At 42.4% G+C, this 115,343-nt stretch carries 90 protein-coding genes, 1 other RNA gene and 1 riboswitch (2 of these 92 running past the window's edge); of the genes, 60 read left to right on the top strand and 31 right to left on the bottom strand.

The window, feature by feature from the left end:
• From IM797_RS02415 to IM797_RS02395, 5 genes are all read left to right on the top strand, one after another.
• On the top strand, positions 1-1,061 hold the 3' end of the coding sequence (locus tag IM797_RS02415) for an efflux RND transporter permease subunit (protein WP_194125492.1). 2,116 nt of this gene lie to the left of the window's left edge; 1,061 of the gene's 3,177 nt are visible here — the last part of the coding sequence; its start codon lies off the left edge, out of view; the stop codon is at positions 1,059-1,061.
• Positions 1,048-2,481, top strand: coding sequence for a TolC family protein (locus IM797_RS02410; protein WP_194125491.1), 1,434 nt, complete (start codon positions 1,048-1,050; stop codon positions 2,479-2,481). The genes IM797_RS02415 and IM797_RS02410 overlap by 14 nt, the downstream gene beginning before the upstream one ends.
• A gap of 445 nt (positions 2,482-2,926) precedes the next feature.
• Positions 2,927-4,069 carry an FIST signal transduction protein gene (locus IM797_RS02405; RefSeq protein ID WP_194125490.1) on the top strand — a complete coding sequence of 381 codons (1,143 nt, stop codon included), beginning with the start codon at positions 2,927-2,929 and terminating at the stop codon, positions 4,067-4,069.
• Positions 4,056-6,344, top strand: coding sequence for a response regulator (locus tag IM797_RS02400; protein WP_194125489.1), 2,289 nt, complete (start codon positions 4,056-4,058; stop codon positions 6,342-6,344). Before IM797_RS02405 ends, IM797_RS02400 begins: the two co-directional genes overlap by 14 nt.
• Positions 6,345-6,437: 93 nt before the next feature.
• The gene (locus IM797_RS02395) at positions 6,438-8,162 is read left to right on the top strand and encodes a HAMP domain-containing sensor histidine kinase (protein ID WP_194125488.1); all 1,725 of its coding nucleotides are present in this window, start codon (positions 6,438-6,440) and stop codon (positions 8,160-8,162) included.
• Between the two features lie 79 nt (positions 8,163-8,241).
• Here the strand turns inward: IM797_RS02395 and IM797_RS02390 are convergent, their stop codons facing one another.
• From IM797_RS02390 to IM797_RS02375, 4 genes are all read right to left on the bottom strand, one after another.
• Positions 8,242-9,645 carry a sigma-54 dependent transcriptional regulator gene (locus tag IM797_RS02390; RefSeq protein ID WP_194125487.1) on the bottom strand — a complete coding sequence of 468 codons (1,404 nt, stop codon included), beginning with the start codon at positions 9,643-9,645 and terminating at the stop codon, positions 8,242-8,244.
• A 69-nt stretch (positions 9,646-9,714) separates the two neighbouring features.
• Positions 9,715-10,091, bottom strand: an RNA gene (gene rnpB / locus IM797_RS02385) — RNase P RNA component class A.
• A gap of 48 nt (positions 10,092-10,139) precedes the next feature.
• Entirely contained in the window at positions 10,140-10,673 is a 534-nt protein-coding gene (locus IM797_RS02380; protein ID WP_194125486.1) for a hypothetical protein, read from the bottom strand.
• 101 nt (positions 10,674-10,774) lie between these two features.
• Entirely contained in the window at positions 10,775-11,464 is a 690-nt protein-coding gene (locus IM797_RS02375) for a Sir2 family NAD-dependent protein deacetylase (RefSeq protein WP_194125485.1), read from the bottom strand.
• Between the two features lie 91 nt (positions 11,465-11,555).
• Here IM797_RS02375 and IM797_RS02370 point away from each other — a divergent pair, with 91 nt between their 5' ends.
• On the top strand, positions 11,556-12,464 hold the full coding sequence (locus IM797_RS02370) for a serine hydrolase (RefSeq protein WP_194125484.1): 909 nt from the start codon (positions 11,556-11,558) through the stop codon (positions 12,462-12,464).
• Here IM797_RS02370 and IM797_RS02365 read toward each other — a convergent pair.
• Positions 12,461-13,867, bottom strand: a complete 1,407-nt coding sequence (locus tag IM797_RS02365; RefSeq protein WP_194125483.1) for a S9 family peptidase — start codon at positions 13,865-13,867, stop codon at positions 12,461-12,463. The two genes, IM797_RS02370 and IM797_RS02365, sit on opposite strands and share 4 nt — an antisense overlap.
• A 146-nt stretch (positions 13,868-14,013) precedes the next feature.
• Between IM797_RS02365 and IM797_RS02360 the strand changes: the two genes are divergently transcribed.
• Positions 14,014-14,418, top strand: coding sequence for a hypothetical protein (locus IM797_RS02360; protein WP_194125482.1), 405 nt, complete (start codon positions 14,014-14,016; stop codon positions 14,416-14,418).
• Positions 14,419-14,434: 16 nt separating this feature from the next.
• On the top strand, positions 14,435-15,574 hold the full coding sequence (locus IM797_RS02355; RefSeq protein ID WP_194125481.1) for a sterol desaturase family protein: 1,140 nt from the start codon (positions 14,435-14,437) through the stop codon (positions 15,572-15,574).
• Here the strand turns inward: IM797_RS02355 and IM797_RS02350 are convergent.
• Together IM797_RS02350 and IM797_RS02345 are read right to left on the bottom strand one after the other, a co-directional pair.
• Positions 15,571-17,154 carry an ATP-binding protein gene (locus tag IM797_RS02350; protein ID WP_194125480.1) on the bottom strand — a complete coding sequence of 528 codons (1,584 nt, stop codon included), beginning with the start codon at positions 17,152-17,154 and terminating at the stop codon, positions 15,571-15,573. The two genes, IM797_RS02355 and IM797_RS02350, sit on opposite strands and share 4 nt — an antisense overlap.
• A 112-nt stretch (positions 17,155-17,266) precedes the next feature.
• Complete coding sequence (locus IM797_RS02345) at positions 17,267-17,467, bottom strand: hypothetical protein (RefSeq protein WP_194125479.1); 201 nt, start codon at positions 17,465-17,467, stop codon at positions 17,267-17,269.
• A gap of 134 nt (positions 17,468-17,601) precedes the next feature.
• On the opposite strand from IM797_RS02345, the gene mqnE reads away from it, so the two are divergent.
• The 6 genes from mqnE (at position 17,602) to IM797_RS28495 (ending at position 23,484) form a co-directional block, all read left to right on the top strand.
• Complete coding sequence (mqnE, locus tag IM797_RS02340) at positions 17,602-18,795, top strand: aminofutalosine synthase MqnE (protein ID WP_194125478.1); 1,194 nt, start codon at positions 17,602-17,604, stop codon at positions 18,793-18,795.
• A complete protein-coding gene (locus IM797_RS02335; RefSeq protein ID WP_194125477.1) occupies positions 18,795-19,406 on the top strand; it encodes a histidine phosphatase family protein in 612 nt (203 codons plus the stop codon). Before mqnE ends, IM797_RS02335 begins: the two co-directional genes overlap by 1 nt.
• A gap of 8 nt (positions 19,407-19,414) precedes the next feature.
• Positions 19,415-20,143 (top strand): menaquinone biosynthetic enzyme MqnA/MqnD family protein, encoded by a 729-nt coding sequence (locus tag IM797_RS02330; protein ID WP_194125476.1) that lies wholly within the window; start codon positions 19,415-19,417, stop codon positions 20,141-20,143.
• Between the two features lie 85 nt (positions 20,144-20,228).
• A complete protein-coding gene (gene mutS / locus IM797_RS02325) occupies positions 20,229-22,838 on the top strand; it encodes a DNA mismatch repair protein MutS (protein ID WP_228098681.1) in 2,610 nt (869 codons plus the stop codon).
• Between the two features lies 1 nt (position 22,839).
• Positions 22,840-23,358 (top strand): C40 family peptidase, encoded by a 519-nt coding sequence (locus IM797_RS02320; RefSeq protein ID WP_194125475.1) that lies wholly within the window; start codon positions 22,840-22,842, stop codon positions 23,356-23,358.
• A gap of 3 nt (positions 23,359-23,361) precedes the next feature.
• The gene (locus IM797_RS28495) at positions 23,362-23,484 is read left to right on the top strand and encodes a hypothetical protein (RefSeq protein ID WP_255526728.1); all 123 of its coding nucleotides are present in this window, start codon (positions 23,362-23,364) and stop codon (positions 23,482-23,484) included.
• On the opposite strand, the gene IM797_RS02315 is transcribed toward IM797_RS28495, so the two are convergent.
• Together IM797_RS02315 and IM797_RS02310 are read right to left on the bottom strand one after the other, a co-directional pair.
• The gene (locus tag IM797_RS02315) at positions 23,470-25,392 is read right to left on the bottom strand and encodes a DUF3857 domain-containing protein (protein ID WP_194125474.1); all 1,923 of its coding nucleotides are present in this window, start codon (positions 25,390-25,392) and stop codon (positions 23,470-23,472) included. The genes IM797_RS28495 and IM797_RS02315 overlap by 15 nt on opposite strands.
• On the bottom strand, positions 25,389-27,359 hold the full coding sequence (locus IM797_RS02310) for a DUF3857 domain-containing protein (protein WP_194125473.1): 1,971 nt from the start codon (positions 27,357-27,359) through the stop codon (positions 25,389-25,391). Before IM797_RS02310 ends, IM797_RS02315 begins: the two co-directional genes overlap by 4 nt.
• 153 nt (positions 27,360-27,512) lie before the next feature.
• On the opposite strand from IM797_RS02310, the gene IM797_RS02305 reads away from it, so the two are divergent.
• Together IM797_RS02305 and IM797_RS02300 are read left to right on the top strand one after the other, a co-directional pair.
• Positions 27,513-28,496 carry a 3'-5' exonuclease gene (locus IM797_RS02305; protein WP_194125472.1) on the top strand — a complete coding sequence of 328 codons (984 nt, stop codon included), beginning with the start codon at positions 27,513-27,515 and terminating at the stop codon, positions 28,494-28,496.
• A gap of 11 nt (positions 28,497-28,507) precedes the next feature.
• A complete protein-coding gene (locus tag IM797_RS02300; protein ID WP_228098680.1) occupies positions 28,508-30,379 on the top strand; it encodes a M1 family metallopeptidase in 1,872 nt (623 codons plus the stop codon).
• Positions 30,380-30,381: 2 nt separating this feature from the next.
• On the opposite strand, the gene queG is transcribed toward IM797_RS02300, so the two are convergent.
• Positions 30,382-31,317 (bottom strand): tRNA epoxyqueuosine(34) reductase QueG, encoded by a 936-nt coding sequence (queG, locus tag IM797_RS02295; protein ID WP_194125471.1) that lies wholly within the window; start codon positions 31,315-31,317, stop codon positions 30,382-30,384.
• Between the two features lie 79 nt (positions 31,318-31,396).
• Here queG and IM797_RS02290 point away from each other — a divergent pair, with 79 nt between their 5' ends.
• Positions 31,397-31,606 (top strand): hypothetical protein, encoded by a 210-nt coding sequence (locus tag IM797_RS02290; protein WP_194125470.1) that lies wholly within the window; start codon positions 31,397-31,399, stop codon positions 31,604-31,606.
• A gap of 53 nt (positions 31,607-31,659) precedes the next feature.
• Here IM797_RS02290 and IM797_RS02285 read toward each other — a convergent pair whose 3' ends face one another.
• The 5 genes from IM797_RS02285 to pdxH all read right to left on the bottom strand — a co-directional run bounded on the left by IM797_RS02285 (position 31,660) and on the right by pdxH (position 37,063).
• Positions 31,660-33,168 carry a carbon-nitrogen hydrolase family protein gene (locus IM797_RS02285; RefSeq protein ID WP_194125469.1) on the bottom strand — a complete coding sequence of 503 codons (1,509 nt, stop codon included), beginning with the start codon at positions 33,166-33,168 and terminating at the stop codon, positions 31,660-31,662.
• A gap of 49 nt (positions 33,169-33,217) precedes the next feature.
• A complete protein-coding gene (locus tag IM797_RS02280; RefSeq protein ID WP_194125468.1) occupies positions 33,218-34,273 on the bottom strand; it encodes a TlpA disulfide reductase family protein in 1,056 nt (351 codons plus the stop codon).
• A 179-nt stretch (positions 34,274-34,452) separates the two neighbouring features.
• Positions 34,453-35,475 (bottom strand): Holliday junction branch migration DNA helicase RuvB, encoded by a 1,023-nt coding sequence (gene ruvB / locus IM797_RS02275; RefSeq protein WP_194125467.1) that lies wholly within the window; start codon positions 35,473-35,475, stop codon positions 34,453-34,455.
• A 35-nt stretch (positions 35,476-35,510) separates the two neighbouring features.
• Positions 35,511-36,401: a 3-hydroxybutyryl-CoA dehydrogenase gene (locus tag IM797_RS02270; RefSeq protein WP_194125466.1), complete on the bottom strand. Its 891-nt coding sequence runs from the start codon at positions 36,399-36,401 to the stop codon at positions 35,511-35,513.
• Positions 36,402-36,412: 11 nt separating this feature from the next.
• Positions 36,413-37,063: a pyridoxamine 5'-phosphate oxidase gene (gene pdxH / locus IM797_RS02265; protein ID WP_194125465.1), complete on the bottom strand. Its 651-nt coding sequence runs from the start codon at positions 37,061-37,063 to the stop codon at positions 36,413-36,415.
• Positions 37,064-37,112: 49 nt separating this feature from the next.
• On the opposite strand from pdxH, the gene IM797_RS02260 reads away from it, so the two are divergent.
• The gene (locus tag IM797_RS02260; RefSeq protein WP_194125464.1) at positions 37,113-37,679 is read left to right on the top strand and encodes a YqgE/AlgH family protein; all 567 of its coding nucleotides are present in this window, start codon (positions 37,113-37,115) and stop codon (positions 37,677-37,679) included.
• A 60-nt stretch (positions 37,680-37,739) separates the two neighbouring features.
• Here IM797_RS02260 and purE read toward each other — a convergent pair whose 3' ends face one another.
• Complete coding sequence (gene purE, locus IM797_RS02255) at positions 37,740-38,222, bottom strand: 5-(carboxyamino)imidazole ribonucleotide mutase (protein ID WP_194125463.1); 483 nt, start codon at positions 38,220-38,222, stop codon at positions 37,740-37,742.
• The gene (locus IM797_RS02250) at positions 38,223-39,362 is read right to left on the bottom strand and encodes a 5-(carboxyamino)imidazole ribonucleotide synthase (protein WP_194125462.1); all 1,140 of its coding nucleotides are present in this window, start codon (positions 39,360-39,362) and stop codon (positions 38,223-38,225) included.
• A gap of 17 nt (positions 39,363-39,379) precedes the next feature.
• On the opposite strand from IM797_RS02250, the gene IM797_RS02245 reads away from it, so the two are divergent.
• Positions 39,380-40,609 (top strand): aminoacetone oxidase family FAD-binding enzyme, encoded by a 1,230-nt coding sequence (locus tag IM797_RS02245; RefSeq protein WP_228098679.1) that lies wholly within the window; start codon positions 39,380-39,382, stop codon positions 40,607-40,609.
• A 6-nt stretch (positions 40,610-40,615) separates the two neighbouring features.
• On the opposite strand, the gene IM797_RS02240 is transcribed toward IM797_RS02245, so the two are convergent.
• A complete protein-coding gene (locus tag IM797_RS02240; RefSeq protein ID WP_194125461.1) occupies positions 40,616-43,855 on the bottom strand; it encodes an amidohydrolase family protein in 3,240 nt (1,079 codons plus the stop codon).
• Positions 43,856-43,929: 74 nt separating this feature from the next.
• On the opposite strand from IM797_RS02240, the gene IM797_RS02235 reads away from it, so the two are divergent.
• The 8 genes from IM797_RS02235 (at position 43,930) to rplT (ending at position 51,916) form a co-directional block, all read left to right on the top strand.
• Positions 43,930-45,822, top strand: coding sequence for an ATP-dependent DNA helicase RecQ (locus IM797_RS02235; protein WP_194125460.1), 1,893 nt, complete (start codon positions 43,930-43,932; stop codon positions 45,820-45,822).
• Between the two features lie 34 nt (positions 45,823-45,856).
• Positions 45,857-46,567: a head GIN domain-containing protein gene (locus tag IM797_RS02230; protein WP_194125459.1), complete on the top strand. Its 711-nt coding sequence runs from the start codon at positions 45,857-45,859 to the stop codon at positions 46,565-46,567.
• 38 nt (positions 46,568-46,605) lie between these two features.
• Complete coding sequence (locus tag IM797_RS02225; RefSeq protein WP_194125458.1) at positions 46,606-47,934, top strand: MFS transporter; 1,329 nt, start codon at positions 46,606-46,608, stop codon at positions 47,932-47,934.
• 11 nt (positions 47,935-47,945) lie between these two features.
• On the top strand, positions 47,946-48,683 hold the full coding sequence (locus tag IM797_RS02220) for a (Fe-S)-binding protein (protein WP_194125457.1): 738 nt from the start codon (positions 47,946-47,948) through the stop codon (positions 48,681-48,683).
• Between the two features lie 79 nt (positions 48,684-48,762).
• Entirely contained in the window at positions 48,763-50,688 is a 1,926-nt protein-coding gene (gene thrS / locus IM797_RS02215; protein ID WP_194125456.1) for a threonine--tRNA ligase, read from the top strand.
• Positions 50,689-50,701: 13 nt separating this feature from the next.
• Positions 50,702-51,271, top strand: coding sequence for a translation initiation factor IF-3 (gene infC, locus IM797_RS02210; RefSeq protein WP_008238148.1), 570 nt, complete (start codon positions 50,702-50,704; stop codon positions 51,269-51,271).
• Between the two features lie 26 nt (positions 51,272-51,297).
• Positions 51,298-51,498 (top strand): 50S ribosomal protein L35, encoded by a 201-nt coding sequence (rpmI, locus tag IM797_RS02205; protein ID WP_090783772.1) that lies wholly within the window; start codon positions 51,298-51,300, stop codon positions 51,496-51,498.
• A 73-nt stretch (positions 51,499-51,571) separates the two neighbouring features.
• Positions 51,572-51,916, top strand: coding sequence for a 50S ribosomal protein L20 (gene rplT, locus IM797_RS02200; RefSeq protein WP_194125455.1), 345 nt, complete (start codon positions 51,572-51,574; stop codon positions 51,914-51,916).
• Between the two features lie 76 nt (positions 51,917-51,992).
• On the opposite strand, the gene IM797_RS02195 is transcribed toward rplT, so the two are convergent.
• The gene (locus IM797_RS02195) at positions 51,993-53,120 is read right to left on the bottom strand and encodes an 8-amino-7-oxononanoate synthase (protein WP_194125454.1); all 1,128 of its coding nucleotides are present in this window, start codon (positions 53,118-53,120) and stop codon (positions 51,993-51,995) included.
• 20 nt (positions 53,121-53,140) lie between these two features.
• Complete coding sequence (locus IM797_RS02190) at positions 53,141-53,917, bottom strand: LexA family transcriptional regulator (protein WP_194125453.1); 777 nt, start codon at positions 53,915-53,917, stop codon at positions 53,141-53,143.
• Between the two features lie 177 nt (positions 53,918-54,094).
• Here IM797_RS02190 and IM797_RS02185 point away from each other — a divergent pair, with 177 nt between their 5' ends.
• Positions 54,095-54,445 (top strand): GIY-YIG nuclease family protein, encoded by a 351-nt coding sequence (locus IM797_RS02185; protein ID WP_194125452.1) that lies wholly within the window; start codon positions 54,095-54,097, stop codon positions 54,443-54,445.
• Positions 54,446-54,505: 60 nt separating this feature from the next.
• Here the strand turns inward: IM797_RS02185 and IM797_RS02180 are convergent, their stop codons facing one another.
• The 5 genes from IM797_RS02180 to IM797_RS02160 all read right to left on the bottom strand — a co-directional run bounded on the left by IM797_RS02180 (position 54,506) and on the right by IM797_RS02160 (position 61,971).
• Positions 54,506-57,688, bottom strand: coding sequence for a basic secretory protein-like protein (locus IM797_RS02180; protein ID WP_194125451.1), 3,183 nt, complete (start codon positions 57,686-57,688; stop codon positions 54,506-54,508).
• A 73-nt stretch (positions 57,689-57,761) separates the two neighbouring features.
• Entirely contained in the window at positions 57,762-60,209 is a 2,448-nt protein-coding gene (locus IM797_RS02175) for a penicillin-binding protein 1A (protein ID WP_194125450.1), read from the bottom strand.
• Positions 60,210-60,859: 650 nt separating this feature from the next.
• On the bottom strand, positions 60,860-61,189 hold the full coding sequence (locus IM797_RS02170) for a hypothetical protein (protein WP_194125449.1): 330 nt from the start codon (positions 61,187-61,189) through the stop codon (positions 60,860-60,862).
• 20 nt (positions 61,190-61,209) lie between these two features.
• Positions 61,210-61,416, bottom strand: coding sequence for a hypothetical protein (locus tag IM797_RS02165; RefSeq protein ID WP_194125448.1), 207 nt, complete (start codon positions 61,414-61,416; stop codon positions 61,210-61,212).
• A gap of 96 nt (positions 61,417-61,512) precedes the next feature.
• Positions 61,513-61,971: a MaoC family dehydratase gene (locus IM797_RS02160; RefSeq protein ID WP_194125447.1), complete on the bottom strand. Its 459-nt coding sequence runs from the start codon at positions 61,969-61,971 to the stop codon at positions 61,513-61,515.
• A gap of 380 nt (positions 61,972-62,351) precedes the next feature.
• Here IM797_RS02160 and IM797_RS02155 point away from each other — a divergent pair, with 380 nt between their 5' ends.
• Positions 62,352-62,999: a hypothetical protein gene (locus IM797_RS02155; protein ID WP_194125446.1), complete on the top strand. Its 648-nt coding sequence runs from the start codon at positions 62,352-62,354 to the stop codon at positions 62,997-62,999.
• 22 nt (positions 63,000-63,021) lie between these two features.
• On the opposite strand, the gene IM797_RS02150 is transcribed toward IM797_RS02155, so the two are convergent.
• The 4 genes from IM797_RS02150 to IM797_RS02135 form a co-directional block, all read right to left on the bottom strand.
• Positions 63,022-63,456: a DUF1810 domain-containing protein gene (locus IM797_RS02150; RefSeq protein ID WP_194125445.1), complete on the bottom strand. Its 435-nt coding sequence runs from the start codon at positions 63,454-63,456 to the stop codon at positions 63,022-63,024.
• A gap of 359 nt (positions 63,457-63,815) precedes the next feature.
• Entirely contained in the window at positions 63,816-64,781 is a 966-nt protein-coding gene (locus IM797_RS02145) for a DUF1080 domain-containing protein (protein WP_194125444.1), read from the bottom strand.
• Positions 64,782-64,814: 33 nt separating this feature from the next.
• Positions 64,815-65,828, bottom strand: coding sequence for a Gfo/Idh/MocA family oxidoreductase (locus tag IM797_RS02140; protein WP_194125443.1), 1,014 nt, complete (start codon positions 65,826-65,828; stop codon positions 64,815-64,817).
• 3 nt (positions 65,829-65,831) lie between these two features.
• Entirely contained in the window at positions 65,832-66,755 is a 924-nt protein-coding gene (locus IM797_RS02135; RefSeq protein ID WP_194125442.1) for an SMP-30/gluconolactonase/LRE family protein, read from the bottom strand.
• A 552-nt stretch (positions 66,756-67,307) separates the two neighbouring features.
• Here IM797_RS02135 and IM797_RS02130 point away from each other — a divergent pair.
• The 21 genes from IM797_RS02130 (at position 67,308) to IM797_RS02030 (ending at position 101,512) form a co-directional block, all read left to right on the top strand.
• Positions 67,308-70,496, top strand: a complete 3,189-nt coding sequence (locus tag IM797_RS02130) for a SusC/RagA family TonB-linked outer membrane protein (RefSeq protein ID WP_194125441.1) — start codon at positions 67,308-67,310, stop codon at positions 70,494-70,496.
• Between the two features lie 10 nt (positions 70,497-70,506).
• A complete protein-coding gene (locus IM797_RS02125) occupies positions 70,507-71,958 on the top strand; it encodes a RagB/SusD family nutrient uptake outer membrane protein (RefSeq protein ID WP_194125440.1) in 1,452 nt (483 codons plus the stop codon).
• A 16-nt stretch (positions 71,959-71,974) separates the two neighbouring features.
• Positions 71,975-73,117 (top strand): acyltransferase family protein, encoded by a 1,143-nt coding sequence (locus tag IM797_RS02120; protein ID WP_194125439.1) that lies wholly within the window; start codon positions 71,975-71,977, stop codon positions 73,115-73,117.
• Positions 73,118-73,162: 45 nt separating this feature from the next.
• Positions 73,163-75,910: a hypothetical protein gene (locus IM797_RS02115; protein ID WP_194125438.1), complete on the top strand. Its 2,748-nt coding sequence runs from the start codon at positions 73,163-73,165 to the stop codon at positions 75,908-75,910.
• Between the two features lie 591 nt (positions 75,911-76,501).
• The gene (locus tag IM797_RS02110; protein WP_228098678.1) at positions 76,502-79,624 is read left to right on the top strand and encodes a TonB-dependent receptor; all 3,123 of its coding nucleotides are present in this window, start codon (positions 76,502-76,504) and stop codon (positions 79,622-79,624) included.
• A gap of 12 nt (positions 79,625-79,636) precedes the next feature.
• Positions 79,637-81,475 (top strand): RagB/SusD family nutrient uptake outer membrane protein, encoded by a 1,839-nt coding sequence (locus IM797_RS02105; RefSeq protein WP_194125436.1) that lies wholly within the window; start codon positions 79,637-79,639, stop codon positions 81,473-81,475.
• A 22-nt stretch (positions 81,476-81,497) separates the two neighbouring features.
• On the top strand, positions 81,498-81,899 hold the full coding sequence (locus tag IM797_RS02100) for a DUF5018 domain-containing protein (protein WP_228098677.1): 402 nt from the start codon (positions 81,498-81,500) through the stop codon (positions 81,897-81,899).
• Between the two features lie 11 nt (positions 81,900-81,910).
• Positions 81,911-82,909, top strand: coding sequence for a DUF4466 family protein (locus tag IM797_RS02095; RefSeq protein WP_194125435.1), 999 nt, complete (start codon positions 81,911-81,913; stop codon positions 82,907-82,909).
• A gap of 138 nt (positions 82,910-83,047) precedes the next feature.
• Positions 83,048-83,686: a GntR family transcriptional regulator gene (locus IM797_RS02090; protein WP_194125434.1), complete on the top strand. Its 639-nt coding sequence runs from the start codon at positions 83,048-83,050 to the stop codon at positions 83,684-83,686.
• Positions 83,687-83,916: 230 nt separating this feature from the next.
• Complete coding sequence (locus tag IM797_RS02085) at positions 83,917-85,251, top strand: aspartate aminotransferase family protein (RefSeq protein ID WP_228098676.1); 1,335 nt, start codon at positions 83,917-83,919, stop codon at positions 85,249-85,251.
• Between the two features lie 14 nt (positions 85,252-85,265).
• Positions 85,266-86,444, top strand: coding sequence for a galactonate dehydratase (dgoD, locus tag IM797_RS02080; RefSeq protein WP_194125433.1), 1,179 nt, complete (start codon positions 85,266-85,268; stop codon positions 86,442-86,444).
• A 15-nt stretch (positions 86,445-86,459) separates the two neighbouring features.
• Complete coding sequence (locus IM797_RS02075) at positions 86,460-87,233, top strand: SDR family NAD(P)-dependent oxidoreductase (protein ID WP_228098675.1); 774 nt, start codon at positions 86,460-86,462, stop codon at positions 87,231-87,233.
• Entirely contained in the window at positions 87,230-88,591 is a 1,362-nt protein-coding gene (locus tag IM797_RS02070; RefSeq protein WP_194125431.1) for a neutral/alkaline non-lysosomal ceramidase N-terminal domain-containing protein, read from the top strand. Before IM797_RS02075 ends, IM797_RS02070 begins: the two co-directional genes overlap by 4 nt.
• Positions 88,592-88,618: 27 nt before the next feature.
• A complete protein-coding gene (locus IM797_RS02065; protein WP_194125430.1) occupies positions 88,619-90,190 on the top strand; it encodes an SLC5 family protein in 1,572 nt (523 codons plus the stop codon).
• Between the two features lie 219 nt (positions 90,191-90,409).
• Complete coding sequence (locus IM797_RS02060; RefSeq protein ID WP_194125429.1) at positions 90,410-91,615, top strand: Nramp family divalent metal transporter; 1,206 nt, start codon at positions 90,410-90,412, stop codon at positions 91,613-91,615.
• Positions 91,616-91,645: 30 nt separating this feature from the next.
• Complete coding sequence (locus tag IM797_RS02055; protein WP_194125428.1) at positions 91,646-92,662, top strand: NAD(P)-dependent oxidoreductase; 1,017 nt, start codon at positions 91,646-91,648, stop codon at positions 92,660-92,662.
• A 3-nt stretch (positions 92,663-92,665) separates the two neighbouring features.
• Positions 92,666-93,733: a dihydrodipicolinate synthase family protein gene (locus IM797_RS02050; RefSeq protein ID WP_194125427.1), complete on the top strand. Its 1,068-nt coding sequence runs from the start codon at positions 92,666-92,668 to the stop codon at positions 93,731-93,733.
• A gap of 30 nt (positions 93,734-93,763) precedes the next feature.
• Positions 93,764-95,254 (top strand): PQQ-dependent sugar dehydrogenase, encoded by a 1,491-nt coding sequence (locus IM797_RS02045; RefSeq protein ID WP_194125426.1) that lies wholly within the window; start codon positions 93,764-93,766, stop codon positions 95,252-95,254.
• A 41-nt stretch (positions 95,255-95,295) separates the two neighbouring features.
• Complete coding sequence (locus IM797_RS02040; RefSeq protein WP_194125425.1) at positions 95,296-96,576, top strand: Gfo/Idh/MocA family oxidoreductase; 1,281 nt, start codon at positions 95,296-95,298, stop codon at positions 96,574-96,576.
• 74 nt (positions 96,577-96,650) lie between these two features.
• On the top strand, positions 96,651-100,034 hold the full coding sequence (locus tag IM797_RS02035; protein ID WP_228098674.1) for a DUF1080 domain-containing protein: 3,384 nt from the start codon (positions 96,651-96,653) through the stop codon (positions 100,032-100,034).
• A gap of 162 nt (positions 100,035-100,196) precedes the next feature.
• A riboswitch (SAM riboswitch) is annotated at positions 100,197-100,301 on the top strand.
• A 53-nt stretch (positions 100,302-100,354) separates the two neighbouring features.
• Positions 100,355-101,512 (top strand): cysteine desulfurase family protein, encoded by a 1,158-nt coding sequence (locus IM797_RS02030; RefSeq protein ID WP_194125423.1) that lies wholly within the window; start codon positions 100,355-100,357, stop codon positions 101,510-101,512.
• A gap of 60 nt (positions 101,513-101,572) precedes the next feature.
• Here the strand turns inward: IM797_RS02030 and IM797_RS02025 are convergent, their stop codons facing one another.
• Complete coding sequence (locus IM797_RS02025; protein WP_194125422.1) at positions 101,573-101,920, bottom strand: hypothetical protein; 348 nt, start codon at positions 101,918-101,920, stop codon at positions 101,573-101,575.
• 233 nt (positions 101,921-102,153) lie between these two features.
• Here IM797_RS02025 and IM797_RS02020 point away from each other — a divergent pair, with 233 nt between their 5' ends.
• The gene (locus IM797_RS02020; protein WP_194125421.1) at positions 102,154-102,561 is read left to right on the top strand and encodes a DoxX family protein; all 408 of its coding nucleotides are present in this window, start codon (positions 102,154-102,156) and stop codon (positions 102,559-102,561) included.
• 16 nt (positions 102,562-102,577) lie between these two features.
• Here IM797_RS02020 and IM797_RS02015 read toward each other — a convergent pair whose 3' ends face one another.
• Positions 102,578-103,465, bottom strand: coding sequence for an AraC family transcriptional regulator (locus IM797_RS02015; RefSeq protein ID WP_194125420.1), 888 nt, complete (start codon positions 103,463-103,465; stop codon positions 102,578-102,580).
• Between the two features lie 272 nt (positions 103,466-103,737).
• Between IM797_RS02015 and IM797_RS02010 the strand changes: the two genes are divergently transcribed.
• The 9 genes in view from IM797_RS02010 to IM797_RS01970 are tightly spaced (at most 34 nt apart) and all read left to right on the top strand, a layout consistent with a single transcriptional unit that may run on beyond the window.
• Positions 103,738-104,511 (top strand): phytanoyl-CoA dioxygenase family protein, encoded by a 774-nt coding sequence (locus tag IM797_RS02010; protein ID WP_194125419.1) that lies wholly within the window; start codon positions 103,738-103,740, stop codon positions 104,509-104,511.
• A 24-nt stretch (positions 104,512-104,535) separates the two neighbouring features.
• On the top strand, positions 104,536-105,339 hold the full coding sequence (locus tag IM797_RS02005) for a sugar phosphate isomerase/epimerase (protein ID WP_194125418.1): 804 nt from the start codon (positions 104,536-104,538) through the stop codon (positions 105,337-105,339).
• A 2-nt stretch (positions 105,340-105,341) separates the two neighbouring features.
• Positions 105,342-106,634: an MFS transporter gene (locus IM797_RS02000; protein ID WP_194125417.1), complete on the top strand. Its 1,293-nt coding sequence runs from the start codon at positions 105,342-105,344 to the stop codon at positions 106,632-106,634.
• A 4-nt stretch (positions 106,635-106,638) separates the two neighbouring features.
• Positions 106,639-107,457 carry an N-acetylmuramic acid 6-phosphate etherase gene (gene murQ, locus IM797_RS01995; protein WP_194125416.1) on the top strand — a complete coding sequence of 273 codons (819 nt, stop codon included), beginning with the start codon at positions 106,639-106,641 and terminating at the stop codon, positions 107,455-107,457.
• A 3-nt stretch (positions 107,458-107,460) separates the two neighbouring features.
• The gene (locus IM797_RS01990) at positions 107,461-108,705 is read left to right on the top strand and encodes a sugar MFS transporter (protein WP_194125415.1); all 1,245 of its coding nucleotides are present in this window, start codon (positions 107,461-107,463) and stop codon (positions 108,703-108,705) included.
• 24 nt (positions 108,706-108,729) lie between these two features.
• Positions 108,730-110,286, top strand: coding sequence for a glycoside hydrolase family 28 protein (locus IM797_RS01985; RefSeq protein WP_194125414.1), 1,557 nt, complete (start codon positions 108,730-108,732; stop codon positions 110,284-110,286).
• Entirely contained in the window at positions 110,283-112,835 is a 2,553-nt protein-coding gene (locus tag IM797_RS01980; RefSeq protein WP_194125413.1) for a family 20 glycosylhydrolase, read from the top strand. Before IM797_RS01985 ends, IM797_RS01980 begins: the two co-directional genes overlap by 4 nt.
• Positions 112,822-114,075, top strand: coding sequence for a hypothetical protein (locus IM797_RS01975; protein WP_194125412.1), 1,254 nt, complete (start codon positions 112,822-112,824; stop codon positions 114,073-114,075). Before IM797_RS01980 ends, IM797_RS01975 begins: the two co-directional genes overlap by 14 nt.
• A 34-nt stretch (positions 114,076-114,109) precedes the next feature.
• Positions 114,110-115,343, top strand: partial view of a TonB-dependent receptor gene (locus IM797_RS01970; RefSeq protein WP_194125411.1) — the beginning only. 1,595 nt of this gene lie beyond the right edge of the window; 1,234 of the gene's 2,829 nt are visible here — the first part of the coding sequence; the start codon lies at positions 114,110-114,112; the stop codon falls past the right edge of the window.

Below are 115,343 nucleotides of genomic sequence, written 5' to 3'. Positions count from 1 at the left end.
GCGAGCTCAATAAGCGACCTGAACTGGCTTCCGTATTTACTTTTTATAGCGCCAGTTTTCCGCAATACATGTTGCGCATTGACAATGACATTGCCCAGCAAAAAGGGGTGACCATTGACAACGCTATGAATACGCTCTCCACATTTGTCGGTAGTAATTACGAAACAAGTTTTATCAAATTCGACAGGCAGTATAAAGTTATGGTTCAGGCCCTACCCCAGTACCGTGCCCTGCCGCAGGATATTTTGAAACTATCCGTTAAAAATAGTCGAGATGAAATGGTTCCTTTTTCTGCATTTATGCACATGGAAAAAGTGTACGGACTATCAGAAATTACACGGCACAATATGTATAATGCCTCAGAAATCAGCGGTCAGGCGGCACCGGGTTACAGTTCTGGTGAAGCCATTAAAGCAATTACAGAAGTGGCCAAAGAAAAGCTGCCGCGTGGGTTCGGCATTGATTGGGCCGGAATTTCTAAAGATGAGGTATCCAGAGGCAATGAAGCTGTATACATCTTCCTGATTTGTTTGGGCTTTGTTTATCTGGTTCTCGCCGCTCAGTACGAGAGTTTTATATTGCCGCTTTCTGTCATTCTTTCTTTACCGGCAGGACTGTTTGGTGCATTTTTATTCCTGAAACTTTTGGGATTGGAAAACAACATTTATGCGCAGGTTGCCATGGTGATGCTGATTGGCTTGCTGGGTAAAAACGCAGTGCTTATAGTTGAATTTGCCGCGCAACGCCACAGTCAGGGGGCTTCTGTACTCAACGCGGCATTAGAAGGTGCGAAGGTGCGTTTTCGCCCAATCCTCATGACTTCTTTCGCTTTCATTGCCGGACTGATTCCGCTGATGATGGCAACAGGTCCAGGGAAAATCGGCAATAGAACTATTGGTTCTGCAGCTGCGGGCGGCATGCTGTTTGGTACCTTATTCGGTGTCGTGATCATACCTGGTCTATATTTCGTCTTTGGCAAAATTGCTGAGCAACATAAACTTATAAAAATTGAGGAAGAACATCCTTTAACTGAAGAAATTGAACACAATGTTAAAAAATAGTACTTACAAAGGTATTGGTTTAATCTGGATTTGTGCCGCATATACGGCTTGTAAATTACCGGAACTGACTCAGCGTACCGAAAATAAACAGGTCCCTTCTAGTTTTTCCAGCTTAAACGATACTTTGAGCAGCAATACCTTAAAATACCAGGAGTTTTTTAAGGATCCATATTTGGTTAACCTGATTGATAATGCGTTAAAGAACAACCAGGAACTGAATATCACGCTCCAGGAAATAGAAATCGCCAGAAATGAAATCAGGATCAAAAAGGGGGAGCTGCTACCAACCCTGAACTATAAGATTGGGGCCGGGCTAGAAAAGGTGGGCCGTTATACGAGCTCTGGTGCAGGTGATGCCTCTACTGACATCACACCGGGCAGGGCAGTGCCTGAAGTATTGCCAGACTATAACTTTGGTTTGCAGGCCAGTTGGGAGGCCGATATCTGGCATAAATTGCGCAATAGCAAGCAAGCTGCCGTTAACCGCTATCTGTCTACCGTAGCAGGTAAGAATTTCGTTGTTAGCAACCTGATCGCTGAAATTGCCAATTCTTATTACGAATTGCTGGCACAGGACAATGCGCTTGAAATTGTCCGGAAGAACATTGACTTACAAAACAATGCCCTCGAGTTGATGAAAATTCAAAAACAAGCCACACGCGTAACTGAACTGGCCGTTCGAAAATTTGAAGCAGAGGTTTTAAGCTCTAAAAGCCTGGAATTTGATATCCAGCAAAAGATTACAGAAACTGAAAACAGGATCAATTTGTTACTTGCCCGTTATCCGCAGCCGATTGCACGCGATAAGGAGAAATTTACAGACCTGGTTCCACCGGCTATCCAGACCGGCATTCCAGCTCAGTTATTGGCCAATCGCCCGGATATCAAACAAGCAGAGTTTGAATTGGCAGCAACTAAATTGGATGTGAAGGCAGCTAAAGCCCAGTTTTACCCTTCCTTAGGTATTTCAGCCGGCCTGGGCTTTCAGGCTTTTAATCCGAATTATTTACTTAGAACACCAGAATCAGTGTTGTACTCCCTTGCTGCTGATGTGGTGGGGCCGCTCATCAACAGGAATGGGATTAAGGCCGAGTACTTAAACGCCAACGCCAAGCAGTTACAAGCCGTTTACAATTATGAACGTAGTATCCTGACAGGCTACTTAGAAGTTGCCAATCAGCTATCTAATATCGGTAATCTGCAAAAAAGTTATGATCTGAAATTAAGGCAGGTGAAAGCACTTGGTCAGTCCATAGAAATTGCCAATGACTTATTCAAATCGGCAAGGGCAGATTATTTTGAAGTATTGATGACTCAACGCGACGCGCTTCAGTCCAGGTTGGAACTGATTGAAACTAAAAAACAACAGTTAAATGCTGTAGTCAATATTTACCATGCCCTTGGAGGTGGTTGGAACTAAAATCCAGTCCATTTACAAAAACATAAAAAAGATATCACATGATGTTGGGAGGTAAAATCCTCCTAACATCATGCTAAAAGCAGCAACTGCTTTTGTCTGTTATAAACAGTTGCCACTGTGCAGGTTATCTCTTACTGAATCCTTATTTAGATAAGTAGCCCCATCAAGGCCCCGGAAACGCCCCTTCAGTGCCCCGCCAAGGCCTCCTCAATGACGAGCATGATGTAACGTTGAAACATCCGGAATGTGATCCAGATTCATTTATAAATTTGTTCAGAAGTAACTTCTTTTGACGGATTGTACTGTTTTTTCATTAAATTTATTTAATTGAAAATTATGTTTGGTTAATTTGTGATTTAATTTGGAGATGCCTGATCATTGACACGATTGCACAAACATATAAGGTGATAAAACCTGCTTGAAGTTATTGAAAATTTGATTAATTATGAATGTTTCACTTTACCAGTATGAGGATGATCAGTGGAAATTAAATCCACTATATAAGCCCATTGCAGTGTCAAATGTTAAACTCGCATTGTGTTTTTCAGGAAAGGAAGGTTTAAAACCGGAAGGGATTTATCAAAAAATTAAATCCGAATTTCCCAATGCAGAAATTGTCATGTGCAGTACAGCAGGGGAAATCTATGGACATACGGTAAGTGAAAATTCGGTTTGTATTGCGGCTTTCGAATTTGATCAGTGTTCCATTCAAACGGCATCTGTAGATATTCAGGATTTTTCCAGCAGCTACGACGCCGCAATTGATTTGATCCGTAAACTGCCTCAAGAGTTGTTGGTGTATGTCATGGTGCTTTCGGATGGCAGCCTCGTAAATGGTAGCGAATTGGTTAAAGGACTAAACGATGGGGTTAATCACCAATTGTTGATTACGGGTGGTCTTGCCGGCGACGGTGCAAATTTTGTCTCTACGCTGGTTGGATTAAATGAGCAAGCCCGGGAGGGTAAAATTGTTGCCATAGGTTTTTATGGGAAAAATCTGTTGGTTACACATGGTTCGCAGGGCGGTTGGGATACTTTTGGACTTGAAAAGGAGATCACCAGATCTGAATCCAATGTCCTTTATGAGATTGATGGTGTAAATGCGCTGGATTTGTATAAGAAATATCTTGGTTCTGATGTCGAAAATCTACCAGGTTCATCCCTTCTATTTCCGATTTCGGTGACTATGCCCGGAACAGATCATCCAGTGGTAAGGACAATTCTTTCTATTGATGAACAGCGAAAAACCATGACCTTTGCCGGTGATGTTCCTGTAGGCTCCAAGCTCAAGTTCATGAAGGGTAATTTTGACCGCTTAACAGCCGCTGCCGCTACAGCTGCACTGCAGACGCTGAAAGACGGCCAGAGAAGGCCAGATTTTTCACTTTTAATCAGTTGTGTTGGACGTAAACTTATTTTAGGCCAGAGAACTGAAGAAGAGTTAGAAGCTGTAAGTGAAGTGCTTGGCGCCGGTACCCCTTTAGCTGGGTTTTATGCCTATGGAGAAATTTCACCCTTTAATCAAGGTGGCAGTTGTCAATTACACAATCAAACGATGACTATAACCTCATTTTATGAACTACCATAAATTACTGTTAAAGCAGCTCAACAAATATCTGCCTCCTGAATTGCAACAGCTCCCGGCAATGCAGGGGTTTTTATCTGCCGTGAATGATTCATACCGCTCTTTTGAAAGAGATAGTGAATTGGCAGAACGGGCTTTTAATATCAGCGAAGAAGAATATGAAGATCTCAATAAAAAACTGAAATATGAACTGGATGTTAAAAGGCTTTCCGTGGATAAGCTTAAAGAAGCTGTTGGGATTTTTGATCATACAGAAGTGGATAACAGCAGCGATGATCTTTTAATTATCGCAGAATATTTGCACAAAGAGATTGACAAAAGAAAAAATGCAGAGTCTGCTTTAAAAATTAAAGAAGAGAAGTATAGGGGTATCCTGGCCAATATGAATCTTGGATTAATGGAAGTGGATAACGATGAGGAAATGCTTTATGTGAACAACAGTTTTTGCAAAATGAGCGGATATCAACCAGAAGAGCTGATTGGAAAAAAGGTTTCTTTGGTATTGAAATTCCCAGAATTCACAAAAAATACACTGAAAGAAAAGAATAAACTGAGAAAAAGTGGTACATCTGATACTTATGAGATTTTTTTGCATGCAAAGAATGGGGAAGGCAGGTGGTGGTTGGTTAGCGGGGCTCCTAGTTATAATGATCAAAATGAATTGATTGGCTCCATAGGAATCCACCTGGACATTACCCAGCAAAAGCAACTGGAGTTAGACCTGATTCGGGCAAAGGAGCAAGCAGAGGCTTCCACATTAGCGAAGGAGATGTTTCTGGCAAATATGAGTCACGAGATACGAACGCCAATGAATGCCATTTTGGGAATGGCCAGTCAGCTTAAAAAAACAAATCTGGCACCAAATCAGTCATTTTTTCTCAATACCATTCTTTCCGCTGCTGATAGCTTGCTGATTATCATCAATGATATTTTGGATCTGACCAAAATTGACTCAGGTAAATTAACGCTCGAGGATATCGGATTCCTCCCTGTGACAGTTATAGAAAGGGTTGTACAAGTGATGACCCACAAGGCAGAGGAAAAGGGAATTAACTTAATAAGCTCTTATGTTGACCCCAAATTGGCTAAAATTTTAATTGGGGATCCCCATCGTATTCATCAGGTTTTACTTAATCTGGTGAGTAATGCGATTAAGTTTACTCCTAAAGGCACGGTAGATATCAATTTGATCGTAGTAGCCGATAAGCAGGCCTGGCAAAAAATTAAAATAACTGTGCGTGATACGGGTATTGGAATGGACGATGCTTTTAAAAGTCGCCTTTTTGATAAGTTTTCGCAGGAGGATGATACTGTAACCAGGAAATACGGTGGTACGGGCCTTGGAATGAGTATTTGCAAAGAATTAATCAGATTGATGGGAGGGGGAATATCGGTGGAAAGCGAAAAAAATGTTGGTAGTTCTATATCATTCATTTTAAAACTGCGTAAAGGAAATGAAGAATCTTTACCAGGTATAGTTACAGATGAAATTGATGTCAGGGTTATTTCGGGTCGGAAAATTTTAGTTACAGATGATAATGAAATTAACAGGCTTCTAGCTACAACTATACTTAAAGCGTATCAGGTAAATTGTGAAGAAGCGACCAATGGGCTTGAGGCTTTGGAAAAGATACAACAAAATCGCTATGATTTGGTATTGATGGATGTTCAGATGCCAGTTATGGATGGTATGGAAGCTGTTAAAATCATAAGAAACAAACTTTCTAACCAGGTTCCTATTATTGCCTTGACAGCGTTTGCTTTAAAAGGAGATTACGAAAAATGCCTGGAGGCAGGTTTTAACGACTATCTTTCCAAGCCTTTTGAAGAAAGCCAGCTCTTAAAAATCGTTGCTTTATGGATGTCCAGATCACAGCAAAATTCAGTTGCTGACCATGGTATCACCAAAACGGATCTCAATTTAGAACTTTTTGATTTATCTCAATTAAAACTCATTGGGGGAGCTGATCAAAGTTTTATTGACGAAATCGTCAGATTGTTTATCGAGCTAACACCAAAAGCCGTTAGGGATATCAGGTCTGCCTACCAGGTTGGGGATTATCAGAAAGTCGGTGAAATCGCGCATGGGATAAGACCTTCTATTGAGGCAATGGGGATATCGAGTCTGAAAAATGAAATTCTGGAGATTCAGTCTTCAGCAGTTGAGTATGGTAATTCTCCCAGGTTGGAATCGTTAATTAACCATCTTGAGCGTATCATAGGGCAGGTCATCTCAGCCTTGCCATCCTGGAATTGTGAAGATAGTAAAGGGGGGTAAAAAGGCAATCTGGAAAAAAGATAGTATATTTGAATCCATGATTTAGCACTATTCCGAATTTAAAAAGGAATTCGATAGCCGTTTTATGTTTTAATGAAAGCTACTTATACTCAATTATTTACCAGAAAAATCCTGCTTGCCTTCATCGCATTGATTATTATTCTGGCGATTGCCGCACTTTTTGTGCGCAATTCAATTTCAAAAAAGCTGGAGCACACCTCAAAAATGGCCAATAGCTTTGAGCGGGATGAACGTAAACCTGAAGAGATTTTATTACTGATCCATCAGGCAGAAGATGATTTTCAGGAAGCTTTACTCAATTCAGATACCACCAAGAGCATGGCCTACAAAGAAAAACTGGCCCTTGCTTTTCAGGATATCGATAACTTACTTAAAGCAAACATGCAAATCGGGTCTGCTGATTTGCCTGATAACGATAAAGTTAAAGCTTTGCATCAACGGAAGCTGGACTTATCTGATAAGTTATATACACTTAAACATAGCTTCGACTCTTTATTAACTTCGTATTCTAATTTTGGACTGGAAAACAGGAAAGAAGTTCCTATAGGCATGCTTAGCACGGAACGGATCAAACGTGCGGTTGTGGCTACTAAAGCGGATACAGTTCGGAAAGAGGTATTGGCAAAAAGAAAAGGGCTGTTTAGTCGGCTAAAAGATGCCATTGCAAACAATCCAAATGTCTCCACATCAAAGGAGATTATAGAGATCAACCACAATCAGACCAATAGCTTAGTGCGCACTAAAACCAATAGGCTTGTAAATCCGGAAAGGGAAAACAAACGGGCTTATCTGAATCAACTCCAGCAGTTACAGCAGCGGAATATCAAATTGCTCAGCATGCAGCGTGAGTTGATTTCTTTGAACTCCCGCATCACCAGCGAGTTGGAATTAATCATCAATGAAGTCAAAGATATAAATTACAGCATTTCAGATCAGTTTAAGACAGTGGCATTTAGAAGTTATCAGGAATCGACAGCCTTGCTGAATAAATTTTACCTGGTAGCCCTGTTTCTGGTGGTCATTTTTGCCGCTTTGCTCATCGTGTTTATTGTTAAGCTGAACAAATCAGAATTGCTGTTGCGGGCAGAAAATAAACGTGCGGTAGTGATTGCACAACAAAAGATGGACTTGTTATCACACATGAGCCATGAAATCCGCAATCCACTGACAGCCATTAAAGGATTTCTTTATATTTTCAGTAAAACTGAGCTGTCTAAAAGACAAGCTGACATGCTTGAGTCTATCCGCTCTTCGTCTGATATGTTATTGAGTACGCTGAACGATACGCTTGACGCAGCGAAAATGGAAAATAGCGAGTTTAAGATCAATTGTGATCCCTATAGTCCTGACCTTGCTTTGAAAGAGGTTGTGGAAAGTATGGAGTTTAGTGCAGCAAAGAAAAAACTCCAGATTGCCTATGAATTTATAGGTAATTCAGATGTAATTTTAATGGGGGATAGTTTCAGGTTAAAACAGATCCTGATTAATCTACTGAGCAATGCCATTAAGTACACACAAGCAGGTAGTATAACCGTACGTGCGACTTTAATTGAAGAAGTAAAAGAGCGTAAAATTCAGGTAGATGTAATTGATACCGGTGCAGGAATCAGTGCAGAGCAGCAAGCAAAGTTGTTCTCTAAATATTACCAGACCAATTCTGCTAAAGGAAATATAGGTACTGGCCTCGGCTTGTACATTTGCAAAAAGTTTGTAGAGTTGCAGGGTGGTAAGATCAGTGTCAAAAGTGTGGCCGGGTCGGGGAGTACCTTTAGCTTTTACATACGTTCCGGAAACTAAATACCGAAATAAATCTACCAGCATAAAAAAGGCTTTATGAATCATAAATTCATAAAGCCTTTTTTATGCTGAAGATATTTTACTCGGTCACTCTTTTCAAGCCGAATTTTTCAATTTTGCTATACAAGTGGCTGCGTTGAATTTCAATGTCATCTGCCGTTTTAGAAACGTTCCAGTTGTTTTTTTCAAGTTTAAATTTGATGAATTCCTTTTCAGCGTGATCTTTATAATCCTGAAAATTACTGAATTTCTCGTAATTGATCCCTCCACCATGATTGGATCCGGAGCCATTGTTGTGGCTTGCAGCACCAATATTTGTTCCGCCACCCGGGTTTGCGAAAGCAATTACGTCATTTTCTGTAATCGTCTTGTCACTGAGAATGATGAGACGTTCAATCATGTTGTGCAATTCGCGGACATTTCCAGTCCATGGTAAACCTTGTAAAGCAGCCATGGCACCTTCACTGATTTTTTTAACAGGCATGCCATAATCCTTACAAATCTCATCAAGAAAGTTTAAGGCAATTTCCGGGATATCTTCCGTACGTTCCGTTAAGTTGGGAACATGAATGTTAATTACATTTAAGCGGTGGTACAAATCCATACGGAAGTTACCATCTTCGATTTCTTTAAGCAGGTCTTTGTTGGTTGCTGCAAGTACTCGGACATTTACTTCCAGTTCTTTCTCACCACCAACCCGGCTGATCTTATGCTCCTGCAAAGCACGGAGTACCTTAGCCTGGGCAGATAAACTCATATCACCGATTTCATCTAAGAACAAAGTTCCGCCATTTGCCAGTTCAAATTTACCAATTCTTTGTTTTACTGCAGAAGTAAATGAACCTTTCTCATGTCCGAAAAGTTCACTTTCAATCAATTCGGATGGAATTGCAGCACAGTTTACTTCGATCAGCGGGCTATCTGCACGTTGCGATTTTTCATGTAGCCACCTGGCTACCAGTTCTTTGCCGCTACCGTTGGCGCCAGTAATTAATACCCTTGCTTCAGTAGGAGCAACGCGTTCAATGGTTTCTTTTATCTTTCCGATGTTCTCAGAACTGCCAAGGATATCCCTGGTTTTGCTCACTTTTCTTTTTAGTACTTTAGTTTCGGTAACCAGGGTTCCTCTGTCTAAAGCATTTCTAACGGTAATGAGCAGTCTGTTTAAATCTGGTGGTTTAGAGATGAAGTCAAATGCGCCTTTTTTACTCGCTTCGATTGCGGTTTCCACGGTACCGTGGCCAGATATCATAATAAAGGGAAGGTCAGGGCTGTAAGCAAGTGCTTGTTCAAGCACCTCCATACCGTCCATTCTGTTCATCTTGATGTCACAAAGTACAAGGTCAAATTTCTTTTTTTTGATGAGTTCTAAGCCATCCAGACCATTGTCGACATCGTCTACTTCATAATTTTCATATTCTAAAATCTCGCGAAGTGTAGTCCGTATCGCTCTTTCATCATCAATTATTAATAGTTTTGCCATAGGGTAAGCTAATCATTTATGTGTTTGGGTCACTAATATAATTCTTTTATCAATAACCTGATAAAATTAAAAAAATGCAAGCCTGTAAGCCGGGTTCTGTTCCTGATAAATCAGGATTCTACCATTAATCTACTATAAATGTTACCATTTATCTCTAACGACCTACCCACTAACATCGGACGAGCAGCCCTACATGCGTTAGCCTATTTGGTCTTTCAACTCCCGGGGTTTACCAGCTTTCCGGTCGCCCGGAAAAATCGTGAGCTCTTACCTCACGTTTTCAACCTTACCTGTGCTTTGCAGCCATCGGCGGTGTGTTTTCTGCGGCACTTTCCATAATTCGGGTGTTCAATCCCAAACCTCTTCCCGTTAGGAAGCGAGATGCTCTGTGTTGCCCGGACTTTCCTCTTTGAGCCGAAGCTCACAGCGATAGAACAGCTTGCATTTTGTGCAAATATAATAAAATCGATTGTTTTAAGGTAAAAGTAAAGGATTTAAAGCCCGAACATGTTGTCGATCAGGTAATGGTGTAACATCTCGATGTTAAAGTCAGTAGCAGCCAGTATGTCCCATGTCATCTTCATTTCTTTTCTAACTACACGGTCTTTAACTTCACGTTCCAGCTCTTCTTCAAAAAACGCTGCATCTTCAGTTTTGCCAAGCAATAATTTTTCGATGTATTTTGCCTTGAATAGCTCCAGGCAATCTACCGGGAAGTTTTCTTTATCAAAGTGCAATAAGGTGTAATCTGTTATGGAGTATAAGGATAACGCAACCGTTTGCACCTGGTGACGGTCATTGTCGGCAATAATCTGATCTAAAAATATGATGAATTTTTTGGATGTAAAACCATCTTCATATTCTTCATCATCCTCAAAACTTTGTTCATAGTTCTGTTTTGCCTTAAACTCCGGATCGCAGAAAAGATAAATGGAGTTGAAAATACTATAGGAAATGGTGTCAGCCCATTCCGGTTCTAAAGTTAAAAACCATTCTCTATAATACAACAATGGATTGGTTAGAGGCATATTGATCACGTTTATTTCATTAAAGCTAATAAATTATTGCTAAAATGCTTGTTAAATGTGACAAATTATATTGATGGCGGACTTTAAAATTGCGATCAGATTTATTTTTCGGACATTAAATTGTCGACCATCAGTGGTACACCTAGGCTTGCAACCTGTTGAATCTGTTGAAATTGCTTTGCATTTCTAAGCTGTGGGATGTCCGGGTCGATTACATAACGGAGGCAATCTTCGGGTACATAATCCACTAGTCCTGCAGCAGGATAAACGGCCAGTTTGGTGCCAATCACGGCAAATACATCAGCCATACCGCAGAGTTTGGCGGCCAGCCCAAGGTTAGGAACCTCTTCTCCAAACCAGACTACATGTGGTCTCAATGGTTTACCATGGGTACATAAATCTGTTGCTTTAATTTCCCAGCCTTCAATCGGGTAAGTTTGATTGGGATCAACGTCGGATTGAGACCTGGTGATGACGCCATGCAGGTGCAGCACATTTTTTGAACCCGCACGTTCATGTAAATCGTCCACATTTTGTGTGATGATCATGACGTCATATTTTTCCTGAAGCCTGGCCAGTGCCAGGTGTCCTTCATTGGGTTTGGCCTCCAGCACCGCCTTTCTGCGTTCATTGTAAAACTGTTGTACCAGTTCTGGATTTCTTTTCCAGGCAGCGTGTGTGGCAACATCTTCAATGTTGTAGCCTTCCCATAAACCGTCACTGTCTCTAAAGGTTTTTAATCCGCTTTCGGCGCTAATGCCGGCTCCCGTTAATACTACAACCCGTTTCATGCTCAATTTCTTAAAAGTAACTGGATAAGAATATGTAAATCTATTTAAAATTAGGAACTTTAACATCTTTTAAACAGTTAGCTTATTGACGATGAATAGAATAATTAAAAAAGTATTGGTGTTTACGGTTTCCATATGGGGATTACCGTTATCCGTATGGGCGCAAAAGCTTAAACCCGATCCGGCTTTGCAACGCGGCATTGCAGAAATTTCCGCCGGCTTTAAAGGGGATGTTGGGATATATGTGTTGAATTTAGAGAACGGAAAAACGGCAGGCATACAGGTTGATAGTGTTTTTCCGACAGCGAGCATCGTTAAAGTGCCGATCCTGGTCGGGCTGTTTAACCAGATTGAAAAAGGAAATTTACAATATCATATGCCACTGATCTACCGGGATTCGTTAAAGTACGGGGGATCTGGTTTAATGCAGTTTTTTAGAGACAGCACCGCTACCGAGGTCAGTGTACTGGCGGCCTTAATGATGTCTTACAGCGACAATACCAGCTCGCTATGGAACCAGCAACTTGCTGGTGGCGGGGAGCAGATCAATCTACTGATGGAGCAATACGGATTGCAGCAAACCCGGGTAAACTCCCGCACCAAAGGCCGGGCAGACATTTGGAAAGTTTACGGTTGGGGGCAAACTACGCCCAGGGAAATGGCAAGCTTACTTGTTAAAATACGCAATGGCGAAATCGTCAGTAAATCTGCCTCGGAAAGGATGTACCGTTTGATGACCAAGGCATATTATGATGAAAATGCACTTTCGCAAATACCCCCATATGTACAGGCTGCAGCAAAAAGTGGTGCCGTAAACGATTCGCGTTCAGAAGTCGTGCTGGTCAATGCGCCCCACGGTGACTATGTATTTTATGTAGGTGCAAAAAACATCAAAGATCAAAGCTGGACCAATGACAACGAGGCTTCGGTGCTCATTCGAAAGATCTCCGCTTTTTTATGGCAATATTTTGAATCGAAAAGTAACTGGAAACAGCCTTAAAGACTATTTATCCAGGTTGTTATTTTTTGCAGTACCGCAGGGTTAATGGTTTCTTCAATTTTTTCGTACTCATCCGGTGCGCCTGTTTTTGCCTTTTGGAACAAATGGTTCAGGCCTTCAAAAGGCACAATTTCGAACTTCTTATTACCTGCTATCTGCAGCGCAGTTTGAATGGCCGATAAGTTGGCTTTGGCTGCGACCTGGCTATCTAAAGTGCCATTTATAGCCAGTACAGGACATTTCACTTTTGTCAAGTATACAGCAGGATCAAAAGAAATGAAATACCTCATCCATGGGCTTTTTAATTGCTTTGAGCCAGTTTTAACCAGTTCATCAATGTTCATTTCTTTAATTTTAAGATCAGGGTCCTTGTTGATCTCCAGTCTGGTCAGACTGTCTATTTTTTGATCATAAGCAGCTTGTGGGAGGTTTTGGTATTTTTTCATAGCTGCAAAGACAAGTGCATTCGCTGCGGCTGATTTTTCCAGGTTTTTTTCTGAAACGCCAGTCAGCTTACCAATATCCTGAGCCTGTTCAAGCATCAGCTGATCTAATGGGATTCCAGGTCCCGCCATGAGCACAATGAATTTAACCGTTTTATTACGGCTGGCTACCATTGGTGCAATCATACCGCCTTCGCTATGTCCGATTAGTCCGACCGACAAGCCCTTTAAATCTGCTCTGGAATGGATGTAGCCGACAGCAGCTTCTGCATCATCCGCAAAATCTGCAGAGGTGGCTGTGTTGAAGTTGCCGGTAGATTTGCCAATACCGCGGTCGTCGTAACGCAATACGGCAATTCCATGGCGTGTCAGCCAATCACTAAGTACCAGAAAAGGGCGATGATTAAGTAAATCTTCGTTTCGGTTCTGCGGACCGGATCCGGTGATAAGCACCACAATTTTTGATGCTTTCTCATCTGTTGGCAGGGTAAGCGTTCCGGCAAGTACATGTCCTCCTTTACTATTGTTAAAGGTCACGTCTTCTTGTTTATAAGGAAAATCCTTTGGGTCTTGAGGGCGTACCGCAAGTTTGGTAACAGCCGTTTTTTCAGCTTTCGAACTCAATACCAGTGGCAATTTTAGTCCGCCTTGCTCAAAAATACCATTGATCTGTTGTTGTTCAGGCAAAAAGGTGGCGGTATATTTCATGCCCATATTTGGGGCTTCAACCAGCAGTTGCTGATCTTTAAATGTGGTTTTACCCATTGGAATACCCATCGCGCTTTGTTGCGGGCTATCCATGGTACTGCTATAGTTGTCGCCTGTTTTGCTGAGGTGAAAAATAAGACTTAGTTTTTTTCCCTGCACGTCTAAGGTGCCGTACCAGGTTCCAAGGGGTTCCTGCGCAAACAGCGCAGTGCTTGCCAGTAAGCAAAGCAGGAGCGTAAAGGGTCTTTTCATCTGTATTTTTTTATGGCTTAAATATCATGAATTAAAAATAAATATCCTGCCTAAATTGTGAAGAGATCCTGATTACAGAAGGAGTGGATCAGATGAAGAGTGGTTTTTAATCTAGTTTTTGTATGTTTACGCTACAAAACATCACTATGAAAAGAAATATTAAATTGGTATTGATCATCCTCAGTATTGGGATTTTTTCCAGTTGTAAAAACGGTTCTTCAGAAGCTAAACTCGATGGAGCCTGGGAATTGAGACATGTAAAGGGCATACAGGTTGCCAACGCAGATCCAAATTTCCCTAAAGGTAATGGGAATATCCTGAAGTTTAATGCCGGAAAACTGGAACATTATGCCGAGGGCAAATTGCTGACCACAGAAGAATATACCCTAAAAGAAGAAAAAAAGAAGATCAATGACACTGAAGCGCAATATACCCTGGTGTTCAAAAACAATAACCCGGAAAAACACATTGCACTTACTGATGGAAAGCTGATCCTGTTTGATGGAGAGATTGCGGCAGATGGAACAGAATCAACTTACGAAAAACTATAAAGCACCTTATCTTTTTATGTCACCAAATAAACGTTTAAAAGTTGGCCAGGGTCAAATTAGCGGCTATATATCTATTTTTTTATCCACTGTTGCCTTACTCGGTATTTTTTGCTTCCGTTACCCTGAGCAATTAACTACACCAGAATTCAGGGAAGTATACACAAAAGAAAGCATGGAAACATTGATGGCCGGCGGTATTGTAGCCGCTTTCTTTTTTGCACTGTTGAGTTTAATTCTCAGTAAAAGGGTAAAATGGGCTTTAATCGGTTCCGGAATTGCCGGATTAGCCATCCTGCTTGGTGCCTTTACTGTGGAGGGAAGGGCTGTCGAAAAAACCAGCTGGCATTTTGGCCTGGACTGGATGTTATTGGATCTATTGCTGATGGTGGCCATATTTATTCCTTTGGAGTTGTTTTTTCCTAAAAATAAATCGCAAACTAAATTTCACGAAGAGTGGCGTACAGATTTGATGTATTTTGTGATCAGCCACCTATTCATCCAGTTCTTTGGTATCGTTACTCAAAAACCCGCTGTATTATTTTTTGGTTGGATAGGTCTGGATAAAGTGCATGAATGGGTACAGAGCTTACCATTCCTGTTGGCCTTATTACTGGCTTTTTTTACTACAGATTTGTTTCAATATTGGGCACATCGTTTATTTCATACCAGGGTGTATTTGTGGCGTTTTCATTCCATTCACCACTCTACAAAAAGTATGGACTGGCTGGCGGGTAGCCGTACCCATTTTATGGACATCTTTTTTACGCGCGCAATGACTTTTATTCCTTTGTATATATTAGGCTTTTCGTCCACCGTATTCAATGTGTACATCATTTTTATTGCCATTCATGCCGTTTTAATTCACGCCAATACCCGCATCAATTTTGGGTTTTTAAAGTACATCCTTACTACTCCGCAGTACCACCATTGGCACCACTGTGAAGATCCGAAATATTATGGGCATAATTTCGCATCTATATTTCCTTTCATTGACATGATGTTTGGGACCTACTATTTGCCAGGAAAGAAATGGCCGGCCGGTACGGGTGTACATGAAGCCCAGTATCCGAAGGGTTTCGTCAGACAATCCATTTATCCTTTTACCAAAAGTCCTTTCGATACCGATTTGAATATGGATGAGCGCAGTGAGCGCTAATTCATTCCGGAGTTTAGTGAAACCGGTAAATTAAAGTAGAAAGTAGAACCAGTACCGCTTTTACTTTCTACCCATATTTTGCCCTGATGACGCTCAATAATTTCTGCGCTTAAGTACAAGCCAATGCCAAACCCTGAAATGTTATGGGTGTTTTTACTTTCTACACGGTAAAAACGTTCAAATAAATGCGGCAGATCATGTTGTTTAATACCCATTCCCTGATCCTTAACCGCTACCTGTATCATTTCGTTTTGTAGTCCGCATTGTACCTCAATGTGTTTTCCTTTGGGTGAATATTTGACCGCATTGCTGAGTAGATTGGTAATTACTGAGCCTATTTTTTCACGATCGGCAAATACAATCAACGGATCGCAGGTCAGGAACGTAATCTCATAACCAGAAATGGCCAGGAGGATATCTTCGATTCGCTCTTTAATTAAGGTGTCAAGGCCGAACTGCTCTTTATCAATATGGATTTTGCCGGTCTCCAAACGTGAAAGGTTGAGGAAACTATTTACCATCGTGCTCATCTTTTTAACCTGCGAAAATGCTTTATCCAGTACGCCTGTTTTCATAGGGTCCTGATCATCCTTCATTTTATTCTTCAGGACCTGGATATAGGCGGTAAGCGAGGTCAGGGGAGTTTTTAATTCATGGCTAACAATGCCGATGAAATCATTTTTGCGCAATTCATCATGTTTCTGCTCTGTAATGTCTATCGCCAGGCCAGAGAAATGTCTGAACACTCCATGTGCATCCGGATACAATTTCCCGAATGAACGCAACCAGCGTACGGTTTGGTCGTCTTTTGCAATTACCGGATATTCTATGTTGAAATCTAAGTTTTCTGCCAGCGTTTTTTCCAGTGCGAGTGCAACTTTCTCGCGGTATCGCTCATCGATACAGGCGATGGCATCATCGGCGCTCATGGGCGCCTCTGTCGTTAAGCCATAAAGTTCTTTCAATCTTCCTGAAGCTTTAAATTCCCGGGTTTTGGTGTCCATTACCCAGGTTCCCGCGTTTGCCGAGGCAATAGAACAACGAAGCATTTCCTCTGCCTTGGCTATTTGATTCATGGCATTTACTTGTGCTGTGGTTTCTGAACAGATCACCAGTACTCCACCTGGTTTACCGGGTTCATCCTCAACCTTGCTATAGCTAAATGTCCAATATACATCTTCCAACCTGTTGTTCCGATAAATGGGGATCAATTGATTTTCACTCCAGGTTGACTCGCCACCGGCCATTACCTGGTCAATCAGCGGTTTTATGACCGGCCAGATTTCAGGCCAGCATGCCACACCTTCCTGGCCAAGTGCTTTAGGATGCTTGCCCTCATTACCCATACTGGGCCTGTAGGCATCGTTATAAAACTGAATCAATTCTGTACCCCACCACAAAAACATGGGGAATTTTGACCGGAGAATAATGCTCACTGTCGTTAACAGGTTGTGCGACCAGGTTTCAGGACTACCCAATACGGAGTCTGCCCAATTGTAATCCCTGATGAGCTGGCCCATTTCGCCCCCGCCTTTTAAATATGCTTCATGTAGTGTACGGCCTGGTTGGTTTTTTAGCATCGGAATTGTATTAAGATTGTTAATCTAAATTCATTTCAAACAAATACAGTACCATATTGCTGCAATTGTTTGCAAAAGCAGGTATGTAACACCTGACCGGCGATAAGGTTCGCTACCCTTCGATGATTTCTTTGATTTTTATGAGTCTGTCGTAGAAACATTCAAACGGTCGCACATTGCCATGTATTTTTAAAACCACCAAATGCGTTTCTATGCATTTAGTCACATCGTTAACCCTGGTGCCTGGATAAAGGTCCAGGGATTGAGGTAAATCTATTCCTGAAAAATAAGCTTCTAACTCTTCAATTGTCATGATGCCCAAAGATAGGTAATTGCCTTGCAATTTCCGGTTGCAAAAGCTCTTTTACATAATGCTGACAGGTAAAATGGCTTAAAAAAGCAGGTATATGTTGATTTTATGCTACTTTTGTTTAATAATACATTTACATGAATACCACTTCAAAACTTGCTTTACTCATTAACGACCCTGCCTTGTCAGCACCGCTCAAAGCAATTGCTCAAAAGGTTCAGAACAGTGAAAGAATTTCATTCGATGAAGGTGTGCACCTTTACCAGCATGGAGAACTTGGCTATCTTGGTGTTTTAGCAAACTACATCAGGGAACAGAAACATGGCGACCGTACTTATTTTAACCGGAACTTCCATATTGAGCCTACAAACGTATGTGTTTACGATTGTAAATTTTGTTCTTACTCGCGCCTGATCAAGCAACGCGAGGAGGGATGGGAGATGAGTGTGGATGGCATGATGGAAGTGCTTAAAAAGTATGATGATGAACCCGTTACTGAGGTGCACATCACTGGTGGTGTCGTGCCCAAACAGAACCTGGATTTCTATAGTGAGTTTTTCAGACGTGCCAAAGCGCACAGACCTGATTTACACATCAAGGCCCTGACTCCGGTAGAGTATTATTACATCTTTAAAAAAGCCAAATTGAGTCATTACGAAGGTATGAAGTATTTAAAAGAGGCCGGATTGGACTCTATGCCAGGTGGCGGTGCAGAAATATTTCATCCGGAGGTGAGGGTGAAAATTGCCCACGATAAATGCAACGCAGAACAGTGGTTGGACATCCATGAACAAGCGCACATTCTGGGGATGAAAACCAATGCAACCATGTTATATGGTCACATTGAGGAGTTTTGGCACCGGGTAGATCATATGGAGCGCCTGCGCCAGCAGCAGGATAAAACTGGCGGCTTCCAGGCTTTCATCCCACTTAAATTCAGAAACCAGAACAACCAGATGGATCATGTGCCAGAGGTTTCGGTGATTGAGGACTTAAGGAATTACGCAATCGCGAGAATTTATATGGACAACTTTGAACACATCAAAGCTTATTGGGCAATGATCAGTCGTCAAACCGCACAGTTGTCATTGAACTTTGGTGTAGATGACATCGACGGGACATTGGACGATACGACAAAAATTTACTCAATGGCAGGTGCCGAAGAACAAACTCCAGGTATGAGTACCCAGGAACTGGTGAATTTAATTAAACAGGTCAACCGCAAACCTATTGAACGGGATACCTTGTACAATGTGGTTACCGATTACACCGATTTTGTTTTTGAAAATGAAGCTAAACCTCAGTATTATAAATTACCCGTAATTAATTGATGACTAAAGAACTATATATCATCAGACATGGTGAGACTGATTTAAATAAACAGGGGATTGTACAGGGTAGAGGGATCAATAGTGATTTGAACGATACCGGCAGGGCACAGGCTGCAGCCTTTTATTTGAAGTATAAAGATGTACCATTTGATAAGGTGTACACCTCTGCGCTTAAACGTACCCATCAAACCGTTAAAGGTTTTATAGATGCCGGTTTGCCCTGGCAGCAATTGTCAGGCTTAGATGAGCTTGCCTGGGGCGTATGGGAAGGTAAAGCCAACAACGAAGCTGCGATAACTGCCTTTAAAGGGATGATGGAGCAATGGGAACAGGGTAATTATGATGCTCATTTTGAAGGTGGCGAAAGCCCGAATGATGTCATCGCCCGTCAAAAACAAGCCCTGGAAGTTATAGAAAATGCTGTTGATGAACAGCGGATATTGATTTGTATGCACGGACGTGCCATGCGCTTGTTTTTATGCCTGCTTACTGGTAAACCGCTGTCCGAGATGACGGAATTCCCCCATTTAAATACAACGCTCTATAAAGTTGAGCAGACTGCTGATCAGTTTGTCATTACTGAATTTAACAATACCGATCATTTAAAATAGAACTCCTGTTGAATAAGATAAAAATTTCTGCCGTTTCCTATACCAATACCAAGCCATTTATCTACGGAATTGAACGCTCAGCAGCAGTGCTGGAGCAAATTCAGTTGAGTTTAGACATACCTACAGATTGTGCTGCAAAACTGATTGACGGACAGGTTGATATCGGTTTAATTCCGGTAGCTGCCATTCCGAACGTACCCAATGCCAATATCGTAGCAGATTACTGTATAGGATCTGTGGGAGCAGTAAATTCAGTCTTTATTTTCAGCTCGGTTCCGGTAGCTCAAATACGTACCGTTAAACTTGACAGTCATTCCAGAACCTCCAATAATCTGGCTAAAGTATTGCTTAAATTCCACTTTAAACGGGAGGTGGTTTTTACCACTGATCAGGATGAGGAAACAGATGCCCTGGTATTGATCGGAGACCGGACCTTCGGTAAAAAAGACGAATATGCCTATGCCTACGACATGGGAGCTGAATGGATGAATTTTACCGGTCTGCCTTTTGTGTATGCTGCCTGGGTAGCAAACAAGGAAATTCCTGCTGATTTTATTGCTGATTTTAATGAAGCCCTGGCTTTTGGCCTTGCTCAGCGCAGCGTATTATTGAAAGAATTGCCTGTTCATCCGCATTTTGACTTGGAAGATTACCTGATGCATAAGCTTGACTTTGAGCTTACTGACAAAAAAAGAGAAGCTTTGGAGCTCTTCTTGTCTTACATTTCAAAATTATAAACCTATTCACATTTTTTAATTTTCAACAAAGCGTAAAGGCTATTACCCAAGGTACTATCTTTACGATTTTGTAAACTGAATCATTTTGGCTAAAGATAATACTAAAGAAACACCGTTAATGCAGCAATACAATACCATTAAGGTAAAGTATCCGGGCGCGTTGTTGTTATTCAGGGTGGGTGACTTCTATGAGACTTTCGGTGAAGATGCTGTAAAAACATCCCAGATCCTGGGTATTGTGCTGACACGTCGTGGAAATGGTCCGGGTGGGCATATTGAACTTGCCGGATTCCCGCACCATTCACTGGACAATTATCTTTCCAAACTGGTACGTGCCGGGCAACGCGTGGCCATTTGCGATCAGCTGGAAGATCCCAAAACCACCAAAACCATTGTTAAACGAGGAGTAACCGAACTGGTTACACCAGGGGTGGCCTATAGCGACAATATTTTAAATCAAAAATCCAACAATTACCTGGCTGCCGTTTATTTCGATAAAACAGGCTTGGGCGTTTCTTTTGTAGATATTTCTACCGGTGAATTCCTTGTAGCGCAGGGAAATGCGGAGTATATTGATAAATTGCTGCAGGGGTTTAAACCCAATGAGGTCGTTTTTCAAAAAAGCCGTCGTAAAGATTTTATAGAACTTTTTGGGGATCGGTTTTATACCTACCACCTGGATGACTGGGCGTTTACAGCCGATTATGCCAATGAAATACTCACCAAGCATTTTGAGGTCAATTCCTTAAAAGGTTTTGGAGTGGAACGTTTACAAATCGGTATCGTTGCCGCTGGTGTGGTATTGCATTACCTGGGCGAAACTGAACACCGCAATTTAAAACACATCACCTCAATCTCCCGTTTGGAGGAGGATAAATACATGTGGCTAGATCGCTTTACCATCCGTAATCTGGAATTGGTAAGTTCTGCAAACGACAATGCCATAACCCTGTTCCAGGTCCTTGATGAAACGAGTACACCCATGGGCGCCCGTTTGTTACACAAATGGATCATCATGCCTTTAAAGGAGTTAAAGCCGATTGAAGAACGTTTGGGGATGGTGGAATACCTGGTGAAACATGATGCCTTGCTGGAAGAGTTTTTAACGCACATCAAGCAGATCGGCGATCTGGAACGATTGATTTCCAAAGTTGGCCTGCAAAAAGTTGGTCCGAGGGAGCTTTGTCAGCTTAAAAAAGCTTTATATCATATTGAGTCTGTTAAAAAACTGGCTGAAGAAGCAAAAAATCCTTTTTTAACCGTGCTTGCCGATCAGTTAAATCCTTGTCTGAGTATCCGCGAAAAGTTGGAGCGTGAACTGCAGCAAGATCCACCAGCCTTGCTGATCAAAGGAAATGTCATTGCTGATGGTGTGGATGAGGAATTGGATCGTCTGCGTAAAATTTCTTTTGGCGGTAAAGATTACCTGGTCGAAATACAAAAGCGAGAAGCCCTGACAACGGGAATTCCCTCACTAAAAGTGGCTTTTAATAATGTTTTTGGCTACTATTTAGAAGTTACACATACGCATAAAGATAAAGTGCCGGCTGACTGGATCAGGAAGCAGACTCTTGTGAGTGCGGAACGTTACATTACACCAGAACTAAAAGAATACGAAGAACAGATCCTGGGCGCTGAAGAGAAAATCCAGCAGATTGAAGTGCGCCTCTATGGTGAGTTGATGTATCAGGTTAGCGCCTACATCAAACAAATACAGCTCAATGCCTTTTTAATTGCACAACTCGATGTCTTGCTTTGTTTTGCTCAACTGGCGGTTAAAAACCACTACGTAAAACCTGCACTGACTAAAAAACGGGTATTGGATATTAAAGGTGGAAGGCACCCCGTGATTGAAAAACGATTGCCTGTAGGAGAAGAATACATCACCAATGATGTGTTTTTAGACAATGACAGTCAGCAGATCATCATCATCACTGGTCCCAATATGTCGGGTAAGTCGGCAATTCTGCGTCAAACCGGATTGATTGTACTCATGGGACAGATGGGTTGTTTTGTACCTGCCAAGGCGGTTACAATTGGCCTTGTCGATAAAATATTTACCCGTGTCGGGGCTTCAGACAACCTGTCTTCCGGAGAAAGTACTTTCATGGTCGAGATGAATGAAACCGCAAGTATTCTGAATAACATTTCGGATAACAGTTTGATCCTGTTAGATGAAATCGGCAGGGGTACCAGTACGTATGACGGGATTTCTATAGCCTGGGCGATTGCAGAGTTTTTGCATACCCATCCGACAGCCAGACCTAAAACACTGTTTGCTACCCATTATCACGAGCTCAATGAGCTGGCGAGTACCATGAACCGCATCAAAAATTTCAATGTTTCCATCAAAGAAGTAGGTAATAAGGTGATTTTTCTGCGCAAACTGGTTCCTGGAGGAAGTGAACATAGTTTTGGTATTCATGTGGCCAAAATGGCTGGTATGCCGCCTAAATTAATCAACAGGGCTAATGAGATTCTAAAAAAGCTGGAAATTGACCGTACGGAAGGGCAGAGCATCAAAGACAGCATTAAGAAAGTACAAAATCAGGCTTACCAATTGCATATGTTTGCTGTGGACGATCCTGTACTGGTGAAAATCAGAGATATGCTCAATAATTTGGATGTCAATGTATTGACCCCGGTTGAAGCTTTGCTTAAACTGGATGAGATACAACGTTTAATCAAGCAATAAAATGAATAGACTGGTTGCATTACTTCAAAGTAGATTTAAATTAAGCCTTGTTTTTGTCCTGGCTATCGTTTGTGCCTCTTGCGGATCAAGAAGGCATACCACAAAATCGCCAACTGTTGCGGCCAGAACTGCAGATGCCATGTCGCACCTGAAGAGCAAGAAATTGTATACATTTATTACCGACTGGACAGGTGTGCAATACCGTTTGGGTGGACTGGATAAAAAAGGAATTGATTGTTCCGGATTTGCACTGCTTTTACAAAAAGACATTTATGGAAATACTTTGCCCCGCCGATCGCGGGATCAGGCTGATGCCATCCGTGAGAAAGATCCAGGGCAGCTCAATGAAGGCGACCTGATCTTCTTTTCATTTGGAGGTGGGGCAGTAGATCATGTCGGGGTTTACCTGAATAACAATTATTTTGTTCACGCTTCCACTACACGTGGGGTGGTGGTTGATGATTTGACGCTACCTGTATACCAGAAATCATTGGTAAAAGCGGGTTCCTTAAAAAATTAAAAGATGGCCAAAACGAAACACGACATTTCATTCTGGACCAAATATAAGAAGTTTGCCACTACAGAAATTCTGATGTATCTGATCATGGTAATTGGTATTGCTATTGGCTTGTTAATCCTTAGTTAGGTCTGTTTTAAATACAAACTTGATCTGGTCCGCCGAGCTTATATCGCTCATGAAAGTTACGAAATCTTTGTATTGCGTTGCCGGGTAGGTACCGCTGTTCAAAACAAATTTCCTTTTGTATAGCAATTTTCCATCCTGTTTTTGAGCTGTAACCTGGTAAGAACCAAAGGCGCTGTTGATCAGAAAGGTTTTTGGACTAATCTGTTGTTCCATGCCCGGGGGAAGTTTGAAACTCAACTCATCTTCATCGGTATACCCCCGGTTGATGTATAACGGTAAAGTTCTAGTCCTGCTTTCGGGTATACTTCTTACCTTATTGAACAGGTTTAGCACCAGGTAAATATGATTGGCACTTTTCGGTGCATAATTTGCTATAGTCAGGTCTAAAGACTCCAGCGTTATTGGTGCATCGCTTTTGTCCTGGCTTAGTTTCAGATTGCTGAAATCAATATTGTCAATATCATATTCTGTTTTCAATTGTTTCAGCTGCTCTTTTAAGGGCTCATTGATGAGGCTGCTGTAATTGTCGTATTGCGAACCACTAAACCGGGTTTCCAGCTTTCCTGAAATATTCCCGTCATCGCTCAGCTCCAATATCGCTTTACGTTTCAACAGATTCATTTCCGGGCTAAGTATTGGAGTTCTCAGCAATTTACCGCCAGCTTCTGTACAAGCCAGCACCACCCGGTCGTCGGTAAAGCTCCCTAAAAAGCCAAATGGTATTTGCTGGTCGGTACATTCCAGCCAGGTGGTGTCATTTTTCAAAGGCAGACATAGGATAATGTGATTACCCTGATCCATACTTGCAAAATCCGGATCCATGTTTTTTTTTAGATTACCGGCGTTCACTACACAATAATAGGAAGGGATGTTTACAGCTTTTAACAAACTTTGCGTGTAGTTAACCAGGGCTTTACAATCGCCATAAGACAAACGCTGTACTTCTGTTGCGGGCATGGGCTGATGGCCACCAATTCCAACCTGGACGCTGATGTATCTGGTTTTCTGTTGTACATAGTCGTATATTTTTCTCGCCTTTTCTTTATCATTGCTGATTCCCAGCACTAAAGTCCTCATTTCCTCCTCAATTTCAGGCGTCAGCACCTGCCTGCTTTTCACAAGGTCAGTATAAATCCATTTACCAAGCTCCTCCCAATTGTTATAACTTCCTTTGTAACCATAATAGTTGAAATTTACCGGTGCAATTTTAACGCAAGTCAGATAGGTCTCCGGATTAGGTGCGTAGGGCTCTGGTTTAAAAGCCAGACAGTTTTTTATCCTCCAGGTCTGGCTTTTAAACTCTTTGCCTTCGCTGATTTCAGGTTGTCCCTGGTAATTGGTTACTTTAACCCTGATGGCATCTCCAGGCTTGCAGCTAAAAGTATAGCTGCTGCTTTCCACAGATTGATCAGGATAAGGAGTCGGGTGCCAGGCCGGAACGAACATATTTTGCTTAAACCTGATTTCATATTCGTAAACCACTGTATAAGGATAGTTAACAGAACTTGGCATAAACCGTTTTACCCGGTCATCTTCAAACAATGAAAAATCACTCACGGCGCTCATATCATCAAAATTACCTTGGTTAAACTTAGACACCAGCTTACCAACAGCATCTAAAACCACACCTTTAACAGATTTGATTACCGTATTCTTATTGTAATAAAGTGCTAAGCCAGCTTTATCTTCTCCGGTTTTATTAAGGACTGTAATCGCCATTTTTACCGCCATTGTAACATTGTCGTTCGAGTGCATCGTCACTGCGGTATTCATTTCCCGGATTACTGTATTTGCCCGGTTTTTCAATTCAGCAGGTATCGAAGCGAAAGGGTAAATCTCCTGGGCTGAAATCTGCTGGGTTTGCAGCATGATAAATGTTGTCAATAAAATTACTATGAACGTTTTCATTTTATTTTTTTTAATACAATGTCCGTTTTTTGCGATTGGATGATCCGGCTATAGAATTCTTTAAGAGTGAGGTATTCATCCGGGCTATAGACCGATTTGTTAAATTGAAGTAGCTGATTGAAAACCAGTGTATGATCGTTCAACTGCGTATTACAAAGGTATCTGCCACCACCGTCAGGAAGCGCTAAGTTGACATCTTTTGGTTGGTCTGCAAGGGTATAGTTATCTGGTAATTTCAATGAAATGGTAACTCTGCTTTCAGTTGATGCACCCAGGTCAACCGGATACGTGCGGTCGTTGAGATTGAATGGGTTTTTTATAGTCCGGTCTATAAAAAATGGATTAAAATATGCAGGATCAGCATCCATGTTTTTAAATGCCATTATTTCAACGTTATATATTTCTCCTAATGCATAATCCAGGCTATCCAAATTATTGATCCTGTGTTGCAATATACTGGTACCATTCATTTGCTCATCCAATTTTTCCACGTAATCTTCTACAGAAGTTGCAGCATGTATTTTTCTCCTTTTGTCGTAAGCGGCATAGCCCTGTGAATAGATGGTCAATTCTCCTTTTATCTTTCCATCTATGCCCAATTCTCCGCCCAATACATAGCGGTTGCTCTGTCGCTGACTAGCCACAATGGTGTACCAATAGGAGGGTTTTTTTACATTGATTACCCGTCCCTGACCATTGATGCAATGTAAAGGCAATAAACCAAAGGGCATCAGCGGATCAGAACCGTCAAGAAGATATACCTGATCACCAATATTCAGTTTGGTAACCACATAATTGAAATCACTGATGATGGGGAAGAGGGTGTTGACTGTTCCATTCGCCCTGGTAGATAAAATCAAGGCCTCTGCATCCAATCCGGCCGCCCCGAGTGCCGCAATTAAGGCCAGGTTAATGTCACCTATATTTCCGGAGTGTATTTCCATTGCCTTCTTAATTCCATTTTCACTATACAGGCCGTAAAATCCATTGAATTTAATATTTCCCTGGATATAATGGTATATTGCTTTTGCCTTGGCCAATGGATCTGTTTCACTTTTTATGATTTCTGGTAATAAAGCCGTAAAAACATCTTTCTTTTTCATTTGCGTACCAAATGATTTATCTGAAATCAATTCGTAATCTACGTCTTTCCATTCCTTCGTAATGCTCCTTTTGCCTCCATTGATCATGACGTAGTCAGAAAGTTCGAAGTTAATTGCTGATTTAAAGTTGCTTGGTGCAGTCATGTAATCTTCTTCGATGAATGCAGGAACATTGTCCATGATGTAAGTCATCTTTGAACAGTCAAATGGCCTGCCGGCTATGCGCAAACAATCTTTATACAACTCGGCATTTTGAGAAGTTAGTTTCTGAACACCCCTTAGCGACACATTGTAATTGTATAATGCCGGAATCACGGCAATGAACTCGCTGTGCATTTTTGGTAGGTCAGATTGGAATTCCCAGGTTCTGAAATTGAAAATACTTGGAGATCTTAAACGATAGCTGTACTCAATAATACTGCCTTCCTTCAGGTTTCCCATTGTAAATTTAGTCAGGGATACGTATTTGTTTTTACGTTCATTGAACAGCTTTTTCCTATCCAGTTCAGTCCTGGTCAATACGCCGTCAATATAATTGATGGTGCTGGCCTGCAAATCACTGATCATATCCTCGTCATCTCCATACTTTCTTAAAGGGATCACGATATTGGCCTGGTTAAAGCCATTTTTGTTGAAAATTTTAATGCGGACGTGGTATTGGAAATCAATGTAGAGTTTTCCCCTGTCGTCATCTACACCAATAGCTGCAGTTCCAAATTCCCTGATGACAACTGCATTTGCATTGCTGTCTATGGCCTTATTTTGAAGGTTGACATCTTTCATACCAACTTTGCCATATTCAAAATCCTGGGCAAAGCTCAATGCCGGCAGGCAGAGTGTGAAGAAGAAAAAAAAGTATTTCATCGCCGAGCGTTTAATCTTCACGCAAGATATAGCTAGTTCAGTACATTTGAAAGCACATTGTAAAAAATTGTAGCGTAAATCAATGGCTGATCAAATAAGTTAAGGATTACTGGATGATTTTTACGACTTTTGAAAAGCTACAAATAGTTAAAAATGAAATTACATTTAAATCGCCCACTCGCTTTTTTTGATCTGGAAACTACCGGAGTTAATGTTGGTTCTGACCGTATTGTTGAAATTGCAGTACTGAAGGCCATGCCTGACGGATCCGAACTGATCAAAACCATGCGTATCAATCCTGAAATGCCCATTCCATTGCAATCTTCTTTGATTCATGGAATTTACGATAAAGACATTGCCGATGCACCTACCTTTAAACAAGCTGCAGCAGAACTTGCCGAATTTATTGGTGATGCAGATTTAGCCGGTTACAATTCCAACCGTTTCGACATCCCTGTATTGCTGGAGGAATTCTTAAAAGCAGGTATCGATTTCGACATGTCCGACCGAAAGTTTGTTGATGTACAGAATGTATTTCATCAAATGGAACAACGTACTTTACGTGCGGCTTATAAGTTCTATTGCAATAAAGACATCATCAATGCGCACTCTGCCGAGGCTGACATTACCGCAACTTATCACGTATTGCTGGCTCAGATTGAGCGTTATCAGGATACCGAGTTTGAAGACAAACAAGGAAATATCTCGAAGCCTGTTCAGAATAATGTAGAAGCCCTTCATGCTTTTACCAATATGAATAAACCGGTTGATTTTGCTGGCAGAATGGTATTTAACGAAAATGAGGAGGAGATTTTCAATTTTGGTAAACACAAAGGCAAGACCGTTGAACATGTATTTGACATTGAACCGAGTTATTATGCCTGGATGAAACAGGGAGATTTTCCTTTATATACCAAGAAGAAACTGGACGAAATCTGGTCACGTTGGAATAAGAAAAAAGAGGCGCTGAAACAGGAAAAGCAACAACAGCAGCAGCAGCAAAATATGCAAAGCAGGCCAAATCCTGCAGCCGCTTCGGCAAGACCTCAGGCCCAGGCACCGGTTAGAAAAGAAAAACCAGCTGTGGAAGTGACCAATGATATGCTGGAGCAACTGAAAATGAAGTTCGGAAAGTAAACCAATTCCTGATGATGAAGAAAACTGTTGTAGGTGCATTACTTTTAATGCTATCTGCCACTGCATTCGCCCAGCAGAATCAATTGCCGATACCTGCAAAGATCCAATCTGCTTATACCCGTGGAACCCGGAGCAGCAGTGGTAAACCAGGTGCTAAATACTGGCAAAATACGGCAGATTATGCACTGAAAGTAAGTTTTAATCCTGAAACGCGCCTTTTGGACGGTACAGCAGATGTGGTTTACTTAAACAACAGTCCGGATACACTCCAGCAACTTTGGTTTAAGTTGTATCCAAATCTTTATAAAAAAGGCGTGCCGGTTAAAACACGGATTGCCAATGCAGACCAGGGTGATGGCGTTAAAATTTCGGCCATGCAACTGAATGGGAAAGCTGTAAGCGAGTCGAGGTTCGTAATGGACGGTACCAATATGCACCTGGAGATTCCGGCCTTACTCCCAGGAAAAAGTCTGAAAATAAAACTGAATTACAGTTATATCTTAAATAAAGGATCTCATATGCGCACTGGTCAGGTGAATGACAGTGCGCATTTTATTGCTTACTTCTTCCCAAGAATCGCAGTTTATGATGATTTGGATGGTTGGAATAAATATCCATATACCGGAGAAGAGGAGTTTTACAACGACTTTTGTAATTTTAAAGCTGCCATTACCGTACCTAAAGGTTATGTGATCTGGGCCACGGGTGATTTGTTAAACACAAAAGAGGTGCTGAACCCGGATGTCGCTGCCCAGATTAAACAAGCAGAAGGAAGCGATGAAGTTGTAGATGTCATTTCAGCACTTGATCTTCAAAATAAGACAGCTACTTCGGATCATGAATACAATACTTTTAAGTTTGATGCCCGAAATGTAACTGATTTTGTATTTGCAACGAGTAACCATTATTTATGGAAATCCAGCAGTGTGGTGGTCGACTCACTAACCGGGCGTAGAACACGGGTAGATGCCGCTTTTAATCCCATCCATCAAGATTATTATGAAGTGATCGACTTCAGTAAAAAAACAGTGCATCTGATGAGTCATCATTTTCCGAAATGGCCATTCCCATATCCTCATGAAACGGTATTTGACGGGCTTGACCAGATGGAATATCCAATGATGGTAAATGATAATCCTGTGGAAAAGCGGGAGGACGCTATTTATTTAACGGTTCATGAGATTTTTCACACCATGTTTCCTTTTTACATGGGTACGAATGAAACCAAATATGCCTGGATGGACGAGGGCTGGGCCACGATAGGTGAGTGGTTATTGAGCCCAATGATCGACAGCACCATTACCGATACTTTCGGCCTGAATGAGACTGCCCAGATTTCCGGCACGGAGGAAGACCTGCCGATCATGACTTTAACCCCCGATTTGCCACGTGGAATCACCATGACCAATAATTATCCAAAGCCCGGACTGGGCTATTTATTTGTTATGGATTATTTGGGTAAACCTTTATTTACTAAGGCACTGCACCATTATATCACACAATGGCAGGGTAAACACCCGATGCCTTACGACTTCTTTAATAGTATGAACGAAGGCTCAGGGAAAAATCTGAACTGGTTTTGGAAGCGCTGGTTCTTTGAAGATGGTGCAACCGATATGGGGATCAGTAATGTGGTTAAAAATACGGGGGGTTACAGTATTCAGGTCGAAAATAAAAGCAAAAGACCAATGCCCGTGGTTTTGGCGCTTGAATATGAGGACGGTTCAACCGAAAATATAAACCGGAACATTGGAATCTGGGAACATGCCAGTCATTTTGTACAGATTGATGCTCCAGGAACTAAAAAATTGAAACGTGTCAGTCTGGGGTCGGCATTGATCCCCGACAAAGATCTGTCGGATAATGTCTTCAATGTCAGATGAAGCTAACTGGTTTTAAGAAAATCAATATTACGGGTTAAACCCTTAAATTTAGTTCTTTTCACCGCTGAATTCTTAAAAATGGTTTTAAATACATCTTCCGTGATGTCTAACCAATCTTCTTTCTTCATTTGAAGCAATTGCGCATTGGGCTGGAAAGCAGGTTCGGTATGTGGTGCTGAAAAGCGGTTCCATGGGCACACATCCTGACAGATGTCGCAGCCAAATATCCAGTTTTGCATTTTATCTTTAAATCCGGTATCAATTTCTTCACGCAATTCTATGGTCAGATACGAAATGCATTTCTTTGCATCAATGACATACGGAGAGATGATGGCCTCAGTGGGGCAGGCATCAATACATTTCGTACAGGTTCCGCAATGATCAGTGGCAAAGGGCAGGTCATATGAGAGTTCCAGATCGATGATCAGCTCCGCAAGGAAAAAGAAGGAACCACTTTTTTTATTGATCAGGTTGCTGTTCTTACCAATCCAGCCAATGCCGGAACGTTTGGCCCAGGCGCGGTCCAGCACCGGAGCAGAGTCAACAAATGCCCGGCCAGCCACCTCACCAATTTCTGATTTTATAAAGTTGAGTAATTCAAAGAGTTTGTCTTTGATTACCTGGTGGTAATCCGTGCCATAAGCATATTTAGAAATCTTAGGTGCATTGGGATCTGTTTGTTTCTGTTCAGGAAAATAATTGAGACTTAAGGAAATGACGGATCTGGCCCCTTCTACCAAGAGCCTCGGATCCAGCCTTTTGTCAAAATGATTTTCCATATAGCCCATTTGACCGTGACGTTCCTGTTTGAGCCATTTTTCCAATCTCGGCGCTTCTTCTTCCAGAAAGTCTGCCTTGGCAATACCGCATTGCATAAAGCCTAGTCTGATGGCTTCTGCTTTAATCAACTCACTGTATTTCGCGGCATTGTTATACATTGGGTACAAAGATAAGCTTTGTGTCGGAAAACCATTTAGATTGCGCGTTGTTATTAAAGTGCACCTAAAAATTACAACCATGGAAAATACAGAATCGAAACATACAGAAGATCCAAACCAACCGCACAAACCGATTGAGCATGATTATGCAGAGCATGAAAATGATCCGGGGCCATCACCTCAGGCGGTTGAAGAATATAACGATCGTGGTGCTGGGCCCGTCATGAAGTGGTTAATTCCAGTATTGGTCATTGCACTGCTGATCTATTGGTTTGTATTCCGCAAATAACACAATAGCAAAGGGGGCATTTAATTGCCCCCTTTATGTTTTTTAGCGAAGCGCTATTTCAGTAGTTTCACTTCGTACAGGTCTTTACGCCTGTCTTTTAATATTTTGACAGTTCCGAAATGGTGAAGTTCATCCAGGAGGTGGAGATCTACATCAACAACCAGCATCATTTCAGTATTTGGAGTAGTTTCCGCTTTTACCGCATTGGTCGGGAAAGCAAAGTCGGAAGGGGTAAAGACGGCCGACTGTGCGAATTGGATATCCATGTTATTTACCTTAGGTAGGTTACCCACGCAACCCGCAATCGCTACGTAACACTCATTTTCAATCGCTCTTGCCTGCGCGCAATGCCTTACCCTGGTGTAGCCGTTTTGTGTATCGGTGAGGAAAGGTACAAATAGCATTTGCATGCCTTGATCTGCTAATATTCTGCTCAGCTCGGGGAACTCGACATCATAACAGATCAGTATGCCTATTTTACCACAATCCGTATCAAATACTTTGATTTTATCACCGCCAACCATACCATAATATTTTTGTTCATTCGGGGTGATGTGGATTTTTCTGTACTCATCGGTTTTACCACTTCTATGGCATAGGTAAGTTACATTGTACAATTTGTTGTTTTCAACAACAGGCATGCTTCCTGATATGATGTTTACGTTATAGGAAAGCGCATAAGCTTGTATGCGTTCAACAATTTCCGCTGTCTGATCCGCAAGTTTACGCATGGCCTCCATTTCTGGTAAATGGTTATAAGGCTGCAGCAATGGGGTATTGAAAAATTCCGGAAACATGATGAAATCTGATTTGTAACCGCTTACCGCATCTACAAAAAACTCAACTTGTTCATAAAATGCTTCTATATCAGGGAATAAGCGCATTTGCCATTGCACCAGACCTATTCTTATGGTTTTTGCTGAACGTGCAGACGCATCGATCCCCTGGTAATAGATATTGTTCCATTCAATCAGCGTAGCAAATTCTTTAGACTCATGATCGCCGGGAAGATAATTCTTGAGCACTTTCCTGACGTGGAAGTCATTAGATATTTGAAAAGTCAGAGTAGGATCGTAGAGCTCCTTGGCTTTAACTTTATCAATATATTGCCTTGGACTCAGTTTATCCGCATATTCATGATAACCTGGAATACGTCCGCCGGCAATGATACTTTTTAAATTTAAACTTTCACAGAGCTCTTTACGTGCTTCGTATAGTCGCCTGCCTAAACGCAACCCACGGTATTCCGGTGAAACAAAGATTTCTATTCCATATAAGGTATCTCCATTTGGGTCGTGGGTGGAAAATGTATAGGCTCCGGTAATCATCTGATAAGTATGTTTGTCACCATATTCATCGTAATCTACAATGATAGCTAAGGAACAGGCTACCACTTTTTCGTCAACAGCTATGCATAACTGTCCTTCCGGAAATAGTTTCAAGAGTTTTGCAATCGTAACCTTACTCCAGATCTGGCCACCCAAAGTATCATATGCCTGTTGCATGGATTCCTTGAGATCATCATAATCTTCTAAAGTAAGTTTTCTGGTTTCAATATTCATATTGGCAAATTTAGCTTATTTGAAACAGAAAAGAGGCTTAAAAGTTTGCTCAATCACCTTTTACAATATCCGATACTTTTTCTTTAACAAGTTTGAAATCGTTTGGATTCACCAGTACAAGTTTATTATTTCCATCTAGAAGAAACATTGCAGGTATATATTTTATGTTATATTTTGAGGTAATCTCCTTATAATCACCAGGTAAGTTGGATAAATTAACCCAGGGCATTTGTTCGCGATTAAGCGCTTTTTTCCAATCGGCTATATCATGGTCTATAGAGATACTCAGTAGCTTTATGCCTTTATTTTTATATTCAGCATAAAAGGTTTTGAGTTCCGGAATTTCTGCACGACATGGCCCGCACCAGCTGGCCCAGAAAACGACCAGTGTTCCTTTTTTGCCTTTTACATCATTCAAATTAAATTTCTTTTTTGTAGCATCGACATAACTAAAGGCCGGAAAGATTTGGTCTGTAAGGAGGATTTTACTTTGAGCAATGTAGGTGCTCAATTTTTGACCTGTTGGCCCTTTCATGAGTTCCTTATTGAAAATAGCCGCCATTTCTTCTAACTCCGCAAGGCTGAAATAATCTGCATATTCATAAGTATTAAGTAAGGCCATCCATACATTACTATTGTCAGCAATGATCTGCTTAAACGTCTTTTTAAAGTCTTTAAGCATTTCAGTGCGTTCTGCCTCTGCCAGAGCTAATTTTTCTGTTGCTGATATCGTTTTTAACGAATCTATCTTTTTATTAATAATGTATATAGACGGTGGATAAATGAGCCCATACTGCATACTGAAGTCGGTTTCTTTTGATCCTTTGATAGATACATCTTTATTATTTCTTAAATCACCATCAATGAATATATCCGCATTTTCTAAAATAAAGCTACCATGTGAGGAAGCTTTACCATTTTTTAAATAAGGACTTCTGAAGTAAAGTTGGGTTTGTTTCTTGCTGGTCGAATCTTTGTAGCTTATGCTGGATGCCCAGCCTGGATCTGCCAAAATAGTATCTCTATGCAAACTGAATTTTCCATTCAGCACGCAGGCCGAATCGATAGTAGGCCAATAAAGCTTGTTTTTCTGATCCCTTTTCATCAATTTTAAATAAACCCAATTTGAAGGAATATTTTTAACATCGCCGACTATTTGATATCCTTTTTTACCATTTTGTGCAAAGCAAAAGCAGGATGTTGAGATTAAGCAAGATAAAATTAAGGCGTTAATGATTTTCATGAGCTGATCTAAATTTATTTCATCCTTAGGACTAACTAAATTTAGAATAATTTTCCTGTTTGTCCCGGAAAATTCTTTTGTAAATGTTTATACGCAGCTTCGGTGACTTCACGTCCTCTGGAAGTACGCATTAAAAAGCCTTCCTGAATCAGGAATGGTTCATAAACTTCTTCAATTGTACCTTCATCTTCGCCTACTGCTGTAGCGATCGTTTTTAAACCGACCGGACCGCCCTTGAACTTATCGATTATTGTGACCAGGATCTTATTGTCCATTTCATCCAGTCCATGCTCATCTACATTCAATGCCTTCAAAGCATATCGTGCGATATTGGTATCAATCTCGCCGGTTCCTTTAATCTGCGCAAAATCGCGTGTTCTCCTCAATAAAGCATTGGCAATACGTGGTGTACCACGACTTCTGCGAGCAATTTCATAAGCACCCTCGTCGGTAATCGGTGTTTTTAAAATCTCTGAAGACCTCAATACAATCGTGGTTAAGAGTTTCGCATCATAATAGGCCAGTCTGGAATTGATCCCAAACCTGGCCCGAAGCGGTGCTGTCAACAAACCTGAGCGGGTAGTAGCACCTACTAGGGTAAAAGGATTTAATCCTATTTGTACAGAGCGGGCGTTGGGCCCGCTCTCGAGCATAATGTCAATTTTAAAATCCTCCATAGCAGAGTACAAATACTCTTCCACGAGCGGACTCAATCGGTGTATCTCGTCAATAAACAGGATATCGCCAGCTTCTAATCCGGTCAATAGTCCTGCCAGATCACCAGGCTTATCCAATACAGGGCCGGAAGTTACTTTAATCCCCACACCCATTTCATTGGCAATGATGTAGGAGAGGGTAGTTTTACCCAAACCCGGAGGGCCATGTAACAAGACGTGATCCAAAGGCTCGCCCCTGAGTTTTGCTGCCTGAACAAAGATCTTCAGGTTTTCCATCACCTTCTCCTGTCCGGTAAAATCGTCAAAAGCCTGAGGGCGCAATACTTTTTCAATATCACGTTCAATAGGCGATAAACTTTCAGAAGATGGATCCAGATTTTCGTTCATGGGGTAAAGTTAGTATAAAAGGCTTGCAATTGTATCTATTTGGCGAATTTGGCCGCTACTTTGGCATCTTTAGGGCCATTGGCATAATTGTAAAAACCTTCACCGGATTTGATGCCTTTATTGCCTGCAATAACCATATTGACCAGTAAGGGGCAAGGTGCATATTTTGGATTGCCAAAGCCATCGTGTAATACTTTCAATATGGCCAGACATACATCCAAACCGATGAAATCGGCCAGTTGTAATGGGCCCATCGGATGTGCCATACCCAATTTCATCACGGTATCGATTTCTGCAACACCGGCAACGTTCTCATATAAAGTATATATGGCTTCATTAATCATCGGCATTAAAATCCGGTTTGCTACAAATCCAGGATAGTCATTTACTTCAACAGGTTCTTTAGCCAGTTTTCCAGAAAGTTCCATCACCAGAGCTGTGGTCTCATCGCTGGTGGCATAGCCCCTGATCACTTCCACCAGCTTCATCACAGGAACCGGATTCATAAAATGCATACCAATCACTTTGTCACCACGATTGGTTACTGAAGCGATTTTAGTGATGGATATTGAAGAAGTATTACTGGCCAGAATAGCCCCTGGCTTTGCAAAAGTATCCAGGTCTTTAAATATTTTTAGTTTCAATTCCAGGTTCTCGGTAGCCGCTTCAACCACCAGATCGGCAGCCTCAACACCCGCTTTTGTATCTGTAAAACTATTGATGTTCTTAAGCGTGTTGGTTTTGTCCGTTTCACTGATTGCACCTTTAGCCACTTGTCTGTCCAGGTTTTTGCTGATGGTACCCAATGCACGTTCCAGAGCTTCATTGTTGATGTCTACCAGATTGACCTGGTAGCCAAATTGCGCAAAAGTGTGCGCTATACCGTTGCCCATAGTACCTGAGCCGATTACTGCAATTAATTTCATATTTAGTTTTTTTACGGCGCTAATCTATTAATAATCCACGAGCCATCAATAAGGTCATAGCTTAATCTATCGTGTAATCTGCTTGGCCTGCCTTGCCAAAACTCAATATGGGTTGGTTCAATCAGGTATCCGCCCCAATGTTCAGGACGCGGGATTTCCTTACCTTCAAAGGTTTTTGTCAGTTCGGCTACCTTCTCTTCCAACGATGATCTGCTGTCCAATATACTACTTTGTGGCGACGCGGTAGCCCCAATCTGGCTGCCGATAGGGCGGGAGTGGAAGTAAGCATCACTTGTCGCAGCGTCAACTTTAGTCACCAGTCCATCAATGCGTACCTGTCTTTCCAGTTCTGCCCAGAAAAACACCAGTGATGCCTGAGGGTTCTCAACAAGATCCTGACCTTTTTTACTGTTGTAATTGGTGTAGAATACAAAACCACTCTCGTCAAATTCTTTCAATAAAACAATTCTTGCTGAAGGCTTTCCGAAGCGGTCTGCCGTAGCCAGGGTCATTACATTCGGTTCGTACAACTGTGCCTTTACCGCCTCATCAAACCACTTCCCAAATTGTTGAAATGGATTGGAGTCAATGTCCTGATCGGCCAGTTGTGCGGCTTTATAATCTTGTCTTAAATTCTGTAATTCTTGTTTGCTGAGATCCATGTACAAAAATAGGTTTTAGTTTAATTATTTTTATCCTTAAATTTCCAAAATGATAAGCCAGTTACAACCTGCTTTAGGCAGATTACTCATTTCCGAACCATTTTTATTAGATCCAAACTTTAAACGTGCGGTAGTGTTGCTTACCGATCAACAACCTGAGGGAACCATGGGTTTTATTCTGAACCATCGCAGCGCTTTATTACTAAAAGATTTAATCCCGGATATGGGTGACGATGCTGATTTCCCGGTTTACTTCGGTGGACCGGTAGAAACGGATACCGTTCACTTCATACACCGCTGTTATGATCAGCTCAATGGTGGCGAAGAAATAGGCAAGGGGATTTATTGGGGTGGTAACTTTGAAACGCTAAAGATTTTAATCCAAAATAAAAGTATCAAAGCAGAAGACATCAAGTTCTTTCTCGGGTATTCTGGCTGGGCTGCCGGACAACTGGAAAATGAAATGAAAGAGAATACCTGGATCGTGTCAGATCAGTACCATGCCGATGTTGTTTTTTCGGATAACGAAGAAAACCTGTGGCGGGAAGTAATCATTAATCTGGGACCGAAATATGCACATGTGAGCAATTTTCCCAGTGACCCAAATTTGAATTAACAATTTTATAATGTTCCTCACCCGGAACTAAATTCAGGATGAGGAACGTTATAAAATAAATTACATATCAGCAGCGCTTTCTTCTACCTTTTTGCGCAGATCATCTTTATAAGCCTGCATTTTTATACCAATGGATGCATCTGCAGTGCCTAAAATCTGTGCAGCGAGTAAACCTGCATTTTTAGCCGCATTTAAAGCCACTGTAGCTACAGGAATACCATTTGGCATTTGCAAAATAGACAATATCGAATCCCAGCCATCAATAGAATTGGTTGATTTAACAGGTACGCCAATTACCGGCAATGTGGTGATTGAAGCCACCATACCAGGCAAATGTGCTGCGCCGCCAGCCCCTGCAATGATTACCTTCAAGCCTCTTGATGCTGCATTTTTAGCGTATTCGAACATTCTTTCCGGGGTACGGTGTGCTGACACTACGGTCATTTCAAACTCTACCCCAAACTCTTTTAAAATATCGGCAGCATCGTTCATGATGTGAAGATCCGATTTGCTGCCCATGATGATGCCTACTTGTACGCTCATTTATGAAATAACTTTTAATGTTTCTTTTATGTAATTGGCCTTTTGAATGGCGCTTTCCCGGTTTTGGTCAACAACTGTAATGTGACCCATTTTACGAAAAGGTTTGGTGTATTTTTTACCATATAAATGCACATATACGCCGTCAACCGCCATAATTTTTTCCAATCCCTGGTATTTCGCCACACCATTGTGATCTTTTTCACCCAGCAGATTGATCATTACTGCATTGGTTCTGGAACGGGTATCACCCAACGGCAAACTGAATATTGCACGCAAATGCTGTTCAAATTGAGATACGTAATTGCCTTCAATGGTATGGTGACCACTGTTGTGCGGACGCGGAGCAAGTTCATTAACCAATATATCGCCATTCCGAGTCACAAACATTTCTACCGCTAAAATGCCGGTAATGTTTAAGGAGGTGGCAATGTTAACTGCAATCGTCTCTGCACGTTGCTGTATGCTTTCCGGATAAGTAGAAGGGGAAATTAAAAATTCAACCAGGTTGGCTTCCGGATTGAATTCCATCTCTACCATAGGGAAGGTTTTAGTCTCGCCTTTAGGGTTCCTGGTCACTATTACGGCAATTTCTTTCTCAAAATCCACCAGTTCTTCAATCAGGCAGGGCGCATCGAAAGCCTGGTCTATTTCCGCCAGGTTATTAATTTTCATGACTCCTTTGCCATCATAACCATCTCTACGCTGTTTAATCATGTAAGGGAAAGGGAAACTGCTGTTGCGCATGTCTTCCTTGGTGTTCACCAATTGAAAAGGTGCAGTTGGAATGTTGTTTTCTTTAAAAAATTGTTTTTGAACCCCCTTGTCCTGAATCAGACGGATTACCCTCGATTGTGGAAATACTTGTTTACCTTCTTTTTCCAGTTGTTCAAGTGCCTCAATATTTACCTTCTCAATTTCGATGGTAATGATGTCAGCTTTTTTTCCAAAATTATAAACCGTGTCAAAATCAGTAATGGAACCACATTCAAAATAGTTTGCAATATGTTTACAGGGAGCATCAGTATCCGGATCTAAAACCAGTGTGGTCAGGTTATAATTGATGGCCTCCTGGATCAGCATTCTGCCCAATTGTCCGCCTCCTAATATCCCTAATTTTAAATCACTTATTTGTTTTGCCATATCGATATGAAAAAGTTATGCTTATTTTGCACAAAAATAACAATATAAACGGATTGATGGAGGCAGATGCTATAATTATTGGTGCGGGAGCTTGTGGTTTAATGTGCGCAGTGCAGGCAGGCTACCTCGGTAAAAAGGTTATTTTACTGGAAAAGAGTGATAAACCGGGTGCTAAAATCCTGATTTCAGGCGGTGGAAGATGTAATTATACCAATCTTTTTGCCAGTGATGAACAATTCATTTCGAATAATAAGCACTTTATTAAATCGGCTTTTAACCAATGGACTGTTGCCGATACCATCAGTTTTTTTGAAACTTATGGCATCAGCGGGAAAGAAAAGACACTCGGACAACTTTTTCCAGACGGGAAAAATGCAAGAGATATCGTGGCGGTATTTACAGAACTTTGCGCTGATTTTGGGCAGCAGATCATTTGCGGTGCGGATGTAACCGATATCGAGCAGCAGGAGGATGGTTTTACCATTGGCTATGAAAAAAATGGTAAAAGCAAAAGTCTGAAAGCGCCCAAGCTGGTGATTGCGACCGGCGGCTTGCCCATTCCGAAAATGGGTGCGACTGACTTTGCTTTGCGTTTTGCCCGTAAACATAGCCTGAACATTGTCGAAACTGCGCCAGCATTGGTGCCTTTAACCATTACCGGCAAAGATGAAGCCTGGTACACGCAATTGTCGGGTAATGCTATTTTCTGTGAAGTGAGCAATGACGAAATCTCCTTCGAAGAAAATATCTTGTTTACCCACTGGGGTTTGAGCGGGCCGGCAATTTTGCAGATCTCTTCTTATTGGAGGCCAGGAACAGCAATTAATATTAACCTGCTACCCGGAAAAAACATCACTGATTTGATTGAGGCAGAGCGCCGAGACAATGGTAAATTATTGCTGGCGACTTTATTTAACCGGATTTACCCCAAGAAATTTACCGATGCTATGGCTAAATTTTTACCTGTCGACAAACAAGTTGCTACATTAACTAAAGCTGAACTGGAACGTATTCACCAAACCATACACCTGTTTGCTGTAAAACCTGCAGGTGATAAAGGTTATGACAAAGCGGAAGTGATGCGAGGAGGCATTGATACCAATAACTTGTCGTCAAAAACCCTGGAATGTAAAACTATTCCCGGCTTATATTTTGGCGGTGAGTGTGTGGATGTGACCGGCTGGCTTGGTGGCTACAATTTTCAATGGGCCTGGGCAGCAGGTTTTGTAATTGCGCAAAACTTGTAAAATAGGTCATTCGCAGTTCGGAATGCTATAGGTCCAGGTTTCCGGTACACCGGTCGGGAAACTATATATCATCCCTTTTCCAGATTCAAACCAAAGTTTGCCACGGATCTTTTCATGATTACCGATTTCGTTCATCGACAGGCTGTCGTAAATCCTGCCATTGATCATCACATATTTGATTTTTTCAGAATTTCGGATGTCGTCAAGCGGGTTAGCATCCATCACAATCAGATCGGCCAGTTTGCCAACCTCCAATGATCCGATTTCTTTGCTCATCCCCAAATAAGCTGCGCCGTTAAAAGTAGCACAACGGATGGCTTGCAAAGGCGTCATGCCCCCCTGTGCCAGCATCCACAGTTCCCAATGGGCACCTAAACCCTGGATCTGCCCATGGGCACCCAGGTTTACTTTTGTGCCGCCATCGGCAATTGCTTTTGCCGCCTTAGCTACTTCAATATGTCCATAATCACCATACTCAGATGTGGTTCTCCTTCTGGCTCTCGGATCAATGATGGCGCGTGGTGTAAAGTTCATCAACCGTTCGTTTTCCCAAACATTGGTGCGGTCATACCAATAATTTTCCCCCCATTGGCTGCCATAGCTTACAATCAGTGTTGGGGTATAGGCCACATTGGTTTTATTCCAAAATGTAGTTACATCTTTGTAAACAGGCGCTACAGGGATGCTATGCTCCAGCCCGGTATGACCATCAGCAATCATATTTAAATTGGTGAAAAATGTGGAGCCACCTTCAGGTACAACCTCCATTTTAAGTTGTCTGGCTGCTTCCAGAATTTGCTGACGTTGGTCACGCCGTGGTTGATTGTATGATTTTACAGAAAATGCACCTACTGCTTTTAATCTGCGCAAATGGGACAGGGCATCATCCAGACTATTGATCACTACCTTGAAATCGCCATCTGCGCCATATAAAATGGAACCTGTTGAATACAATCGCGGACCGATTAAGCGGCCCGCTTTGATCATTTCGGCCTGACTGAATACCATTTCTGTGTTACTGGAAGGATCATGAGAGGTGGTTACACCAAAGGCCAGGTTAGCAAGGTAAGACCAGTCCTGTTGCGGACTAATTCCATCTGGACTGGTGCGTAAATGCGCATGTACATCAATCATTCCCGGCATAATGGTTTTGCCGGTTACGTCAATTACCCTGGCATTTTCCGGAATGGGCAAACTTGCCATTTTACCAATGGATACAATTTTGTTGTTTTCAATCAATATGGTACCTTCTTCAATCACTTCATCGCCATTCATTGTAATGATCCGGGCTCCTTTCAGTGCGGTCAGACCATCAGGTAAATCGCTTTTCAGTTTTAACCCTATCGCAATGCCTGTACTGTCCGCCTCAGCTGCGCTTTTGGCGAAGCCATCGGTAGGATTGAAGATGGATTTAACGGATTTGCTGAAATATTGCTCACCCAGCGTCCAATATAAATTGTTGCTGTCGTTAGACCAGTGTAAATAAGTTCCGCCATCTTTGGTAATGCGGTTTAAAGGGATGGCTTTGTTGTCGGCAGATAAGTCGAGTGCGGTACCGGTGGTGACCATTGGCGTAACATATACATTGAATAGCTCTGTAAAGGCCATCCATTTACCATCCGGACTTGGGTTAAACTGTGTCGCGTAAGTAGAAGTGTAATGCGTTCTTTCGTTTCCACCGTTTAAATCCACGCTTTTAAATGCCTTTTTCCCATTTTCATATCCCTGGAAATAAATACGGGTGTCATCGGCATTAAACTGTGGCTTAATGCCGTTGTCAATAATCAGCGTTTTTGGCCCCCCGGTTGCAGGCATGGTGAAAATCCCTGTTCCACGGCCGTAAGCGTAGCCAAGTACGTCATTGCCAATTCCTTTTCTAAAGATGATTTTATCTCCTTTTGAAGAAAAAGACGGGCTATAATAAAAGCCTTTCTCATCTGTGAGAGCTGTGGTTTTTCCGGATTTTAAATCTGTTTTTTTAATGGCTCCTTTCAGGTCGTCACTCCAGGTGGTATAAATGACAGATTTGCCATCCGGGCTGATTTTTGGTTCAAATTCAAAATCAATATTCTTACTTACCCGTTCCGGAGTGCCATTTGGCAAGTCTTTTTTGTATAAAAATCCGGCCGCATTGAATACCACAAATTTGCCATCAGGGGATGTGGTCAATTGACGGATCATTTTTACGGTAAAATCATTGCTGAATACTTTTTGTGGGAAATGAAGCGATTCCTGTACCGTCTGTGAGCTGGTGACATGGAAATCGATGTTATTGGTAAATAATGAACTCAGGTTGAGTCTCTTGATTTTTCCGCGGGCATAGAAAATGATGTTTTTACCATCTGGTGTCCAGGCATAATTCGGATAAACGCCAAAAATGGCCCAGGTCTCCTGCTGATCGTGACTGAGATCTTCATATACCGGCCATTCTTCGCCTGTAGCCAGGTTTTGTACATACAACATGGATTTTAAGCGCACGCGTTTTACATACGCCATCATTTTGCCATCTGGCGATACCTGTGGTCTGGCTGCACCGCCGGATTGTGCGATTAAATTGGTTAATTTTCCGGTAGTCATATCCAACTGTCTGATGCCATAGATCAAACCGTTAGGATCTTTGCTGTATTCAAAGTTGGGACCCGGACTGAGGTCTTCGCTAAAGTAAAGGTATCTGCCGTTTGGCGACACATTAGGCTCCCCGGCATCCTGCTGGTCATTTTTTCTCTTGGTCAATTGAACACCATCTCCGCCGTAAATGCTGTACATCCACAGTTCGCCCGCGCCCAGAGAGCGGGAAGCTGTAAAATGTTTACGTGCGATGAGGTATTCGCTGTTTGGCGTCCAGGTGGCATTATTTAAAAGCCTGAAACTTTCTTTGGTAATTTGTTTTTTACCGGAGCCGTCACGGTTCATGATCCAGATGTTATCTGCGCCGCTTTGGTCGCTGGTATAAGAAATGTATCTGCCATTCGGACTAAAACGCGGTTGTATATCCCATGCTGGTCCACCGCTAATCAATAAAGCAGATCCGCCGGTAATGGGCATGATGTAAAGATCGCCAAGCAGGTCGAATACAATGTCTTTGCCATCCGGACTGACATCCAGATTCATCCATGTACCTTCATCGGTGTTGATGGTGAAGGTTTGCGTAACGCCCTTGTATTTATCTACTTCCCATTTTTTTACCTGTGCCTGAGAAAATGGTGCGATGAAAAGTAAAATTAGGGGTAGAAATAAAAATCTCATAAGGCCGAAGGTGTAATTTAGGCTGCAATTTAATAATATCAGTTCATTTTTATAGTTTTGAACGGAACCTTTTTATGAACGAAGCAGAGATATTAAAGCGATACTGGGGATTTGATGCCTTCAGGCCAATGCAGGAAGAGATTGTCAGATCGGTTTTAAGCGGACAGGATACCTTAGCCCTTTTGCCGACGGGAGGGGGCAAATCGGTATGCTTCCAGGTACCCGCGATGGTAATGGAAGGCATTTGTATTGTGGTATCTCCCCTAATTGCTCTGATGAAAGATCAGGTAGAGCACCTGAAAGCCAAAGGTATTGAGGCTGTGGCGATTTATTCTGGGATGGGAAAGCGGGAGATCGACATTTTGCTGGACAATTGCATTTACGGAAAAATTAAATTTCTATACCTTTCGCCAGAGCGGTTAATGTCTGATTTGGTGCGTGTTCGGATTTCTTATATGAATGTTTGCTTGATTGCTGTCGATGAGGCACATTGCGTTTCCCAATGGGGCTACGACTTTCGTCCGCCATACCTGAAGATCAATGAGATCCGAGAGATTCATCCCAAGGTTCCGGTACTGGCTTTAACGGCTACAGCTACTGGACGAGTGCGTACAGATATTGTGGAGAAACTGAATATGACCGATGCCCAGGTTTTTGTAAAGAGTTTTGCCCGCAAAAATCTGAGTTATGTGGTATTGGCACAGGAAGATAAGTACAAGAAGCTGATCGATGTGGTCACCAATGTAAAGGGTAGTGGCCTGGTCTATGTGCGCAATAGACGGGAAACAGCCGAGGTGGCCTCTTTTTTAAGTAGAAACCGCATTGCTGCAGATTTTTATCATGCTGGTATTGAGAAAAATGAACGCTTCAGAAAGCAGGAGGACTGGAAGCGGAACCGCATTCGGGTCATGGTAGCGACCAATGCCTTTGGTATGGGAATCGATAAGCCGGATGTTCGTTTTGTGGTGCATCTGGATTTGCCTGAAAGTCTGGAAGCCTATTACCAGGAGGCTGGTCGCGCGGGCAGGGACGAGGCTAAAGCTTACGCCGTTTTACTGGCTAATCCTGCTGATGCATTAGCTTTGAAAGCCAAATACGCAGATAATTTTCCGACAGTTGCGGAAATAAAAAAGACCTATCATTACCTCGGGAGCTATTTTCAATTGGCTTATGGTGCGGGGCTTGACCTCACTTTTGGTTTTGACCTGGCTGATTTTTGTAAAAAGTTTAATCTTTGGGTGATCAAAACGATCGGAGCCCTGAAGTTTTTGGAATACAACGGCTACGTGGCCTTGTCTGAAAACGTGTTTTTGCAATCCCGGGTTATGTTCCTGGTAGGACATGAAGATGTATACCGTTTTCAGATTGAAAATATTGGTTACGATCCACTTATAAAAGCTATATTAAGGTCTTATGGAGGTTCTTTTGACAGTTATGTTAAAATTAATGAGGCCGAAATTGCGCAACGGATTAAACGTTCTTTTAATGAAGTGCAAAAGCAGCTGAATACTTTAGAGGAGTTGGGCTTGTTGTCGTATTTGCCGCAAACGGATCAACCCCAGTTACAGTACATCCGGGAGCGCGTAGACCAGGATCATATGGATATCGACGCCAAATACCTGGAGCAACGCAAACAAATTCAGGAAGATCAGATTAAAGCTGTACTGGACTATGCAGTGAAGCAGGAATGCCGTAGCGTACAATTGCTGACCTACTTTGATGAGCCTAATTCTGAAAAATGTGGCGTTTGCGATGTTTGTCTGGCCGAAAAGAAGGCCGACGATCTGGATGTGCTGGAGGATCGCATTGATTTCGAGATTGTCACCTCGCTCCAGACGGAGGCACAGGATCTGGACAAATTGATTCCAGCCTTAAAAACAGGTTCAGAAACCGACCGTTTGGATAGAATACGTGCCCTGCTTGATGCAGGTAAGATTAAAACTGATGGCAAAAATTATTACCTTTAAAACCATATAACATCCTTACCTTATGAAAACCCATATGAAATATATTTCCTTAATTGTTTTAGTTGTTGCTGTATTTGTAACTGGTTGCGGAAGCAAATGTATAGAAGACTCAGGTATACGGGCGCATCGCGCTACGACTGTTGGTGTTTTTGACCAGATTAAAATTTCTGGTAAAATGAAGCTGATATTGACACAGGACAGTACCTATCATATCAAGGTTGAAGCCGATTCTAACATTATGGAGGCCGTTAAATTTGCCGTTTCCGGTACTGAACTACGCATTGAGCTGGCTGACGAAAAATACTGTGGCACAGATAGTATTGCTGTATTTGCCAACATTGGGGAATTGAAGAAATTGGAGTTAAAAGGGAATGTGCAGGTTCAAACTGAAGGTGTACTGCATGTGAATGACCTGAGTATACTGGCCAAAGGAGCAAATGCGCTGACTTTGAATCTGAATGCATCAAAATTGAATACCCAGACTGAAGGGGTTACACAGCTGCATTTAAGTGGGCAGACCGGAATTCATGAACTGATCAGCAAGGGTACACTAAAAATTGAAGCTTTTGATTTTGTGGCCGGTATTTATAATCTGAATATTGAGGGGATTGGCAATGCGAACATCAATGTGCTGAATGAATTAAAGGTGAATACCAAGGGTACAAGCAGTATCCGCTATAAAGGCAACCCGAAAAAAGTCGACGAGAAAAAAACTGGGGCAACCACACTTGAAAAAGTAAATTAGTATCTTTTTTTCTCTACTTTAGTTGCCTCAATTGACACATGGAACAGAAAAACGACAAGAAAGTCATACGCTCATGGGCATTTTTTGACTGGGCAAACTCCGCTTACAACCTGGTTATCACTTCCACCATTTTTCCTGCTTATTATTCGGCGATTACTTCTGATAAGAACAACAACACCATTGACTATGTAACGTTTATGGGGCGTAAGTTCGTGAACTCATCATTGTATAGTTATGCCATGGCTTTTGCTTTCCTGGTTATCGCTATTTTATCACCGATCCTTTCTTCTATTGCGGATGCGCGGGGAAACAAAAAAGTGTTTATGCAGATGTTCACTTATGTGGGTGGGGTAGCCTGTTGCGGACTTTACTTTTTTGAAATAGATACCCTGCAGAGTAGTATTGTCCTGTTTGTAATAGCGGCGATTGGTTTTTGGGGTAGTCTGGTGTTTTACAATTCCTATTTACCAGAGATAGCCACACCTGATCAACAGGATGCCGTAAGTGCAAAAGGCTACACTTACGGATATGTTGGTAGTGTCATTCTGCAAATTATTTGTTTTGTATTCGTTTTCTTTCCCGCACAGTTTGGTTTGAGCGGTGAAGCGCAGGCCTCGCGCTTATCCTTTTTACTGGTAGGCTTATGGTGGATGGGTTTTGCACAGATTCCTTTCAGACGTTTACCTAAAGGAAGTCCGAATTTTAAAACAAGTAAAAACAACGTCGTGACCAGCGGCTTTAAGGAGCTGAAAAAAGTTTGGATAGAGATTAAGCAAATGAAGCAATTGAAGCGCTTGTTGTTTGCCTTTTTCTTTTATTCTATGGGGGTACAAACGGTGATGTTGATTGCAACCATTTTTGGGGAAAAGGAACTTCACCTGCCAACAGAAAAATTAATTGCCACAATTCTGTTGCTGCAAATAGTTGCCATTCCGGGAGCGATGCTGATGTCCTACCTGGCTAAGTATAAATTTGGGAATGTCAGGGTGCTGATCGGTGTAGTGGTGATCTGGATTGGTTGTTGTGTAGCAGGATATTATATCCATACCGAAATGCAGTTTTATGTACTTGCCGCCGTGATTGGTCTGATCATGGGAGGGATTCAATCCTTATCCAGATCGACATATTCCAAATTTCTTCCGCAGGATAGCCCGGACCATACTTCCTTTTTTAGCTTTTATGATGTGGCAGAAAAGGTAGCCCTGGTGATCGGGATGTTCAGCTTTGGTTTTATTGAAGAGGTAACTGGAAGCATGCGGAATTCTATTGTTGCAGTTGCTGTGTTTTTTATTATTGGATTGATATTCCTTCTTTTTCTGTTAAAAATAGTGCCTAGACAGGCGAAAGACTTAAATTTACCCGCTTAAAGATTATTGTGATGAGAATTGAATTGTTTGTGCCTTGTTTTGTTGATCAGCTTTATCCTGAAACTGCTTTTAATACGGTTAAATTGTTGGAAAAATGCGGATGTGAGGTGTTTTACAATTCCAAGCAGACTTGTTGTGGTCAGCCGGCATATAATGCTGGCTACTGGGAGCAGGCTAAAGAAACCGGTACCAAGTTTTTAAATGACTTTTCTGAAAGTGATTATATTGTTGCACCCTCTGCTTCTTGTGTGGGGATGGTGAAAAATGGATTTAGTGATTTGTTTACGAATACCATTGTACACAACAAGTGCCGGAACATACAAAGTAATATTTTTGAACTGTCCGATTTCTTAGTGAACGTATTGAAACGCGATTATTTTGGTGCTGAATTGGATGGTAAAGCGGTGTACCATGATTCCTGCAGTGGATTGAGGGAGTGTAAAATTAAGGAAGAGCCGAGGCAATTGTTGTCTAAAGTACATGGACTGGAAATGGTAGAGATGAAGGATACGGATATGTGTTGCGGTTTTGGGGGTACTTTTGCGGTTAAATTTGATGCGATATCTTCTGCTATGGCTGAGCAAAAAGTGAACCATGCGCTTGATCAGGGTGCTGAATACATCATTTCAACGGATTTGTCTTGCCTGATGCATTTGCAGGGCTATATCGATAAAAATAATATTCCATTAACAACCATGCATTTAGCTGATGTTTTAGCCAATGGCTGGCTGGAAAGTACAGAATATTAATTATCTTTGCACAACAAAAAATCACATTGTAGGTGATTTGTATATAAATATTTCATTAATTTTTAAATCATAGTTGTAGATGATTAACATTACATTACCTGACGGCTCCAGTCGTCAGTACGAAAAGGGCACAACTGCCCATCAAATTGCATTATCCATTTCTGAAGGGCTTGCCCGCAATGTTATGGCCGCTGAAGTAAACGGCGAGGTTTGGGATTCATCCAGAGCGATTGAAAGCGATGCTACCGTCAAATTGCTGACCTGGAATGATGCTGCAGGTAAAGCCACTTTCTGGCATTCTTCAGCGCACATTATGGCTGAAGCTTTAGAAGCACTTTATCCAGGAACTAAATTTGGCATAGGTCCGGCTATTGAAACCGGCTTTTACTATGATGTGGATTTTGGTGATCGTGAGTTTTCTTCGGATGATTTCAAAGCGATTGAGACCAAGATTCTGGAGTTGGCTAAACAAAAAGAGGTTTTTGTGAGAAGTGATGTGTCTAAAGCCGATGCAATTAAATATTTTGAAGATAAAGGTGACGAATACAAACTGGACCTTTTAGAAGGTCTGGAAGATGGAAAAATCACTTTCTATAACCAGGGTGCTTTTACAGACTTGTGCCGCGGTCCACACATTCCGAATACTGGTTTTGTAAAAGCGGTAAAACTGATGAACGTTGCCGGTGCCTATTGGCGTGGTGACGAGACCCGGAAACAACTGACCCGGATTTATGGTGTTACTTTTCCAAAGGCAAGTGAACTGACCGAATATCTTCACATGATTGAAGAGGCTAAGAAAAGGGATCACCGTAAATTAGGTAAGGAACTGGAATTGTTTGCTTTTTCTGAAAAAGTAGGCATGGGCTTGCCTTTGTGGTTGCCTAAAGGGGCGGCTTTACGCGAGCGTCTGGTTCAGTTTTTAACGAAGGCACAAAGTAAAGCCGGCTACGAGCAGGTGGTTACACCACATATTGGTCATAAAAACCTGTACATTACTTCAGGCCACTATGAGAAATATGGTAAAGATGCTTTCCAGCCAATTAAAACGCCGCAGGAGGGAGAGGAGTTCTTCTTAAAACCAATGAACTGTCCGCACCACTGCGAGATTTATAAGGTAAAGCCACGTTCTTACAAAGACCTGCCTTTGCGTTTTGCTGAATTTGGTACAGTGTATCGTTATGAGCAGAGCGGTGAGTTGCATGGTTTGACACGGGTTAGGGGCTTTACTCAGGATGATGCGCACTTGTTTTGCAGACCGGATCAGGTAAAAGAAGAGTTTAAAAAAGTAATTGACCTGGTGCTGTATGTATTTAAATCGTTGGGCTTTGACAATTATATTGCACAGGTATCTTTAAGGGATCCGGAAAATAAATCAAAGTATATTGGTTCTGATGAGAACTGGGCTTTGGCTGAAAGCGCGATTATTGAAGCTGCTGCTGAAAAAGGTTTACCTACTGTAGTGGAATATGGTGAAGCTGCATTTTACGGTCCTAAGCTAGACTTTATGGTTAAAGATGCTTTGGGTAGAAAATGGCAATTGGGTACTATCCAGGTAGATTATAACCTTCCTGAACGTTTTGAGCTTGAATATACAGGAAGTGATAACATGAAACACAGACCGGTGATGATCCATAGGGCACCATTCGGATCTTTGGAGCGTTTCATCGCGGTATTGATTGAACATTGCGCCGGAAATTTCCCATTGTGGTTGTCGCCGGAACAATTTATCATCCTGCCAATCTCAGAAAAGTATGAAGATTATGCAAAAAAAGTTTCAGATGAACTAAATAATTCCGATATTCGCGGGCTGATTGACTTCCGTGATGAGAAAATTGGAAGGAAAATCAGAGACGCAGAGGTTAAAAAGATCCCTTATATGCTGATAATCGGCGAAAAAGAGATGGAAGAAGGAAAGGTTTCTGTAAGGAAACATGGAGAGGGAGATTTGGGACATATGACATTGCAGGAATTTAGTGAATTATTAATTAAAGAAATAACAGTTTAAACGGAATACAAATTTGGCATTAGGCAGACCAGGATTTAACAGGGGACCACGTCCTCCTTTTAAGAAAAAAGAAGCAGAACATAATATTAATCAGTTTATCCGGGCACAAGAGGTTAGATTAGCTGGAGATAATGTTGAGCCGGGGATTTATCCTTTGGCAAAAGCTTTAGCCCTTGCGGACGAATTGGAACTGGATCTTGTAGAGATCTCTCCAAATGCGGTGCCGCCGGTTTGTAGGATTATTGATTACAGTAAGTTTGTTTACGAGCAGAAGAAAAAGCAGAAAGAGATTAAAGCAAACGCGAAACAGACTGTAATTAAGGAGATCCGTTTTGGTCCTAACACCAATGATCACGATTTTCAATTTAAGTTAAAACATGCGGTTAGCTTTTTGGAAAACGGTGAGAAAGTTAGGGCTTATGTACACTTTAAAGGTAGAGCAATCGTTTACAAAGAGCAAGGAGAAATCTTGTTGTTGAAATTTGCACAAGCCCTTGAAGATATTGGTAAAGTTGAACTTTTACCTAAGTTAGAAGGTAAGCGGATGTTTTTAACGCTTGCACCAAAAGTTGCTAAGAAATAAATAAATTACATAAATTAAAACAGGTTATGCCAAAAATGAAAACCAATTCCAGTGCTAAAAAGCGTTTTTCGCTTACTGGAACAGGTAAAATCGCAAGGAAGAATGCCTACAAAAGCCACATCTTAACCAAGATGTCGACTAAACGTAAGCGTAACTTAGGACACACTTCAATGGTGTCAGACGCTGACATGGGCAACGTTAAACGTATGCTTGCAATCGGTAAATAATTAATTTTTAACCAGATAACCGGTAGTAAGTTTGCTGTAATACGCAACGCCGTTTATCAAAAACAACAACAACATGCCACGTTCGGTAAACGCAGTAGCTTCGAGAAGAAGAAGGAAAAAAGTCCTTAATATGGCCAAAGGCTATTGGGGATCAAGAAGCAAGGTTTTCACCATTGCTAAAAATACGGTAGAAAAAGGTTTGCAATATGCATACCGTGACCGTAAAGTTAAGAAAAGAGAATTCCGCGGTTTGTGGATTCAGCGTATTAATGCTGGAGCACGTCAGCACGGTATATCTTACTCTCAATTAATTGGTAAATTGGCTGCTAAAAATATCGGTTTAAACCGTAAAGTTTTAGCTGACTTAGCAATGAACCATCCAGAAGCTTTTAAAGCGGTAATTGATACAGTAAAATAGAACTTACAATATCTTAAAAAAGGGAAGCCCATAAAGCTTCCCTTTTTTTATGCTTTATATGTTAAACTTATAGGATTTAAGATTTGAGCTGGCTTAGCCCTTTAACCAATTGCTGAATTTCAGCGGGGGTATTGAAAGTGTGCAAACATATCCGTAGCCGTTCTTTTCCCTTAGGTACGGTAGGGCTTAAAATCGCACGTACATCAATACCCTGACTTTGTAATGTTTTAGCCGCACTTTTTGCAGCTTCATTATTTCCAAACTGAATATTTTGTATAGCACTTGGTGTGGTCCCTGTCGGGATACCGGCAGCGGTTATGGCTTGTTTGTAAGTGTTGATGATTGCTGCAATTTCCGGCTGATGATCTTGTTCAGCCAACATATCATAAGCACATCTGATGCTGATGAGATTGTGGAGCGGGGCGGCAGTAGTATATATAAAAGATCGGGCGAAATTAATGAGGTATTGCCTGAGAACTTCACTACCCAAAACAATGGCCCCATGACATCCAAGCGCTTTTCCAAAAGTAACTACTCTGGCAAAAACCTGATCCTGTAGTCCGAGGTCATTAACGAGTCCTTTTCCATGCTGGCCTAAAATGCCTAAAGCATGAGCCTCATCTACAATCAGGTTGGCCTTGTATTTTTGACAAAGTTGAAGTATTTCTGTTATTGGTGCAAGGTCTCCATCCATAGAATAAACGCTTTCGATGAGGACATAAATAATTCCCGTTGCAAGTTTGAGTCTGCTCTCTAGTGCATCGGGGTCATTGTGCTTAAAAGTATAGCGGGTAGCTTTACTTAATCTTGCACCATCTATTAAACTGGCATGGATCAGTTCATCGGCTATGATGGTATCTCCGGCCTGAGGCAGACTAGACAGTAGCCCCAGGTTTGCATCGTATCCCGAATTGAAGATCAATCCTGCCTCCGCCCGGTGAAAATCAGCGATATCATTTTCAGTTGCTATACTGAATGGATGATTACCACTAAGTAGTCTGGAACCGGAGGCTCCATTTTTATAATGGGGCAGACCCAGGCTTAGTTGTTCAATCCGCTTTTTTAAGGTTTCGGATCTGGCGAAGCCCAGGTAGTCGTTGGAACAGAAATCAATAGGCAGGTTCGTACAGCTTAATGTTCTTAATGAACCCTGAACTTCCCTTTCTTTCAGCCTTTTTCTGATCAATTCTTCTGCAGTCTGCATATGTTGAGCAGTAAGCTATTCTAATTTTTATTCAATTGAGAAATGGATTTCTGCATTTGCGCCATCATGGTACTCAAAGTTTCAATGCTTGGTTCCGGAGTTGGATCAGGTAAACTTGTAGAAATGTAAGCTTTTGCCTTCCATATTTCCAGAATGTCATCAGAGGCTACGGTATATGGATCATACATTCTGTTATCCGAAATTAATTTCAATTCTTTATTCTCCTTGAAACGGTTTCCTGCTCTTTTATAAACTACCCCTTCATTGCGGCTGATCACAATATAAGTTTCTCCAGGTTTCACATCGTTCCAGTTGTCCATGTACTCGGCAACGATTACGCTTCCCGGCTGGATTGGCAGCATGGAATCTCCAACAATTTCAAAAGCCCTGAAGGTTCCTTGTTTCAAGAATGGCAAAGGCAACTGGAATTTTGGCAGATCTTTGATGTACTCCGGATCAGAGAAGCCATTTAAGTATCCAGCACTTGCCTTTACAGGTACCATTTCAATGTTCTCTTTATCGTCTTTATCTACGGAGATACTCAATATTCTGAGGTTCGAACCCTGGCTCTTTGGCTTAGGTTTCCAATCTTCGTTGATCGTTTCATTGATGAATTCGTCAATAGTCAGCTCAAAGTATTCTGCTATTTTTTTTAGCAAATCATATTTCGGTTCAGCTCTGTCTTCTTCATATGCCCCGATCAGTGATCTTTTAATTCCCATGGCATCAGCGAATTGCTGTTGTGTATGGCTTTTTTTCTTTCTAAGGTACTTTAGGTTGGAGGAGATGTTCGACATAAAAATAAAATTTAAAATATATTTGTTTTTACTAAAATTGTTAGTATTATTGTGCCAATAAAGTTAGTAATATTAATTCACATCCGAAAGTAGTATACTAACTAATTTAGTTAATTTTTACAATTAAAAAAATAGAAGCTCAAAAGCTTGTTAGAAGTTTAAATAAAATATAGGGTTATGAAAAAATTTGTATATGTAGTGACAGACAGAAACAGAACTGCTTTACATGTAGGCATGAGTTCTAATTTAATTAAAACACTTGATTTTTATAAGCAGATGCCCTGCCTGTTTTTCGATAGTGCACAACAATTGACCCGTTTGGTTTATTTTGAAGAATTCAAAACAGAAGAGCAGGCTTTGAGCCGTTTCAAAGTGGTGAGCCGTTTTACCAGGATGCAGAAAGAACGTCTGGTACGTTCATGTAATCCGGATTGGGTTGACTTAACCATCGGCTTGGATTTTGAGCACATCACCAGCCGTAAACAAATGATCAATCAGGTAAACTTACCTTTCAGTATACTTTCTTAAAGAAAAAAGGCAGCCAGATGATTTTCTGACTGCCTTTTTTTGCGACCGGAAAGCGGTACTTTACCAACCTGGTGCGAAGGTTAAACCAAACACACCACCGGAAACGTCTTTACGCTGGAACGGGAAAGCGTAGTAAGGCTCCAATACAAAAGCGCCGAATACATTTACCCGAAGAGATATACCAACACTAAGGGCAGGGACACGTTCGTTGGTTGTCGAAGTGAATACCGGTTTGCCATCTCTATCCAATACAGGTGCACCGTTTGAGTCCGTAACAGGTAGAGTAATATAAGTGGGCTGATCTTTGAACACAACCTTAGAGTTTTCATTCCAGGCTAATCCCGCGTCAAAGAATAAGTTTAGATCTGTGAATAATAGTTTTGATGGAATTGCAGCCAGTTTTTTAGGACCAGTAAACGGTAATCGGATCTCAAAGTTAAATACAGCGATTTTACTTCCTGACAATTGATTGATGTCAAAACTTCCACTTCCGCTACCCGAACCGTTGTACAATGAATTGGCTTCATAGCCTCTAATCAAATATGGATAACCAACAAATAGGGGATAAAGGTTTTCACCTTCCTTACCCATACGCAGGTAATTATAAGAACGTACGGCTAATGTAATGGGTTTTAATCTTAGGTATTTCCTGACGTCAACATTTAAGGCATAGAATTGGTAATCTCCAAAATATTGTTCAGCTCCAATTCTGTATCTGAATCCATCTAAAGGCGAACTGATTCCTGTAATGCTGTTATCGCCTACAAATGAAGCATTGGCCTGGAAGATCGAAAAGTTTTTAAGTGGAGTTCCGAATTCATTACTGGCCTGATCGAGTGGAACTTTTCTTTTGTCTGAAGTGATATAGGCACCTTTATATCCACCTATGTTGTCAAAATAGTTGTTGATGCGGTCAACCCGGTAGCTGTATCTCGACACTGCAGTTCCAAGTTCGAAGCGGTGTACCTTATTGAAAGGATAAGCTGCAAATAATTGCACCTGGTCTTCGAAAGTTCGTACTAAGTTTGTACGATCATTAATCACATCTACCGGATTGTTATTTTTATCAGTCAGCTGATCGAGTACGATTTCCCGGAAACCGGTAATGTATGGAATATGCGAAAATGCAGCACCCCAGCTGATTCTGTTTTGCTGATTAATGTATCCAACCAATCCACCGAAATCATAAATTTCTCCATTGATCGAAAGATTTGCAATGATTTGGTTTTTACCAAGGATATCACTGAACATACCTACGATACCACCTTGAACACCTGTACCGAACCTGCTGGTAGAAACACCTACGCCGCTATTGGCCAGGTAATCCAGTTTAAATTTTGGTCTGTATGGAACCAGTTTCATAGAATCTGTGGTGGTTCTTTCAAAACGTTCAAAATTGGAGAGGTTGGAGTTGATGATGTCTACACCCATGGCTTCCATCGGCGGAAGCACTGCTGCATCAAAGTTGACACTATTGGCTTCAACAGCCTTGGATTTAAAGTTGCTTAATTGTGCATTGTAGAGGGTATAACGTTGCGAGCGGTAATAGCTATACACGATATCGTCATTTCTGGATACGGAAACTGCCGGAGAAAACTCGGTGATCCCGCTGATTCCAGTAAAGTAATCTGTCAGCTGTTTAACCTGAGCGCTGGCAAAATTGTATTCATATAAATTACGGAAACCATCACGGTTGGATAAGAAAAATAAGTTCTTGCTATCACCGGAGAACTGTGCATTGAGGTTGTTCGCTCCAGGGAATACCGCCACATTGCTCAATGATTTAGTTTCAATATCGTATATCGTCAAATTAATTGGATGGACAGCAGTCTGGTTACCAGATTCAATAGAGGCCCGGTCTGAAGAGAAAGCTATCTTTTTGCCGTCAGGTGAATAGGTGGGGGCGTAATCTGAATATACGTCATTGGTGATTTGCGTCACCTGCTTCGCCTTCAAATTATAAGAAAAAATATCGCTTTGACCTTCGATCATTCCAGAGAAGGCAATGTCATCTCCATTTGGAGACCAGGATAGATTTCCAAACTGGGCTACTTCACCCATTACTGCACGTAAAGCCACACTGCCATTGTCGATGTTAATGATCATCAATTGGTTTTTTCCCTTGCTAAAAATGCTGAAGGCAAATTGCTTGCCGTCGGGCGACCACGTTCCGGCTGATTCCAGAAAGTTGAAGTCGTCGATATGTGAATTCGAAATCTGGCTGCTTAATTTCCGGAGCACTTTTCCTGTTTTAGCATCGGCAAGAAAAAGATCTATACCAAAGAGGTCTTTTTCGGAGAGGAAGGCGAGGTATTTACCATCCGGACTGATTGCTGGTGCAACGTTCATGTTTCCAGCGTTCTTATTGTCGATAATTTTAGTGCCAGTGATTTTAATTTGAGAACTATCAGCTTTAAGCATAGGGCGATAATGGGCTTCGATCGCGTTTTTCCATAATCCTGACAAGGTTCTGTCGTCATAGCCAAAAGTGTATCTTAATCCATTTTCGTAACCATATTTTGCCGTAGCTTTCATGAGTGGTACGATGGTTGTGTCTCCGTAAACTGACCCCACAAAAGTCCAGAATGCCTGGCCATATCGGTAAGGGAAGTATTTGTTGGAATTGGTTAAGTCTTTTAAAGAGGGTATGTCGCGGTTTAATAGTGCATCGCGCATCCACATAGAAGTAAAGGCATCTGTTTTACCTACTGATAAGTATTCGGCCATACCTTCAATCATCCATAGGGGAACCTGGCTGATGCTTTCCAGGCCGATCGAATCCTTTTCAAGTAAGGTGTGGTATTGGAACGCATGCACCAACTCGTGGCCCAGTACATGTCGGGTTTGGTTGTTGAGTTCCATGACCGGCATGATTACCCGGTTTTTAAGTGCTTCGGTTACTCCACCTGTTCCGATGCCAATCTCGCCCTGCAGTGCCGTAGTTTGCTGGAAATCCGGATGGTTATTGTAAAGTATAATTGGGTTTTTCTTCAAAAAAGTATCCCTGAAAACCTCCTGATGCATTTTATACCAGGTCTCTGCGTCTTGTGCAAATTTCTGGATCATTTTCTCATTTTTAAGATAATAATAGATCTCGAAATGCGGGGTTTGGAGTACTTTAAACTTGTCGTTTTTATACCTTACCTTATTTTGTCCAAAATATTGCGCTTTGACCGTGATCGAAGCGGTAATCATGATGAAGAAAATTGGAATTAACCTGAAAAAAGTATAGCTTCTATTCATATGTGCAGATATTCAAGAGTTAACATTTAAAATTACGTAAAAAAGCAATGCGTTTTTGAAGAACGACCAGTAATTACTGGCCGTTCTTTTTTCTTTCTTTCTCTTCCTGTCGCTGTTTTCTTCTCAGTTCCCTTTCTTCTTTTCTGGTTAAAGGAACTTCCGTAGTAGCAGGTTGTTTTGGTATTTCAGTAGTTTTCTTTTCTTCTGTTTTTTGTACAGCTTCTTCAGCAGGTGCAGTTTTGATGTCCTCGACTGCCGGAGGCGTAAAAGAAGTCGAATCAACCGCGGTACTGTCCGTACTGGTCGTATCTACAGTATGACGAGGTGTAGGGCAGTTGATGTTGCGCGTAATTTTAACCGTAGCTTTAGGGAAAGGACCTTGGGTATATCCTGTAGCAGGGTCTTTGTAAACCTTCTCCATAAACTTTCCAAAAATAGGCAGCGCTGTTCTTGATCCTTCGCCGGTTTCTCCGTTTTTAAAATGTGCAGTGCGCTCGTCACAGCCAACCCAGATTCCTGTAACCAGGTCTTTGGTCACACCCATATACCAGGCATCTACATAGTCACTCGAAGTACCCGTTTTTCCGCCAATCTGATTTCCTTTTTTCCAAAGATCCCATTCCCAGAGTGCCTGAGAAGTTCCACCTGGTTCTTCCATACCGCCACGAAGCATGTATAACATTAACCAGGATATCTCTTCAGACAATACCCTTTTTGTTTTGGCTTTAAATTCCTCGATGACATTGTCATCGAGATCCGTGATTTTTTCGACCAGGATCGGATCTGTCTTGATGCCTCCATTTAAAAATGTGCCATATGCTTTAACCATTTCGAAAACGGTTACGTCATTTGAGCCCAAACTTACAGAAGGTACAGATTCCAGGTGACTGTCTATGCCGCATTCATGGGCCCATTTAACCACATTGTCCCAGCCAACAGCTTCAGTGACCTGCGCTGTAATGGTATTTACCGACCTGGCCATGGCCAAACGCAATGACATTTCATTATAGGTATTGCTGTAGCTCGCATTTTTAGGCTCCCAATATTCCGTTTTTCCATGTTCCTGGAACGCAATTTTTACAGGTTTATCCGTATACGTATCACAAGGGCTCATGCCACTTTCCAGAGCTGCTAAATAAGCAAATGGTTTAAAAGTAGATCCAGCTTGTCTTTTTGATTGGTTGACGTGGTCATATTTAAAATATTTATGGTCAATACCGCCAACCCATACTTTAATTTTACCGTTGAAAGGATCCATCGTCATCATGCCCGTATTCATGATCTTTCCGTAATAACGGATAGAATCCATGGTAGAGAATAAAGTGTCACGATCGCCTTTCCAGGTGAAAATCTTCATCTTTTTCTTTTTGTTGAAATAGGATTCAACCGAGTCCGGATGATTTGGGTATTTTTTTTCGAGTAATTTATAGATTGGCAGGTTGCGCATGGCCCGTGCCGGGAAGTCTACTTTTTTCTTTTCCGAGTCCTGCCATGGATCTTCATTACCCCAAACACTGTAAAATCTACGCTGTAAGGTTTTCATTTGATCGGCAACCGCTTCTTCTGCATATTGCTGCAATTTGGAATCAATCGTCGTGTAGATTTTCAAACCGTCTTCATACAAATCGTAATTGTGGTCGTCACACCATTTCTCTAAATATTTGTCTACCGCCGCCCTTAAATAAGAGTCGCCATCGCTGCCTTCGTCTATGCGGCCCTCTTTCAATTTAATCGGGGTATTTTTATAGATATCTAACTGTGCTTTCGTGATGTAATTGTATTTGTTCATTTGCGCAAGCGCAACATTACGTCTTTCAAATGCTTTTTGGGGATTTCTGATCGGATTGTATAAGGATGTTCCTTTAAGCATACCTACCAGTAGGGCTGACTCAGGCACATCAAGTGCATTGGCTTCTTTATCAAAGTACACCCTGGCCGCAGTTTTAATACCGTAGGCATTGTTGCCAAAAGATACCGTATTCAGGTACATGGTGATGATGTCATTTTTAGAATAATTGGATTCTAATTTTACGGCAGTCATCCATTCTTTGAGTTTGGATACGATGGTCCTTACAACGGGAATGTGTTTAATAAATCCCTGCGATTTGTTGTACCGTGTGCGGTACAGGTTTTTTGCCAATTGCTGGGTAATCGTACTTGCACCACGTTTATCTCCGGTAGCTGTGGAGATGCCACTGGATAATAACGACCGGAAATCTATTCCCATGTGTTTGTAGAAGCGCACATCTTCTGTAGCTACAAGTGCGTTGATAACACTGGGGGCAATTTCATTGAAGTTTACAGGTGTACGATTTTCTTTATAATAACGGCCAATGAGCTTTCCATCGGAGGTGTATAATTCTGATCCTACGCGTTGAGTAGGGGCTTTAATGTCTTCATAAGAAGGGGAGTAGCCAAAGAGCCAGAGGAAATTGAGCTGTAAGGCGCAAAAAAAGACGATGATACAAAAAAGGAATATGCTTGAATAGCGGATATATTTATTGCCAATTTCTTTAAACATGCGGTAAAGATCAAAAAAACGTAAAACAGTTTGTGTTAAATAGTGTTAAAACTTGAAAGACAAATTAACGTAAATAAATTGTAAATAGCTGTATTTGATATTTTGAAGCAGGTTTTTTAATCCATCGGTATCATTGTTGGTTTGCGCTCGTTTTTAACTCAATGATATAGACTTAAATTCTGTCGTCCGCATATTCGTCAACTGAGAGAAAGTATTGCTGAATGCTGTAATAACCTACATTATAGGCAATTTCTGTGATGCTCATATCCGAAAATCCGTAGCAGGTATCACCCTTAACATTTTGATAAACTGGATGAAAGAAATATGGAGTCGGTTCTGGAACGGTCTTGTCAAACTTCTTATGCAGATCTTTGAAAGATTTCCTATTTATTACATTGTTATTAAACAGATGAATGCGGTTACATCTTCCTTAGATCTTGTTCGGGTCAGATGGATGATAAAAAGGGGTAAAGCACGCGTTACATTGGGCTTTCATAAGACTCGGCTAGGAAAATGGTCCTGTAAATGACGAAAAAAGCGGAGGCTTATGCAATTGTAAGACCTGTGGTTACATAACAAGAGCCTAAGTGTATCTTAAATTCATACAACTGTAAAGACTACCGGACAGTGACCGCTCAAACAACTGAAAATTAATACAGCTCATCTTCATCAGTATTCAAATCAAGATCTTCATCCGAATCAGGGTCTAAATCAAAATCATTGTCATCGAGATCTTCTTTTGCTGGGAAGTCCTCATTGTCATCTTCATCCTGAAAATCTTCATCTTCCGGATCCAAAGGAGGGCCTTGCTGGTTAAATTTCGGATCCAATCCATCAGTTTCCCCAGTTATTGCCGGATCTATAAGCACTGTTTGATCTTCGCCATCGATTTGTTTTTGCTGGTAATTTTCCGTTCTTTCTGCAGCTGTATTTTTCATTTCCTGCAAACTTTCTTCCATGATATTCTCTTTGGTTTCCATAGCTAATTTCTTTTAACTGTTTAAGGTGTGATTAATTTTTCGTCATCTTTATCAATTGTTTTCCCATTACCCAAATTGGTTTTAGGTGCTGTAGGGTGTGATTTTTCGGGATCAACTTGATCAGTTACCTGATCGTTCAGGTTTTCTGTAGCAGGTAATTCAGTGCTTTCCCGCTGGTCAGAGCTGCTGTGGTATTCAGGTATTGTTTTCGATTTTGGATTTTTCATTTTATCGTGTTTTTATTGAAAATTAGCGAATCAAGAATTTTCTGGCTTCTTTCTAACTTTGAATAGAACAACGGTGGATCAAGATGGTTTGATCGTTTACACGAAATGATAGAGAAAGATGACACTTCCGGTATATGCCGGCTTAATCTGATCTTTAATCATAAGAGTAGCTTCGATCACAACCTTTGTGACTCCCCGTAAATTTATAATGGTATTCAGCTTTGCTTTGAGTTGAACTTCACTGTCGACCAATACAGCCTGACCAAATTTAAGAGATTCGATTCCGTAATTAACCTCCATTTTAAGGTTGCGGACATCAGCGATTTGCTTCCAGAGATAGGGAATGAGTGAGAGCGTCAGATATCCGTGAGCTATGGTTGCTTTAAAGGGGCTCTCTGTTTTTGCTTTTTCGGGATCAACGTGTATCCATTGGTGATCCAGTGTTGCCTCAGCAAAACGATCGATTTGTGTCTGGTCTATTTTGTGCCAGTTTGATTTACCTAGTTCCTGGCCTATGTAAGATTGGTATTCTTCGAAATTATTAATGATAATCATGGGTGTTTTTTACGGTAAAGCTAAAGTTTTACGATTGTTTTAACATGAAAAACATCAGAATTTTTAAATGGTTTGATAATCAGGTTTGTTGTTGTTGGGTTTTTAGATGGCTCTTTAGATATTCATTCTGCTAATAAATCGATTGGTGCTGACTTTTTTGCATTCAGGCTTTTGTAACACGATAATTTGGCGTTTGTTTTAGGAAATATTAATTCTTTTTGTTGAAACATTCTAATATTCAATGTGTTAATTTAGTCAAAAGACAGTTAAACTGACAGGGCTGTCTAAGAAACAGAAGTGCTATTTAATCCTCAGTTGTCAGTAATACAAATGATTTATGCATTAAAGTTTGACCATCAAATGTAATAACCGATAAAATTATGGAAACGAATCACAATGAAAATAATCCTGGAGCCGCACATGTGCCTGCTCAGGAAACAGGGTCTAAAATGGATGCGGTGGAAAAGATTGAGCTGAATTCCGAAGCTGAAGCCGTTCATTTTTTTCAGACAGTAAAAGAGCGGTTGCTCGATGTGAATCGCTGGTCGGAATTTGCCGTTGGGGCTTCCTCTGATTTTTATCTGACAGATCCTGAGGGCAATCAGGTTCATCGCAAAGCTACAGGTGGGGATCACATCAAAATTGACATTCCAGGCCCGGGAACAAAAACCGGCGGAGGATATGATTGGGTAACAATTGAGGAGATTAAGTCGCAGATATTGGATGATGCAGAGGTATTGAGCATGACGGCAAGACCATCTGCCAATCCACTAAGTGATGAAGAGGATACGGCACACTTTCTGACAGAAGAAGCAACTTCAACTTTTCAGGTAAAACGGATAGGCCGTGTTATTTATGCGGAAGAACATGGCAGAAATGAAGTTCCCAATACAGATTTGGATCATCCGCTTGACAATATTCGCAATACTTTTGTAGGCTGGGGTGCTAAAATTGGTTTGTCTTATCCGCAGTGGAAAGCCCTGGTTAAAGGTATGTTGAATCATGATAACCCATATACATCAAGTTGAGGTCGCTGTATGATTAAACTGCCTATTTAAAGTTTTGAAGTCCGAGTATCTGTAAGGTTTTGCTGTCTTTTAGTCCATTGAAATACCTATTTAACGCTTGCTGAAATACCGGATCTGCCCCCGGAACAGTAGCAAACAAAGTCATGCAAGAATGGAACTTTAGGTTATCCGGACTTCCAAAAATCTGATAGGCAGTGCGATTTTCCAGCTTTAAGGTTTCTGCGGTGATCAGCACCAATCTTGGGCCTAATACGCGGTGATTTAAATAGGTTCCTGCCTCATTTAGGTCCCCAATCGCGTAGAAGTTAGCGATATCTGAAAATCCGAGTCCCTTGATCTGAGGGAAAATGTACCACATCCAGTGCGTTCGCTTTCTACCATTCGTTATTTCGTTAAGCGCGGTGTGGAAATCCGTTTCCTGCGCTTTCAAAAAGCGCTCAAGTCCAGTTGTTGCCATATTTATTTGTCTAAGATCTTGACTATATATCATTAACCAAAACCAAATCGTTTGGTTTCAATAAAATATGCATAATATGCAACCGAAATCAACTTTGTTGGAACAATCACAAATTGTGTTGTGATCAATACTTGGGATGAAGCAGATCAATTCCGGTATTTGTTTTGCTTGAAAAGATACATACGGTATTTTAAGTAGTTTAGCGGAAATCCTGAAGAAGCAGCATTATGGGACATAGAACTTATTTAATAAAGACTTCAGAAGGTAGGTCTAATGAACTGTTTGATAATGAAAAAACCGGCCCGGAAAAACTCCTGAGCCGGTATATTCAACAATGGCTTTAAAGCATATGTTGGTTTTTATTTAGCCGGAATAATCACAATATTTCTGAATTCTATCGGACCATGATCTCCCTGGAAATAGATTGGTCCTGGTTCGGCTTCGTTGCCATCTAATGCGCCGCCTGTAATACCCGGAATTTCCTGGTTACAAATGATGGTTTTACCATTGGCTACTACTGTCACCATACGGCCAACTAATGTAATGTCGAAAGTTTGCCACTGTCCAGGGTCTCCTACAGCCATTTGGTTGGGTACAAGGAAACCGTAAATGCCGCCAAACAAGTGGCTATTGGGATGGTCGGTTTTAGGGTTGTCAATGATTTGTGTTTCGTAACGACCTCTGAGATAAACACCACTATTGCTACCTGGCTGGTATCGGAATTCTACATGGAGTTTAAAATCAGAAAATTTCTGTTCAGAAATCAGGTTACTTCCAGATTGCGGACTGCTGAGTACGCCATCTTTAACTATCCATTGGTTTTTTCCCATCGCTTTCCAGCCGCTTAAATCCTTACCATTAAATAATTTGATGGCTTTACCCCATACTGGGGCAGTAGTTCTTTTCAGATCGGGTGCTTTTACACCGCTAAAAGGGTAAGTCTGACCTGTGCTGGTGTGTATTGTACCGCTGATGCCGGTATTGTTCACAGTTCCCTCAAGGCTGAGGTCACGGCTTTCCCTTTCCCATTGTGGCGGAATAGAAAAGCTAAACTTTTCATCGTCAAAAGTGATTTTAGATATTGGTCTGGCGCTTCCGCCTGTACTTACAAAACGGCCAACGAGGGTGCTAAAACCCGATAGCTCCACTTCCAACCAGGATGGGTTGTCTGCTCCGTTTTGATTTACTTTGATGTTCCAGCGACCGATCAGGTTGCCACCTTTGATGGTCTCTGTCTTAATTGCAGATACTTGAGCTTTGGTAATCACCGGACCCATTAAGCCGATGCAGCACAATAGTTTTGCAAGAATAAATTTTCTGTTCATATTGATCATTGTTAAAGGAAATGAAGATTTTAATTATTTATCATTGTTCAGCGTTATGGGTTTTCCGCCCTGGCTTTTACTTGTTGATGCAGCTTCCATGAAGGCTAATATTTCCAATGTTTCTTTGCTGGAAACCGGGGGCTTTCCAGATTCGAAAAACTGAATGATTGCTTTAAGCAGGGGTGCATAACCCAGATACGGTCCTAATGGGATGATTTCTTGTTCACAAAAGCAAGTTCCCCCAAAATCAGTTTTACCTGCGCGAAGCCCACGGAATGTTCCCGTTCTGTTGTCATCCCATTGGCCAACAACAACATCAGTATCTAGGGTGCTGAAACAGGTCACTTGCCTGCATCCTGTTCCCATCACTGCAAAAAGTGTTTCCACTCCATGTATCCCGTACCAGAATAAATCGGGATGGGTTTTTTCAATAGTAGCTGGGCTATAGGTGTCTGCACCAGAAACTTTTCCATACCTGCCGCTATTGATGTTCTGAACTGCTGTCATAAATCTGAGCGAAGAAGCAGAGAATACTGGAATCTGATGTTTTTCGGCCGCTCTAAATATAGCGGCGGCATCAGCATACGAGGCGGCCATTGGTTTGTCAATGAACAGTGGTTTACCTGCCTGTATGACTTGTAATGCCTGCTGCAGGTGAAGCCGACCATCGTTGGTCTCCAGAAGTATCACATCTGTCATTTTTAAAAGCGTTGCAATAGAATCGACAATTTCTACCCCATACTTTTTAATTTCTTCAGTTTGAACCGGAATTCGCTTGATACAAAGTTCAATGTCTCTGCTACCGTAAGGGTAGGCGGCAACCACATGATATCCTGAGTATTCCGGTGCGGCCGCAGGGTCATTTAGTGCTTTCGTAAAAGCGATGCTGTGCGTTGTGTCCAGGCCAATGATCCCGATTCTTTTGCCTTTTGCTAGCGGAATGTCTTTTCCAAATATTGACAATGGCCCCATACTGAAGCCGATTCCTGCTCCCGCGAAGGTAGCCGTTTTAATGAAATTTCTTCGGTTATAAGTGTTTTGTGCCATATTTCATTTGTGCTTATTGAGGTTGTATTTGCTTTGGAAAAGGTTTGTCAGTTTTCCTTTTACACCAGGGGTCAGTACGAATATGCCGCCGCTATATGGATTCAGTTTTAATTCTGCTGCCGAGGTTTGCGTTCTTGCAGTTGTGATGTAAAGTTGATCCATTTGTTCACCGCCAAAGGTACAAGAGGTCACGTTTTTTGAAGGAACGGCTACTGTGGCTAAAAGTGCTCCATTTACAGGGTTCCATCGCGTTACACAATAACCTCCCCATAAGGCAATCCAGATCATTCCCTCTGCATCTATTGCCGAGCCGTCTGGAATACCCATCACTTCCGGAATGGATATGACATCACGCGGATTGGATATCCGACCTGTCCGGGGCTCAAAAGCGTAAGCAACTACTTTGCTTGTGTCACTGTCAATGTAATACATGTCCTGCTGATCCGGCGACCAGGCAATACCATTTGACGTCGTGATACCAGTTAACATGGTTTGTATTTGGTGTTCATGATCTACACAGTACAATGCTGCGGATTGCTTATGGCCCATTGTTCCCAACCACAATCTGCCCATGGCATCACATTTTCCATCATTGAAACGGTTGGTTGTCGTTTGATTTTCAGGGTTGTGAGCCAATGCTTGAAGTCTCCCGGTACTTGTTTCATAATTATATAAACCATCGTGGAAAGCAAGGATCAGGTGATCCTGGTCGGCTATAGCAACCATGCTTACTTTCTGCTTAAATGCTGCGGTACTCATACATTCTAATGCCGGATCATAAGTGTGCAACAAACCTTCGTCAATGTCTACCCAAAGCAGCTTCTTGGTAATATGGTTCCATATGACACCTTCTCCTAGTGTAGAACGGGTGTCAATTAGCAGTTCGGCTCGTAGTTTCACAAAGGGAATATGCGGGTTATTAGACATAGTTAAATCTATATATGATACTAATGTATACTTTTTTAAGATTATTTTGTTTACATAATTTTACTTTTGTTGTATATTTTTAAATCTTTTATTTTAAAATGATCGTATTGCTGATGGCATTTTTTTATTATTTTAAAAGCGTTGTGTGTTGATTTTTAGTAAAATACTTTGTTTTGGTTGATTGTTTTCTCAGCTTATCTTTTTATTTACTTAAAAAATCAATTAAATTATTTTGTTTACAAAAAAAGTATATATTTGTATACATATAAACTTAACCAAACGAAAAAAAGTATCTGGATTGCCAATATAAAAATAAGGATTAGCATTGTACACTTATGGTGGGGATCTAATCTGTTTTTTTTTGATACAACCAGTGCCTGGGATTTAATCAATGAAATTGTAAAAATGGAGGGATATGCTGGATAATTAACAAACTATTATTGAAGCTCAGCCAGCAAACAATCAATTGTGAAAAAACGATTAGGTTGTCCGGCCCGTGAGTTGAATCGTCAGTTTAAATAATTTAATTTTTAATCTTCTAATTAAAAATATATGGGTTTTAAAATTCATATTGAAAAAGGGACAGCTTTTTCGTTCCGCCCAATCACTTTCAAGCCTGGAATTTTCAGATCTGTTCAGATCGCTGCGCTTTGCTTTTTTGTGGTCAATTTATTTAACGCTCAGTCATCCGCCGCAGGATACAACAGGCATATACTCAAGGATTCTTCTATTTTATATACGGATATGCGCGGTGCACCGAGCGATGGGAGATTTGTTAAAAAACAGCTTTTGAATATTAGTGGTACAGTCACAGATATCAGTGGAGCTCCTTTACCAGGGGTTGCTGTTCGTGTGTCTGGGACAGCACTGGTAACTTCAACAGATGCTAGAGGTCACTACCAATTGAATGGTGTATCTGAAGGCGCTATGTTGACCTTTAAAATGATAGGTTATCTTGCAGAGCAGGTGCCGGCCAATAAAAGCCAGATTAATGTGATTTTAAAACAGGAGGTGAAAACACTCGATGAGGTGGTTATTTCTGATGGGTATCGTACCACAACTTTGGCTGCGAATACAAGTGCGATTGGTACGGTTAAAGGAGGGGTGATGGAAAATAAGCCTTACGCTACTTTTGTACAGGCTTTACAAGGACAGATTGCTGGATTTACAGCGCCCTTAACCAGCGGACAGCCAGGGGCAAACGTGGATATCCGGATTCGCGGACTTGGTTCGCTTTCTTTGTCGTCAAACCCGCTGATTGTCATCGATGGTATGATTGTCAATTCGGGCCAGTTGGGATATAATTCAACAACTTCCTATGCATTGGCTGGAGTCAATCAGAACGATATAGAAAGTGTTGATGTGCTTAAAGATGCAGCAGCTACCGCATTGTACGGTTCAAGAGGTGGGAGTGGCGTGATTTTGATTACAACAAAAAGAGGGAAAAGTGGTAAAACCCAAATCCGTGTAGATGCGGAAATAGGCGCTTCTAAACCAATGGATAACCCTGATGCTGGCAAGGCTTTAAATGCGACACAGTATGCTGAACTTTTTAGAGAAGCGCTGACAAATGGAGGGTCAACGCCGGTACAGGTAGAGACTGCTGCCGAAAGTTATGGGCTGAATAGTGGGAAAAGTAACAATTGGTACGATCTGGTTACGCGTACCGGAAAACAGCAGCAGCTCAATGTAAGTTTGAACGGTGGTACCGAGCAAACAAAAATGTTTGCTTCAGCAGGGTATTTTCGCCAGGATGCGACAACAATTGGGTCTGATCTAAAGAAAATTACGGGCCTATTCAATATCGATCACCAAATCAGCAAGCGATTCCAGCTTTCGACAGGGATCAATTTCTCTAATGTGGGTCAGAATACACCTTATGGTACGCAGTTTTCTGGCAGTCCCACCTGGGCGTCGCGGAGTTTGCGTCCCTTTCAGCTGGCTTACAACGACGATGGTACGGTGAATACAAGCATTGTAGGGAACACCAATTTCCCGGGAATTTATAACCCAATTTATATTGCAGATCATGATCAGAAGTTTTTATCCGAAACGCGTATTCTAGGCAACACCAGGCTGAAATGGAACATCTGGGATAAATTGACCTATACCAGTTATTTTAGCATTGATTACAATACGCTGGAGGAAACGGTATTTTTAAATGCGGTGATGGGCGACGGTGCCGGATTGAAAGGGCGTAGCAAAAATTACTATACCCGCTACTTCAACTGGCTTACCCGTAACCAGTTTGATTACCGGTATGACATTAAAGGAGTCGATAATTTTTACCTCACCGCCGCTATCGGTTATGAGGCGCAGCGATCAAAAGAATATTTACTGGCTGCCGATGGTTATGGATTCCCTTCTGCGCATGAAGAGCTAACTGCTTTAAGTAATGCAGCAACGCCGAATGGTGCATACGGACAGTACAGTAATTACGATTTCACTTCCTTGTATGCTATCGCCGGTTTAAACTATAAAAATAGATATGCGCTGAGTGGGTCACTAAGGCGGGATAATTCTTCCCGGTTTCCCACAAAAAATCAGGGTGCCAACTTTTATTCGATAGGCGGTACCTGGAATATACACGAGGAAGATTTTTTTAAGCAACAGCACATATTATCGTCGCTTAAGCTCAGGTCATCCTACGGAACAACGGGCAATGCAAATTTGGGTAATTACATGTGGGTACCGCAGGTGAGCTATAGCAGTACCTATAGTTATGCAGGATATATTGGTCAGCAATATTCATCCAGCGGTAACATCGACTTGCGCTGGGAGACTTCAAAAAAGTTTGACATTGGTCTGGATATAGGTTTTGCCAGGGATCGTTTTATGCTTACTGTGGATTACTATTACAATAACATTGATGGCCTGATCCGCGCAATTCCAACTTCATTGACTACAGGCTTTACAGTAGTGAACCAAAATGTAGGTGCCATGGTGAATAAAGGCTGGGAGTTTACGCTTAAGGGTGATTTGTTGCGGATCAACGATTTTAAATGGTATAGCAATTTAAATGCGGCCTTCAACAAAAATGAAATTACCCGTTTGCCGGCCAATACACCAGTGCAAAATGGACAGTTTTATTTGAAAGAGGGCTACAGTTTCAATACCTATTACATGAAAGAATTTGCGGGTGTTGATCCTCAAAATGGGGATGCTTTATATTATACCGATGAAAGTCATAATGCGAAAACCAATAAAATTGCAGATGCAAAACTAAATATTTTAGATAAACAATCGCTTCCTAAAGTTACCGGAGGTTTCAATAATACTTTTTCTTACAAAGGAATAAGTTTAGGGATAGATTTCAATTACAACCTGGGCTATTGGGTCTATGGCGCTTCAGATATTTACTTTACATCACCAACGCAGTATCTGTATAACAAGTATCAATACATTTATGACCATCGCTGGACGACAGTGGGGCAGGAGACCGATGTGCCTAAGTTTTCTGCCAATTCCGCTAACGATCCTTCTACAAGTACTTACCGTTTATACCGCGGCGATCACATCCGTTTAAAAAATGTAAGCTTGGGTTATGATCTTAAAAATGTCCATTTGTTTAAACAGTTGGGCCTGAGTAAGGTTCATGTTTATGGCAGGGCTACAAATTTAGCTACAATTACTTTTGATAAACGTTTGCCGTTTGATCCTGAGGTTAACTATTCCGGGTTTGATAACCAGGATATGTTACAGTACAGAACCTTCACTTTTGGTATTAATGTCGGACTTTAATTATAATCCAATGAAAAATAGACCTACTTATATAGCTGTCCTGCTGATGATGTTCCTGTTGGTTTCCTCCTGCAGCAAAGACTTTTTAAAAGAAGAGCCTTCAACTTCAGTTTCTGTAGATAAAGCCATACTGACGGATGGAGACATGATGGAAGCCCTTGCGGGTACTTATAGGATTTTGCAAAGCTATTACCTGTTTGGACGAAATGCAATCGTGATGGGCGATTTGCTTGCAGATAATGTTTATCTGAGCAGTTCTAACTCAGGAAGATTGCTTACCCTGAATAACTATACTTTTGTTGAAGGCAGTACCGAACCCCGATACATTTGGGCACAGAGCTATTACGGTATTTTGCAGGCAAACAGGATTATTGGTTCTGATTTAAAAGGAAGTGTGAACTCAAATCAATTGAGGGCAGAAGCCTATACTTTAAGGGCCTTACTTTACCTGAATCTGGTCAATTGGTATGGCAAACCATACACCGTAAATCCGGCCGCTGATGGCGTGCCTTTGGTTACGGTATCGACCGATAAGGGTGGGGTATTAATTACTCCTCCCAGAAATACGGTTTCGGAAGTATATGTACAAATCCATGATGATTTGGATAAGGCCTATGAAATGATGCCGGAAACCACCCCCGCGATTCATGTTGCCAATACCAATTTCATCTCCAAATACGCCATCAAAGCCCTTCAGGCAAGGGCTTATTTATATCAGGGTAATTATGAAAAATCACGTGATGCAGCATTGCTTGTGGTTAAGAACGGTGGCTATTCCCTGGCTTCAACAGCAACTGCATTTAGCAATTATTGGGCTTCTAATTTACCCAGGACGGATAAAATGGAAACCATTTTTGAGATCAGCAATACCGCTGTAGCTAACAATGGGGTTGAAGGAATGGATTGGCTTTATGCCAGAGGTGGTTTGGGAGATTTACTGGTGACCGACGATACCTACGCGATGTATACCGCAACAGACAGGAGGAGGGATTTGATCCTAAATGGGGTTAGAGGTACCGGCGCCGGGGCATACCAGGCTTATTTTGTCAACAAATACCAGAATGTTGCCAATACAGATAGAGACGAGGTTAAAATACTGCGTTATGCAGAAGTATTGCTGACTTTGGCCGAATCGTATGCGCAATTGAAGGATGAAACAAATGCCAGAATCTACCTGAATATGGTAGCTCAAAACAGAGATCCGCTATTGGCGGCCTACACCTATACAGGGCAGCCGCTGATCAATGCGATCATTTTAGAAAGACGTAAAGAGCTGGCTTTTGAGGGATTGAGATTTTTTGACCTGAATAGAACCAATGTTGATTTTACCAGGCAAAATATGGGCGCTAAGGCTTACTCTTTTTATACTGATGTGAAAACTACAGATTTCAGAAGACTGCAGCCTATTCCTGAAGTAGAGCGGACTGCCAATCCCACGATTGCTAAAAATTCAGGGTATTAAATTTCGACTGGCCATCATGAAAAAAATAGAACTCCGGTCAGGAGAAAGCAGGTTTGTCGCGCTCGATGTCTTTCGCGGGATGACGATCTGTTTTATGATTATTGTCATCAGTCCCGGCTCAGGCGCTTTGCCTTATTGGCCGCTTGATCACGCGGTGTGGAATGGTTTTACGCCGACAGACCTTGTTTTTCCGTCTTTTTTGTTTGCTGTGGGCAATGCCTTGAGTTTTTCGGAAAAAAAGTTTGGCCGCATGACCGATAGTGAGGTCGTGCTGACTATTTTTAAAAGGTCATTTTTAATTTTTCTTTTGGGTTATCTATTGTGTTGGTTCCCATTTTTTAAACTGGCTGCAAACCATGAGGTGCTGCCCATTCCCCTGGCTGAAACCCGTTTTTTTGGCGTATTGCAACGCATCGCCATTTGTTATTTGCTGACAGGATTAGCAGTGCGCTACATCAGCAGAAAGTATTTACCTTATATCGGTGTTGGACTACTGGTTTTGTATTGGGGGGTACTCGTTGTATTTGGTACCACCGATCCTTTTTCAGTTGAAGGTAATGCGGGTACTAAGCTGGATATCTTTTTGTTTGGTAAATCGCACCTGTATTTTGATCACGGTGTATTTGATCCTGAAGGTTTGCTAAGTACCTTTCCTGCCGTGGTAAATACACTGGCCGGGTATCTTGCAGGAAAATATCTTCAGGAAAAAGGAAACTCAATGATGGATTTACGTCCTTTGTTTATTACTGGAGGTATCGGCATTGCAGTGGCGCTCTGCTGGAACCTGCTGTTTCCTATTAATAAAAAGATATGGTCAAGTTCTTTTGCATTGCTGACCATCGGTCTGGATTTGATCCTACTCTCATTATTGGTGTTGGTCACACAGAAAAACAAAGGTGGCAAGAAAGGCTGGACAAGTTTTTTTATCGTTTTTGGTAAAAACCCACTTTTTATCTATATGCTGGCAGAAATGCTATTGGTTGTTTTGCGACGAATACCTGCAGGCAATAGCAATTTATATGAAAAGATAAATGAGGTGGTTTTCCAGGCTGTTTTGCCCGGGCCGGCTGGTTCCCTGTTTTTTGCGCTGGTCAATATGCTTTTTTGCTGGCTTGTGGCGATGGTTTTAGACCGGCATAAAATTTATATTAAAGTTTAATTGGTTGAGCATTGTATTGCCCTTGATTTGTAAATGATGATAAAATTGAAAAAAAGTATTGTGTATTTATTGTTTTTCAGCTTAAGTTCTTTGGCTGGATATGCTCAGGTGCATCCTTATGTTGTCGGCGACCGGTATTCGAGAAAATTCGACATGGATGAAGCTCAGCTCAATGCTAAGACTGTTGAAAAAATTGCCGGTCCTGCCAATCAAAATTGGTTGTGCTTAAAAAAAAATGTGCCTTCCATGGTTGATGCAGCGCCTTCAGTCCCAGACCTTGTCTTTTGTGTCAAGGTACCTCTGGCAGGTACTTATCAATTGTCAACTTATGCCGTTCCTTCAGCCAATGGTGCAACTTTGAAAAAGGATGATGGTGGTAATGTTATGGCATCTTATATCAAAATTCAGATCGGCAACCAACGTGTGACCAGGCGTATTGTATATGACATCCATCAGGCCGCCAACCAGGTTTCGGGTAAATTTGAATTCTCAGGTAAGGATGAGGAAATTAAAATGTGGCTACCTCAAGGAATTCAGTTGGGGAGTGTCGAATTGAAAAATTACAACGATCCTGAAATACCTCTCGAAGCCCGTAATTATGTTCCAAAAGTTGTTCCGCCAGGTACACATCCCAGGTTGTGGGTAACCCAGCAATCCTTGCCGGCACTTCAAGCCAGGGTAAGGGAGGGCGAAAATCAGGCGGTCTGGTTGCAGGTTAGTGCTTTAGCGAAAACACCTTATCATTTTGATTTTAATCCCGATCGTGAAATTTTCTATCAGGAAGAATTGGAGAAGGTATTGCAGGTGAAGGCCTTTTATTATTTAATGAGTAGCGATAAAAAGATTGGTAAAGAAGCAGCACGACTGGCGGTGAATTACCTGTCCGTGCTGGAATTTGGAAATGTAAAATACGGTGACATTACCCGCGAAATTGGCCGGTCCATTTATACCGCTTCATTGGTGTACGACTGGTGTTATGATTTGCTGACAGAAAAGGATAAGCAATTGCTGTACGACAAGATGCTGGGCTTGGCCCGGGAAATGGAAATCGGATGGCCGCCTTTTATGGACAGCATCATTAACGGTCACGGGAATGAAGCGCAGATCAGCCGCGACCTTCTGTCCATGAGTATTGCGCTGTATGAAAAAAATCCGGATCTCTATAAATATACCGCTTATACTGTACTGGAAAATCTGGTGCCGATGCGGAAATTTGAGTATGAATCACCGCGTCATAACCAGGGCGTAGATTATGGTGCGTACCGTTTTGGCTGGGAAATGCATGCTGCATGGTTGTTTTACAGGATGACAGGGTCGCCTGTTTTTGATGATAACATCAAGAAATTAGCTCATTACTGGCTTTATATGCGTTTGCCGGATGGTTATATGCTTCGCGACGGTGACATGTTTAGTGTGAAGTTTGGCGGAAAGAGGCCGCTGTACTGGAAGCAACCGCAAACGATGCTGTTGAGCTATGCTTATGCCAATGATCCATTAATTAAAGGTGAATTTGAGCGTGAAGGTGGCTTGCCGGATAACCCGGTGCTGTTTCTCCTGGTCAACGATCCAAAGCTGAAGGCAAGCCATGATCTCGGCGTGTTGCCGCTTACTAAAGATTTCGGAAAGATATTGGGTTCAATGGTTGCCCGTACGGGATGGGGTAACAGCGAAGAAAGTAAAGATGTGGTTGCGGAAATAAAAGGTGGTGGGTATCATTTTGGCAACCACCAGCAATCTGATGCAGGGGCACTCCAGATTTATCATCATGGTATACAAGTAGGTGATATTGGTTTGTATTTATCTTATGGATCTCCGTATGATTATAATTTCAGCAAGAGGTCTGTAGCGCACAGTATGATGCTCGCTAAAGATCCAGATGAGTCTTTGTTGTTCCGCGCCAAGGTGCTTGATGGGGGTACACGCTTTAACCAGCGTTTTCCTTTATCGCCGCAGGAAGTGGTGTCGGATCCCTGGTTTGACAATGGAAAAGTATTGTCGGCTGATTTTGGACCTGATCCGGTGAAACCCTCTTATAGTTATTTTAAAGTTGATTTGACGGGTGCTTATACCAGTAAAATGAGCAGTTATACCCGTGGTTTTTGTTTTTTAAATCTCGATAGAAAAGATGTGCCGGCAGTAATCGTCCTGACCGACGATATGGTGACAGCAAAACCTGAGTTTCAAAAGTTCTGGCAAATCAATACTTTGAACAAACCAGAACTTTTTGCCGATGAGATGGTGCTGAAGAATGAATTGAAGGGACTGGTCGGAAAAACCCATGTCAGGATGTTGGTACCTGCAGCTACCGATCGTAAAACAGAGATTTTAAGCGGAAAAGATGCCAATAGCACATTTGGTCAGCGCTACGATATCGTATCCGAAAAAGCAGAAGCAAATGGGCACCGCATCCTGATCTCACCTAAAAAAGCCGGCTTGCATGATAAGTTTCTGACGGTATTTCAAATGGCAGAAGGAGACGAAAAGCCACTGCCGATTGATTTTAAAGAGAAAGATGGATGTTATCAACTTGCGATAGCCGACAAAGTGCTGGTGATGGACTCAGGTTCTGATTTACTGTGTAAGGCATTTATGGTAGATGTTCCTGCTCCGGGACTTTCTGAAGTCATTTTGACGGGTTTAAAACCTGGATATTGGCGTGTTAGCCGCGCTGACGGTAAAGTTCAGTTTAATTTTGACCTGAGTCCGGGTAAAAATACGATTTCATTTAAAATCGGTTCTGGTCAGTATGTTGTCAGTCCAGGTAGAGCCTATGGTGTCGATGATTTGAAGTAGTTTATGTATACTTTTTTAAGTATTATTTGTTTTCATAATTTCTGTAAGTATAGAATAGCAATGTGCTATTAGCTACGGGATGTTTTTAAGTTGCTTTGTTAGTTAGTTTTTGGATGCCGTGGTCTATTTGATCCGGCATTTTTTTTTAATTCCCACGGCAGAATAAAAAAATCCAAATAAACTCATTTTTCATTTTGTTGTATACAAAAAAATAATATATTTGTATACATTAATACTCAACTCGCTATTAATCAAACAAAACCGAAGAAACCAAGCTAATCACTAAAACTAAAACTGAAAATCAACCAGATCAACCTTACCTAAATTATTGAATGGCATGGACAGGTCATTTTTGATGCATTCCTTTTGGGTTGCAGCATAGCTACTGCTTTGTCAAAACCTAAGGTATGCTGGTTGATTTGAAGTGTAAACCGAAAGAAAGGAGGCGAAACATGAACCTGCAATAACTACTCAATATCCTGATCTATCCTAGTAATTATAAATAAAAAGAGTGTTTACTATGCAAATCTTACATAGGTAATGAAAACAAATTTTTTTTGGCCAAAGGGCTTTAGTAAATGTTGGAGAATAATGAAATTAACCGTTGTCATTTCTGTAGCGGGTATCTGGCAGGTAGAGGCCAGATTGAATCATGAACATATATCGGTTTGGCAAGATCCTGTTTTGCAGGAGGGAAAGGTTGTTGATGCCGAGGGGATGCCCTTGCCTGGAGTAGAAGTGCGGCTTGTTGGTACAGCTGTGGTAACCATTACAAACGGCAACGGGCAGTACGCGATCAAAGCGAAGCGTGGAGATAAACTTAAGTTTCATTTGTTGGGTTATGTGGATGTTGAAAAAATAGCAGATCTTAAATTCGGTACAGTGGCTTTGACTTCTACTTCCCAGAATTTAAATGAGCTGGTTGTAGTGGGCTATGGAACGCAAAAGAAAGTGAACTTATTGGGGGCTGTGGCTGCCATTAAAGTGGATGAGCAGTTGACCAGCAGGGCTTTACCTAATGTTTCGTCTGCATTGCAGGGGATGTTGCCGGGACTGGCGGTAAATCAGACCTCCGGGATGGCTGGAAACAATAGCGCTACACTTTTAATTCGTGGCCTTGGGACAGTAAATGATGCCAATCCACTGATTGTGGTAGATGGTATGCCTGATGTGAACATCAACCGTATTAATATGAATGATGTGGAAAGCGTTTCTGTGTTAAAAGATGCGGCTTCGGCTGCTGTATACGGTTCTCGTGGTGCAAATGGCGTAATTCTCATTACCACAAAGTCGGGTAAAGGAGCGCAGGGCACAAAAATCAGTGGTTCTATCAGCTCTACTATCCAAAAGCCTACGAATGCATTTGAGTTTTTGCCAAATTACGCGAAAGCATTAACCGTTACACAGCGTGCACAGGCCGTGGGATCTGTGCCAGCCTCTATCAATTTTAAAAATGGGACAATTGACGAGTGGTTTGCCAAAAGCATGATTGATCCATTGCGTTACCCAAATGCAGATTGGTGGGATTTGATCACCAGGAACGGTCAGCTGAATAATTACAATGTGTCGGCTACGGGTGGCAGTGACAAATCGAACTTTTATCTTTCCGTAGGTGTAATGGATGAAAAGGGGATTCAGATAGAAAATGATTTTAAACGATACAACGCGCTTTTTAGCTACGATGCGAAAATTAAAAAGAACATCAGTGCGGGGGTGCGATTTTCTGGAAACTGGTCAAACTACAGGTACAATTACGAGGAGGGCTTTACCGCCAATGGCACAAGCGGGCTGGACATTTTTACAGCACCTGCCGGTATCACGCCTTATGATCCTGTTACCGGATATTACGGTGGTGCGATGGCTTATGGCGAGAGTCCCCTGGCTACTAATCCGTACGTAGATTATATCAACAGGAATAAAAACAATGTGGAACGGCAGGAGGCCATGGGAAATGTGTACATCGAATACAATCCGATTGCAGGGCTTAAGGGCCGTATTGATTACAACCTAAATTATGGCAGTCAGTTTACCTGGCGTGCAGACATCCCTTCCAAAGCCTATAATTTTCAATTGGGTGATTTTGGCTCACGTACTTATGTAGGTGATAACGAAAGGATTTATAACGCCGATAGAAATAATTATAAAACCCAACTTACAGCAAAGATCAGCTACGATAAGACCATTGCGAAGAACCATGAATTGAATGTGATGGCTGCTTATAGTGAAGAGTTTTGGAAGATCAGGACCTTAAGTGCCAACCGGGAAAATAGATTTCATCCCTTGTTGCACGAATTGGATGCTGCCTTAGGTAGTGTGAACATCACCAATAACGGTTCATCGAGCACCGAGGGTATGCGCTCCTATATCGGGCGTTTAAACTATTCGGCCTTTGGGAAATATTTATTTGAAGCCAACTTCCGGGTGGATGGATCCTCTCGTTTCCTTGAAGGGAACCAGTATGGTGTGTTCCCTTCTGCAGCAATAGGCTGGCGTTTTACAGAAGAGTCTTTCATTAAGCCCATCACCGAGAAAATTGGGCTGACAAATGGTAAATTCAGAGCCTCTTATGGTTCTTTGGGTAACAATAACGGAGTGGGATTATATGAGCAACAGGAAGTATTGACAAATACCAATTATGTTGCCAGTTCTGTAAATGGATCTGTAGTCAACCAGCTCGCTGTTCCTGGCTTTCAGAATAGGAAATTGATCAATCAGGATCTGACCTGGGAAAAAACCACAATGCTAAACCTCGGGCTGGATATGGCGTTTTTTGCAAATAGATTAACTACGGAATTTGATTATTACAACAGGTTGACAACAGGGATGATCCGTCCGGGAGATTTGTCAATCCTGCTGGCTGCCGCACTTAGTCCCGCGCCAAGAAAAAATCTTGGTAACCTGAGGAACCGTGGAGTAGAAGCCAACCTCACCTGGAAGGAAAACCGGGGTGATTTCGGTTATATGCTAAATATCAATGCAAGTTACAATGCTACTGTACTGGAGAAATGGCCTGAGTTTCTGGCTAGAAGTGCTGTTTTTATAGACATGCCATATTATTTTGTATATGCGTACCAGTCGTCGGGTATTGCGCAGACCTGGGAAGATGTATACAATGCGCCTGTACAAGGTGCTTCTCCTGGCGATATTTTATTAAAGGATGTAAACGGAGATGGAAGGATTGATCACAATGATCAGGTGGCCTATCCAAATTTTCAAACACAACGGCCAACTACAAATTTTGCTTTCCGGGGTAATGTGTCCTGGAAGGGTTTTGATCTGGGGCTGATGTTGCAGGGCGCAACAGGACGCAAGGATTATTACAACAACAATATGACTAATACCAGGATTACACAAGCCACCAATGTCGCAGTAAACTGGAATCAGTACCTGAATACCTGGACTGTAGATAATCGTAACGCTCAATTGCCGCGTTTAACCAGTGGTACTGCTGCAGCGCCGTTTACAACTAATGCAAGTACATTTTGGTTGGATGACGTGACTTACCTGAGGTTGAAAAATTTACAGCTTGGCTATACATTTAATAAGCCTTACATGAAAAAAATTGGTTTGGGCAGTGTGCGCATTTACGGCTCGGCTGATAACCTGGCTACCATCACCAATTACCGTGGTTTAGATCCTGAAAAGGTGAGTTATAGCAATGACGTGTACCCGCTTAGTAAAATGTTTGTACTGGGCTTGAATGTTGAATTATAAAAGAAGATCATCATGAAACAAAATTATTTTATACGGCTGTCTGTTGTGGTGCTCATGTTCGGGTCGTTTTTACTGAGTTCATGTAGGAAGGATTTGTTGGACCAGAAGTCCACTGTGGGTTTGCCTTCTGCGATTTATTGGCAGACTGAAGCCGATGCAACTTCGGCTCTAATGGGTGTTTATAATGCTTTTCGTTCCAGCTTTGACCGAGATTATCATTTCGAAGGACACGCGGAATTTGTAAAAGTGTACAATACAGGAGCTGTAAGCCCTGTCCCTCTTGGCGTAAATAATCCAAGTAATTATGGCGGCTCGGCATTGGAGACTTACAAAAGTCTGTACGGTGTGATTACCCATGCCAATTACGTGATTGAAAATATAAACCGGCGTATGTTGCCTGCAAAAACTGAAGCGGCTACCCGCAATTTGGAAAGTATCGCCGGTGAGGCCCGTTTACTCCGCGGAATTACCTATTTACGCCTGATTTCTTTATGGGGAGATGTGCCATATGTAGGGAAAATCATTTACAATCCGATAGAGGTAGATACTTTATCAAGGATGCCAATCAGACAAGTAAAGGATTCAATTTTAGCCGATTTTACTTATGCATTTGAAAAGTTGCCCTTGAAAAATCCGGTGATTAGCCGTCCTTCAAAGCCTGCTGCTTTAGCTTTCAGAGGAAAAATGCAGTTGTTCTGGGCAAGCTGGAATAAGTTTGGCTGGCCGGAATTGGATAAGTTTAAACCCAGTGCTACTGAGGCGGAAACAGCCTACAGAGCGGCTGCGGCAGATTTTAAAGGTGTCATTCAGGATTACGGCCTAACGTTATTTAGGGGAGGTGACCCCGGGCAATGGGGAACCATGGGAGCTGCGGATGTATTGCCAAATTACTATTATATGTTTATTCCCAATCCCGGGAATTTAAATGCGGGTGGAGAGATGTTGATGGTATTGCCGCATGGCTCAGGTTTGACTCCGACACAGGGAGATGAATACCAACGCGTTTTTACGGGGCCGCTGAATGGCTTGGGGCAAAATCAGGTGATACCGCGTTATGAACTGGCCAACCGTTATCAGTCTACCATTACGGGCGACTTCCTGCCTCCCCTTGTACAGATCCAGCCTAATGTGGCGGCTGCGCGGACGGCGCCTAACTCTGCCATTAATCCAGATAGCTATAAAGACAGGGATTACAGGATGAAGGCGACCATGCTTTGGGATTATGAAAAGATCATGGGGCAGGGAGAGGTTGACCAGACTTCCTATGTGAATTTCCTTTATAAGACTTACACAGGTAATTCGGTAATCAACGGTGTTTCCTACCCTAATTTTGCAGACAATGGAACCAATTTTTCCGGGTATCAATTTAGAAAGTTCGTTCGGAATTATGGCGGCTTAGCCAGAAGTAATGGCGATTTTAACTGGCCTGTAATGCGGCTGGCAGATGTGTTTTTAATGTATGCCGAAGCAACAAATGCCGTGGATGGTCCTCAGGCTGATGCCATTGCCCTGGTAAACCGGGTGCGGCGCCGGGGAAATCTCCCACCATTGGCTTCATCCAAAACATCTGGTCCCGCTGCGTTTTTTAGCGCCATTGAACAGGAAAGGATTGTGGAGTTGGTCGGTGAAGGTCAGCGTGCATTTGATTTGCGTAGATGGCGGGCGATCGAAAGGGTTTTTGGGCCGGCATACGGCGATGGCAAGTGGTTTATGGATACTCACGGAAACAATTGGGAACGTTTTTTTCAAAATGCATCCGAGTTGATTTATCAGCGCTGCTACATCTACCAGATCCCGGAAAGTGAGCGTACGCGGAACCCAAATCTGAGTCAAAATATACCATGGAGATAACCTTTAATTTAAATTGATTGAAATGAAAAAGTCACTATACTTTAGCCTGATCTTTTTGGCGATGTTCACCGCTTGTAAAAAAGGATTCCCTGTTGATGATGATGGGTTGCTGATCACTACGCGATCCGATTGCTATGTGAGTAGTTTTGAGATCCTGGGAGCAGACTATCAGACCGTAAGAAGTAAAGCGGCTGTTGTAGATACCACGGCACAAACAGTAAACGTTGAAGTGCTCTTTGGCACCGATTTGAAAAATCTTTATCCACAGTTTACTTTGGTTACTGACGCCAAATTGGATCCTAAAATTCCAGGAAAGGTTGATTTTTCGGACCTGAGCAATCCAAAACAATGGACAGTGGTTTCGGGTAACCGGAAGGTTAAGAAAACCTATACAGTTTATTTAACGGTTCAAAAAATAAATTAAAAAATAGCATCATGAAAAAAACACATATTTTATGTCTGTTGGGGCTCTTGATTTTCGCTTTTACAGGTTGCAAGGAAAAGGAATACGCGGTGCCAACGCCAAAATCCGGACTCCAGAATGATGTCATTAAGCGTTCTTTAGGACCAGGAATTGTTGGTTTGGATATGGAGTTTGCCTACGCAATGGCCTTGCTTCCTGAGCAAGGGAAACTGGTTTCTGCTACGGTTACAGCTTCCATTGCTGGTGCAACAGGAACTTATCTGGATAATAAGTTTTACAGTACCAACAGCAGTGGTGTAGAAGTTGGTACTGTGGTGGGCAGCGCTTCCGTAAACAGTGGTAATGCAACAACGGTAACTTACAACGCTGATATTTCAGCAGCAACACTGCGGTATTTTTACCGGATACCTGAAGAGGCCCGGGGTCGGGATGTTTCGTTTACGTTTTCGGTGACAGGGAGTAATGGCGAGACTGTTAGTTATAAAATGGGTCCTTATCCGATCAGAAGAATGGAGCTTAAAAAGGGCTTAGTTGTTATCGATCCTACAACTTCTTATTTGTCAATTGCGGATATGGCAGTATATGACGCAACGTTTGCTGCTGCCAATCCAACAAAAATTGACCTTATTTATTTGTATCGTGCCATTACAGGTGTAACGTTTAATCATGCGCTGGTGGCGCCAACTGCAAGTGCCGAATATCGTCCGGGTATCAGTTTGCCGGCTGGTTTGAATAATAAAACCAAAATGATCAAGGCATGGGATGTCAGGGACCAGCAACTGGTAATCGGTTCTGCGGTGGCAACAAGCGTGTTTGTTGATGATGTCGATCTGGAGCAGCGTAATTTTACAGATGCTCCAGATTTTGCAATCAATACACGGGCAGAGTCGGGGATTTGGCTGGAGACTGCAGACGGAAAATACCGCGCCTATATTTACATCAATAGTGTGGTGAATACAGCAACAAGTAAGCAGATGACCATCAGCATCAAAAGGTTAACCATGAAATAAAAAGAAAAAATAACTATTTATGCGATGGGTACGATGAACTAAGCCGGAATCTAATATTAAATGCATAAATTGTTTTAGTATCTTGCGCTGTTTTTAATATTGTTTACTTTTTACAAATAATTTTGTTTACATATTGGTATGAAAGAGGACTCACAATCAAATAAAGTATATTCCGAATTGCGGAAAAAGATATTGTCGAATCAATTGGTGCCCGGGACAAGGTTGAAAGAAGATGTATGGGCGACTAAGACTGAGGTTAGCAGGGTTTCTGTTCGTGAGGCATTGAATCGTTTGCTGGGAGAGGGCTTGTTAGAGGTCGGAGAGAAAGGAGGGTATTATATCAAGTCAATGACTGCGGCCGATGTGCGGGAAATCCGTGAGATTCGTGAGTTGTTAGAGCTTGGCGCTTTGAGGCTTGCGTTTAACCACGTGACTTCCGAAGATATTCTGGAGTTGGAAAAGATATGTGATGATTTTTCTGCCATGGTTAAAAACGGATATTTTTCAGGAGCTTGTGAGGCAGATGTGAAATTTCATGAAACCCTGATCAATCTGGCCAAGAATGAAAAGTTAAAGCAACTTTATGAATTGAGTAATATTCCATTGTTTCACTTGAAATTGGGAAGATCACTTACGCATATGGATGATTATGAATTGACCGATAAGGAACACCGGGAGATTTTAAAAGCGCTTAAGTCCAGAAGTTTGAAAAAGGCGGAGGAGTTTTTGAGTAAGCATTTACTTCGTGGGGAAACTGCTTCATTGGAGTTGGAATAACACTCCGGAGGACATATCTTATAAAAAAGCCTGGTCATATGGATGACCAGGCTTTTTTTATACTAAAAAAATAGAATTCAAAAAAAATATAATATTTAATGTTTACGATTTTGTTGTATACAAAATTTAAATATATTTGTATACAAAACTAAAGTATTGCTGTTTATATTTTGATCAATAACAGTTCTGGCTTTGGTTAACAATGGTGGAAAATCTAAAACTTTAAAAAAATGATGAATAGTTGGTTAAAGTCTGATGCAGTAATTACCAAAAATGAAAGATGGATTCCAGGCGGTGTAGTTTCGCTCAATCGGAAATCTGAACCCAATATCTGTTTTTCAAAAGGTAAGGGAAGCCGGGTCTGGGATATTGAGGGAAATGAATATATCGATTACCAGGCTGGTTTTGCGGCGGCCTTTCTTGGGCATAATGATGTAGATGTAAACTCAGCTGTTCTGGGCTCGTTACATGACCAGAGTGTGCTGATGGGCGCTGGTCCGACTGATCTGGAAGGGCAATTTGCGGAATTGTTCTGTAACAGTGTTCCCAGTGTTGAAAAACTGCAAATCACCACTACTGGTTCTGAGGCTACTTATCATGCCATCAGGATTGCCCGTGCGGTAACTGGACGCGATCACATCATCATTATGCAGGGTGGTTACAATGGCTGGCACAATGATGTGGCTTGCAATGTGATCAGTAACCTGGAAGATATCGGCGCGCGTGTAAGTCCTGGGGAGTATCCTTTTGATTCTTTGTCCGCAGGCATTCCTGAGCAACACAAAGCGCTCATACATGTGGTAAATTACAACGATCTTGAATCTGTAGCCTACATCACTAAACGATATCCTGTTGCCTGTATGATTCTGGAACCCATCCTGCAAAATGTAGGTATCGTGAAACCTGAGCCTGGTTATCTGGAAGGTTTGCGTAAAATGGCAGATGAAATTGGTTTTCTATTGATTTTTGATGAGGTAAAAACTGGCTTTCGTCATGCTCTAGGGGGATATCAAAGTATTTGTGGTATAACTCCGGATTTAAGCACCTTCGGCAAAGCGATTGCAAACGGTTACCCAATGGGGGTAATTGCTGGGAAAGCTGCTTATATGGATTATTTTGTGCATCCTGATAAAGAAAAACGCGTATTGATTGCAGGTACATTTAATGCACATCCTTTAACTACTATAGCGGCAATTGCCACGCTTAAAAAATTGTCTTCTCCTGAATTTGCTGTTTACCAGCATGTCGACCAGCTGGGCGCTGTTTTGGAGAACGGACTTAATGACATCCTTTCTCAGTATGATAAGCCATTTTATGTAGCCCGTCAGGGATCTGCATTTTGTGTTTATTTTATGGATCATGCTCCAAAAGATTTTCACGATATTGCCCTGCACAATGATGCTGCTTTTGATAAAGAATACCGCCGGAAATTAATTGAGGAGGGAATATTTAATTTCCCATTACCCTCAAAGCAAGGAAGTATTTCATATGCACATAGCATGGCGGATATTGAGGAGACCCTGGAAAAAAATAAAAAAGTATTGTCAGCACTGTTAGGTAAATAATCAGAAATACACAGATGAAAATAACAGCGATAGAAACCTTTGTGTGCCATGCGCGCATGCGGAACTGGATTTTTGTGAAAGTTGTAACGGATCAGCCCGGACTATGGGGTTGGGGTGAAGCCACATTGGAATGGCATACGCGGAGCGTTGTAGGGGCCATTGAAGATTTATCACAATTGCTGATTGGTGAAGATCCACGGCGCATTGAGCACCTCTGGCAGATGATGTACCGCCAGCATTTCTGGCATGGCAATGGAATTGTGCGGGGGACTGCCATCAGCGGGATTGACATCGCCTTATGGGATATTGCCGGGAAGATCCATGGGGTGCCCACACATGAACTTTGGGGTGGACGTGTTCGTGATTATATCCGCTTGTATTGTCACCTGGGTGGCGGTAAAATGGAAGATTTTTACCAAACCCGGCCAGATGATGCCAGTCGTTTCGGTGACTTAGCCATACAGGCTGTGGAAGACGGTTTTACTGCATTTAAGTCAATGGCCGTGCCCGAGACTATGCCTTTGGAAGGTTTGAAGCCGATTCATTATGCGGAGGCCTGTGTAAAGTCGATGCGTGAAGCGGTAGGTAATGATATTGACATCATGGTTGATTGCCATGCGCGGCCCAGTCCGCGGATGGGCATGCAGTTTGCTAAAGCGTTGGAACCTTATGGACTCTACTTTTTCGAAGAGCCTTGCTGGCCAGAATCTATTGAAGATATTGCGCTGATCCAACGTGCGGTATCTACACCAATTGCAACCGGTGAAAGACTGGTTACCATTCATGCCTTCCGGGAATTGTTTGAAAAACGAGCTGTTAGTGTGATCCAGCCCGACATTACCCATTGCGGTGGCTTGAGTGAAGTTCGGCGCATCGCGGCAATGGCCGAAGCGTATCGCATTTCAATCGCACCTCATAATCCGCAAGGCCCGGTCAGTACAGCGGCTTCCATTGAATTTGGTTTTGCGACACCGGGTTATATCATTTGCGAAAGTGTACACAACGATGTGCCATGGCGTGCAGATGTGGTTAGTGAAGGCTTTACTGTTGAACCTAAAGGTAGGGTTGTGAGACCCAATACACGTCCCGGACTTGGTATTGAAATCAATGAAGAAGCGGTGAAAAAACATCCTTTTCAACAGGAGGTATTGCAAAGAACATTTTATAGAGACGGAAGTGTAGGGGACTGGTAGACCGAACATATGCATATGAAAAAATTGTTTCAGGATAAGGTGCTGATCATCAGCGGAGGCTTGGGAGATATCGGAAAGGCGATTTGCAGGGAGTTCGCAGCACAAGGTGCTGCCATAGCAATAGGCGATTTGCAGTCGCCGGATGAGGCTGAGGTGTTTTTAAACGAACTGAAGCAGGATCATCAGGTGAAATCACATTATGCCCAGGTGGATATATCGGATGCGCAGGCGGTGACTGGTTGGCTGGAACAAGTAGAGCATCATCTTGGCGTAGCTTCTTTGGTTATTTCAAATGCTGCAAGAGTGACGCAGGCCAACCTGCACGGACTCAGTCCGGAAGCCTGGTCACACGAACTTCGTGTTAACCTGGATGGCGCCTTTTACCTGACGCAGCAGGCTACCAAACGCATGCTGGAGAAAAACCTGTCTGGTCACGTTATTTTTATCGGCAGTTGGGCGGCTGAGGCCGTTCATCCCAATCTGCCTGCTTATTGTGTTTCTAAAGCCGGTTTGCGGATGCTTTGCAAATGCATGGCATTGGAATTGGCTCCCCACCGGATTCTCGTGAATGAGGTCGCACCTGGTTATGTAAATGCCGGATTGAGTGCAGAGATCTGGGCTAAAAATCCGGGTCTGATTGAGAAAGCGGCAGCGCAGGTTCCGGTTGGGAAAATTATGACAGCTGCAGATGTGGCAAAACAGGTCGCGCATTTGTGCCATCCTTCCAATGAGCACATTACCGGTAGCACTTTATTAATGGATGGCGGACTTTCACTTCAGGCTTTATGACATTTGATCCATCATTCGCCGGAATAATAGGTGTTGCGCAGGAAGATGTCACACCTCCATCAGGTATTTATGCCCGTAACTGGGGAGCTGCGAAGCATGACGTTGCAGAAGGCATACACAGGGCGCTTAAACTGACCTGTATGACTTTTCAGGACCATCAGTCGGCAAGTCCAATGGTATTGGTGTCGCTTGATTTGGGTTGGTGGAAAAGTGCTGCAGATGAAAAAGAGCTGCGTAGTTCAATATTGAAAGCCCTTAACCTGGAGCCTTCACATTTGATGCTTTGCTTGTCACACACCCATGCGGGGCCGGGTTTGTTTTCTGAAGATGCCTCAAAACCTGGTGGTCAGTACATTATCCCTTATCTTAAATACATTCAGGTGCAAGCCATTTCGGCTATTCAGAAAGCATTGGCGGTAGCTTCAGTGTCTACGCTTTCCTGGCGTTATGGAAAGTGTGCGCTTGCGACCAACCGTGATCTGAAAGATCTAACAGCAGATCGTTTGCTGGTTGGCTATAACCCGGAATTGGAAGCAGACGATACCTTGTTGGTTGGCCGCGTGACCAATAGCAGTGGACAGATTACGGGGGTTATCGTAAATTATGCCTGTCACCCAACAACACTGGCCTGGGACAACCGGCTGATTTCTCCGGATTATGTGGGTGCAATGCGTGAATTGCTGGAAGAAAGCACGGCTGCGCCATGTCTTTTTTTACAGGGGGCATCGGGAGATCTGGCGCCGGCAGAACAATACTCTGGTGATTGTCAGCTTGCTGACAGATATGGTCGGCAATTGGGGCATGCTGCACTCGCTGTGCTGGAGGCAATGTATGCGCCTGATAATGTGCTGGTTTTGGATAAAGTGGTGGAATCTGGAGCGCCTCTTGCGGTCTGGAAAGGGGAGCACCAACCATCATCCGGTAGTTTGGGTGTGCAGATGATTCATATTCCACTGGTATTGAAGTCACTTCCTTCATTGTCGGAGATTGAGCGCGACTGGCGTGCCTGTGAAGATCATGTGTTGAAAGAGCGATTGTGGCGGATGCGTGGAATTCGTAAAACGGTAGGAGAGGGCGATGTTTCCGATATGCCGCTGTGGATATGGCGATTGGGAAGTGCCTGTCTGATCGGACAGCCTAATGAAGCTTATTCCTGGTTTCAGCAGGAATTGCGTGAGCAACTGAAACCAGCTACGGTTGCAGTCATGAATATTGTAAACGGCTATGCTGGTTACCTGCCGCCACGAAAATTGTATACAAAAAACATGTATGCCATTTGGCAAACACCTTTTGCCGAAGGATCGCTTGAGCAATTAACTGCAGCAGCAACAGCTGCAGCAAAAATGATCATGAAATAAACCAAAAACAAACCAAAACTAAACCGAATGAACTCAAATTTCAGCACACTGGATGCCATCGTTTTTGGTGTTTATATACTTGGCATTGTTGTCCTGGGCATTTATGCTTCCAGAAAGCGCAGCAGCACAAAAAGGGATTATTTTTTGGCTGGCGATAAACTGCCCTGGTGGATGGTTGGAGGTAGTATTATTGCGGCAAACATCAGCAGTCACCAGTTGGTAGGTGTGATGGGGGTTGCCTATAGCCGTGGTTTTGTGGCGGTAGTAACGGAATGGGGTGCTATACTTATTGGCTTTAATGCCTTGTTGTGGGTTTTTCTGCCTTTTTACCTTAGAAACGGGTTCTATACCATGCCTGAGTTTTTACAAAAGCGTTTCGGCGAAGGGGCACGAACCATTTATTCCGTACTTGTATTGTTAACCTATATTTTTGTGGAAATCAGTGCAGTGCTGTACCTGGGCGCATTATCCTTGCAGGCTTTGCTTGGGATTCCCATGATTACGAGCGTCTTGATTCTCGCCATTACCACTGGGATCTATACCATTGCAGGTGGGTTACGCGCAGTAATCTGGACGGAAATGGTGCAATTGGCTGTGTTGATGCTGGGGATGTTCGCGCTTTCTTACACCACGATCGACGCTGCGGGTGGATTTTCTGCTGTCCTGGAGACGACGAAGGACTGGAAACTGATGATGCCGGCAAGTGATCCTGATTTTCCCTGGACCATGTACCTGGGGGGACTTTTGTGCATCAGTATTTTTTACAACGCAACCAATCAGTTTATTGTACAGCGTACGCTGGCTGCAAAAAATGAGTGGCATGCACGTATGGGCATTATTTTTGGTGATTATCTTAAGTTCCTGCTTCCTTTGCTGATTATATTTCCTGCCCTGGTGGCAGCAAAACTATTCCCTGATCTGGATAAGCCTGATTTATTGTTCGCAACGCTGGTTGAGCATTTGCTGCCCTCCGGATTGGTTGGATTGGTCATGGCCGGCTTGATCGCCGCAGTGATGTCTCATCTTTCGGGCGCGATCAACTCCTGCACGACCATTTTGACCATGGATGTGTATCTGCCCTATATTAAACCCAAATCAACAGAAAAGGAAAGCATCAGATTTGGAAAAATTACAGGCGTCATTGTCATTACCTTAGGTATTATTTGTACTGCCTTACTTACTCAATACTCGCATAAGCCGATTTTTATTTACCTCATGAATGCCTATGGGTATTTTACGCCTGGCATCGCATCGATGTTTTTGCTGGGCATCTTATGGAAACGTACAACGCATACAGGGGCTGTTGCAGCGGGATTGCTCACCATTCCTTTGTCATTGGCTATTGAGTATGGATTTCCAGGGATGCCCTTTTTTAACCGTACCGGCATTGTGTTCTGGTCCTGCATGGCCTGTTGTGTTGTGGTCAGTTTGTTTACCAGGGCTAAGCCTGCAAATGAACTGGAAGGCTTAATCTGGACAAGGGATAGCCTGTCTCTTCCGCTTGCAGAGCGGGCCCAGCAACGAGGGTTACGCAATCCTTTCATCTGGTGGGCTATTGTCACAGCTATGGTACTTTATTTCTACATCAAGTACGCATAATATACCCTTGGTTCAGGCTTTGTTTTGCTGTTGCCTGAATTCCGGCACTGCAAATTCTGTCTTGTTATTCAATCGTTTTGCGTAGCTAAAAATATTTTTCATTATTATATTTTGTATACAAAAAAATAATATATTTGTATACATATGTTATTGATGGAGGTACTTCATGCTAAGCATATGCCCAAAAACTAAACAATTTCGAACTACAAATTAGGCTAAATGAAGATTTCTTTAAAAAAATGGCTGGTCTCGCTCGGTCCCGGTATTGTCACTGCGGCCATTGTTTTTGGGCCGAGTAAAATTACAATCACATCTAAAATGGGTGCAATGTATGGCTACAGCTTGCTCTGGGTTGTGGTTGTTGCAGTGTTCTTTATGATTGTCTTTACTTCCATCAGTTCCCGTATTGGCCTGGCAAGTGAGGTTTCCTTATTGAGCACCATTCGCAAGGAATATGGGAAATGGGTGTCTTCTCTTATGGGAATTGGTATTTTCCTGGTGGCTGCTTCCTTTCAAGCCGGAAATTCCATAGGTGTAGGGATCGCGGTTGGAGAAGCTACTGGAACTCAGCCTGCGCAATGGATTATTCTGTTTAATGCGATTGGCATCGGTTTGTTGTTTTTTCGTAATTTCTATAAAACGCTTGAGCGTTTGGTGATTACCATTGTCACCCTAATGTTGTTCTCCTTTTTGACCACGATGTTCCTGGCTAAACCAGACGTTTCCGGAATTGTTAAAGGATTTATCCCTTCCGTTCCAGAAGGTTCGGGCGGACTGCTCATTGCTTTTTTCGCATCCTGCTTTTCTATTGTCGGAGCGTTTTACCAAAGCTATTTAATCCAGGCCAGGAAAAAAATCAGTCCCGATCTGGTGCTGGACAACAGTAAAGGCCTTGCGGGAATGATCATTCTCGGGGTGATGAGTTCGGTGCTCATGATCTGTGGAGCTGCGGTACTGAACAGGCAGGGCATTCCGGTAAACAAGGCCTCGGATATGGCGCGTGCACTTGAACCGCTGTTTGGCCACAATGCGTCCCTTTTGTTTTTAATCGGCCTGTTCGGCTCGTCTTTCTCTTCCCTGGTTGGTAATGCAACCATAGGTGGATCATTGCTTTCTGATGGCTTTGGATACGGAAGTCAGCTGGATTCGAAGATCGTTAAAGCCTTAATTGCCCTGGTGATGATTATCGGTGCTGTAATTGCCATAAGTTATGAGAAACCCCCTTTGGAGCTGATCATTTTTGCCCAGAGTGTGACCATATTTTTAGTGCCATTTATCGGTGCAGCGATGTACCTGCTTTCCAATAAGCAAAGTTTAATGGGTACTTATGTCAACACGCCGTTTATGCGTTATGCCGGTTTTACCGGAATACTCATTCTGGTTTTACTGGCCATTTATAATTTTAGCGAAGTCTTTTTGAAATAACATATAAATCAACATAAATACCTACACACAATGAGTAATTTGACGTTGTTAGAACAAGAAATTCTAAAGCCCTCGGCGGCATTGGTGGAAGACGTAAGTCGCATTAAAGGAGACATCATCCTGTTGGGCGTTGCCGGTAAGATGGGGCCGCCTATGGCACGATTGGCTAAACAAGCTGTTGACCTGGCTGGTAGCGGTCAGCGCATCATCGGTGTATCCCGGTTTTCAGATCCGGCATCGCGTACGGCATTAGAAGCCGCAGGAGTAGAAACCATTTCAGCAGATCTGCTGAATGAGTCAGACCTATCTTCACTGCCCGATGCCGCAAACGTGATCTATCTTGCCGGCCATAAATTTGGTACGACCGGCAAGGAGGCTTTTACCTGGGCCATGAATGCCTATTTACCGGGCAGGGTAGCAGAAAAATACAGAAATTCCAATATAGTTGCCTTTTCATCAGGCAATGTATTGCCATTTGTTCCGGTAACTTCTGGCGGAGTATCTGAAGAAACCAGTCCGGAACCCATTGGAGAGTACGCACAATCCTGCCTCGGCCGCGAGCGGGTTTTTGAGTATTTTTCGCAGAAAAACAATACACCCACGCTGATTTACAGACTGAATTATGCAGTCGATTTTCGCTATGGGGTATTGGTCGAAATAGCCAAATCAGTGTTGAGTGGAAAAGCCATTGATTTAAGAACCGAGAATGTTAACGTAATCTGGCAGGGCGATGCCAATGAGATTGCCATTCGTTCCTTGCTACACTGTGAATCACCGGCAAAGATACTGAATGTTACAGGACCGGAAATCTTATCCATCAAGTGGGCCGCCAATCAGTTTGCTGAAATTTTTGGTAAAGAACCAAACTTTATCCATGAAAGTGCAGGTACCGCCTTGCTAAACAATGCCTCGGCTTGTCACAGGTTGTTTGGGTATCCAAAAGTGACCATTCGCGAAATTATTGAATTGACAGCAACCTGGATGCAGCAAGGTGGAGAAGCCTTAAATAAACCAACACATTTTCAAGAAAGATCAGGTAAATTTTAAATCATGGCGACACAGTTATTATCTTTAAAAAAGAAATCAATCCTGCAGCAGGGAACAGTTATTCCTGCGCATCCGCTGGCATTGCATGCCAATCGCGAACTTGATGAGGATCACCAGCGTTTGCTGACCCGGTATTATCTGGCCTCAGGTGCAGGCGGTATAGCGGTAGGCGTGCACAGTACACAGTTTGCCATTCGCAATCCAGAAATAAACCTGTATGAAAAGGTATTGGTGCTTGCGGCGGAAGAAATAGCCAAATCCGGTATTCAGGATGACTTTATCAGCATTGCCGGAATCTGCGGAAATACAGAACAAGCCATTAATGAAGCGCAAATCGCATTGAAGCATGGCTATGACATGGGGCTATTGAGCATGGGAGGCCTGCAGGATCAAACTGAAGCACAGATTTTAGATCGTACCATGGCTATAGCTGAAGTGATGCCTGTATTTGGTTTTTACCTGCAGCCAAGTGTTGGTGGAAGAATCTTTTCATATGATTTCTGGCTGCAATTTGCCAATATTGAAAATGTACTGGCCATCAAGGCAGCTCCTTTTAACCGTTATCAGACTTTAGACCTGGTCAGGGCAGTTTGTCATTCCAACAGGAACAAGGAAATTACGCTGTATACGGGTAATGATGACAACATTGTGGGGGATCTGCTGAGTAAATACCAATTTGAAATTGATGGCCAGACCGTCACCAAAAGATTTGAGGGTGGCTTATTGGGGCACTGGGCAGTGTGGACCAATGCTGCGGTTAAGCTTTTTGAAGAGATCAAAGCCTGCCGGAATTCAGGATACCAGGGAACGGCCGAACTGCTCACAAAAGGCATTGCGGTCACTGATATGAACGCCGCCATTTTCGATCCTGCACATGGATTTCATGGCTGTATACCTGGTATTCATGAAGTGCTGAAAAGACAGGGGCTGCTGGAAGGAATTTGGTGTCTGGATCCGGCTGAAAAATTGTCTGAAGGCCAGGCTGAAGAAATCAGCAGGGTCTGCCTCGCTTATCCGGAATTAATTGATGATGATTTTGTGGAATCTTTCCTCGCCACACAAAAATCATAAATAATAAATGAGATATTTATAACAGGAATTATGATACGTTTGATCAGCATAGTTGTCTTATTAGCGCTCGCAGCATTGTTCATTCATTGCAGTTCTTCCAATCTTCATAACCCGCCCGAACAACAGTTCCGAATTGGCGCAAGTACCGTTGGCATACAATCTGTTGCCACCCATTTAAATGTTCCCTGGCAAATTGCATGGGGGCCGGATCAGCAAATTTGGTATACAGAGCAATCTGGCAGCATCAGTAAAGTAAATCCTGAAAATGGTCAGATCAAACACCTTTTAAAACTTACTGATGTATTTCGTGACCGCACCTCTGGCTTGCTGGGCATGACTTTGCATCCTGATTTTAAAGCACATCCTTATGTGTTTATCAACTATACCGGCTATTCTAAAGAAAAAAAACGGGTGTCCAGAGTTGTCCGTTACAATTATGAGGCCGCGAAAGACACCTTAGTCAACCCGATGCTGTTTTTGGAATATCCGGCCTGGACCTCTCATTTTGGTTCCCGTATTGTTATTGCCAGCGATGGAAAAGTGATGATTTCTACTGGTGATGGCGCGCAGGACGATAATGCGCAAAATATCAATTCACCCAACGGGAAGATTCTGCGTTACAACCTTGACGGAAGTATCCCGGCTGACAATCCTTTTAAAAACAATCCGGTATGGGCCTGGGGACTTCGAAACCCGCAGGGACTTGTGGCCGTCGGCAACAAAGTGTATTGCTCGGAACATGGTGATGCTACAGATGATGAAGTGAACCTGGTTAAAAAAGGGGCTAACTATGGCTGGCCAGTTGTAGAGGGCTATGTCAATACCGACAAAGAAAAACTTTTTGCGAGGGATTCTATGGTGACAGAACCGCTTAAGGCATGGACACCAACAATTGCGCCAGCAGGAATGACCTATTATGCTTCCAGTAAAATACCTGAACTGAAGGGAAGTTTGCTGTTGACTACTTTGAAAGGGAATAGCCTGCGTGCGCTAAAACTAAATACTACCGGAACTGCCCTGGTTAAAGATGTCAGCTATTTTGAAAAGGCATTTGGAAGGTTGAGGTCTGTATGCGTTTCACCAGCGGGTGACATTTATGTTACCACAAGCAACCGCGACTGGAACCCTAATGCTGTTGCGGGTAAAAATGACGATCGTATCCTTAGGATTTATTTATTAGACGCAAAACTGGTGAGCGCAAGTGTCAAATCAGCAGTGGTTAAACCTAAAACTCCCATAGCTTCTAATAAAGGAGCGTTACTATATACCAATTACTGTGCTTCCTGTCACAAGGAAGATGGTAAAGGTATTCCAAATGTCTTTCCAGCACTTGCAAAGGCCGCAATCGTGGCCGGTCCTAAAGCTCCGATGTTACAAACCGTGCTTAATGGTCGAAAACAAATGCCTAAATTTTCATTTTTAAACGATAAAGATCTGGCCATATTGCTAACTTATGTACGCCATAAGTTTGGTCAGTCAGGCCCAGTATCGGATACAGATGTAAAGACAGCGAGACACTAACAGAACCACAAACCGAATATCTAACCATAGTTCATGAACATATGAAACCTAAACAACCAGAAAACCACAATTCCAGGAGAGATTTTATCAAGAAATCAGCTATCGGATTGGCCGCATTCACCATTGTGCCAAGATATGTACTTGGCGGAACCGGATTTATCGCACCTAGTGATAAACTCACTAAAGCCGTAATTGGAGTAGGTGGGATGGGGCGGAACCATTTTCCTTATGACGGTACACAAGTCGTGGCCATTTGTGACGTAGATCAAAAACATCTTGAGCTGGCAAAATCTATGCTGGATAAAGGCGTCAAAACTTTCAGCGATTACCGCGAACTGATTAAACTTCCGGAAGTTGACATTGTACATATTGCTACACCGCCACATTGGCATGGGATTATGGCTGTTGACGCCGCCAATGCAGGTAAGGACATCTGGTGCGAAAAACCGATGACACACACCATTGGAGAGGGGAAACGCGTAATGGAGGCTGTACAAAAGCATGGCCGGATGTTTCGTTTAAATACCTGGTTTCGTTTTAAAGATAATTTTTACGGAATGGGGACCACCGTAAAGCCGATCAAGAAATTGGTGGACAGTGGTTTGCTGGGTTGGCCATTGAAAGTGACTGTAGGTAAGCATACTGGCTATGACTGGAAGTTTTACTGGGTAGGTAAAGACAATCTTGCCCCTCAGCCTGTTCCAGCAGAGCTGGATTACAATGCCTGGTTGGGTCCAGCGCCCTATAAACCTTACAATGCACATCGTGTACATCAAACTTTTCGTGGATATTGGGATTATGATGGGGGCGGTTTAAGTGATATGGGGCAGCATTATATCGATCCGATCCAGTATTTTCTGGGTAAAGATGATACCAGTCCGGTTGCTGTAGAAGTGGATGCACCACAACAACATACCGATGCTGTTGGGACCTGGAGAAGAATAACATATACATATGCCGATGGTTGCCAGATTATATTGGACGGAGAAGGGAAAGATACCAATGTGCCTTACATCGAAGGACCCAAAGGAAAGCTTTATCCAGGCTTTAAATCAGATATTCCTGATCTGGAAAGAAAGCTGGCTGCATTTCCGGATCCGGCTCCGCAAATGACAGATTTTGTGGAATCTGTGAAAACCAGGCAGCAGTTTGCTTTGAATGAAGAAAATGGACACCGTTCCTGCAACATTGTGAACATGGGATTGATTGCCCTCAGACTTGGGCGATCATTAAAATTTGACCCGGTAAAACAAGAATTTATTGATGATGAAGGTGCAAACAGGCTCATTAATCCTGTCATGCGGGCTCCTTTCTCTATTTAATTTAACCTTACAGATTCACATTTCATAGTATCATCATGATCAAAAAAATACTTTTTATATGCCTATCCATTGTCATGTTTCAACATGTAGGCCATGCACAGGATAAAAAAGACGAGCGTACCGTCGCTACCCGTATTGCTGATTTATTGGCGCAGATGCCAGCCAGCGATGCAGCGCTGTTCAAAAATAACATGAACGATATTGCCAGCCTTGGCGAAGAAGGCTACGTCAGCCTGATCAGCAAACTGACTGAGCCTGGCAAGGGCAATAATTCGTTGATAGAATATACCGTAGGCGGATTTTCTGCCTATGTAAGCCAGAATGCAAAAGAAGACTGGCGAAAAATGAGCGTTAATGCCTATTGTAAAGCGTTACAAAAACTAAATGACAAACAAAGCAGATCATTCCTCATCAGTCAGTTTGAACTGGTGGGTAAAGATGATGCCGTACCTTGTTTAACCGGTTTTTTAACAGACAATGATTTGGCAGATCCCGCATCAAGAGCGCTCGTAAAAATCAATACACCAGCTTCCAAAGCGGCTTTGTTAAGCGCTCTGGCAAAGTCGGCCGGACCGGCAAGGTTGTCCATTATTGAATCCCTGGGAGATAGCCGCTATCAGGCTGCCGCCCAACCGATCCAAACTTTGATTGCCGCTGAAACAAATGCGGACTTTCTGAAGGTGGCTTTATATGCCCTTGCCAATATTGCAGATCCATCATCAGCGCCTGTATTGGCCTCCGCTGCTGATAAAACTGGCTATGGATATGATTACACGAATGCTACTGCAGTTTACCTCACGTATGCGGAGCAACTGCTTAAAAATGGAAATCAGACACTTGCTGAAAAGATTGCAAAGCAAATTTTAGAAAAAACAGCAACTGATCAACTGGTCAATATACGTACCGCGGCTTTAAAAATTCTGGTCGATGCCAATAAGACGAATAATCAGGCCCTGTTGCTGGCTGCTGCCGGAGATCAAAACGCAGCATATCGTATTGCGGCGCTTAAATTTGCAGTGCCCTATGTGACTTCGGTTTCAACGGAACTTTGGCTCAAAAAAATAAATACAGTTGATGAAGAAATCCAGGCCGATATCGTATACATGCTGGGACAGAGCGGTGCAAAAGCTGCTTTGCCTGCCCTCTTAAAACTGGCGAAAAGTAAGCATCAGCAACTGAAATTAAATGCCATCAATGCAGCGGTTAATATAGGCCAAAATGAAGTTCTTGGTGATTTGCTAAAGCTGATCAATACCGGAGATGCCACAGATATTGCCAATGTTACTGCCGCGATTAACAGGATGAAAGGTAACGGAATTCCGGAACAAGTTGCAGCGGCTATTCCAGCCGCAAAACCCAATGTACAAATTGCTTTAATCAATATACTGGCATCCCGTGCCGCAAATACACAATTGAACGCGGTGTATGCCCAGTTGAAGAATAAAAATACGGCAGTTCGTGAGGCCGCTTACGCTGCCCTGAGCCAGGTGGTGGTTAAAAACGATTTGCCTAAATTGTTTACTTTACTCAGTGAAAATTCCGGAAAACAAGAGACAGCTGTACAAGAGGCCATCATTGCTGCTGTGAGTGGCCCGGGAGACAATAATCAGGAGGTTGATTTGGTACTGAAGCAAATGGCCACAGTTCCGGAAAACAAGAAATTACTTTTCTTTAAGGTGCTTGCACGTTTGGGAGGGGCACAGTCCCTTAAAGCAGTGACTGACAGCTACCAGTCGGGTAATTTACTAACGCAAAAAGCAGCGCTGGATGCGTTATCGGCCTGGACTGATGCCGGTGCCGCCCCGGAATTGATAAAAATAGCCAGAGAAACGAAAGATGCAGACTTTTTGAATACGGCAATCGCCGGATATCTTCGTTTGGCTAAAACTGGTGTTTATCCTGCAGAGCAGCGTTTGTTGCTACTTCGAAACGCGATGGCTGTTGCGCAAACCAATGTGCAGAAACAACAAATTTTAAAAGGAATTGAACTGGCTAAGTGTTTCAATTCGATTGTATTTGCAGGAAAGTATTTAGACGATCCAGCTTTACAGCAAGCAGCAGCAAATGCGGTAATGAACATCACACTTGCTGGTCAGTATAACGGTGATGTCGTTAAAGCTTTACTCAATAAAACCATCGCCGTGATCACCGGGCCGGATAGTGGTTATCAAAAAGAAGGAATGAACCGATACATCTCGGAAATGAAAGCTGGTGAAGGCTTTGTCCCTGTTTTCAATGGAAACGACTTAACAGGCTGGAAAGGCCTGGTTGCTGATCCGATCAAAAGAGCTGCGATGGATGCCAAAACACTGGCTGCTGCGCAGGAAAAAGCAAATGCCGAAATGCGTGAAAGCTGGAAGCCGGTGAATGGCGAGCTTCAATTTGTCGGGCATGGCAATAATCTGGCTACCCTTAAAAAGTATGGCGATTTTGAAATGCTGGTAGACTGGAAAATCATCGACGATAAAAAAGGAGAGGGGGATGCCGGTATTTACTTACGCGGAACGCCTCAGGTCCAGATCTGGGACAACGCCCGTACCAAAGTTGGTGCGCAGGTAGGCTCTGGAGGATTATACAACAATAAGGTCAATGAAAGCAAACCCTTAAAAGTTGCAGACAATAAACTGGATGAATGGAATACCTTTCGCATTTTAATGAAAGGTGATCGCGTTACGGTTTATTTAAATGGAGAGTTGGTGACTGACAATGTCATACTTGAAAATTTTTGGGACAGGAACCTGCCAATTTTTGCGGAAGAGCAGATTGAACTGCAGGCACATGGATCTCCTGTTGCTTATCGTGACATTTACATCCGCGAAATACCTCGTGTAAAACCTTTTGAACTGAGCCAGGCTGAAAAAAAAGAAGGCTTTAAGGTTTTATTTGATGGTACCAATATGCACAACTGGATCGGAAATACAGTAGATTACACCATCGAGGATGGCAATATTGCCATCCGTCCGAAACCAGGGAAAGGTTCCGGAGGCAATTTATATACGAAGGAAGAATACAGTGATTTTGTTTTTCGGTTCGAGTTTCAATTGACTCCTGGTGCAAACAATGGATTGGGGATTCGCGCTCCTTTAACTGGTGATGCTGCTTACACGGGTATGGAACTGCAAATCCTTGACAACGAGGCGCCGATTTATAAAGATCTGCATGTGTATCAGTATCATGGCTCTGTGTACGGAACAATACCGGCAAAAAGAGGTTTTCTTAAGCCAGTTGGGGAATGGAACTACCAGGAGGTTACGGTGAAAGGCCCTAAAATTAAAGTGGTTCTAAACGGTACGACCATTTTAGATGCAGACATCACGGAAGCCAGAAAGAATGGTGCAGCAGATGGAAAAAAACATCCGGGTTTGATGCGTGAAAGCGGGCATATCGGTTTTCTGGGACATGGCTCTGAGGTACAGTTCAGAAATATCAGAATTAAAGACTTAAGTAAAAAGAATTAACATTTAACCTGTTGCAGCTAAACGCATAGTTTAGCTGCAACAGGTTTACAAACATTCCGTTACCGTATAATATGTAGAGGAAAATCATAAAAATAAATTAATTCTAGTATTTTAGTATACTTTATTTATATTTGCAGCAGACAAACGTTCTTATTATCGTTTTACTTATCCAGAAAGACCGAGGGAAAGGCCCTGAGACGTCTTAGCAACCTGTTTATTTTTTACAAGGTGCTAACTCCTTCCGCAATAAAAGCGGTAAGATAAGATTGATTCCAAAGGAAACTCAGGATAAGTAAAATTTCACCATTTAATTTATAAATATGAAAGTTTACTTAGACAACGCCGCAACCACCACATTAAGCAGAACTGTTTTTCAGGCCATGGAGCCTTACCTTTTTGAGCATTTTGGCAATCCATCTTCTGCACACCAGCAGGGAAGAGCCGCAAGAAGTGCTATAGAAACATCCAGAGCAACCATTGCCAGCCTACTCAATACCACGCCCGATACCATTATTTTTACATCCGGAGGCACAGAAGCGGACAACCTGGCCATCATTTCGGCCATTAGGGCCCATGGCATCAAATTGGCCATCACTTCTAATCTGGAGCACCATGCTGTATTGAATACTTTAAAACAGCTGGAAAAGGCTGGTGAGATCCAGTTGTTGTATTTAAAACACGATGCGCGTGGCAATATCTCTGTAGCACAGCTGGAGCGTTTATTGGAAGCCAACGACAAGGCTTTTGTGTCTTTAATGCATGGAAATAATGAAATCGGAAACCTGAACGATATTCATCAGTTTGCTGAAGTCTGTAAAAGCTACGGCGCAATTTTTCACTCAGATACGGTTCAATCCATTTATCAGTATCAATACGATACACAGCTGCTGAAGGCCGATTTTCTGGTTGGCTCAGCACATAAATTTCACGGACCAAAAGGTGTTGGCTTTTTATATGCCCGCAATCCGGAAATTATCAGGCCCCTGATCAATGGTGGCGCGCAGGAACGCGGCCTGAGAAGCGGAACGGAAAACGTAAGCGGCATCGTAGGTCTGGCCGAAGCGTTAAACCTTGCACAATCTAATCTGCAGCATCATCAACAGCATGTTTCTAATCTAAAAGAAAAAATGATCAACGACCTCATCAGCAAAATTCCCGGAATTAAATTCAATGGAAACTCGGGAAATAAAAGACTTAGCCTGCCGAGTGTACTCAGCGTATCTATTCCAACCGCGGATAATGGACAGTCACCACTCAGTTATTTAGACCAGCATCAGATCTATGCCTCAGGCGGTAGTGCCTGTTCCAGCAAATCAGTATCTCACGTGCTCAACGCAATAGGAACTGACTCCAGTCAGCATACCATCCGCTTTTCTTTCAGTACGCTAACCACGGCAGAAGAAATCGAATATGCTGTTGATAAGCTTTCCGGTCTATTCGTTAAAAGTGCTTTAAAAGAAGTTCATGTAATGTGTTAAGTATTTCGTTCGACACATGACGTACTTTTGAACCTTATTTGTCATAAATACGAATTTATATCAAGGCGCCTGCAGTTCCGAAATCCTGATCTCGCGTTTTGGACTATATCCAATCAGGGCGAGGTTGATCTCGTCCTGTGTATTCGGATTGATGATTTTGGAACAATAGGAGGAACCATTATTCCGGCAAAAGCTGATCACCACGCGTTCATTGGGATGATCTATATCCGGCAATGAAATCAGTACATTGAGCAGGTTTTCAAAAATAGATTTGATGTCATCATCATCAGGGAGTACAAATAGAATTTCATCTCTTGATGATTCAAAATAAGTAATCACTCGCCAGTTCTGATTTCCGTAAAATGTACTTAGGTTAAGCAGAAGCTGTGACTTGTAAGGGTGTTTCATTCATGAGTCTGGTTGGTTTCGCTAAGATAACAGAATTAATCATGTTCCAGCCAAATCATGATCAATTGTTGTTGCAACATCAATGCCTCGATTGCTTTCATTTTATTACTTTCTAATTTCAGCAGATTTTAACTTAGAAAACCAATTAAATGGAAAACAGGATAAAAAAATATCAGAAATAATTATGTAGTTAAATAACTACACTTATATTTGTAGTCAAATAACTACATAATATGAACAAGAGAAATAAAATTATCTATTGGATTGCAACCCTTTGGCTTTCCTTAGGGATGCTTTCAACCGGTATTGTACAACTGGTGAAAATGAAACAGGAAGGGGAGATGATGGTCCATTTGGGTTACCCGATGTATTTACTCACCTTACTCGGGATCTGGAAAATACTGGGTGTTATCGCTGTGCTGGCCCCTAAATTTCCAATTTTAAAAGAATGGGCTTATGCTGGCTTTTGTTTTGCCATGACCGGTGCAGTGTTTTCACATCTGGCAGTTGGAGAGGGGGCTAAAGAATTATTCGGACCGGTTCTGTTAATCGTACTGACTTTTGTATCCTGGTATTTCAGGCCTGCCGACCGTAAGCCGGCGCTGTTGAAAAATCAGGCTGATGGTAACGCCATTCATTAGGCGTACTAGAATAAGCTCACTTTAAGGCTCTGGCGCTCCTTTGTCTAAACTCTGCCGGACTTAAGCCGGTATATTTTTTAAAAACGGTCGCAAAATATTGCGAGGAAGAGAAGTTAAGCTGAAAAGCGATGGTGGTGATCGACTCTGTGGTTGTCAGTAACAACAGCTTTTTGGCCTCTTCAATCCGGGTACGTAAGATGTAGTCAACCGGAGGCATCCCGAATTCCTTCTTAAACCAGCTTTTGAAATGTGAGTCAGACATGTACAATTCCTTTGCAAGCAATTCAATCGGCAGGTTTTGATAGATGTGCTCGTGAATGTACTTTTTAATCTCCGCAACACGGTCCGACTGGCCTGCAGCTACATTTTTATGGGAGCACTCAATGGTAGTCAATAAGAAGCTGGTCAGTAAATTCAATACCTGCAACTGATAAATTGGTTTTTGCTGTTGCTCATTGTGAATACTGAATAGCTGGTCCAGCATCTTCTTCATGAGTTCATTCCCCTTAAAATGTCGCTGGGGTATAGCCAGTAATGCTTTAACAAAAGCGGCAGAGTCTTCTGTATTGTAATTCAGAAACTGGTCATCCAGCGGTATTTTTACAATCAGCCAATATAAAACACCCTTTTCTTCCGGATGCTGCGCTGTTCCGTGCGGCTCGTTGGGGAAGGTAATAAAGACGTCTCCTCCTTTAATGTGGTATTCCTTTCCATTCACCTCATACACCTGTAAACCTTTGTCGCAATAACAAATCTCTATGCGGCCATCATGAGAATGTGTCTCAAGTTCTCCATGGACATGTTTATAGACATATCTGCCCAGTGTTACCTTGCCCTGAAGATTGAATTTTTCGAAATTTATAATGCTCCTTTCGGGGGTAGATTGGGTATCAAAAGCTGTCATGTATAAAATTGTATGTTCCTACTAAATTGAAAGTTCTGCTTTGTCCTAAAAGTTAAATTTGATAAAATAAATCAGTAATTCAAATAAATAGCAATCTCTGTTAGCTGTAATCAGTAAAATTTAACAGGAGCATTGGATGAACTGAACAAGAATAAAAACCAAATATGCAGGTATGAATCTCAGTACAAAATCTTGTACTGATTTCGTAATCGTTTATAACGCAGCAATTGTAATAAAGAGTTTTAATAAAGCGAATAAAACAATTATACCCCATGAAAAAAACATATTTATCTGAAGAACAGATCGATTTTTTTAACAAAAACGGATACCTGACAGTTGAAGCGCTCATCACACCTGCCGAGGTTGCCATTTACAAAGCCATTTATAATGATTTTTTATCAAAAAAAATAGATGTGGGTGCTAACAGATCGGATCTTGGTGATGGCTTGGGCGATAACAAAACCGATGAAAACATTACACAAATTATGTGGCCCAGTGATTTTGTGAAGGAATTGGCAAGTATGCCTTTCCATACCAGGGCGCTGGATATTGCCAAAGAGCTGATTGGAGCCGACGTGGAGATGGACTTTGATATGCTGATCAATAAGGCGCCGGGGACCAATACCAGTACACCGTGGCATCAGGATGAGGCTTATTGGCTAAACCTGCCCGATAAACGTGCTGCCAGTTGTTGGCTCGCCCTGGACCAGGCAACCGTTGATAATGGCTGTATGTGGTTTGTACCAGGCTCTAATTTGAAAGCGGTAAGGATGCATCGTTTCGCCGGAAAAGAAGGCGGGGCATTGACCTGCGACGCCACTGAGGATGAAGCCGTTTGCGTTGAGCTTAAACCGGGTTCCTGCACTTTTCACCAGGGTAGAACACTACACTACAGCAGGGGCAACAGCACCTCATCCGACAGGAGGGCATTTATTTTGAACTTCAGACCTGGGGAGATGATCAAATATGAACGGGCACATAATTTTGACCATGGAAGGAATAATGCCGGCGACCGTAAGGTGAAAAATGAAAATTTCAAAGGTTAAAAAGAGTATTTAAATAGAGATCATATGGACATCTTATTTTTCTGTACAACCTGGGGGCAAAAGAAAGGTAGCTGGGATGCTTTTTTTGCCAGTATTGCAGCCCAGGGCTATGACGGGGTAGAAACTGGAATACCCGATCCGGAAGAGAAAGATATGTTTTTTGAAGGACTTCACAAATACGGACTCCGGTTTATCGGGCAGCATTGGGAAACGACAGATCCTGATATCAGTCTGCATCGTGATCAATATGCACAGCAGCTTAGGGAGCTGGCCGCACTAAAACCTTTATTCATCAACTCACATACCGGTAGGGACTTTTTTACTAAAACGCAGAATTGCAGTCTGCTTGAAATTGCGGCGAGCGTAACGCTTGAAACAGACATACCTGTGGTACATGAAACCCATCGTGGACGATTTGCCTATGCTGCACATGTTACTGCTGAATATTTGAAAGCTTTTCCAGATTTAAGACTTACCCTGGATGTATCCCATTGGTGTGTTGTTGCCGAGAGTTTACTACAGGACCAGCAGCAAGTGCTTGATTTAGCTATCGGGCGTACTGCCCACATTCACGCGAGGATTGGTTTTGAACAAGGGCCACAGGTATGGGATCCTGAACTTCCGGAATACGGGGAAACGCTGGATTTTCACTTGAAATGTTGGGATAAAGTAATTGCCAGTCATCAAAAAACAGGTAAAGATATGCTGAGTATTACACCCGAGTTTGGCCCTTTTCCATACCTGTCTTTGAAACAGACAGCTGAAAAGCAGTGCTTATCTAATTTATATATGATGAATCTATTAAAAACCCGGTATCAGCTAAATTAACCATGAATAAAGACGTAAAAATTGGCAATTACAGGTGGTTCATTTGCTTCATGCTATTTGCAGCAACCACCATCAACTATCTGGACAGGCAGATCCTGGGACTGTTAAAACCAACCTTAGAGCATACTTTTAGCTGGACAGAAACAGATTACAGTCATATCGTAATGGCATTTACAGCCACTTACGCCATCGGACAATTGCTGTATGGAAAGCTGATTGATAAAATAGGAACCAAGTTGGGCTATACCATATCCATTACCGTCTGGAGCATTGCAGCCATGTTACATGCTGCGGTACGTAGCACATTTGGCTTTGGTGCCATGCGCGCCTTACTTGGAGCTGGCGAGTCTGGTAACTATCCTGCCGGCGTTAAAACGGTTGCAGAATGGTTTCCAAAAAGCGAAAGGGCATTGGCTATCGGTATTTTTGATTCCGGGTCTAACATCGGCGCTTGTGTTGCACCAATCCTTGTACCCTGGATTTTAGCTGTATATGGCTGGCAAATGGCTTTTATTGTAACCGGGGCATTGGGCTTCATCTGGTTGGCCGCCTGGCTTTCTTTCTACGAGATACCCGTTAAACAGCAGAAATTAAAACCTGCAGAACTGGCTTACATCAATAGCGATGAGGACGCGCAGACTGAAGACAATGACACCAGCAAAGTAACCTGGAAAACGTTATTGGGCCTCAAACAAACCTGGGCTTTTATTGCCGGCAAATTTTTCACAGATCCCATCTGGTATTTCTTTCTGTTCTGGTTGCCTTCCTATTTTGCAGCCAATTTTCACCTGGATCTGAAAAAGCCCAGTCTGCCACTGGTCATCGTCTATACCGGAACCATGATCGGTAGTATCGGCGGAGGTTATTTGTCTTCATGGCTGATCAAAAAAGGCTGGCCAGTATACAGAGCGCGTAAAGCGGCACTGCTGGTTGCTGCCGTTTGTGTAATACCGGTCATGGCTACCAGGTATGCAGCTGATATGTGGCTTGTCATTGCCTTGATCAGTCTTTCAGTTGCCGCAAATCAAGCCTGGAGTGCCAATATATTTGCGATTGTTTCAGACATGTTTCCCAAAAAAGCAGTCAGTTCTGTAGTTGGATTGGGGGGCATGGCCGGTGCCATTGGCGGGGTGTTATTTCCAATGTTTATCGGTGCAATACTTGACTTTTATAAGGGAACAGGAAACCTGATGGCCGGATACAACATCATATTCCTGGTCTGCGGTTCTTCTTTTCTAATCGCCTGGCTGGTGATACATTTATTGGTGCCTAAAATGGAAAAAGTAAAAATTTAAGCTCATGGGTTTTATCAAAGTCACAGAAATGCCTTCGGCCTACCGCAATCTGGAAAAGATGAGCACGGCAGCCCTATTGAATAACATCAATTATGAGGATGCAACGGTTGCACCTGCAGTGGGTTTACTGGTTCCAATCATTGAAAAACTGGTTAACGCAATTACACTGCGTATGCAACATGGAGGCCGGTTGTTTTACATTGGGGCGGGAACGAGCGGCCGACTGGGCGTTCTGGATGCCAGTGAATGCCCGCCTACTTATGGGGTATCAGATGACCTGGTGATTGGAATTATGGCTGGTGGAGATGCTGCATTGCGTTACGGGGTCGAGGATGCTGAGGATGATCCGGAACAGGGTTGGATTGATTTGCAGCAATACCATCCTGATGATAAAGATACGGTAATCGGAATTGCAGCCAGTGGAACCACGCCTTATGTGATTGGTGCATTGAAAGCAGCTCAGGCAGCAGGTATACTGACGGCTTGTATTGTTTGCAACGCGGGGTCACCCTTGGCAAAACATGCTGATTTTCCAATAGAAGCTGTAGTGGGGCCTGAATTTGTGACTGGAAGTACCCGTATGAAAAGTGGTACCGCACAGAAACTGATTTTGAATATGATTTCAACCAGCGTAATGATCCGGCTTGGAAAAATACAAGACAATAAAATGGTTAACATGCAGCTTAGTAACGAAAAATTGATCAGCAGGGGCGTCAGCATGTTGATGGAAAAGACCGGGATTAAAAACCATGCAGATGCCAAAGCCCGTTTGTTAAAGTACGGGAGTGTAAGCAAGGCAATTGAAAATTGGAATAACCTGTAAATCATGGAAACAAGGATGAATAAACAAGTCATTACTATCGGGTGTTTCTTCTTTATTTTTGGATTCATATCCTGGGTAAATGGAACACTGATTCCCTATTTGCGTATTGCCTGTGAACTGGAAGAGTGGCAAGCTTACCTGGTTACTTTTGCCTTTTACATTTCTTACACCTTTATGGCCCTGCCTTCGAGCCGGATTTTAGTCCGAACAGGGATGGTCAGGGGGATACAGACCGGATTATTGATCATGGCCATGGGTTGCCTGTTATTTGTACCAGCTGCATTAATGCGTTACTATCCACTTTTTTTAGCCGGACTGTTTGTTGCGGGCGCAGGTACAACTTTATTACAGACAGCTGTAAATCCATACATCACTAAACTGGGTGATCCGGCAAGAGCCGCTCAGCGCATGAGTTTAATGGGGATTTGTAATAAGTTTGCGGGCATTCTTGCCCCTATGATCCTGGGTGCAATTATCCTTAAAAATTCTGATGGTTTACTGGCCGAACTGGAAAGTATGGGTACTGTTGCAAAAACAGCCCGCCTGGATGAACTTGCCAGGGATGTGATTATGCCATATATCGTGTTGACCGTACTTTTATGCCTCATTGCCCTTGGCATTAAGTATGCACATCTGCCAGAAATTGAACCCTCGGCAGACGAACTGTTGCACAGTCAGGAGCAGGAGCTGCCCCACACAAAAAAGAATTACGATGGCGTTTTTTTACTTGGTTTCACAGCCATATTTGTAAGTGTGGGTGTAGAAGTGATTGCTGGTGATACCATTGGAAATTATGGCATTTACCAGGGGGTTAGATTGGACATCGCCAAAAGCTTAACCTCTTATACACTTGCGGCTATGCTTACAGGTTATGTTCTGGGTGTTTTATTCGTTCCACGCTTAATTTCGCAGGAAAAAGCGTTTTTGTATTCGTCTCTGTTGGGCGCCTTACTTACTTTATTTGCTGTATTTGTGCCCCGGCAGGGGTCTATTGTTTTTATTGCTTTACTTGGTTTTGCCAATGCCATGTTATGGCCGGCAATATGGCCGCTGGCTTTAAAGGGACTTAGTGGGGCCTTACTGAACCGAGGTTCGGCCATATTGATTATGGGGATCGCAGGTGGTGCCATTCTTCCACTGGTATACAGTTGGTTATCTATTGTTTCCAACAATCAACTGGCTTATTTACTGCTGCTGCCTTGTTACCTTTTTAATGTCTACTATCAAATTTCAAGAACTAAAAAATAAGTATATTCTCACTTAAACCTGACGATGATGCGATTCCTTCTATTTCTCTTATTTACAAATACAATAGTCTTTGCGAAGGCTGCAGATGTTGATGTGCTTACTTATGGCGCCAAGGGCGATGGCATCACCCTAAACACCCAGGCTATTCAAAAATCGATTGATGCAGTTGCCGCTTCAGGAGGGGGAAAGGTCTTGTTCCCGACCGGAAATTTTGTAACGGCCACACTGGTGTTAAAAAGTAATGTCAGTCTTTATCTTTCTCGTGGTTGTATCCTCACAGGAGTTAAAGGAGCTTCAAATTATCCCTATCAGCAGGCCGGGATCCCTTTTTATGGCGAAAACTGGGTAAAACAAGCGCTCATCTATGCCAATAAAGCAGAGCATATTGGCATTGAAGGTGAAGGAACAATAGACGGACAAGGCGCAAGTTTTGAAATCAATACCATCAAAAAACCAGAGCGGTATATGAACAGGCCTTATCTGTTGTGGTTTGTAGCTTGCAAAAACGTTAGGGTTAAACAGGTACATCTGCGTAATTCTGCTTTCTGGATGCAGCATTACCTGGGGTGTGAAGATGTCCTGATTGATGGGATTTCCATCTGGAACCACTCCAACAAAAATAACGATATGATTGATATCGATGGGTGTAAAAATGTATTGATTACTAATGTGAACGGGGATTCGGACGACGACGGGTTGACGCTTAAAAGTACTTCCAGACTGATATCAGAAAACATTGTCATTAGCAATTGTGTATTCAGCAGTCACTGCAATGGTTTAAAGTTCGGCACAGAATCTACCGGTGGTTTCAGAAATGTAACGGTTACCAATTGTGTCATTAAACCTTCGCAACAGCTCACAACCATTTACGGTAAACCAGCCGGTAACAGCGGTATTTCACTGGAGATGGTGGATGGCGGGATTATGGAAAACATCAGCATCAGTAATATGGTCATTGATGGTCCACAGGTGCCGATATTTATTCGGTTGGGTAACAGGGCGCGGAAACATACCGATGGGGCAGCTGCTCCTGGGATCGGCATAGCCAGGAATATCAGCATTGCCAATGTAGTCGCTACCGGAGCGGACATAACTGGTAGCTCCGTAATCGGCCTGGAAAACGCGATAATTGAAAATGTTAGCCTTAGCAATATCTCCATTTCCAGTTCTGGTGGCGCTAAAGCGGATGCGATGTTTAGAAAATTGGAGGTTCTGGCAGACCATTATCCGGAAGCTACCATGTTTGGGCCATTGCCGGCTTATGGCTTTTACGTTAAACATGTAAAAGGACTTCAAATATCCGATTGCAGGTTTTCTTTCCGTACTGCTGATGAACGCCCGGCAATTGCGCTCGAAAATACATCCGATTTTGAACTTAAAGGCATTCAGATGTCGACTTCCGCAAATGCCAATGGCTCCATTTATTTAAACGATGCAAATAATGGACTAATCACAGGAAACTCTACCTATACTGCTGGCAAAAATTTTGTCTGGCAGCAGGGAAATACAAGCAATGTTGCATTGATCAATAACTACCACCCGAAAATTCAAGCTGATACGAACCTAAACAGAAAGAAATGATCAAAGGACTTCACATATGGCTTCTGTTCTTATTATCCGGCACAGCGTTGTTTGCAGTGGCTGATGTACCTGTGCTGCCATATCCTCAACAGGTAAAAGAAGGGAAAACAATCGCTGCATTTTCTAAAAATTGGGTGCTTAAAGCCGGTGGAATCGATTTGCTTACTTTAAAACGTTTGGGAGCGGTCACTAAACATAGCCTGCTGCGCAAAAAAACTGGTCTTTCACAGTTGCTTACCTTAAGTTTAACAGGAAAAAATAAGCAGATTGATCAAATGATTGGTCAGTATGTTCAACAGTTTGATCAGAAAAATTGGGCTGAGCAGATTGGTAAAGAGGGCTATGTATTGATTTTAAATCAAAAAGACCAGCTGCTGGTTGCCAATACAGAAAGGGGCTTGTTTTACGGTTTACAAAGCCTCAGACAATTGATGGATGCAGGCTGGAAACGTGAAGTCTATATTGTCGATTGGCCATCCTTGGCACATCGGGTAGTGTTTGACGACATTAGTCGCGGGCCCATCTCTAAAGTTTCTTACATCAAGGAACAGATTCAGCGCATGGCATCTTTAAAAGTAAACGGTTTGTCTTTTTATATGGAACATGTGGTGCAGACTAAAGCTTATCCTGATTTCGCCCCGGCAGATGGAAAGTTGACCATTGCGGATATCAAAGCCTTGTCTGCTTACGCTAAGCAATACCACATGGAACTCATAGGTAGTTTCCAATCCTTTGGACATTTCAACAATATTTTATCCTTGCCCCAATATCAGTCTATGGGCGAAACTTCCACCATGATTTCTCCCTTGGATCCCAAAGCACGGCATTTTCTGGAAAGCGTGATTACTGAAATGTGCGGCGCTTTCAGTTCAAACTATTTTAATGTAAACTGTGATGAGACATTTGACCTTGGCAAAGGGAAATCAAAAAAATACGTCGATAGTGTGGGCATCGCTAAATACTATGCAGATCACCTGAAGTTTCTTTATGAGGTATTGAAAAAGAACGGTAAGCAGTTGATGATGTGGGGAGATATTGCCTTGCAGCATGAAGAGATTTTGGACTTGTTGCCAAAGGATATCACTTACATGACCTGGGAATATGGAGATCCGGCAACCTATGATAAATGGATTGACCCTTTTGTAAAACGCCAGCTTCAATTTATGGTTTGTCCGGGTATTTTAAATACCAACAGGCTTTTCCCTGATCTGGCTATCGCCAAAGCCAATATCAATGGCTTTATACATGCGGGCTACGAAAAAGGAACAATTGGTGCTTACACCACAATTTGGGATGAAGGGGGCGATCAGCTGTTTTCGCAAGACTGGTATGGGGTGTATCTCGCTGCAGAGAAAAGCTGGAATGTAACGTCAAATCTGGATCATGGCTTTGATACCAGGTACGAAAGTGTGGCCTATGGTACAGCCAATGGTGCTTATGTAAGCGCGATCAATGCGCTCATGAAACTGAGAGACCTACCGCTTACTTACAACATGAACCACGAAATCTGGTGGCAGCATATTTTACCCCAGAATGGAGAAACATTAATTTTAAACAACAAGGATGTTGCAGCCGGATTGAAAATTATTGATGCAGCTGATGAACTATTGATGGCTGCAGGTCCAAAACGACATCAGACTGATCTGGCCACCTTAAAATACATTGTGGATCGTTACAGACTACTTTTTGATACCCGAACCGAAATTGCTGAACTGTCCGGATGGTACCAGGGAGGCACTAAAAAATCATCCGAAAATGTGAAATCAAAGATTACAGCATTACAAAAACTAAAAAGCAGGTATGTGGCCATGGAGGCTGATTTTAAATATAAATGGAATCGGGAAAATCAACCATACACCTTAAATTATGCACTTAAGCCTTACCAAAATAGAATTGCATCGCTTACAGATCTGGAAAAAAAGCTTTCAGGGCTCCCGCCCAACGCCGTAAATGCCAATTGGCCAACGGCTACTGCTATAGGTTTAAATGTCGTTGAGCTTGATCGCTATTATTTCAATTATTGGCTGTTAAGCGGCCCTTTTGTAAACCCGAACCATGGCTTCCCTGCCTTTTTGTATTCGGAAGATCCGGACGCAAACCGGCCGCCTAAACCAGGAGATTTTGCGCAGTTTGTCAACAAGCCGTTCCGGTGGATGAAATACAATACGGATAACGGTGGGATCATCAATAAGTTTAAAGCTTTACCAGCCGATCGTTATGTATACGCCTTCTGTTCGGTAACAGCCGAAAAGGCTATGGAGATTCCGGCCTGGATTGGAACTGATGCTGAGCTGGAATTATTTTGTAATGACACCAGCATTGCGAATGCTTTGCCTGCCCAGGTTCACGCTCCACCTTCTGCGCTCTTACCTGCCGAAAAATCGTACAACCTGCCTTTAAAAAAAGGTATCAATTATATCCTGTTAAAGATCAGAAGCAATGGCACAAATGCAGCTTTTACCTTTCGCTTAAACACCACAGAACCTGTAACCAACCACAAACACAAATACACCATCAATGCTAACCAGAACAATCATGAAGCAGATTAAGATCCTGACCAGTCTTATACTGGCTATTTATTTCAGCACCTATACTAACGCCTTTTCCCAGGTGAAAAAGGAAGAAATTGTCAATGCCATTGATCAAACCGCAAATTGCCTCGTTAAGGTCATCCTGGACGAGCAGGGGAAGTCGCGATGTGATTATAACCTGACCGAAGGTAAATGGTACCCTTATGAAGTGCCCTGGCATACCGGGCAGGCAATTAACGCTTTGCTTGCAGGATATAAAATCAGGGGCAATGAAAACTGGCTGAATGCCGCAAAGCGATCCGGTGATTATTGGATCAGTTTGCAGATCAAAGACCATCCAAAATTGAAAGGAATGCTGGGCGCTACACACGGAGATTTTGTGGGTGACGATGTTATTGTTTTTGCCACCATATCTGACGGTACCCCGGGAATCTATGAATTGAGTCGCGTAACCCGGGATAAAAAGTATGCAGACGTAGCGACCAGCGCCGCCAGCTGGATGATGAAAAATATGTATGATGCGGAGAAAGGCATTTGTTACGACAATGTAGACCTGAAAACGGGCGAGGTGCAAAAAGAATACAGCCCCTTTTGGAAAGATAAGAAAGTCGGTGAGCAAACCTTGTTTGATGTATCCAGACCAAATACTGAAGGTTCTTTGTTTAAGGATGCTTACGAGTTTTCAGGTAATAAAGCCTTTAAAGATGCTTTCATTAATCTCTGTAACAGCTTATTGAAACTACAGGACGAGAATGGATTGTGGTCAGACTTTATGCCAAATTTCAAAGATGTACACTCATTTCATCCCCGCTTTAACCTTTGGTATGCCGAGTCTTTAATTGAGGCCTGGAAGCTGACCAAAGATAAAAAATACCTGGAAGCTGCGGCGAAAACGGCCCGTACACACGCAAAAGCGCAGCAAAAGGATGGCACCATGTATTACGACAACTATACCGATGGAAAGGCCCCGGATAAAGGTTCTGTTACAGGATCAGAAGTTGCGCTTTCTGGTATCGTATGGATGGCACTCTCCGATCTCGGCTATAAAGAATTCGACAACAACATTGAAAAATCTGCCTATTGGCTGGTTCATAATCGATTTGCAGAAGATCATCCGGACCCAAATTTACGTGGTGCAGTGATCGAGACCAGGACCAGGTCAAAGGGTAAGGTCTGGCTGGTTAACCGTGACATCGGCACCAGCTTCGCATTACGCTTTTTAAGTGATTACTATAAATTCAAATCATTCCAGAACTAACCAATATATCAACTCATTCTAAACGGAAATTGTTATGAAACCTATTTTTAAATCGTATCTCACGTGGATATTTGCGGTGTTGTTCTCCGCAGCAGGAACCGGATTTTCTGCACATGCACAAAGTGCAGGAAACATTCGGGGTAAAGTGATAGATGAGCAGGGCGGAGCTTTACCAGGCGCTTCAGTAAAAATTAAAGACAGCAATAAAGCTGTGGCGACAAACACCACCGGTGATTTTCAATTGAACGATTTGAAGGCCGGCACCTATGTAGTTGTGGTAAATTATATGGGATATAGCCCTGTCGAAACTACCGTGGAGCTCAAAGCCGGACAAACTGCAGTGCACAACATCAGGCTGCTGAGCAGTAGTGTGGCCTTAAAAGGCGTAACCGTCTCCGGTGTCATGGAAGGCCAGCAAAAGGCACTCAATCAACAGCGTAATGCCGACAACATTAAACAGGTGATTTCTGCCGATCTGATGGGACGATTTCCCGATCTGAATGTGGCCGAATCCTTGCAAAGACTTCCTGGAGTAACTATCGGACGTGAGCAGGGCGAAGGTTCTACAGTGCAGTTGCGCGGTACACCCGGAGGATATACCAATATCAACATCAATGGAGAGCAGATCATGGGTACGCAGGAACTGGGGCAACGGAACGCCCAGTTGGATTTAGTCCCTGCAAACGTTCTGGCTTCGATGGAGGTGATTAAAACTTTAACACCGGATCTTGATGGTGATGCCATATCAGGTGCAATCAATCTAAAAACACCTACAGCAATCAGCTTAAAGCCCCAGTTGTCTGTAGATCTGGGTGGTGGTTATAACAAGTTGCGCAACAATTCAAATGGAATAGGTAACATCAGTTTTGGCAGACGCTATGGCGAAACTGAAGATCTGCCAAATGGTAGGATGGGTATCACTGTATCTGGTAGTTATTACAAAACAAATAATGGATACGATGAAATTAATGCACAGCAATGGCAGTTGAAAGATTTTGGTGATGGAAAAGGATCCATTTACTTTCCAACCGACATTCGCCTGGTTTACCTGGAGAACGAACGTACCCGCATGGGCGCAACAACAACAATGGATTATAGTTTCAGTCCAACAACATCCATTGTGGCCAACTTAACTTTTAACAGTCTGGATAACGATGCTACACGGTACCGTAAACGCACCAGGATGCAAACGGCCAACACCACCCTGGTAAATGGCATATATACAACCACCCGGGGAAGGGGGTATAATGAGGTGCTTGACCGGCAAA

This window comes from Pedobacter sp. MC2016-24 (genome assembly GCF_015223055.1).
In the GTDB taxonomy this organism is placed as follows: Bacteria; Bacteroidota; Bacteroidia; order Sphingobacteriales; family Sphingobacteriaceae; genus Pedobacter.
The sequence above is the reverse complement of the archived record's forward strand: the minus strand, read 5'-3'. Positions and strand labels throughout refer to the sequence as shown.

Coding starts and splice junctions, on each gene's coding strand:
- IM797_RS02410 (WP_194125491.1), top strand. CDS start 1,048: ATGTTAAAAAATAGTACTTACAAAGGTATTGGTTTAATCTGGATTTGT.
- IM797_RS02405 (WP_194125490.1), top strand. CDS start 2,927: ATGAATGTTTCACTTTACCAGTATGAGGATGATCAGTGGAAATTAAAT.
- IM797_RS02400 (WP_194125489.1), top strand. CDS start 4,056: ATGAACTACCATAAATTACTGTTAAAGCAGCTCAACAAATATCTGCCT.
- IM797_RS02395 (WP_194125488.1), top strand. CDS start 6,438: ATGAAAGCTACTTATACTCAATTATTTACCAGAAAAATCCTGCTTGCC.
- IM797_RS02390 (WP_194125487.1), bottom strand. CDS start 9,645: ATGGCAAAACTATTAATAATTGATGATGAAAGAGCGATACGGACTACA.
- IM797_RS02380 (WP_194125486.1), bottom strand. CDS start 10,673: ATGCCTCTAACCAATCCATTGTTGTATTATAGAGAATGGTTTTTAACT.
- IM797_RS02375 (WP_194125485.1), bottom strand. CDS start 11,464: ATGAAACGGGTTGTAGTATTAACGGGAGCCGGCATTAGCGCCGAAAGC.
- IM797_RS02370 (WP_194125484.1), top strand. CDS start 11,556: ATGAATAGAATAATTAAAAAAGTATTGGTGTTTACGGTTTCCATATGG.
- IM797_RS02365 (WP_194125483.1), bottom strand. CDS start 13,867: ATGAAAAGACCCTTTACGCTCCTGCTTTGCTTACTGGCAAGCACTGCG.
- IM797_RS02360 (WP_194125482.1), top strand. CDS start 14,014: ATGAAAAGAAATATTAAATTGGTATTGATCATCCTCAGTATTGGGATT.
- IM797_RS02355 (WP_194125481.1), top strand. CDS start 14,435: ATGTCACCAAATAAACGTTTAAAAGTTGGCCAGGGTCAAATTAGCGGC.
- IM797_RS02350 (WP_194125480.1), bottom strand. CDS start 17,154: ATGCTAAAAAACCAACCAGGCCGTACACTACATGAAGCATATTTAAAA.
- IM797_RS02345 (WP_194125479.1), bottom strand. CDS start 17,467: ATGACAATTGAAGAGTTAGAAGCTTATTTTTCAGGAATAGATTTACCT.
- mqnE (WP_194125478.1), top strand. CDS start 17,602: ATGAATACCACTTCAAAACTTGCTTTACTCATTAACGACCCTGCCTTG.
- IM797_RS02335 (WP_194125477.1), top strand. CDS start 18,795: ATGACTAAAGAACTATATATCATCAGACATGGTGAGACTGATTTAAAT.
- IM797_RS02320 (WP_194125475.1), top strand. CDS start 22,840: ATGAATAGACTGGTTGCATTACTTCAAAGTAGATTTAAATTAAGCCTT.
- IM797_RS28495 (WP_255526728.1), top strand. CDS start 23,362: ATGGCCAAAACGAAACACGACATTTCATTCTGGACCAAATATAAGAAG.
- IM797_RS02315 (WP_194125474.1), bottom strand. CDS start 25,392: ATGAAAACGTTCATAGTAATTTTATTGACAACATTTATCATGCTGCAA.
- IM797_RS02310 (WP_194125473.1), bottom strand. CDS start 27,359: ATGAAATACTTTTTTTTCTTCTTCACACTCTGCCTGCCGGCATTGAGC.
- IM797_RS02305 (WP_194125472.1), top strand. CDS start 27,513: ATGAAATTACATTTAAATCGCCCACTCGCTTTTTTTGATCTGGAAACT.
- IM797_RS02300 (WP_228098680.1), top strand. CDS start 28,508: ATGATGAAGAAAACTGTTGTAGGTGCATTACTTTTAATGCTATCTGCC.
- queG (WP_194125471.1), bottom strand. CDS start 31,317: ATGTATAACAATGCCGCGAAATACAGTGAGTTGATTAAAGCAGAAGCC.
- IM797_RS02290 (WP_194125470.1), top strand. CDS start 31,397: ATGGAAAATACAGAATCGAAACATACAGAAGATCCAAACCAACCGCAC.
- IM797_RS02285 (WP_194125469.1), bottom strand. CDS start 33,168: ATGAATATTGAAACCAGAAAACTTACTTTAGAAGATTATGATGATCTC.
- IM797_RS02280 (WP_194125468.1), bottom strand. CDS start 34,273: ATGAAAAGGGATCAGAAAAACAAGCTTTATTGGCCTACTATCGATTCG.
- ruvB (WP_194125467.1), bottom strand. CDS start 35,475: ATGAACGAAAATCTGGATCCATCTTCTGAAAGTTTATCGCCTATTGAA.
- IM797_RS02270 (WP_194125466.1), bottom strand. CDS start 36,401: ATGAAATTAATTGCAGTAATCGGCTCAGGTACTATGGGCAACGGTATA.
- pdxH (WP_194125465.1), bottom strand. CDS start 37,063: ATGGATCTCAGCAAACAAGAATTACAGAATTTAAGACAAGATTATAAA.
- IM797_RS02260 (WP_194125464.1), top strand. CDS start 37,113: ATGATAAGCCAGTTACAACCTGCTTTAGGCAGATTACTCATTTCCGAA.
- purE (WP_194125463.1), bottom strand. CDS start 38,222: ATGAGCGTACAAGTAGGCATCATCATGGGCAGCAAATCGGATCTTCAC.
- IM797_RS02250 (WP_194125462.1), bottom strand. CDS start 39,362: ATGGCAAAACAAATAAGTGATTTAAAATTAGGGATATTAGGAGGCGGA.
- IM797_RS02245 (WP_228098679.1), top strand. CDS start 39,380: ATGCTTATTTTGCACAAAAATAACAATATAAACGGATTGATGGAGGCA.
- IM797_RS02240 (WP_194125461.1), bottom strand. CDS start 43,855: ATGAGATTTTTATTTCTACCCCTAATTTTACTTTTCATCGCACCATTT.
- IM797_RS02235 (WP_194125460.1), top strand. CDS start 43,930: ATGAACGAAGCAGAGATATTAAAGCGATACTGGGGATTTGATGCCTTC.
- IM797_RS02230 (WP_194125459.1), top strand. CDS start 45,857: ATGAAATATATTTCCTTAATTGTTTTAGTTGTTGCTGTATTTGTAACT.
- IM797_RS02225 (WP_194125458.1), top strand. CDS start 46,606: ATGGAACAGAAAAACGACAAGAAAGTCATACGCTCATGGGCATTTTTT.
- IM797_RS02220 (WP_194125457.1), top strand. CDS start 47,946: ATGAGAATTGAATTGTTTGTGCCTTGTTTTGTTGATCAGCTTTATCCT.
- thrS (WP_194125456.1), top strand. CDS start 48,763: ATGATTAACATTACATTACCTGACGGCTCCAGTCGTCAGTACGAAAAG.
- rpmI (WP_090783772.1), top strand. CDS start 51,298: ATGCCAAAAATGAAAACCAATTCCAGTGCTAAAAAGCGTTTTTCGCTT.
- rplT (WP_194125455.1), top strand. CDS start 51,572: ATGCCACGTTCGGTAAACGCAGTAGCTTCGAGAAGAAGAAGGAAAAAA.
- IM797_RS02195 (WP_194125454.1), bottom strand. CDS start 53,120: ATGCAGACTGCAGAAGAATTGATCAGAAAAAGGCTGAAAGAAAGGGAA.
- IM797_RS02190 (WP_194125453.1), bottom strand. CDS start 53,917: ATGTCGAACATCTCCTCCAACCTAAAGTACCTTAGAAAGAAAAAAAGC.
- IM797_RS02185 (WP_194125452.1), top strand. CDS start 54,095: ATGAAAAAATTTGTATATGTAGTGACAGACAGAAACAGAACTGCTTTA.
- IM797_RS02180 (WP_194125451.1), bottom strand. CDS start 57,688: ATGAATAGAAGCTATACTTTTTTCAGGTTAATTCCAATTTTCTTCATC.
- IM797_RS02175 (WP_194125450.1), bottom strand. CDS start 60,209: ATGTTTAAAGAAATTGGCAATAAATATATCCGCTATTCAAGCATATTC.
- IM797_RS02170 (WP_194125449.1), bottom strand. CDS start 61,189: ATGGAAACCAAAGAGAATATCATGGAAGAAAGTTTGCAGGAAATGAAA.
- IM797_RS02165 (WP_194125448.1), bottom strand. CDS start 61,416: ATGAAAAATCCAAAATCGAAAACAATACCTGAATACCACAGCAGCTCT.
- IM797_RS02160 (WP_194125447.1), bottom strand. CDS start 61,971: ATGATTATCATTAATAATTTCGAAGAATACCAATCTTACATAGGCCAG.
- IM797_RS02155 (WP_194125446.1), top strand. CDS start 62,352: ATGGAAACGAATCACAATGAAAATAATCCTGGAGCCGCACATGTGCCT.
- IM797_RS02150 (WP_194125445.1), bottom strand. CDS start 63,456: ATGGCAACAACTGGACTTGAGCGCTTTTTGAAAGCGCAGGAAACGGAT.
- IM797_RS02145 (WP_194125444.1), bottom strand. CDS start 64,781: ATGAACAGAAAATTTATTCTTGCAAAACTATTGTGCTGCATCGGCTTA.
- IM797_RS02140 (WP_194125443.1), bottom strand. CDS start 65,828: ATGGCACAAAACACTTATAACCGAAGAAATTTCATTAAAACGGCTACC.
- IM797_RS02135 (WP_194125442.1), bottom strand. CDS start 66,755: ATGTCTAATAACCCGCATATTCCCTTTGTGAAACTACGAGCCGAACTG.
- IM797_RS02130 (WP_194125441.1), top strand. CDS start 67,308: ATGGGTTTTAAAATTCATATTGAAAAAGGGACAGCTTTTTCGTTCCGC.
- IM797_RS02125 (WP_194125440.1), top strand. CDS start 70,507: ATGAAAAATAGACCTACTTATATAGCTGTCCTGCTGATGATGTTCCTG.
- IM797_RS02120 (WP_194125439.1), top strand. CDS start 71,975: ATGAAAAAAATAGAACTCCGGTCAGGAGAAAGCAGGTTTGTCGCGCTC.
- IM797_RS02110 (WP_228098678.1), top strand. CDS start 76,502: ATGAAATTAACCGTTGTCATTTCTGTAGCGGGTATCTGGCAGGTAGAG.
- IM797_RS02105 (WP_194125436.1), top strand. CDS start 79,637: ATGAAACAAAATTATTTTATACGGCTGTCTGTTGTGGTGCTCATGTTC.
- IM797_RS02100 (WP_228098677.1), top strand. CDS start 81,498: ATGAAAAAGTCACTATACTTTAGCCTGATCTTTTTGGCGATGTTCACC.
- IM797_RS02095 (WP_194125435.1), top strand. CDS start 81,911: ATGAAAAAAACACATATTTTATGTCTGTTGGGGCTCTTGATTTTCGCT.
- IM797_RS02090 (WP_194125434.1), top strand. CDS start 83,048: ATGAAAGAGGACTCACAATCAAATAAAGTATATTCCGAATTGCGGAAA.
- IM797_RS02085 (WP_228098676.1), top strand. CDS start 83,917: ATGATGAATAGTTGGTTAAAGTCTGATGCAGTAATTACCAAAAATGAA.
- dgoD (WP_194125433.1), top strand. CDS start 85,266: ATGAAAATAACAGCGATAGAAACCTTTGTGTGCCATGCGCGCATGCGG.
- IM797_RS02075 (WP_228098675.1), top strand. CDS start 86,460: ATGAAAAAATTGTTTCAGGATAAGGTGCTGATCATCAGCGGAGGCTTG.
- IM797_RS02070 (WP_194125431.1), top strand. CDS start 87,230: ATGACATTTGATCCATCATTCGCCGGAATAATAGGTGTTGCGCAGGAA.
- IM797_RS02065 (WP_194125430.1), top strand. CDS start 88,619: ATGAACTCAAATTTCAGCACACTGGATGCCATCGTTTTTGGTGTTTAT.
- IM797_RS02060 (WP_194125429.1), top strand. CDS start 90,410: ATGAAGATTTCTTTAAAAAAATGGCTGGTCTCGCTCGGTCCCGGTATT.
- IM797_RS02055 (WP_194125428.1), top strand. CDS start 91,646: ATGAGTAATTTGACGTTGTTAGAACAAGAAATTCTAAAGCCCTCGGCG.
- IM797_RS02050 (WP_194125427.1), top strand. CDS start 92,666: ATGGCGACACAGTTATTATCTTTAAAAAAGAAATCAATCCTGCAGCAG.
- IM797_RS02045 (WP_194125426.1), top strand. CDS start 93,764: ATGATACGTTTGATCAGCATAGTTGTCTTATTAGCGCTCGCAGCATTG.
- IM797_RS02040 (WP_194125425.1), top strand. CDS start 95,296: ATGAAACCTAAACAACCAGAAAACCACAATTCCAGGAGAGATTTTATC.
- IM797_RS02035 (WP_228098674.1), top strand. CDS start 96,651: ATGTTTCAACATGTAGGCCATGCACAGGATAAAAAAGACGAGCGTACC.
- IM797_RS02030 (WP_194125423.1), top strand. CDS start 100,355: ATGAAAGTTTACTTAGACAACGCCGCAACCACCACATTAAGCAGAACT.
- IM797_RS02025 (WP_194125422.1), bottom strand. CDS start 101,920: ATGAAACACCCTTACAAGTCACAGCTTCTGCTTAACCTAAGTACATTT.
- IM797_RS02020 (WP_194125421.1), top strand. CDS start 102,154: ATGAACAAGAGAAATAAAATTATCTATTGGATTGCAACCCTTTGGCTT.
- IM797_RS02015 (WP_194125420.1), bottom strand. CDS start 103,465: ATGACAGCTTTTGATACCCAATCTACCCCCGAAAGGAGCATTATAAAT.
- IM797_RS02010 (WP_194125419.1), top strand. CDS start 103,738: ATGAAAAAAACATATTTATCTGAAGAACAGATCGATTTTTTTAACAAA.
- IM797_RS02005 (WP_194125418.1), top strand. CDS start 104,536: ATGGACATCTTATTTTTCTGTACAACCTGGGGGCAAAAGAAAGGTAGC.
- IM797_RS02000 (WP_194125417.1), top strand. CDS start 105,342: ATGAATAAAGACGTAAAAATTGGCAATTACAGGTGGTTCATTTGCTTC.
- murQ (WP_194125416.1), top strand. CDS start 106,639: ATGGGTTTTATCAAAGTCACAGAAATGCCTTCGGCCTACCGCAATCTG.
- IM797_RS01990 (WP_194125415.1), top strand. CDS start 107,461: ATGGAAACAAGGATGAATAAACAAGTCATTACTATCGGGTGTTTCTTC.
- IM797_RS01985 (WP_194125414.1), top strand. CDS start 108,730: ATGATGCGATTCCTTCTATTTCTCTTATTTACAAATACAATAGTCTTT.
- IM797_RS01980 (WP_194125413.1), top strand. CDS start 110,283: ATGATCAAAGGACTTCACATATGGCTTCTGTTCTTATTATCCGGCACA.
- IM797_RS01975 (WP_194125412.1), top strand. CDS start 112,822: ATGAAGCAGATTAAGATCCTGACCAGTCTTATACTGGCTATTTATTTC.